At 61.2% G+C, this 113,149-nt stretch carries 110 protein-coding genes, 1 other RNA gene, 2 pseudogenes and 1 riboswitch (1 of these 114 cut by a window edge); of the genes and pseudogenes, 66 read left to right on the plus strand and 47 right to left on the minus strand.

Going from position 1 to position 113,149, the window contains the following annotated elements; genetic code table 11:
• The 5 genes and pseudogenes from AKV04_RS06355 to AKV04_RS06375 all read right to left on the minus strand — a co-directional run.
• A pseudogene (locus AKV04_RS06355) lies at positions 1–710 on the minus strand (hypothetical protein); the annotation flags it as partial.
• A gap of 219 nt (positions 711–929) precedes the next feature.
• Positions 930–1,409 carry a hypothetical protein gene (locus AKV04_RS06360; RefSeq protein WP_054005627.1) on the minus strand — a complete coding sequence of 160 codons (480 nt, stop codon included), beginning with the start codon at positions 1,407–1,409 and terminating at the stop codon, positions 930–932.
• A 65-nt stretch (positions 1,410–1,474) separates the two neighbouring features.
• Positions 1,475–2,272 (minus strand): 3-methyl-2-oxobutanoate hydroxymethyltransferase, encoded by a 798-nt coding sequence (locus AKV04_RS06365; protein WP_054005628.1) that lies wholly within the window; start codon positions 2,270–2,272, stop codon positions 1,475–1,477.
• The gene (locus AKV04_RS06370; RefSeq protein WP_054005629.1) at positions 2,273–2,587 is read right to left on the minus strand and encodes a MocE family 2Fe-2S type ferredoxin; all 315 of its coding nucleotides are present in this window, start codon (positions 2,585–2,587) and stop codon (positions 2,273–2,275) included.
• A 3-nt stretch (positions 2,588–2,590) separates the two neighbouring features.
• Positions 2,591–3,679: a fatty acid desaturase family protein gene (locus AKV04_RS06375; RefSeq protein ID WP_054005630.1), complete on the minus strand. Its 1,089-nt coding sequence runs from the start codon at positions 3,677–3,679 to the stop codon at positions 2,591–2,593.
• Between the two features lie 138 nt (positions 3,680–3,817).
• On the opposite strand from AKV04_RS06375, the gene AKV04_RS06380 reads away from it, so the two are divergent.
• The 5 genes from AKV04_RS06380 (at position 3,818) to AKV04_RS06400 (ending at position 8,800) form a co-directional block, all read left to right on the plus strand.
• The gene (locus AKV04_RS06380) at positions 3,818–4,843 is read left to right on the plus strand and encodes a LacI family DNA-binding transcriptional regulator (protein WP_054005856.1); all 1,026 of its coding nucleotides are present in this window, start codon (positions 3,818–3,820) and stop codon (positions 4,841–4,843) included.
• A gap of 186 nt (positions 4,844–5,029) precedes the next feature.
• The gene (locus AKV04_RS06385; protein ID WP_054005631.1) at positions 5,030–5,836 is read left to right on the plus strand and encodes a TIM barrel protein; all 807 of its coding nucleotides are present in this window, start codon (positions 5,030–5,032) and stop codon (positions 5,834–5,836) included.
• An 80-nt stretch (positions 5,837–5,916) separates the two neighbouring features.
• Positions 5,917–6,858: a sugar ABC transporter substrate-binding protein gene (locus AKV04_RS06390; protein ID WP_054005632.1), complete on the plus strand. Its 942-nt coding sequence runs from the start codon at positions 5,917–5,919 to the stop codon at positions 6,856–6,858.
• 113 nt (positions 6,859–6,971) lie between these two features.
• Positions 6,972–8,045, plus strand: a complete 1,074-nt coding sequence (locus AKV04_RS06395) for an ABC transporter permease (RefSeq protein WP_054005633.1) — start codon at positions 6,972–6,974, stop codon at positions 8,043–8,045.
• Positions 8,042–8,800 (plus strand): ATP-binding cassette domain-containing protein, encoded by a 759-nt coding sequence (locus AKV04_RS06400; protein ID WP_054005634.1) that lies wholly within the window; start codon positions 8,042–8,044, stop codon positions 8,798–8,800. Before AKV04_RS06395 ends, AKV04_RS06400 begins: the two co-directional genes overlap by 4 nt.
• Positions 8,801–8,836: 36 nt before the next feature.
• Here AKV04_RS06400 and AKV04_RS06405 read toward each other — a convergent pair whose 3' ends face one another.
• Entirely contained in the window at positions 8,837–10,042 is a 1,206-nt protein-coding gene (locus AKV04_RS06405) for an MFS transporter (RefSeq protein WP_054005635.1), read from the minus strand.
• 61 nt (positions 10,043–10,103) lie between these two features.
• Between AKV04_RS06405 and AKV04_RS06410 the strand changes: the two genes are divergently transcribed.
• Positions 10,104–10,559, plus strand: coding sequence for a MarR family winged helix-turn-helix transcriptional regulator (locus AKV04_RS06410; protein WP_054005636.1), 456 nt, complete (start codon positions 10,104–10,106; stop codon positions 10,557–10,559).
• Between the two features lie 42 nt (positions 10,560–10,601).
• Here AKV04_RS06410 and AKV04_RS06415 read toward each other — a convergent pair whose 3' ends face one another.
• The 7 genes from AKV04_RS06415 to AKV04_RS06445 form a co-directional block, all read right to left on the minus strand.
• Positions 10,602–12,542 (minus strand): cation:proton antiporter domain-containing protein, encoded by a 1,941-nt coding sequence (locus tag AKV04_RS06415; protein WP_082351541.1) that lies wholly within the window; start codon positions 12,540–12,542, stop codon positions 10,602–10,604.
• A 148-nt stretch (positions 12,543–12,690) separates the two neighbouring features.
• Positions 12,691–13,932 (minus strand): mandelate racemase/muconate lactonizing enzyme family protein, encoded by a 1,242-nt coding sequence (locus tag AKV04_RS06420; protein ID WP_054005637.1) that lies wholly within the window; start codon positions 13,930–13,932, stop codon positions 12,691–12,693.
• A 30-nt stretch (positions 13,933–13,962) separates the two neighbouring features.
• Positions 13,963–15,180: a TCR/Tet family MFS transporter gene (locus AKV04_RS06425; protein ID WP_054005638.1), complete on the minus strand. Its 1,218-nt coding sequence runs from the start codon at positions 15,178–15,180 to the stop codon at positions 13,963–13,965.
• Positions 15,181–15,300: 120 nt separating this feature from the next.
• Positions 15,301–15,972, minus strand: coding sequence for an alpha/beta fold hydrolase (locus AKV04_RS06430; protein ID WP_054005639.1), 672 nt, complete (start codon positions 15,970–15,972; stop codon positions 15,301–15,303).
• Positions 15,965–16,753: an alpha/beta fold hydrolase gene (locus tag AKV04_RS06435; protein WP_054005640.1), complete on the minus strand. Its 789-nt coding sequence runs from the start codon at positions 16,751–16,753 to the stop codon at positions 15,965–15,967. Before AKV04_RS06435 ends, AKV04_RS06430 begins: the two co-directional genes overlap by 8 nt.
• Positions 16,753–17,700 (minus strand): threonine ammonia-lyase, encoded by a 948-nt coding sequence (locus AKV04_RS06440; protein WP_054005641.1) that lies wholly within the window; start codon positions 17,698–17,700, stop codon positions 16,753–16,755. The genes AKV04_RS06435 and AKV04_RS06440 overlap by 1 nt, the downstream gene beginning before the upstream one ends.
• Entirely contained in the window at positions 17,697–18,518 is an 822-nt protein-coding gene (locus AKV04_RS06445; protein ID WP_054005642.1) for an alpha/beta fold hydrolase, read from the minus strand. Before AKV04_RS06445 ends, AKV04_RS06440 begins: the two co-directional genes overlap by 4 nt.
• 126 nt (positions 18,519–18,644) lie before the next feature.
• Between AKV04_RS06445 and AKV04_RS06450 the strand changes: the two genes are divergently transcribed.
• The 3 genes from AKV04_RS06450 to AKV04_RS06460 all read left to right on the plus strand — a co-directional run bounded on the left by AKV04_RS06450 (position 18,645) and on the right by AKV04_RS06460 (position 23,074).
• Positions 18,645–20,429 (plus strand): ABC transporter transmembrane domain-containing protein, encoded by a 1,785-nt coding sequence (locus AKV04_RS06450; protein ID WP_054005643.1) that lies wholly within the window; start codon positions 18,645–18,647, stop codon positions 20,427–20,429.
• A gap of 137 nt (positions 20,430–20,566) precedes the next feature.
• Positions 20,567–22,465 carry an acyl-CoA synthetase gene (locus tag AKV04_RS06455; RefSeq protein WP_054005644.1) on the plus strand — a complete coding sequence of 633 codons (1,899 nt, stop codon included), beginning with the start codon at positions 20,567–20,569 and terminating at the stop codon, positions 22,463–22,465.
• A gap of 105 nt (positions 22,466–22,570) precedes the next feature.
• Entirely contained in the window at positions 22,571–23,074 is a 504-nt protein-coding gene (locus tag AKV04_RS06460; protein WP_054005645.1) for a hypothetical protein, read from the plus strand.
• A gap of 212 nt (positions 23,075–23,286) precedes the next feature.
• Here AKV04_RS06460 and dtd read toward each other — a convergent pair whose 3' ends face one another.
• The 9 genes from dtd to AKV04_RS06505 form a co-directional block, all read right to left on the minus strand.
• On the minus strand, positions 23,287–23,730 hold the full coding sequence (gene dtd, locus AKV04_RS06465) for a D-aminoacyl-tRNA deacylase (protein WP_054005646.1): 444 nt from the start codon (positions 23,728–23,730) through the stop codon (positions 23,287–23,289).
• Complete coding sequence (locus tag AKV04_RS06470; RefSeq protein ID WP_054005857.1) at positions 23,727–24,650, minus strand: carbohydrate kinase family protein; 924 nt, start codon at positions 24,648–24,650, stop codon at positions 23,727–23,729. The genes dtd and AKV04_RS06470 overlap by 4 nt, the downstream gene beginning before the upstream one ends.
• 63 nt (positions 24,651–24,713) lie before the next feature.
• Positions 24,714–25,685, minus strand: coding sequence for a phosphoribosylaminoimidazolesuccinocarboxamide synthase (locus AKV04_RS06475; RefSeq protein WP_054005858.1), 972 nt, complete (start codon positions 25,683–25,685; stop codon positions 24,714–24,716).
• An 81-nt stretch (positions 25,686–25,766) separates the two neighbouring features.
• Complete coding sequence (locus AKV04_RS06480; RefSeq protein ID WP_054005859.1) at positions 25,767–26,900, minus strand: hypothetical protein; 1,134 nt, start codon at positions 26,898–26,900, stop codon at positions 25,767–25,769.
• A gap of 12 nt (positions 26,901–26,912) precedes the next feature.
• Positions 26,913–28,007 carry an SPFH domain-containing protein gene (locus AKV04_RS06485; protein WP_054005647.1) on the minus strand — a complete coding sequence of 365 codons (1,095 nt, stop codon included), beginning with the start codon at positions 28,005–28,007 and terminating at the stop codon, positions 26,913–26,915.
• Between the two features lie 25 nt (positions 28,008–28,032).
• Positions 28,033–28,992 (minus strand): DUF2927 domain-containing protein, encoded by a 960-nt coding sequence (locus AKV04_RS06490; protein WP_054005648.1) that lies wholly within the window; start codon positions 28,990–28,992, stop codon positions 28,033–28,035.
• A gap of 2 nt (positions 28,993–28,994) precedes the next feature.
• The gene (locus AKV04_RS06495) at positions 28,995–30,179 is read right to left on the minus strand and encodes a toxic anion resistance protein (protein WP_054005649.1); all 1,185 of its coding nucleotides are present in this window, start codon (positions 30,177–30,179) and stop codon (positions 28,995–28,997) included.
• 46 nt (positions 30,180–30,225) lie between these two features.
• A complete protein-coding gene (locus tag AKV04_RS06500; RefSeq protein WP_054005860.1) occupies positions 30,226–31,098 on the minus strand; it encodes a 5-bromo-4-chloroindolyl phosphate hydrolysis family protein in 873 nt (290 codons plus the stop codon).
• A 172-nt stretch (positions 31,099–31,270) separates the two neighbouring features.
• Positions 31,271–32,464, minus strand: a complete 1,194-nt coding sequence (locus AKV04_RS06505) for a pseudouridine synthase (RefSeq protein WP_082351542.1) — start codon at positions 32,462–32,464, stop codon at positions 31,271–31,273.
• A 100-nt stretch (positions 32,465–32,564) separates the two neighbouring features.
• Here AKV04_RS06505 and AKV04_RS06510 point away from each other — a divergent pair, with 100 nt between their 5' ends.
• Both AKV04_RS06510 and AKV04_RS25415 read left to right on the plus strand, forming a co-directional pair.
• On the plus strand, positions 32,565–32,993 hold the full coding sequence (locus tag AKV04_RS06510) for a nucleoside deaminase (RefSeq protein ID WP_054005862.1): 429 nt from the start codon (positions 32,565–32,567) through the stop codon (positions 32,991–32,993).
• A gap of 85 nt (positions 32,994–33,078) precedes the next feature.
• Positions 33,079–33,815, plus strand: a pseudogene (locus AKV04_RS25415) (IS5 family transposase).
• Positions 33,816–33,965: 150 nt separating this feature from the next.
• Here the strand turns inward: AKV04_RS25415 and AKV04_RS06525 are convergent.
• A complete protein-coding gene (locus AKV04_RS06525; RefSeq protein WP_054005865.1) occupies positions 33,966–34,550 on the minus strand; it encodes a flavin reductase family protein in 585 nt (194 codons plus the stop codon).
• Positions 34,551–34,626: 76 nt separating this feature from the next.
• Between AKV04_RS06525 and AKV04_RS06530 the strand changes: the two genes are divergently transcribed.
• The 3 genes from AKV04_RS06530 to AKV04_RS06540 are packed head-to-tail and all read left to right on the plus strand — an operon-like array spanning position 34,627 to position 36,372.
• Positions 34,627–35,151 carry a GNAT family N-acetyltransferase gene (locus AKV04_RS06530; protein WP_054005866.1) on the plus strand — a complete coding sequence of 175 codons (525 nt, stop codon included), beginning with the start codon at positions 34,627–34,629 and terminating at the stop codon, positions 35,149–35,151.
• A 56-nt stretch (positions 35,152–35,207) separates the two neighbouring features.
• Positions 35,208–35,966, plus strand: a complete 759-nt coding sequence (locus tag AKV04_RS06535; RefSeq protein WP_156317402.1) for an EcsC family protein — start codon at positions 35,208–35,210, stop codon at positions 35,964–35,966.
• A 16-nt stretch (positions 35,967–35,982) separates the two neighbouring features.
• Positions 35,983–36,372: a GFA family protein gene (locus tag AKV04_RS06540; protein WP_054005651.1), complete on the plus strand. Its 390-nt coding sequence runs from the start codon at positions 35,983–35,985 to the stop codon at positions 36,370–36,372.
• Positions 36,373–36,608: 236 nt separating this feature from the next.
• On the opposite strand, the gene AKV04_RS06545 is transcribed toward AKV04_RS06540, so the two are convergent.
• Together AKV04_RS06545 and ptsP are read right to left on the minus strand one after the other, a co-directional pair.
• Entirely contained in the window at positions 36,609–37,046 is a 438-nt protein-coding gene (locus AKV04_RS06545) for a T6SS immunity protein Tdi1 domain-containing protein (protein WP_054005652.1), read from the minus strand.
• Positions 37,047–37,145: 99 nt separating this feature from the next.
• Positions 37,146–39,395 (minus strand): phosphoenolpyruvate--protein phosphotransferase, encoded by a 2,250-nt coding sequence (ptsP, locus tag AKV04_RS06550; RefSeq protein WP_054005653.1) that lies wholly within the window; start codon positions 39,393–39,395, stop codon positions 37,146–37,148.
• Between the two features lie 251 nt (positions 39,396–39,646).
• Between ptsP and AKV04_RS06555 the strand changes: the two genes are divergently transcribed.
• The 3 genes from AKV04_RS06555 (at position 39,647) to AKV04_RS06565 (ending at position 41,280) form a co-directional block, all read left to right on the plus strand.
• Positions 39,647–40,027 (plus strand): hypothetical protein, encoded by a 381-nt coding sequence (locus AKV04_RS06555; protein ID WP_054005654.1) that lies wholly within the window; start codon positions 39,647–39,649, stop codon positions 40,025–40,027.
• Positions 40,028–40,091: 64 nt separating this feature from the next.
• A complete protein-coding gene (locus tag AKV04_RS06560; protein WP_054005655.1) occupies positions 40,092–40,775 on the plus strand; it encodes a L,D-transpeptidase in 684 nt (227 codons plus the stop codon).
• Between the two features lie 70 nt (positions 40,776–40,845).
• Positions 40,846–41,280 (plus strand): DoxX family protein, encoded by a 435-nt coding sequence (locus tag AKV04_RS06565; RefSeq protein WP_407638406.1) that lies wholly within the window; start codon positions 40,846–40,848, stop codon positions 41,278–41,280.
• A 121-nt stretch (positions 41,281–41,401) separates the two neighbouring features.
• Here AKV04_RS06565 and AKV04_RS06570 read toward each other — a convergent pair whose 3' ends face one another.
• The 4 genes from AKV04_RS06570 to purD all read right to left on the minus strand — a co-directional run bounded on the left by AKV04_RS06570 (position 41,402) and on the right by purD (position 48,258).
• The gene (locus AKV04_RS06570) at positions 41,402–42,658 is read right to left on the minus strand and encodes an aspartate kinase (RefSeq protein WP_054005656.1); all 1,257 of its coding nucleotides are present in this window, start codon (positions 42,656–42,658) and stop codon (positions 41,402–41,404) included.
• A gap of 173 nt (positions 42,659–42,831) precedes the next feature.
• Positions 42,832–44,433 carry a calcium-binding protein gene (locus AKV04_RS26080; protein ID WP_156317403.1) on the minus strand — a complete coding sequence of 534 codons (1,602 nt, stop codon included), beginning with the start codon at positions 44,431–44,433 and terminating at the stop codon, positions 42,832–42,834.
• Between the two features lie 365 nt (positions 44,434–44,798).
• On the minus strand, positions 44,799–46,790 hold the full coding sequence (locus AKV04_RS06585) for a calcium-binding protein (RefSeq protein WP_162232841.1): 1,992 nt from the start codon (positions 46,788–46,790) through the stop codon (positions 44,799–44,801).
• Positions 46,791–46,995: 205 nt separating this feature from the next.
• Positions 46,996–48,258, minus strand: a complete 1,263-nt coding sequence (purD, locus tag AKV04_RS06590; protein ID WP_054005660.1) for a phosphoribosylamine--glycine ligase — start codon at positions 48,256–48,258, stop codon at positions 46,996–46,998.
• Positions 48,259–48,342: 84 nt separating this feature from the next.
• Between purD and AKV04_RS06595 the strand changes: the two genes are divergently transcribed.
• Together AKV04_RS06595 and xseA are read left to right on the plus strand one after the other, a co-directional pair.
• A complete protein-coding gene (locus AKV04_RS06595) occupies positions 48,343–48,924 on the plus strand; it encodes a glycine-rich domain-containing protein (protein WP_156317404.1) in 582 nt (193 codons plus the stop codon).
• Positions 48,925–48,977: 53 nt separating this feature from the next.
• Positions 48,978–50,537, plus strand: coding sequence for an exodeoxyribonuclease VII large subunit (gene xseA / locus AKV04_RS06600; protein ID WP_054005662.1), 1,560 nt, complete (start codon positions 48,978–48,980; stop codon positions 50,535–50,537).
• Between the two features lie 265 nt (positions 50,538–50,802).
• Here the strand turns inward: xseA and AKV04_RS06605 are convergent, their stop codons facing one another.
• Entirely contained in the window at positions 50,803–51,231 is a 429-nt protein-coding gene (locus AKV04_RS06605) for a hypothetical protein (RefSeq protein ID WP_054005663.1), read from the minus strand.
• Between the two features lie 66 nt (positions 51,232–51,297).
• Entirely contained in the window at positions 51,298–52,356 is a 1,059-nt protein-coding gene (locus tag AKV04_RS06610; protein WP_235815556.1) for an alkane 1-monooxygenase, read from the minus strand.
• 68 nt (positions 52,357–52,424) lie between these two features.
• On the opposite strand from AKV04_RS06610, the gene AKV04_RS06615 reads away from it, so the two are divergent.
• The 5 genes from AKV04_RS06615 to AKV04_RS06635 all read left to right on the plus strand — a co-directional run bounded on the left by AKV04_RS06615 (position 52,425) and on the right by AKV04_RS06635 (position 56,523).
• The gene (locus tag AKV04_RS06615; RefSeq protein WP_054005665.1) at positions 52,425–53,135 is read left to right on the plus strand and encodes a lysoplasmalogenase; all 711 of its coding nucleotides are present in this window, start codon (positions 52,425–52,427) and stop codon (positions 53,133–53,135) included.
• A 72-nt stretch (positions 53,136–53,207) separates the two neighbouring features.
• Positions 53,208–54,203: a signal recognition particle-docking protein FtsY gene (gene ftsY, locus AKV04_RS06620; protein ID WP_054005666.1), complete on the plus strand. Its 996-nt coding sequence runs from the start codon at positions 53,208–53,210 to the stop codon at positions 54,201–54,203.
• Positions 54,204–54,276: 73 nt separating this feature from the next.
• Positions 54,277–55,176, plus strand: a complete 900-nt coding sequence (locus tag AKV04_RS06625) for a DMT family transporter (protein WP_054005667.1) — start codon at positions 54,277–54,279, stop codon at positions 55,174–55,176.
• A 4-nt stretch (positions 55,177–55,180) separates the two neighbouring features.
• Positions 55,181–55,795 carry an inner membrane-spanning protein YciB gene (locus AKV04_RS06630; RefSeq protein ID WP_054005668.1) on the plus strand — a complete coding sequence of 205 codons (615 nt, stop codon included), beginning with the start codon at positions 55,181–55,183 and terminating at the stop codon, positions 55,793–55,795.
• Positions 55,796–55,902: 107 nt separating this feature from the next.
• A complete protein-coding gene (locus AKV04_RS06635) occupies positions 55,903–56,523 on the plus strand; it encodes a hypothetical protein (protein ID WP_054005669.1) in 621 nt (206 codons plus the stop codon).
• Here the strand turns inward: AKV04_RS06635 and AKV04_RS06640 are convergent.
• Together AKV04_RS06640 and AKV04_RS06645 are read right to left on the minus strand one after the other, a co-directional pair.
• Positions 56,520–57,437, minus strand: coding sequence for an alpha/beta fold hydrolase (locus AKV04_RS06640; protein WP_054005670.1), 918 nt, complete (start codon positions 57,435–57,437; stop codon positions 56,520–56,522). The two genes, AKV04_RS06635 and AKV04_RS06640, sit on opposite strands and share 4 nt — an antisense overlap.
• 81 nt (positions 57,438–57,518) lie before the next feature.
• Positions 57,519–58,241: a hypothetical protein gene (locus AKV04_RS06645; RefSeq protein WP_054005671.1), complete on the minus strand. Its 723-nt coding sequence runs from the start codon at positions 58,239–58,241 to the stop codon at positions 57,519–57,521.
• Positions 58,242–58,352: 111 nt separating this feature from the next.
• Positions 58,353–58,429: riboswitch (SAM riboswitch) on the plus strand.
• A 50-nt stretch (positions 58,430–58,479) separates the two neighbouring features.
• Here AKV04_RS06645 and metZ point away from each other — a divergent pair.
• The 3 genes from metZ (at position 58,480) to AKV04_RS26085 (ending at position 61,138) form a co-directional block, all read left to right on the plus strand.
• Positions 58,480–59,661 carry an O-succinylhomoserine sulfhydrylase gene (gene metZ, locus AKV04_RS06650; RefSeq protein WP_054005868.1) on the plus strand — a complete coding sequence of 394 codons (1,182 nt, stop codon included), beginning with the start codon at positions 58,480–58,482 and terminating at the stop codon, positions 59,659–59,661.
• A 156-nt stretch (positions 59,662–59,817) separates the two neighbouring features.
• The gene (gene folE2 / locus AKV04_RS06655) at positions 59,818–60,924 is read left to right on the plus strand and encodes a GTP cyclohydrolase FolE2 (RefSeq protein ID WP_054005672.1); all 1,107 of its coding nucleotides are present in this window, start codon (positions 59,818–59,820) and stop codon (positions 60,922–60,924) included.
• A 10-nt stretch (positions 60,925–60,934) separates the two neighbouring features.
• Positions 60,935–61,138, plus strand: a complete 204-nt coding sequence (locus tag AKV04_RS26085) for a hypothetical protein (RefSeq protein WP_156317405.1) — start codon at positions 60,935–60,937, stop codon at positions 61,136–61,138.
• A gap of 65 nt (positions 61,139–61,203) precedes the next feature.
• On the opposite strand, the gene AKV04_RS06660 is transcribed toward AKV04_RS26085, so the two are convergent.
• The gene (locus AKV04_RS06660; RefSeq protein ID WP_054005673.1) at positions 61,204–62,943 is read right to left on the minus strand and encodes a serine protease; all 1,740 of its coding nucleotides are present in this window, start codon (positions 62,941–62,943) and stop codon (positions 61,204–61,206) included.
• A 158-nt stretch (positions 62,944–63,101) separates the two neighbouring features.
• Between AKV04_RS06660 and AKV04_RS06665 the strand changes: the two genes are divergently transcribed.
• From AKV04_RS06665 to glmM, 8 genes are all read left to right on the plus strand, one after another.
• Positions 63,102–64,040, plus strand: coding sequence for a glycine--tRNA ligase subunit alpha (locus AKV04_RS06665; protein WP_054005674.1), 939 nt, complete (start codon positions 63,102–63,104; stop codon positions 64,038–64,040).
• On the plus strand, positions 64,037–64,540 hold the full coding sequence (locus AKV04_RS06670; RefSeq protein ID WP_054005675.1) for a DUF6446 family protein: 504 nt from the start codon (positions 64,037–64,039) through the stop codon (positions 64,538–64,540). The genes AKV04_RS06665 and AKV04_RS06670 overlap by 4 nt, the downstream gene beginning before the upstream one ends.
• Positions 64,541–66,619 carry a glycine--tRNA ligase subunit beta gene (gene glyS / locus AKV04_RS06675; RefSeq protein ID WP_054005676.1) on the plus strand — a complete coding sequence of 693 codons (2,079 nt, stop codon included), beginning with the start codon at positions 64,541–64,543 and terminating at the stop codon, positions 66,617–66,619.
• 127 nt (positions 66,620–66,746) lie between these two features.
• Positions 66,747–69,302 (plus strand): putative PEP-binding protein, encoded by a 2,556-nt coding sequence (locus AKV04_RS06680; RefSeq protein ID WP_054005677.1) that lies wholly within the window; start codon positions 66,747–66,749, stop codon positions 69,300–69,302.
• A gap of 184 nt (positions 69,303–69,486) precedes the next feature.
• Complete coding sequence (locus AKV04_RS06685; protein WP_054005678.1) at positions 69,487–70,200, plus strand: cell wall hydrolase; 714 nt, start codon at positions 69,487–69,489, stop codon at positions 70,198–70,200.
• Positions 70,201–70,317: 117 nt separating this feature from the next.
• A complete protein-coding gene (locus AKV04_RS06690) occupies positions 70,318–71,226 on the plus strand; it encodes a dihydroneopterin aldolase (RefSeq protein WP_054005679.1) in 909 nt (302 codons plus the stop codon).
• Between the two features lie 45 nt (positions 71,227–71,271).
• Positions 71,272–72,282 (plus strand): dihydropteroate synthase, encoded by a 1,011-nt coding sequence (folP, locus tag AKV04_RS06695; protein ID WP_054005680.1) that lies wholly within the window; start codon positions 71,272–71,274, stop codon positions 72,280–72,282.
• Positions 72,279–73,622 carry a phosphoglucosamine mutase gene (gene glmM / locus AKV04_RS06700; protein WP_054005681.1) on the plus strand — a complete coding sequence of 448 codons (1,344 nt, stop codon included), beginning with the start codon at positions 72,279–72,281 and terminating at the stop codon, positions 73,620–73,622. Before folP ends, glmM begins: the two co-directional genes overlap by 4 nt.
• Before the next feature lie 186 nt (positions 73,623–73,808).
• Here glmM and AKV04_RS06705 read toward each other — a convergent pair whose 3' ends face one another.
• Together AKV04_RS06705 and AKV04_RS06710 are read right to left on the minus strand one after the other, a co-directional pair.
• Positions 73,809–74,162 (minus strand): antibiotic biosynthesis monooxygenase family protein, encoded by a 354-nt coding sequence (locus tag AKV04_RS06705; protein WP_054005682.1) that lies wholly within the window; start codon positions 74,160–74,162, stop codon positions 73,809–73,811.
• A complete protein-coding gene (locus AKV04_RS06710; RefSeq protein ID WP_054005683.1) occupies positions 74,159–74,482 on the minus strand; it encodes an NIPSNAP family protein in 324 nt (107 codons plus the stop codon). The genes AKV04_RS06705 and AKV04_RS06710 overlap by 4 nt, the downstream gene beginning before the upstream one ends.
• A 66-nt stretch (positions 74,483–74,548) precedes the next feature.
• Here AKV04_RS06710 and AKV04_RS06715 point away from each other — a divergent pair, with 66 nt between their 5' ends.
• Entirely contained in the window at positions 74,549–75,226 is a 678-nt protein-coding gene (locus AKV04_RS06715) for an ArsR/SmtB family transcription factor (protein ID WP_054005684.1), read from the plus strand.
• Positions 75,227–75,309: 83 nt separating this feature from the next.
• On the opposite strand, the gene ilvC is transcribed toward AKV04_RS06715, so the two are convergent.
• Positions 75,310–76,332, minus strand: coding sequence for a ketol-acid reductoisomerase (gene ilvC / locus AKV04_RS06720; RefSeq protein WP_054005685.1), 1,023 nt, complete (start codon positions 76,330–76,332; stop codon positions 75,310–75,312).
• Positions 76,333–76,460: 128 nt separating this feature from the next.
• On the opposite strand from ilvC, the gene AKV04_RS06725 reads away from it, so the two are divergent.
• The 3 genes from AKV04_RS06725 (at position 76,461) to AKV04_RS06735 (ending at position 78,619) form a co-directional block, all read left to right on the plus strand.
• Positions 76,461–76,919: an Lrp/AsnC family transcriptional regulator gene (locus AKV04_RS06725; protein WP_054005686.1), complete on the plus strand. Its 459-nt coding sequence runs from the start codon at positions 76,461–76,463 to the stop codon at positions 76,917–76,919.
• A complete protein-coding gene (locus AKV04_RS06730) occupies positions 76,916–77,374 on the plus strand; it encodes an Lrp/AsnC family transcriptional regulator (protein ID WP_054005687.1) in 459 nt (152 codons plus the stop codon). The genes AKV04_RS06725 and AKV04_RS06730 overlap by 4 nt, the downstream gene beginning before the upstream one ends.
• Before the next feature lie 123 nt (positions 77,375–77,497).
• Positions 77,498–78,619, plus strand: coding sequence for an aminotransferase class V-fold PLP-dependent enzyme (locus AKV04_RS06735; protein WP_054005688.1), 1,122 nt, complete (start codon positions 77,498–77,500; stop codon positions 78,617–78,619).
• A 321-nt stretch (positions 78,620–78,940) separates the two neighbouring features.
• Here the strand turns inward: AKV04_RS06735 and tldD are convergent, their stop codons facing one another.
• A complete protein-coding gene (gene tldD, locus AKV04_RS06740; RefSeq protein WP_054005689.1) occupies positions 78,941–80,374 on the minus strand; it encodes a metalloprotease TldD in 1,434 nt (477 codons plus the stop codon).
• 296 nt (positions 80,375–80,670) lie between these two features.
• Here tldD and coxB point away from each other — a divergent pair, with 296 nt between their 5' ends.
• From coxB to AKV04_RS06800, 12 genes are all read left to right on the plus strand, one after another.
• A complete protein-coding gene (coxB, locus tag AKV04_RS06745; RefSeq protein ID WP_054005869.1) occupies positions 80,671–81,609 on the plus strand; it encodes a cytochrome c oxidase subunit II in 939 nt (312 codons plus the stop codon).
• 68 nt (positions 81,610–81,677) lie between these two features.
• Entirely contained in the window at positions 81,678–82,610 is a 933-nt protein-coding gene (gene cyoE, locus AKV04_RS06750) for a heme o synthase (RefSeq protein WP_054005690.1), read from the plus strand.
• Positions 82,610–82,843 carry a hypothetical protein gene (locus tag AKV04_RS06755; RefSeq protein WP_054005691.1) on the plus strand — a complete coding sequence of 78 codons (234 nt, stop codon included), beginning with the start codon at positions 82,610–82,612 and terminating at the stop codon, positions 82,841–82,843. The genes cyoE and AKV04_RS06755 overlap by 1 nt, the downstream gene beginning before the upstream one ends.
• The gene (locus AKV04_RS06760) at positions 82,840–83,439 is read left to right on the plus strand and encodes a cytochrome c oxidase assembly protein (RefSeq protein ID WP_054005692.1); all 600 of its coding nucleotides are present in this window, start codon (positions 82,840–82,842) and stop codon (positions 83,437–83,439) included. The genes AKV04_RS06755 and AKV04_RS06760 overlap by 4 nt, the downstream gene beginning before the upstream one ends.
• A gap of 27 nt (positions 83,440–83,466) precedes the next feature.
• Positions 83,467–84,273, plus strand: a complete 807-nt coding sequence (locus tag AKV04_RS06765; RefSeq protein ID WP_054005693.1) for a cytochrome c oxidase subunit 3 — start codon at positions 83,467–83,469, stop codon at positions 84,271–84,273.
• A gap of 56 nt (positions 84,274–84,329) precedes the next feature.
• Positions 84,330–84,998 (plus strand): SURF1 family protein, encoded by a 669-nt coding sequence (locus tag AKV04_RS06770; RefSeq protein ID WP_054005870.1) that lies wholly within the window; start codon positions 84,330–84,332, stop codon positions 84,996–84,998.
• Between the two features lie 9 nt (positions 84,999–85,007).
• Positions 85,008–86,393, plus strand: a complete 1,386-nt coding sequence (gene thrC, locus AKV04_RS06775) for a threonine synthase (RefSeq protein WP_054005694.1) — start codon at positions 85,008–85,010, stop codon at positions 86,391–86,393.
• Complete coding sequence (locus AKV04_RS06780) at positions 86,390–87,664, plus strand: M16 family metallopeptidase (RefSeq protein WP_268871781.1); 1,275 nt, start codon at positions 86,390–86,392, stop codon at positions 87,662–87,664. The genes thrC and AKV04_RS06780 overlap by 4 nt, the downstream gene beginning before the upstream one ends.
• Complete coding sequence (locus AKV04_RS06785; RefSeq protein ID WP_054005695.1) at positions 87,664–88,248, plus strand: GNAT family N-acetyltransferase; 585 nt, start codon at positions 87,664–87,666, stop codon at positions 88,246–88,248. The genes AKV04_RS06780 and AKV04_RS06785 overlap by 1 nt, the downstream gene beginning before the upstream one ends.
• A gap of 40 nt (positions 88,249–88,288) precedes the next feature.
• Positions 88,289–88,834 (plus strand): DUF1697 domain-containing protein, encoded by a 546-nt coding sequence (locus tag AKV04_RS06790; RefSeq protein WP_054005696.1) that lies wholly within the window; start codon positions 88,289–88,291, stop codon positions 88,832–88,834.
• 33 nt (positions 88,835–88,867) lie between these two features.
• A complete protein-coding gene (locus tag AKV04_RS06795; protein ID WP_054005697.1) occupies positions 88,868–90,280 on the plus strand; it encodes an FAD-binding oxidoreductase in 1,413 nt (470 codons plus the stop codon).
• 101 nt (positions 90,281–90,381) lie between these two features.
• Complete coding sequence (locus AKV04_RS06800) at positions 90,382–90,774, plus strand: DUF1428 domain-containing protein (RefSeq protein WP_054005698.1); 393 nt, start codon at positions 90,382–90,384, stop codon at positions 90,772–90,774.
• A gap of 231 nt (positions 90,775–91,005) precedes the next feature.
• Here AKV04_RS06800 and AKV04_RS06805 read toward each other — a convergent pair whose 3' ends face one another.
• From AKV04_RS06805 to AKV04_RS06820, 4 genes are read right to left on the minus strand one after another with little or no spacing between them, the layout of a single operon-like run.
• The gene (locus AKV04_RS06805) at positions 91,006–91,548 is read right to left on the minus strand and encodes an adenine phosphoribosyltransferase (protein ID WP_054005699.1); all 543 of its coding nucleotides are present in this window, start codon (positions 91,546–91,548) and stop codon (positions 91,006–91,008) included.
• An 11-nt stretch (positions 91,549–91,559) separates the two neighbouring features.
• Positions 91,560–92,030 (minus strand): DUF2269 family protein, encoded by a 471-nt coding sequence (locus tag AKV04_RS06810; protein WP_054005700.1) that lies wholly within the window; start codon positions 92,028–92,030, stop codon positions 91,560–91,562.
• Positions 92,030–93,376: an SDR family oxidoreductase gene (locus AKV04_RS06815; RefSeq protein ID WP_054005701.1), complete on the minus strand. Its 1,347-nt coding sequence runs from the start codon at positions 93,374–93,376 to the stop codon at positions 92,030–92,032. The genes AKV04_RS06810 and AKV04_RS06815 overlap by 1 nt, the downstream gene beginning before the upstream one ends.
• Positions 93,373–94,239, minus strand: a complete 867-nt coding sequence (locus AKV04_RS06820; protein WP_054005702.1) for an S-methyl-5'-thioadenosine phosphorylase — start codon at positions 94,237–94,239, stop codon at positions 93,373–93,375. The genes AKV04_RS06815 and AKV04_RS06820 overlap by 4 nt, the downstream gene beginning before the upstream one ends.
• A 237-nt stretch (positions 94,240–94,476) precedes the next feature.
• Here AKV04_RS06820 and AKV04_RS06825 point away from each other — a divergent pair, with 237 nt between their 5' ends.
• Positions 94,477–95,052 carry a dimethylsulfonioproprionate lyase family protein gene (locus tag AKV04_RS06825; RefSeq protein WP_054005703.1) on the plus strand — a complete coding sequence of 192 codons (576 nt, stop codon included), beginning with the start codon at positions 94,477–94,479 and terminating at the stop codon, positions 95,050–95,052.
• A gap of 106 nt (positions 95,053–95,158) precedes the next feature.
• Here the strand turns inward: AKV04_RS06825 and AKV04_RS06830 are convergent, their stop codons facing one another.
• Positions 95,159–96,127 carry a phosphotransferase family protein gene (locus AKV04_RS06830; RefSeq protein ID WP_082351546.1) on the minus strand — a complete coding sequence of 323 codons (969 nt, stop codon included), beginning with the start codon at positions 96,125–96,127 and terminating at the stop codon, positions 95,159–95,161.
• 235 nt (positions 96,128–96,362) lie between these two features.
• On the opposite strand from AKV04_RS06830, the gene gatC reads away from it, so the two are divergent.
• From gatC to AKV04_RS06860, 7 genes are all read left to right on the plus strand, one after another.
• Positions 96,363–96,650, plus strand: coding sequence for an Asp-tRNA(Asn)/Glu-tRNA(Gln) amidotransferase subunit GatC (gene gatC, locus AKV04_RS06835; protein ID WP_054005705.1), 288 nt, complete (start codon positions 96,363–96,365; stop codon positions 96,648–96,650).
• Complete coding sequence (gene gatA, locus AKV04_RS06840; protein ID WP_054005706.1) at positions 96,647–98,125, plus strand: Asp-tRNA(Asn)/Glu-tRNA(Gln) amidotransferase subunit GatA; 1,479 nt, start codon at positions 96,647–96,649, stop codon at positions 98,123–98,125. The genes gatC and gatA overlap by 4 nt, the downstream gene beginning before the upstream one ends.
• Before the next feature lie 36 nt (positions 98,126–98,161).
• Complete coding sequence (locus tag AKV04_RS06845) at positions 98,162–98,950, plus strand: hypothetical protein (RefSeq protein ID WP_054005707.1); 789 nt, start codon at positions 98,162–98,164, stop codon at positions 98,948–98,950.
• Between the two features lie 5 nt (positions 98,951–98,955).
• Positions 98,956–99,636 (plus strand): N-acetylmuramoyl-L-alanine amidase, encoded by a 681-nt coding sequence (locus tag AKV04_RS06850; RefSeq protein WP_407638407.1) that lies wholly within the window; start codon positions 98,956–98,958, stop codon positions 99,634–99,636.
• A gap of 12 nt (positions 99,637–99,648) precedes the next feature.
• An RNA gene (gene rnpB / locus AKV04_RS07685) (RNase P RNA component class A) lies at positions 99,649–100,085 on the plus strand.
• A 314-nt stretch (positions 100,086–100,399) separates the two neighbouring features.
• A complete protein-coding gene (gene rpmG / locus AKV04_RS06855; protein ID WP_054005708.1) occupies positions 100,400–100,567 on the plus strand; it encodes a 50S ribosomal protein L33 in 168 nt (55 codons plus the stop codon).
• A 114-nt stretch (positions 100,568–100,681) separates the two neighbouring features.
• Entirely contained in the window at positions 100,682–101,374 is a 693-nt protein-coding gene (locus AKV04_RS06860) for a VIT1/CCC1 transporter family protein (RefSeq protein WP_054005709.1), read from the plus strand.
• Positions 101,375–101,566: 192 nt separating this feature from the next.
• On the opposite strand, the gene AKV04_RS06865 is transcribed toward AKV04_RS06860, so the two are convergent.
• The 3 genes from AKV04_RS06865 to AKV04_RS06875 form a co-directional block, all read right to left on the minus strand.
• The gene (locus AKV04_RS06865) at positions 101,567–101,773 is read right to left on the minus strand and encodes a hypothetical protein (RefSeq protein ID WP_054005710.1); all 207 of its coding nucleotides are present in this window, start codon (positions 101,771–101,773) and stop codon (positions 101,567–101,569) included.
• Between the two features lie 114 nt (positions 101,774–101,887).
• A complete protein-coding gene (locus AKV04_RS06870) occupies positions 101,888–102,679 on the minus strand; it encodes a Bax inhibitor-1/YccA family protein (protein ID WP_054005711.1) in 792 nt (263 codons plus the stop codon).
• Positions 102,680–102,834: 155 nt separating this feature from the next.
• Positions 102,835–103,065 carry a DUF1127 domain-containing protein gene (locus AKV04_RS06875; RefSeq protein WP_054005712.1) on the minus strand — a complete coding sequence of 77 codons (231 nt, stop codon included), beginning with the start codon at positions 103,063–103,065 and terminating at the stop codon, positions 102,835–102,837.
• A 134-nt stretch (positions 103,066–103,199) separates the two neighbouring features.
• Between AKV04_RS06875 and AKV04_RS06880 the strand changes: the two genes are divergently transcribed.
• On the plus strand, positions 103,200–104,072 hold the full coding sequence (locus AKV04_RS06880; RefSeq protein ID WP_054005873.1) for a LysR family transcriptional regulator: 873 nt from the start codon (positions 103,200–103,202) through the stop codon (positions 104,070–104,072).
• A 52-nt stretch (positions 104,073–104,124) separates the two neighbouring features.
• Here AKV04_RS06880 and AKV04_RS06885 read toward each other — a convergent pair whose 3' ends face one another.
• Complete coding sequence (locus tag AKV04_RS06885) at positions 104,125–105,087, minus strand: NADPH:quinone oxidoreductase family protein (protein ID WP_054005713.1); 963 nt, start codon at positions 105,085–105,087, stop codon at positions 104,125–104,127.
• A gap of 416 nt (positions 105,088–105,503) precedes the next feature.
• Here AKV04_RS06885 and AKV04_RS06890 point away from each other — a divergent pair, with 416 nt between their 5' ends.
• From AKV04_RS06890 to argF, 6 genes are all read left to right on the plus strand, one after another.
• Positions 105,504–105,863, plus strand: coding sequence for a helix-turn-helix domain-containing protein (locus AKV04_RS06890; protein WP_054005714.1), 360 nt, complete (start codon positions 105,504–105,506; stop codon positions 105,861–105,863).
• A gap of 146 nt (positions 105,864–106,009) precedes the next feature.
• Positions 106,010–106,810 (plus strand): inositol monophosphatase family protein, encoded by an 801-nt coding sequence (locus AKV04_RS06895; RefSeq protein WP_054005715.1) that lies wholly within the window; start codon positions 106,010–106,012, stop codon positions 106,808–106,810.
• A gap of 207 nt (positions 106,811–107,017) precedes the next feature.
• On the plus strand, positions 107,018–108,355 hold the full coding sequence (locus AKV04_RS06900) for an 8-oxoguanine deaminase (protein ID WP_054005716.1): 1,338 nt from the start codon (positions 107,018–107,020) through the stop codon (positions 108,353–108,355).
• Positions 108,356–108,667: 312 nt separating this feature from the next.
• Positions 108,668–111,373 carry a beta strand repeat-containing protein gene (locus tag AKV04_RS26090; RefSeq protein WP_054005717.1) on the plus strand — a complete coding sequence of 902 codons (2,706 nt, stop codon included), beginning with the start codon at positions 108,668–108,670 and terminating at the stop codon, positions 111,371–111,373.
• 295 nt (positions 111,374–111,668) lie between these two features.
• The gene (locus AKV04_RS06910) at positions 111,669–112,844 is read left to right on the plus strand and encodes an aspartate aminotransferase family protein (RefSeq protein WP_054005718.1); all 1,176 of its coding nucleotides are present in this window, start codon (positions 111,669–111,671) and stop codon (positions 112,842–112,844) included.
• 146 nt (positions 112,845–112,990) lie between these two features.
• Positions 112,991–113,149: the beginning of an ornithine carbamoyltransferase gene (argF, locus tag AKV04_RS06915; RefSeq protein ID WP_054005719.1), read on the plus strand. The gene runs 768 nt beyond the window's last position; the window shows 159 of its 927 coding nt (coding positions 1–159); it begins with the start codon at positions 112,991–112,993; its stop codon lies off the right edge, out of view.

Below are 113,149 nucleotides of genomic sequence, written 5' to 3' on the forward strand. Positions count from 1 at the left end.
ATCGTATTGCGGTTCCGGGGTTGCTCGGCGAACGGGATGCCCCTCGCCATTGGGCTTGAACCCGTGGCGCTTCCAATGGCTCGATCGGGGAGAATGGTATGAACCTGATAGGGCACGACTTCGAGCATGTGTTGCACGAACTCCCAGACGGTGCGTCTGTCAGCCGTTGCAACGCGTTGCGCGACGGCGAACTTGGCAGTCCGGTCGATGCCGACGAAGAGCGAGAGCTTGCCTTCAGCGGTCTGCATCTCAGCGATGTCCCCTCTCGTGGTTTGCACGCAAACCACGAGAGGGCAGCGGATGTGAAAGAACCCGCCTGTCGGCCAATGGATCGGGCAGCGCTTGAACTTCTGGCGCTTCGGCTTCTCGCCCTCGACATCAGGCAGGCGGGAGATGCCGTGCCGTTGCAGACACCGGTGCAGCGCCGAACGGGTCAGGTGCGGGATCGACGGTTGCAATGCATAGAGGCAGTCATCCCGCGGCAGCAGCGTACGGCGCCGGAATGCGACGACCATCGCCTCTTCGGCCTTTGTCAGAACGGTGGACCGCGGCTCCGACGGCCCGGTCTTCATATCCTCGACCGGCGCGCGCTTGCGCCATTTCGCCACCGTCTTGGGGTTGATGCCCCGCTCGCGGCTCAACTGCGCGAGCGAAGCTTGTGATCGCTGTATTGCGGCTCTGACGGCGTGCGCCCCTCTCGGCGAATGCATGCATTCACCTACCGGGCAACGGGATCGTGGCGCTCCCGGGACGAACCTGTCCCATGTTGCTTCCTTCCATGCCTGAGAAAGGATCGCACCATCAAACCGTGGGATCAAACACCTAATGTACACGTTTATGGCCAGAGATCAGATCGCAGTCTTTTAACTAATTGTTTTATATTGGTATTTTATGATGATTATCTGCGTCGACCGATTCGGCGGGCACTCTTATGGCTCATTGGCATTGCAAGCATCCGCTGGAATATCCAGCGACTTGGCCGGGCGCAGATGGCCTTCCTTAATCTGAATTGGGCGGAACGGCGGAATTTCTTGCACGGCGGGCTGCACCTGCGACAGCGTGTAGCAGCCATTGAAAAAGACCTCTGACCCATCAGCCCGGTGTGCCCCAATCGCCACCGGCACCGTGCTGAAGATCGTGCCCGCCGCCCCCTCGGATGTCACCGCACCAAAGGCCACGTCAATCACCGTGGTATCTTGATAACCCTCTCGAAATGAGGGGTAATCCGTGACGGCTCCTTCGGCAAAATAGCTCCAGCCCCGCAGATATTCCTGTCGGTTCAGCGCATTGTAAAGCGAAGCCACCACGGCCAACGGTGTAGAGCGATCATCAGTGTAATCCGGGGTAACGGCCCCAGCTGCGGCGCTGGACAGGATAAGGGCCGTTGCAAGGCAGAGGCGCAGGGTCATGGTGTGTTCCAATTCAAAGGGCAGCGGGCGTTAACCCGCCACCCGCGCTTTCGTTCCAGACGGAGCTAGTCTTGCCGCTCCAGCCACTCGCGAAACTCGGCCACCACATCAGCATCGCTATCCACCATATATTGCGGCGCAGGATAGGCTCCGCCATGCACATCGCTGGCGAAAGCCGTCATCGCCGTGATCCGCATTTGCTGCAACCGCGCGTGTTCGCTGGCGAAATCGGCGTAGCGTTTGGCATGGCGCGGCACATGGCCCGAGGTTTGCCCCAACACATCATCGCTGAACAGATATTGCGCATGGCCCGCAGGCCCGGCCCCCATCGAGATCAGGAACAGCCCGGTTTTCGCGGCAATCGCTTCGGTGATCGAATGCGGCACCACTTCAATCTCCACCGCAAACGCGCCGGCCTGCTCCAACGCCTTGCACTGCTGATAGACCAGCTGAGCCGAGGCCAAAGTCTTGCCCACCGCCTTAAAGCCCCCCGTCCACGTCCGCTTTGACGGGATCAGCCCGACATGGCCGCAGACCGGAAAACCATGATCCGCCATCGCCTTCACCGTCTGCAACGAGCCCGAGCAATAGAATCCATCCGCCCCCGCCTTAAACAGGGGAAACGCCCATTTCAGGAAATCCGCCGTATCGCCGATCTCGTAGAAATTATCCCCCGGAAACGCGAAGGCGTTCGGGGCGGCATCGCGAAACTGCCGATCTAGGATCATCGCGGGCGGGATCGACAGCAACTCAACCCCGGCCTTTTCCGCGGCCTCCGCCTCGTCCAGAGTCTCCACCCGCAGCATGGCAAATTGATGCTTGCCGCGTGCATCCAGCAAATCCTTAACGGTTAAGCGTGCCATTCAAGCCACCTGAATGAAGACGCGATTGTCCTCAACCTTCACCGGATAGGTTTTCAGATTGACGCAGACCGGGGCACGTTTTGCCTCTCCGGTGCGGTAGTCAAACTGGCCGTTGTGCTTCGGGCACTCGATCACATAGTTCATCACCAGCCCGTCTGCCAAATGCACCGCCTCATGCGTGCATTTGCCCGCCGTGGCGTAAAACTTGCCATCCGGCGCGTGATAAATCGCATAGGTCGCCCCGGCATGATCGAAGCGGATCAGATCCTCCGCGTCGATGTCATCGGTGGCACAAGCGTCGATCCATTGGGTCATGTTCTACTCCGCAGCAGCAGGGGCGGCGCCAAGCGCGGCCAGGTGGAAATCTTCACGGTAGGGTTTGGCACTGGCGGGCAGATCTCGCTTCAGGAAATAATCCTCATAGGCCAACTGCCGCCGCAGTGCAGGCCACATCTCCTTAAACGCTTGCGCAATCGAGGTATTCGGCGCGGGCAAGTCATGCTTGATCGCTGCGTGCAGCCGGGGCAGGGCGTGATACGGCACCATCGGGAACATGTGATGCTCGACATGGTAATTCATGTTCCAATAGATGAACCGGCTGACCGGGTTCATATACACCGTCCGCGAGTTCAGCCGATGGTCGATCACATTGTCGGCCAGCCCACCATGCTGCAACAACCCGGTCATCACATGATGCCACGCGCCATAAAGCCGGGGCAGGCCGATCACCATAAGCGGCAGAATGGAGCCCATCCAAAGCGCCAGTGCAATCGTTGCGCCATAAATCAGCGTCGAAATCCGTGCCACCCGCACCACCTTTGGCCATTCGCTTTCCGGCACGAAGGTTTTCTCGGTCGGATGCACGCCGATGAAGGCATTGTATAACATGCGGGGAATGAAGGCGGCCACATCCGGTAGCCCGAAGAACCCGGCGATTATTTTGGCAAACACCACCGGGCGCATGATGGCAATCTCCGGGTCACGCCCGACGATATAGGTGTCGGTGTGGTGGCGCGCATGGCTCCACCGCCATGTCGCCGAGTTGCGCATGATCATGAAACTGGCGATTTCAAACACCACATTGTTCATCCATGGGGTTTTGAACGCCGTGCCATGGCCACATTCATGCCAACGGCTGTCAGAAGCCGAGCCATAAAGCACGCCATAAGCCAGCCAGAACGGTGCCGACCACCACGACGGCCACAGGTAGATCCCGATCCCGGCAAAGGTGATCATCAGCCCATACAACAACACAGTATCCCGGATCGCCGGGCTATCGGAACGCTGCATCAGCGCCTTCATCTCTTTGCGCGGCACCTCTGTGTGATACCATTCGGCTGCCGCTAACCCTGTCTCAACCGCCCGCGCCCCGTCCGGGCCCAGCAGTGAATAATCGCGCTTTGTCATAGAAGCTCCCCCTCTCCGACCAATTCTGCGGCTAGGATAGAAGATATATTCCATTTCTGCCAAGCTAGGCTCTGGCATTTCTCATCATATCTCGTCAGAATGCCCGTATTGGTGATGAAAACCCATCAGGGGGTCGTGATGAAACGTTTGGGCATGGCAGATTTGGCGCGCGCGGCGGGGGTTTCCATCGCCACGGTGGACCGCGTGCTGAACGGACGCGAGCCTGTGCGCGAAGACACCCGCGCCCAGATCATTGCCGCCGCCGAGCGCATCGGCCATCCTGCCGCGCGCCGCCTTTCGCCGCGCCCGGTTGATCTGCGCGAAATCCGCTTTGGCGTTGTGCTGCACAAACAGGGGCAGGATTTCTACAAAGCCTTCGCCGAGGCCCTGCATCGTGCCGTGGCACAGGCTCCCGGCGTGCAAGGCCGTCTGGTGCTGGAATTTTCCAGCAGCCAAGCCCCCGGCGAGATGGCAGCAGCCCTGCGCGCCATGGCGGGGCGCTGCGATGTGCTGGCCGCCACCGCCGTGAACCACCCCGAAGTGACGGCGGCAGTCGAGGAACTTTCCAGCACAGGCCTCGCGGTGTTTTCCTTGCTGTCGGACTTCGCCCAAGGCGCACGCGCGGGCTATTTGGGGCTGAATAACCTGAAAGTGGGCCGAACTGCGGGCTGGTTCATGCATCAAACCGCCCGAAAACCCGGCGTGATGGCGCTGTTTGTCGGCGGCCACCGCTGGCACGGCCATGAACTGCGTGAGACCGGATTTCGCGGCTACCTGCGCGAATGTGCGCCGCATTTGACGGTTCTGGACACGCTGGTTAACCTTGAGACCCGCCAGCTGACCTATGAAGCCACCCTCAACCTGCTGGCCCGTCAACCCGATCTGCGCGGCATCTATGTGGCTGGTGGCGGCATGGAGGGCGCCATCGCGGCGCTGCGCGAGGCCCGGTCTGCGGGCGATGTCGCACTGGTGGTCTCTGCCCTGACCCCGGAGTCGCGCGCTGGACTGGCTGAGGGGCTGATTACATTGACGGTGGATACCCCGCTGGAAAAGCTCTGCCGCGATCTGATGCTGATCATGACCCGCGCCGCCACCGAAGGCCGTGGTCCCGGCGGCTTGCAGCATTTCCTGCCACCCGATCTGCATGTGGCCGAGTCTGTCTAACCCACAGCGTTGGCCCGATATTCTGGACGCGATCAGAGGATCGCGCGAAAATATCGTCAAAACACATCAGACTTCGCCTCTCTAAATAGAACCAATAGAAGAATTGCGACTTGAAATAGAATATCAATTCCACGACAGTGTCAAAACGGACCCGAGGAGGGGTTCTGAGTCGAGGAATCTCCGAACATGCTGCCTTTCGCGCTGAACCATATGACCACACCGAAACTGGGCTGGCTGGCCTTTCTTGATCTCGCGCAGTCCTTGGGCTGCGTCGGCGTCGAATTCCGCAATGATTTCAAGACCGCGCTGTTCGACGGTGCCGACCCCGCCGAAGTGGGCAACGCCGCCAAAGCCCGCGGTTTGCGCATCCTCGCGCTGGCCGAGGTCAAAATGTTCAACGATTGGTCGGACGCCAAACGCGCCGAGGCCGACGATCTGATGAAAATCGCCAAGGCCTGCGGGGCCGAGGCCATCAGCCTGATCCCGCGCAACGACAATGTGGCGACCTCGCGCGCAGACAGCCGCCAAGTCACCGAAACCGCCCTGCGCGCCCTGCTGCCGATGCTGCAATCTTACGGTCTCAAAGCCATGGTTGAACCGCTAGGCTTTGAAGTGTGCAGCTTGCGCTACAAAGATATTCTGGCCGAAGTGATCGAAGCCGTCGGCGGCAAAGGCACCTATTTCATCGTACATGACACCTTCCACCACGCCCTCGCGGGTGGTGGCCCGATCTACCCGGAGCTGACCGGCATCGTGCATGTCTCGGGCGTCAAGGACAGCATCTATGTCAATGACATGCGCGACCCGCACCGGGTTCTGGTCGATGCCGATGACCTGCTCGGCAACGTCGCCCAGATCCGCGCCTTGCGTGCCGCAGGCTACACGGGTGCGATCAGCTACGAACCTTTCGCCGCATCAGTGCACGATCTGGCTGACCCCAAATCCGCGCTGACGGCATCTATCGCATTCATCCGCGCGGGCGTTACAGCCTGACGCGGCAGAATACCGCCCTTGGGAGAGGGCGGTCCGGCCAAAAACGGTGTGCCGGACACCGACTTGTGGAGGAGAGACACATGAAAAAGACCCTTTTGACCGCGGGCTTCATCGCTTTGATGGGCACCAGCGCGATGGCGGACGGCATCGGCGTGTCGATGGCGCTGTTTGACGACAACTTCCTGACCGTTCTGCGCAACGGCATTCAGAAGCAAGCCGATGCTGCTGGTCTGAAAGTGCAGATCGAAGATGCGCAAAACGACGTGGCCAAGCAGTTGGACCAGATCAACAATTTCATTGCCTCCGGCGTCACCGCGATCATCGTCAACCCGGTGGACACTTCCGCGACCCAAGCGATGTCGGATGCCGCTGCCGCTGCCAACATCCCGCTGGTTTATGTCAACCGTCAGCCGATCAACGTTGACACGCTTCCGGCCAACCAAGCCTTCGTCGCCTCGAATGAAGTCGATAGTGGCACCTTGGAGACCAAAGAAGTGTGCCGCCTGTTCAAAGAAGCGGGCAAGACCGAAGCCAATGTTTATGTGATGATGGGCGAGCTTTCCAACCAAGCCGCCGTACAGCGCACCGCAGACATCCATGATGTGATCGGCGGCCCGGATTGCGGCGTAAAGATCAACATCATTGACGAGCAAACTGCCAACTGGTCGCGCGACCAAGCGCAAACCCTGATGACCAACTGGCTGTCGGCTGGCGCTGCGTTTGATGGCGTGATCGCCAACAATGACGAGATGGCGATTGGTGCGATTCAGGCGATGAAAGCCGCCAATATCGACATGAAGTCGGTCGTCGTCGGCGGCGTGGATGCCACCCAAGACGCTCTGGCCGCGATGCAGGCGGGTGATCTGGACGCAACCGTGTTCCAGAACGCAGCAGGGCAGGGCGCAGGCGCATTGGATGCTGCCGTCAAGCTGTCGAAAGGCGAAGCTGTCGAGCATAAGGTCTATGTGCCGTTCGAATTGGTGACCCCGGCGAACGTCGCTGACTACGCCGCCAAGAACTAATCCTTAACGGGAAAGAGGGGCGATACCGTCAAGGTATCGCCCTTCGTCTTACCCCGCGCAGGGAAACGCAGGGCGAAGACCGTTTTCATGTGACATATGGGGGAGAGAAGCCCGTGGCAGAGCCGACGCATGGCCTAGGTGGCCTGAAATACGATCCATCGAAGAAAGCCCGCCCGCAAGAGTTGAACGTGTTTATCGCGTTCGTGATCATCGTTGCGGCGTTTGAGATCCTCGGCCGCCTGATCATCGGTGAAAGCTTTCTGTTCAATAGCCGCGAGGGTACTACGGGCCTGTTCAACACCCAGCGCCTGTCGATCATCATCCTGCAAGTCGCCACCGTCGGCATCATCGCCATTGGTGTGACGCAAGTGATCATCACCGGCGGCATTGATCTGTCGTCCGGCTCCATCGTCGGCGCCACCGCCATGGTCGCGATGAGCTTCGCACAGACCGCTCTGGTCAACGGCAACCCCAACCCGAAAGCGATCTTCGGCGATTGGGCGATGGATTTGCCCATTCTGGTGCCAATCCTCGTCGGCCTCGCCTGCGGGTTGCTGGCGGGTCTCATCAACGGCGCATTGATCGCCTATACCAAAATCCCACCCTTCATCGCCACTTTGGGTATGATGGTCTCCGCCCGAGGCTTCGCCCGCTGGTGGTCCACCGGCAACCCGATTTCCTTCCCGACCGAAAGCTACAACGCCATCGGTTCCGGGATGCGCCCGGTGTTCGTGTTCGTCGCCTTGGCGGTGCTGTTCCATCTGATCATGACCTACACCAAATACGGCAAACACTCCTATGCCATTGGCTCCAATGAACAAGCGACGCGGATGTCCGGCATCAACGTCGACCGTCACAAGGTGCTGGTCTATGTCATCGCCGGAATGCTGGCCTCCATCGCCGCCATCGTGGTTTCGTCGAAAGGCCAGACCGCGCAGGCGAATATGGGGGTGATGTATGAACTCGACGCCATCGCCATGGCGGTGATCGGGGGGATTTCGCTGCAAGGCGGGCGGGGATCAATCATCGGCACGGTGATTGGCGCGTTGATCTTCGGCGTGATCATCTCGGGCTTCACCTTCCTTAGGCTCGACGCCTATTACCAAGAGATGGTGAAAGGCGCGATCATCGTCGGCGCGGTGGTGCTGGATCAATGGCGGCAAAAAAGCCGGGGAGCACGGGTATGAGCGAATTCATTCTGGAAACCCGTGGCCTGACCAAACGCTACGGCGGTGTGCACGCATTAGAAGACGCCAATTTCAACCTGCGCCACGGCGAACATGTGGCTGTGGTCGGCGACAATGGTGCCGGCAAATCGACCTTCGTGCGCCAGATTACGGCGGTGGAGCAACGCTCGGCAGGCGATGTGATCTTTGACGGTGCGCCTGTGCATTTCGCAGGCCCGCTGCAAGCCCGTGAGTCCGGTATTGAAACCGTGTTCCAAACCCTCGCTTTGGCCGACGATCTTGACGTGCCCTCGAACCTGTTTCTAGGCCGCGAGCTGTTCAAATTGAAACTCGGCCCGTTCTCAATCCTCGACCGCAAGGCGATGCGCGAAAAGACCATGGAGGCGCTGAAGACAACCGCCGTCAAAATCCCCAACGTCGACAACCCGATCCGCAACATGTCGGGCGGTCAGCGCCAATGCGTCTCGATTGCCCGCACGGCGGCGTTTGCTTCCAAACTGGTGATCATGGACGAACCCACGGCGGCGCTGGGCGTGCAGGAAACCGCGCAGGTCGAAAATATCATCCGCGGTTTGAAAGAGCGCGGCGTGCCGTTGATCCTTGTGTCGCACAACCTGCGGCAAGTGTTCGATCTGGTCGACCGTATCGTGGTGTTCCGTCGCGGTCGCATCGTGGCCTCGCTGCGCCGCGATGAAACTGACGGCAACGACATTGTCAGCTACATCACCGGCGTCAAGGGCGGCGTTGAGGTTTAATCCCATAGCCCTGCCCGGATAGGGCAGGGCCACCCTCTACGCCAAAGCCCCCCCCACCACAGGCGGCTTGGCAAACGGCCTGAACGTCATCGCCACCGCAAACGCCGCCAAACCCAGCGCAAAACAGGTGATGTAAAGCCCGCCGTAACTCCCCGTCTGGTCAAAAATCCAACCGCCGAGCACTGGCCCGGTCGCCATTCCCAAACTGCCCGCCATGCCAGTGCCGCCCATGATGGTGCCCATCATTTTCATCGGGAAATTCTCGCGCACCAGTACGGAATACAGCGGCATGATCCCGGCGTAGATAAAGCCAAACAGCGCCGCCACCGCGTAAAACTGCCCCAGATCGCGGGCAAAGAAATAGCCCAAAGCCCCAAACGCCTGCACCAGCAGTCCCGTCACCAGCACGCGTTTCGCCCCAAACCGATCCCCCATCACGCCAAAACCAATCCGGCCGAACATGCCTGCGATCCCCTCCACCGAGTAAATCGACACCGCTGCCAGCGCCGCAATGCCGCAAATCTCGGCATAGCTGACGGTGTGGAAAATCGGGCCCGAATGGGTGGCACAGCAGAAGAAATTCGTCAAAACCAGCACGATGAACTGCGGCGAGCGCACCGCCCCTCGCACCGTCATCGCGCTATCCGGCACGTCAAACCCCGTCGCGAACGCTTGCACCGGAGGCCGCTTCAACAGCAACGCCAGCGGCAACGTCACCGCTGCTACAATCCCCGCCAAAATCGCAAGCACCGTGCGCCAGTCATACCCCTGCACCAACCACGCGGCCAAAGGCGACATGGTGACAGGCGCCATCCCCATCCCCGCCGACACCAAAGACACCGCCAGCGAGCGCTGCGTGCTAAACCACCCCGTCACCGTCGCCATCATCGGCGCGAAAAATGCCGCCACCGACCCGCCCACCAACACGCCGAAAATCAGCTGAAACGCCAGCAAAGACGGCGCATGACCCGCCAGCCACAAGCTGGTCGAGAACAAGACCGCCCCCGCCATCACCACCGGCCGCGCGCCAAACCGATCCGACAGCGCCCCCCAAATCATCGCCATCGCGGCCATCGACAAGAACGCAAAGGTCATCGCCGCCGAAATGCCCGTCCGCGACCATCCCGTCGCCGCGACCATCGGCGTCAGCAACACCGGCAGCGAAAACAAAGCCCCCATCGCGACGCAGCCCATCACCCCGCCCGCCGCCACGATCACCCAGCGATACTGTGCATCCGCCATGCTGCCCTCCTGCGACAACCCGCCGCTTGTCCTGCTCCAAGTAGTTTGATATCAATATAAAATGCAGCAATCAAGCCTCCCCATCGAAACCGTCCTTCAGATCCGCGATCAATGCCTGTGCCTTGCCGCCCAGCGCGCGGCGCGCAAACTGGCCCGCCGATTTGACCGCCTGTTCGCCCCCTTGGGTCTGACCAACGGTCAATTTTCCATGCTGGTGGCCCTCAGTGGCCAATGGCAGCCGCGCTTGGGCGAACTGGCCGAGTTTCTGGCGATGGATGCCACCACGATGACCGCCGCCGCGAAAACCCTTGAGAAACGCGGGCTATTGCACTTGATCCCCGACCAAGCCGACGCCCGCGCCCGCCGCCCCGTGCTGACCGAGGCAGGGCGCGTTCTTATTGCGCAAGCGGCACCGCTCTGGTGCGCCGAGCACGGCAAACTTCATGCCGAACTGGCCGAAACCCAAGCGTCAACCGATCCCAAAGCCTTGGCACAGCTTTTGTCGCAGCTTGGCTGAACAGGCTTTGGCGGAAGCGTGGGCTTAGCCGCAAACGTGGCCTTAGCCAGAAACTTGCTCTGGCTCTACGGTTTCCAACGGCGGCTCAGAGCGCTCCTCCAGCCCGCCGCGCTCGGCCCCCGGCAACAGCGTCTCAAAAGCGGGCTTGCCCAAAATCTCGGCGAATTTCACGATCAACTTCTGATCTACCTCTGTCGTCAACTCCCGCGCCCGCGCCACATAGGCAGCGTTCTCAAAGTTCGGAATCGTCGGGTCATAATGATCCGCCATCGCCCGCATGATCTTCTGATCCGCCACATGATAGACCTGCCGCATGGCTTCGGCCTGCTCGGGTGTCGCGCCCAATGCCTCGAACGCCGAACGCCCCATGCGGATCGAGCTGTCATAGGTTTCCCGGATAATATCCCGGCAGCCCGCCGCCCACAGATCATAAACATGGTTACGATCCACCGCCCGCGCGATCACATGAAGGTTCGGATAAGCGGCTACCGCATGGCGCACCATTTCGGTGATCTGGTCGCGATCATCAATCGCAATCACCAACAACTTGGCCTCGGCAATCCCGGCTGAATGCAGAATATCGGGGCGTGAGGCATCGCCAAAATAGGCCTTCACGCCAAATTTAGCCATCATTTCCAACTGTTTAGAGCTGAAGTCGATCACCGTGGTATGATACCCTGCCGCCCGCAGCATCCGATTGACCAAGCCGCCAACACGGCCGATCCCTGCGATGATGATATGGCTTGGATCGGTGATCTCATCGGCCTCGCGCTGCGCCGTCTCGGCAAAGCGCGGGGCGATCACCTTGTCGTAAAAGATGAACAACCCCGGCGTCAGCAGCATCGACAAAGCCACGATCAACAGCAGCTTATCGGCAATTTCCGCAGGCAGAACCGCCGACGACACCATCAGCGAGATCAGCACAAAGCCAAACTCCCCGGCTTGCGCCAAAGCCAGCCCGAACAACCACTTATCCGCCGCAGCCAGCTTGAAAATCCGCCCCAGCACCAGCAACACCAGCACCTTCACCGCGATCAGCCCGAGCGTCAGCGCCAGAATCTGCCCCAGATTGCCCCAGAGCAGCGCAAAGTTCACCCCGGCCCCAACGGTCATGAAGAATAGCCCCAGCAGCAGCGCCTTGAACGGGTCGATGTCGGATTCCAACTCGTGCCGGTACTCAGAGTTGGCGAGCACCACCCCCGCGAGGAACGTCCCCAAAGCGGGCGACAACCCCACCAGCGTCATCAGCAAGGCAATGCCAATCACCATCATCAACGCCGTCGCCGTGAACAATTCATGCAACTGCGCCGAGGCGACAAACCGGAACACTGGACGGGTCAGGTAACTGCCGCCCAGCACCACGCCGATGATTGCGGCAATGTTGACCAAAGCCACCTGCCAGCCATTCATTCCCGCGACCAAAGTGAACGCCTCGGCATGATCGGTCACGCTATGCGTGCCCTGCAACTCCGGCAAAGCCAGCAGCGGGATCAGCGCCAGCATCGGGATCACCGCAATATCCTGCGTCAAAAGCACCGCGAAACTGGCTTGGCCCGCGTCGCTTTTCAGCAGGCCCTTTTCGCCCAAACTCTGCAAAACAATCGCGGTCGATGACAGCGAAAACACCAGCCCCACCGCCATCGCCACCGACCAGACCTGACCCACCGCCATCGCCACGGCCATCACCGCCAGCACGGTTAAGGCCACCTGCCCACCGCCCAAGCCCAGCAGCCGCGCCCGCATGTCCCACAGGTTCTTCGGCTCCAGCTCCAGCCCGACCAGAAACAGCATCATCACCACGCCGAATTCGGCAAAATGCTGGATCGAAACCAGATCCACCTGCAAAATCGCCAACACCGGGCTGATCAAAATCCCCGCGATCAGATAACCCAGCACCGAGCCCAAGCCCAACCGTGCCGCAATCGGCACCGCAAACACCCCGGCGACAAGGAAGATGAACGCCAGCAACAGAAAATCGGTCATGCGGAAATCCTCAAGGACTGCCGTGTTTTACGCGAGAATCGTTACCGCAAACAGCCGATTTTTGAGAAAAATCGTGGCCCCGCCACAACGGAGCCACTTGCGCACCGAAGCGGCGCATATCTGGATCATCTGCCGCAATACCAGGCGGTCAAACCGTGGTCGGCGCAGGCGCACCGCCCTCAAACCGATTGCCATGGCGATAATCGCACGGCGCTTCCTGCATCTGCAAATGCAAGCCTGTCCCGGTATAAGGATGTGCCCGCGCGACATCCTCGTCGAACTCAATCCCCAACCCCGGAGCCATGGGCGGCAGGATATAACCATCCTCCCATTTCAAACTGTTCTTGATCAGCTTCAGATGAAATTCCCCGCCGGTCTGGATCGTCTCGGCCATCAGGATATTCGGGATCGACACCGCAAAATGCACGTTCGCCGCCCATTCCACCGGGCCCGCATAAAGATGCGGCGCCATCTCGGCGTTATAAACCTCGGCCATCGCCGCGATTTTCTTGGCCTCCCAAATGCCGCCAACCCGCCCCAAAGCCGGTTGCAAAATCCGCACCCCGCCATGCCGCAACAGCGCGCCAAATTCGGCCTTGGTGGTCAACCGTTCCCCCGTCGCCAGCGGCACCCGCACCGAGCGCGCCACTTCGGCAAACTCGGCCAGATTGTCCGGCGGGATCGGCTCTTCATACCACAGCGGGTTATAGGGCTCGATCGCCACCCCCAGCCGGATCGCCCCCGGCGTGGTAAATTGCCCATGCGTGCCGAACAAAAGATCGGCCTTGTCGCCTACCGCCTCGCGGATTTTCTTGCAGAACTCAACCGAGCGCGAAATATCCGACATCGCAGGCTCATGCCCGCCGCGAATGGTATAGGGGCCAGCCGGATCGAACTTCACCGCCGTAAAGCCCTGCTTCACGCAACGCGCCGCAGCCTCCGCCGCCATATCCGCATTCACCCAGAAATCCGCCGGGATCTCGCCCGCCTCGGGATAAAGATAGGTATACGAGCGCACCTTCTCATTCATCATCCCGCCCAGCAGAGCCCAAACCGGCCGATCACGCGCCTTGCCAAGGATATCCCAGCAGGCAATCTCCAACCCCGAAAACGCCCCCATCACCGTGGGGTCAGGCCGCTGGGTAAAGCCCGAAGAATAGGCGCGGCGATACATCAACTCGATGTTCTCCGGGTTCTCACCCAGCATATGCCGCTCAAACACATCGTGGATCACCGCATCCATCGCGCGCGGGCCAACGGTCGAGGCATAGCACTCGCCATAACCGACGATGCCATTGTCCGTGGTCAGCTTGACAAAGGTCCAATAGCGCCCGCCCCAGCCCGGCGCTGGTGGCGCTACAGTGAAAATCTCAAGATCGCGCAGCTTCATAAAGCACCCCCTGTTTGGGGTCAGGCTAACTTAGGATCGCTCCGCTTCGCGCGTTCCCGCGACAAAGAGTATAACAACCGCGACCATAAGTGTCGCAGACAGCAGAAACGGCGCGCCGGGCAGATAAAGCGGCGCGGAAGCCGAAGTGAAAAACCCAAACACCCAAGTCATCACCAAGGGTGAGATAATCATCGCCAATGCGTTCAGCGACGAATTCACCCCCTGCAACTCGCCCTGCTGATTTTCCGGCACTGCCCGTGACATCATCGCCTGCAAACTCGGCCCGGTCACCCCGCCCAAAGCCGCAATCGGCGTGAACACCAGTGCCCAGAACCCCGAGGTAGCAAAGCCGTAAAACCCGTAGGACACCACCTCTAGCCCCATCCCCACCGCCGCCGTCCGCCGCTCGCCCAAATGCCGGATCATCGGAGCCACCAGCAACGCCTGCGTCAAAGCCATGCAGACCCCGAACGCTGCCAGCGCAAAGCCAATCCACTGCGCGTTCCAACCAAACGCCGCCTTGCTGTAATACGACCAGATCGCGGGCCAAACGTTGAAGGTCACCGCATAAAGAAAACTGACCAGCAGCAAGCGCTTTAACCCTGGCAACCGCCGGATCGCCCTGAGTGAGGCCAAAGGATTGGCGCGACCCCAGGTAAAGCCCCGCCGATTCTGCAAACCCAAACTCTCCGGCATCACAAACCAGCCAAACACCAAATTCGCCAAAGCCAACCCCGCCGCCGCCCAAAACGGCGCGCGCACATCAATCCCGGCCAGCAAGCCGCCCAGCATCGGCCCCGCGACAAAACCAATGCCAAACCCCGCCCCGATCAGCCCAAACCGTTTCGCCCGCTGATCCGGGGGCGAGATATCCGCGACATAAGCATTCGCCGTCGAATGTGTCGCCGCCGCCACCCCTGCCACAAGCCGCGCTGCCAGTAACAACCAAACCGTATGCGCCAAAGCCATCGCGACATAATCCAGCGCCATCACCGCCAGCGACACCAACAGCACCGGCCTGCGACCATAGCGGTCCGACAAATTTCCCACCAAAGGCCCGCACAAAAACTGCATCACCGCAAACGAGGCCGCCAAAACGCCGCCCCAAAGTGCCGCCTCGCCCAAGCCCGCGTGCGTCACGTCTTCCATCAAATCTGGCATCACCGGAAAGATTAGCCCAATGCCAATCGCATCCAGCGCCACAGTAAATAGTATGAACAGCAAACTCAGATTGGCGCGGGCGAACATGAAAACCTCAAATCAAACGAATGTCTGACATAAACCAAATTCCCGACAATTCGATTAAAATTGTCATCCTCTGTGCTCAAATATCCCGGGGGTGCGGGGGCTGGCCCCCGCTCTAACGCCTCAACCAAACCCCCGCACCATCGTAGCGATCTCCCCCGCCAACCGCTCCGGCATCGCCAAAAATGGCGAATGCCCGCAGGGCAGGCCGTTCTGCGGATCAATCCCCCGCGCCATATGGGCCTGAAACGCCGGTGGAATAGCCCGATCGTCCAGACAGGAAATATAGCCCCGAGGCAGCGCCTCCGCAGCCGTCACATCCGCAAGCGCCGTCTCCATCGGATCCAACGCCTCCCAACACAGCCGCGCGCATTCATCCGCGCAATCATGAAAAAACAAATCCTTAGCGAGTGCCGGATCAAACCCAAACGCCCCGCGCGCCCGGTCCACCACGAAGGCCCCATCCAAAGGCCGCTCCACCCAGCCCTTGCGCATCTCGGCCAAAGACCGCCCCGCCTCGGGCACATAGCCGCAGACATAAACCAACCCGCGCACCAAGGGCGACACCGCCGCCCCCGTGATCGCAAACCCGCCCGCCGAATGGCCCACCAAGACGCTCGGGCACCGCAACCCTTCCACCAGCGCTTCCACCTGCGCCTCCAGCGACGCCGCTTCCCCACGCCCCGGCAAATCCACTGCCCGCGCCATCACGCCCAACGCCGCCAAAGCCGGGATCACCCGCGCCCAAGCCCAAGCGCCATGGCCCGCACCATGCACCAGCACGACCTCAAACATGGCCAATCGAGCGCAAAAACTCTGCAATCACCCCAGCATATTCCGCAGGCTTTTCGACCATCGGCAGATGCCCGGCGCCGCGCATCAGATGCCACCTGCTGCCCAAAATCAAATCCGCCGTCTCGCGCACCAAATCCGGCGGCGTGGTGCCATCATGCGCGCCAGCAATCGCCAAAGTTGGCAAAGTCAGCCCCGCTGTCGGCGTATAAAAATCCGTCCCCGCAATCGCGCTCGCACAGCCCACCCACCCCCGCACATCCATGCCCTCCAGCATCGCCCGCACCCGCGGCATCCCCGCCACCTCCTGCCAGCGCCGCCCAAACATCCGCTCCATCGCGCCCGGCGCATAAGCCGCCAGCCCCTCGGCCTGCACCGAAGCCACCCGCGCGCCCCACATCTGCACCGAGCCGATCTTGGCGGCGGTATTCGACAACACCATCCCACGCACCAAATCGAGCCGCTTCACCGCCAGCCCCTGCGCCACCAGCCCGCCCAGACTTAACCCAACCACCACCGCATCGCGCAGCCCAAAATGCGCCATCATCCGCTCGCCGTCACGGATCAGCGCCCCCATCGCATAGGGCGGCTCTGGCACGTCCGACAGCCCATGCCCGCGCTGATCAAACCGCAACACCCGGCAGCCCGAGGGCAGCAAACTCACCACCTCATCCCAGATCGTCAGATTGGTCCCCAAAGCGTGCAACAGCACCACCGCAGGCCCGCCCACTGGCCCCGAAACCTCTGCATTCAACCGAATATCGTCGAGATAGACCAAGCCCATCAGCCAAACCGCTCCATCGCACCCCGAAACACCGCCGGATCGACATTACCCCCCGAAGCCACCGCAATCACCGTCTCGGGCAGCGCCTCCCGAAACAAAGCAGCCGCCAAAGCCACCGCCCCACCCGGCTCCAACACGATGCGCAAATGCTGAAACGCCAGCACCATCGCCCGCAAAGCCTCGTCATCCGTCACCACCAACCCCGGCCCGCACAGCCGCTGCATGATCGGAAAGGTGATCTCGCCCGGAGTCGGCGTCACAATCGCATCGCAGATCGACCCCGCCAGCGCGATATTCCGCACCCGCTCGCCCAAAGCCAAAGACCGCGCCACATCATCAAACCCCGCAGGCTCACAGGTCCGCACCCGAAACCGCCCCTCGCAAGCCAGCGCGACCCCTGATGTCAGCCCGCCACCACCGCAACAGGTCAACACCTCGGCCTCGCCGCCAAACCCCGCCTCAAACTGCGCCACAATCTCAAGGCCCACCGAGCCTTGCCCCGCAATCACCTCCGGCTCATCATAGGGCTTCACCAAAACCAGACCGCGCTCCGCCGCCAGACTGGCCCCAATCGCATCGCGGCCCTCGGTCTCCCGATCATAGAGAACCACCTCCGCGCCATAGGCCCGCGTGTTCTCAATCTTCACCGATGGCGCATCCGCGGGCATCACAATCACCGCCGCCAAGCCATGCTGGTGCGCTGCCAAAGCCACCCCCTGCGCATGATTGCCCGAGGAAAACGCGATCACCCCCTTGGCATCCTTCAAGCTCGATACCGCCGCCCAACCGCCGCGATATTTAAAACTGCCAGTCCATTGCAGACACTCCGCCTTCACCCACACCCGCCGTCCGGCGATGCGGTCAAGCAACGGCGCATTGAGCAAAGGCGTCACCCGCGCATGGCCCTCAAGCCGCCCCGCCGCCGCCCGGATCATCTCAATGTTCATTTGCAAGCCTCCAGAAACGTCCGCACCACCGCCAAACTTTCCGGCTCATCCAGAAACGGAATATGCGCCCGGTCCGGCACCTGCCCAAACATCATATCCGGCCTGCGCGCCTGCATCTCAACCACCGTTTCCATCGACAACAAATCCGAATTCTCCCCCCGGATCAGCGCCAAAGGCAGCCCCGCGCAGGCGTCAAACAACGGCCAAGCATCCACCGCTGGCCCCTCAAACCCCGCCAGAAAACTCTCGCGCAGCGCCGGATCATAGGTGATCCGCAACCCTTCCGGCTCCTCGCGATAATGCAACCGCGCCTCCTCGATCCATCGCTCCGCCCCAACCACAAACCCCGGCATCGCCCCCGGCAACCGCTCGGCCAAAGCCTGATGCGTTTTCACAAACGGATTGCGCCCGACGTAATCGAAAATCCGCTCCAACCCTTTGCGCTCAATCACCGGGCCAATGTCGTTCAAACACAACCCCGCCAGCCGATCATTCGCCAAAACCGCCAGCAACATCCCGATCAACCCGCCGCGCGATGTCCCCAACACCGCCGCCCGCGAAACCCCCAGATGGTCCAGCAACGCCAAAGCATCCTGCGCCTCTTGCAAAACGGTATAGCTCGCAGCCCCCGTCCAAGCACTTTCCCCCCGCCCACGATAATCCATGCGGATCAACCGCACAGGCGGCAGATGTGGCCGCAGATAGTCGAAATCGCCCATCGTCCGCGTCAGCCCCGCCAGACACAGCAAGGGCAACCCTGCACCCTCATCGGCATATGCCAGCTTCGCCCCATCCGCCGCCGTGAAAAATTCGACCATATCCGCCCCCATTTGCCGCCAACCTGCCACGGGCAGGGCAGGGGGGAAAGGGGGTGCGGCAACAGCAAAGCTTGCAGACCCGTGTGGGCGGGCTTAGACGCTTGCCGAAGCTAAAAGGGCGAGATCATGGCCGACACCACCACCGAACAACGCGCGAAATCCAAAAAAGTCGGTGCCCTGCGCGGCCTCTGGCCCTTCCTGCGCCCGTATCGCCCGATGATGATCACCGCTGGCCTCGCGCTGATCCTCACTGCCTCGGTCAGCTTGATCCTGCCCATGGCTGTCCGCCGGGTCATCGACAACTTCAACGCGGGCGACCTTGGCCTTGTCGATAAATACTTCGGTGCGGCCCTGCTGATCGCCGCCACCTTGGCCATCGGCACCGGTATCCGCTACTATTTCGTCACTCGACTGGGCGAGCGCGTCGTCACCGACATCCGCCGCGCGTTGTTTGATCGCGTCATGGGCATGAGCCCGGCGTATTTTGAGAAAATCCTGACCGGCGAAGTCCTGAGCCGCATCACCACCGACACCACCCTGATCCTCTCCGTCATCGGCTCCTCGGTCTCCGTCGCCCTGCGCAACATGCTGACGGTGCTGGGCGGTATGGTGCTGATGAGCTTGACCTCGTTCAAACTCACCGGATTGGTGCTGCTGATCGTCCCCGCCATCATCATCCCCATCGTCACCCTCGGCCGCCGCCTGCGCAACCAAAGCCGCGAGAACCAAGACTGGATCGCGCAAAGCTCCGGCAAAGCCTCCGAAGCCCTCAGCGCCGTGCAAACTGTGCAAAGCTTCACCCACGAAGCCCTCACCCGCGCCGATTTCGCCGCCGTGTCCGAGCAAAGCTTCACCTCCGCCAAAACCCGCATGGCCACCCGCGCTGCGATGACCGTCATCGTGATCTTCCTCGTCTTCGCGGGCGTCGTCGGCGTGCTCTGGATGGGCGCACGCGATGTCCGCGCAGGCACCATGACCCCCGGCCAACTGGTGCAATTCGTCATCTACGCGGTTCTCGTCGCCGGAGCCGTCGGTTCGCTCTCCGAAATCTGGGGAGAACTCCAACGCGCCGCAGGGGCCACCGAGCGCCTCGTCGAAATGCTGGACGCCACCGATCCCGTCGTCGAACCCACGCACCCTGTCCCGCTGAATCGCCCAGTAAAAGGCGCGATCACCCTAGACAACGTGGAATTCCACTACCCCGCCCGCCCCAATGCCCCCGCCCTGCACGGCATCTCCCTCACCGTACAGCCCGGCGAAACCGTCGCCCTCGTCGGCCCCTCGGGTGCCGGAAAATCCACGGTCCTGCAACTCCTGATGCGCTTCTATGACCCGCAATCCGGCAGCCTCGCCCTCGACGGCCAAGACCTGAAATCCCTCGCCCGCACCGATTTCCGCGCCGCCATGGCCTTGGTGCCACAAGACCCCGTCATCTTCGCCACCTCCGCCCTGGAAAACATCCGCTTCGGCCGCCCCGACGCGACCCAAGCCGAAGTCGAAGCCGCCGCCAAAGCCGCCGCCGCCCATGACTTCATCGCCAGCCTACCAAACGGCTATGACACCTACCTAGGGGAGCGCGGCGTCATGCTCTCCGGCGGGCAGAAACAACGCATCGCCATCGCCCGCGCCATCCTGCGCGACGCCCCGGTGCTGCTGCTCGATGAAGCCACCTCCGCCCTAGACGCCGAATCCGAACGCGCGGTGCAAGCCGCCGTCGATCACCTCTCCAAAGGCCGCACCGTCATCGTCGTCGCCCACCGCCTCGCCACCGTCAAACGCGCCGACCGCATCGTCGTCCTCGACCAAGGCCGCATCGCAGCCATCGGCACCCACGACGAACTCGTCGCCCAAGGTGGCCTCTACGCCCGCCTCGCCCGCCTGCAATTCACCGACGGCAGCCTAAACCCCTAAGACGGCACTCTTCCCCCCTGACGTTGCGTTTTCCCCGCCGCTTTTCCTTGCCCCATCCGACAAACTTCCCCATCTTGACCACACCGAGGCCGCAACAGAACGGCCCGGTATCCGAAAGACCACAGGGGAGGAACATCATGACAGGCGGCTTCGCATCACGCGCCGATCTCAAAGCCATTGAGGCGGAATCATCGTGGGAAAACCGCGACATCGCCCATTCGATCTACGATTTCCTCTCACGCACCCGCGCCAAACACGGCCCCCGGCCCGCGATAAGCTACCAACTGCTCTCCGGCCCCAGCGACCCCGCACAAACCCTGACATGGGATCAGTTGCACGCCAAAGTCACTCAAGCCGCCAACCTGTTCCGCAGCTTGGGCGTCGGTCCCAATGATGTCGTGGCCTATGTGCTGCCAAACGCGTTGGAAACCGCCGTCACCCTGCTTGCCGGGGCCACCGCAGGCATCGTCAACCCGATCAACCCGCTGCTGGAACCGTCGCAAATCTCGTCGATCCTGCGCGAAACCGGGGCGAAAGTCGTCGTCACCCTGAAAGCTTTCCCGAAGACCGATCTGGCGCAAAAGGTGGCCGAGGCTGTCCAACACGCCCCAAGCGTCAAGACCATTCTCGAAGTCGATCTCAACTGCTACCTCAGCCCGCCGAAAAGCTGGATCGTGCCGTTTGTGCGCCCGAAAAACCCGATCCACCACACCGCCAATGTCAAAAACTTCACCACCGAATGCGCCCGCCAACCCGCCGATAAACTGACCTTCGCCGATCGCACCAAAGACCACACCGCCGCCTATTTCCACACCGGCGGCACCACCGGAATGCCGAAAGTCGCCCAGCACCGCGCCTCTGGCATGATCTACAACGGCTGGCTTGGCGGCCGCCTGCTGTTCCGCGAAACCGACACCGTGATGTGCCCGCTGCCGCTGTTCCACGTCTTCGCGGCCTACCCGATCTTGATGTCGATGATCGCATCTGGCGCACATGTGGTGTTCCCCACCCCCGCTGGCTACCGCGGCGAAGGCGTTTTCGACAACCTGTGGAAGCTGATCGAACGCTGGCAAGCCACCTATCTTGTCACCGTGCCCACCGCGCTTTCCGCCCTGCTGCAACGCCCGGTCAACGCCAAAATCGACAGCCTGCGGGGTGCCTTCTCCGGCTCCGCCCCGCTCCCAATCGAGCTGTTCAACCGCTTTCAGAAAATCACCGGCGTGCAGATCGTCGAAGGCTACGGTCTGACCGAATGTACCTGCCTTGTCGCCGTTAACCCGCCCGATGGCGCGAAGAAAATCGGCTCGGTCGGCCTCGCCTTCCCCTATACAGAAATCCGCATCCTGCAAAAAACCCCAGACGGTTTCCGCATCTGCGACACCGATGAAGTCGGCGAAATCTGCGTCTCCAACCCCGGCGTTCTGCCCGGTTCGACCTATACCGAGCTCGATAAAAACCGTGATCTGTTCGCCGATGGTATTTTCCTGCGCACCGGCGATCTGGGCCGCCTCGACGCCGATGGCTACCTTTTCATCACCGGACGCGCCAAGGATCTGATTATCCGTGGCGGCCACAACATCGACCCGGCCGTGATCGAAGAGGCCTTGATGGGCTGCGAAGGCGTCGGCTTTGTCGGGGCCATTGGCCAGCCCGATGCCCATTCGGGTGAGTTGCCTTGCGCCTATGTCGAGCTTGGGAAAGGGGCGACCGTCACTGTCGAGCAACTGATGGATTACGCCAAAGCCCATATCGCCGAGCGTGCGGCTCAGCCGAAATACATCGAAATTCTGCCGGAATTGCCAAAAACCGCCGTCGGCAAGGTTTTTAAGCCTGACCTGCGCCGCTTGGCGATCACCCGCACCTACAACGCCGCCTTGGCGGAAGCCAAGCTGCCGGTGACGGTGCGTGAAGTGGTCGAGGATAAAAAGCGCGGCCTTGTCGCCAAACTCACAGCCTCCGGCCCGGCCTCGACCGAAGCCGTGGCCGCCGTGCTGGGCGCGTTTACCCAAAGCTGGGATTGGGTGGAAAAGCCTTAAACCACAGGTTGAAAACCACTCAGCCGCGAAAGATGACAGCCAAATTCATTTGCGAAGCGGCGGATTTTCGCCGATCTTCCTCACAGAAATGTGAGGAGGATCGCCATGAAGTTTTGGCAAATGGGAATAGTTGCGGTGACGTTGGGCCTCGGTTTGGCCCCTAGCTTGGCGCAGGCCGATCAGGAAACCTTGTTTCAGCATAAAAACTGGATGGTGGCGGTCAACAGCTTTGACGATGGCTCGGTCGCCTGCCAAGCGGCGGTGGATGAGGGCTCGGAAAGCTTCACGATCTGGGTATTTCAGGACCAATCGGTGCGCTTGCAATTCTATTCAACCGACTGGAACTTCACCGAGGGCGAGACGGCTGATCTGCAAGTCGAAGTCGACCGTCGCGGCGAATGGAACCTTTCCAACGCCACCCTGACCGGCAATTCGGCTTTGTTCGATCTGCCTGATGGCGACAAAGGCGTGCGCTTCCTCGTCGAAGTCGCCGAAGGCCGCACCGCCCATCTGCGCGACGCCGATGGTGCAGATGTGCGCGATTACCCGCTGGCAGGCTCGAAAGCCTCAATGTCGGCGCTGATCGAATGTGCTGACGCCATAAAATGACCAAAATATCGGTGCGGGGCAGGGCGCTCCGCACGATCCTACCGCTAAACTTTATCTAAAATTGTCATCCTCTGTGCTCAAATATCCTCGGGGTCTGGGGGGCGAGCCCCCCAGCCTTTGCCTGCACCCCGTGCAAACGTTAACAAACCCTTAAAACCGCCACCCCAAGTCCCTGAATCAAAACACTAAAAAAAGGTCCCGAGTTGGGACCGTCACAAATCATCGGTATCCATCCAGATCGTCACCGGCCCATCATTGTGCAGGGCCACATCCATATCCGCGCCAAAAATCCCGTTGGAAACCGCGATCCCCTCCGCCGCCACCCGTCCGGAAAAATACTCATAAAGCCGCCGCCCTTCCTCCGGTGCCGCCGCATAAGAAAACCCCGGCCGATTGCCGCGCAAATCCGCCGCCAAAGTAAACTGAGACACCACCAAAGCCGCCCCACCCGCATCCTTCACCGACAGGTTCATCTTGCCAGCCGCATCCTTAAATATCCGCAGCTTGGCAATCTTGGCAGCCAGTTTATCCGCCTGAACCTCGCCGTCCCCTTGCATCGCACAGACCAAGATCAGCAACCCCGCGCCAATCTCCCCCACCACTGCGCCATCCACCGACACAGAAGCTCGGGAAACCCGCTGCAGCAGCGCCCTCAAAGTTCGTTGGCCCAAGGCGGATTGGCCCCGGCACGGCTGACAGTCACCGCCGCCGCCCGCGTCCCCAGCGATAAGGCCGCATCCAACTCCGCATCTGTCAGGCTGGCCACCCGCGCCTTCGACAAAGCCCCCGCCTGATGCAATGCCGCCAAAACCCCGGCGTTGAACGTATCCCCCGCGCCAACCGTATCAACCACCGTCACCTTCTGCGCCGCGACAAACCGATCCTGCGACGCCGTCACCGCCCGTGCTCCAGCCGCGCCTTCCGTGATAAAAACCACCGAAGGCCCCTTCGCCAGAATCCCGCGCGCCAACCCAACCAGATCGCCCGCCCCCCCGAGCCAGTGCAAATCTTCATCCGACAGCTTCACAATATCCGCCCGCGCCACCATCCGCTCAATCCGCGCGCGATATTCCACCTCTTTGCCCGCGATAAACCCGGGCCGGATGTTCGGATCAATCATCGTCACCCGAAGTGGGGCCTCGCGCGCCTGCAACGCCTCATAAGTGCTGGCCGCCGGGTCATTCACTAGACAAATCCCGCCCACAAACACCGCCTCAATCTCATCGCCCAAGCTTGGCAAATCCGCCAGCGCCAGCATCCGCCCGGCCGTGCCCTCATCATAAAACGCGTAAGTTGCCTGCCCATTCACCAGCTTGACAAAAGCCACCGTGGTCGGGCGATCCGAGCGCGCACATAGCGAGATATCCACGTTCGATGCCGTCAGCGTATCCGCCAAAATCTCGCCCAGCATGTCGTTTGAGATGCCCGAGAAAAATCCCGAAGGTGCCCCGAGCCGCCCCAAAGCCATCGCCGTATTGAACACCGCCCCCCCGGCATAGGGCGCAAAAGCCGCCTCACCCAAGGTCGAGCTGCGCGGCAGCATGTCGATCAAAGCTTCACCACAGGACAGAATCATCACGGCCTCCTTGCGCATTTGCGCGAGATTACACGACACGCCGCTGTTAGCGCAAACAGTGGCTCAGGCGAAAAATGGTTTCAAATTGGCGCGCACACGGTCCAGCGGCGTCGCACCGGTCAGATCGGGCACAAATGTCTGCCCGGTGATCGCCTCAAACGCCTCGATATAGACTTTTGAGGTCGCGAGGATGATCTCCGCCGGAATTTCCGGGATGTCATCCACATAAGGATCACAGCGCGCACCGACCCACGAGCGGATCACATCCTTGTCGAAACTCGGCGGACGCGTGCCCGCTTCAAAAGCCGCCTGATAGCCCGAGGCGATCCAATAGCGGCTGGAATCCGGCGTGTGAATCTCATCGGCGATCAGGATATTCCCGTCAGCATCCAGCCCAAACTCATACTTGGTATCGACCAAAATCAACCCACGCTCGGCCGCCATCTTCTGCCCGCGCGCGAACAAAGCCAGCGCCTTGGCTGACACATCCGCCCATTGCGCGGCAGTCAGAAGCCCTTGCGAAACAATCTCCTCCGCCGTCAGAGGCTCGTCATGCGCGCCGTCGAATGCCTTTGAGGTTGGCGTGATGATCGGGGCCGCCAGCACCTGATTGTCACGCAAACCATCGGGAAGCACATGGCCATACATCGCCCGTACGCCCTTTTTGTACTGCGTCAAAACCGAGGTCGAAGTCGTCCCCGCTAGATAGCCACGCACCACCACTTCCACTGGCAGGATCGTCACATGCTTGCCGATCACCACATTCGGGTCCGGATAGGCCAGCACATGATTGGGGCAAATATCGGCAGTATGGTCAAACCAAAACCGCGCCATCTGCGTCAGCACTTGGCCCTTGAACGGGATCGCCGCCAGAATCCGGTCAAACGCCGAAATCCGATCCGAAGAAATCAAAATCCGCCGCGCGGGTTGGTCTGCCGTAGCGGGCAGATCGTAGCAATCGCGCACCTTGCCGAAATAGGGGTTCGGCAGTTCCGCAATGCGGGCATGGTCAAGAACGCGGGAAAGATCGGTCACGGATTGGCCCCCAAGCTGCCCAAACAAGCTGTTTCGCCTATCGCGCGCGGGCGGGCGAGAGTCAACCTGCCCGCCATCAGATCAATTCATCCAATCCGGCCTCGACAGCCCGAAGATCGACGGATCGTAGAGATAAGCCGCCCCTGCCGCCAGAATCACCGCGCCCAGCACCGCAAAACTGATCTTCCACCAGCTGTAAGGCCGCTCGCCCTGCACTTCGCCGGTTTGGCCGTTGACCAAAAACCGATAGCTTTTGCCGCCATATTTATAAGCCGCCATCCAGATCGGCAGCAGCACATGCTTGAAGGTCTCATCGGCGTAATCGGTATCGACCGTCTCGACCCTTTGCACGTCGCCACCAATGTCGCGGCGCACGTCATCCTCAATCACCCCGGCCATCACGCTTTTCGCCGTGCCCCAACCATCGGCAAGGCCAACGGTATAGCCCTCAGCCTGAAAACCCGCGAGGTAATCGGCGGAATAGGGTTCCAGCTTGCCCAAATCCCACGGCGTCAGATCATTGCCCAAGCGCGCGGGCAGGCTGGTTGAGGCCATCACCAACACATCATCGAAATCGCGCGAGACTCGTCCCGAGGCTGGATACCACCGAGTCTTCTGTACCTGTTCCTGCCGCCGTTCGGTCTTGCCATTGACGGTGACATTCACCCATTGGGTTTCATAATAATACTCGCCGCGTTGTCCACGATAGCGACTGTCGGTGTCGGCGTCATAGGTCCAGAACGGCGCGTAGATGCCATCCATCGCCCGCCCCGCGCGGGTGTATTCCAGCAGCGAATTCGGCGCAAACCATAAGCCGCCCAGCCAGCCGATCAACGCTTTGCGCGCCTGCGTCTCGGTCAACTCGAACGGCACCACGGCCTGAGGTTTGATCCGACGATGGCTGCCCGTATCCACCACCACGGGCGTGGCACAAAACGGACATTGGCTGGCGTGGTTCGCGCCCTGAAACTCCACCACCGCCCCACAATTCGGACATGAGGTGCTGCGAACCTCTTCGGTTGCGGCATCCGGCAGATCATCGGCCAAGCCCTTGGCCAGATCATGCTCGGTCAGCGCCTGCGCCTTTTGGCGCGGGGCTTTGGCGGGGATGGCTTGCACAAAGCCGCAATGGTCACATTTCAACTCGGTCTGACCGGGCGCATAGCGCAGGTCGGCCCCGCATTGCGCGCAGGGCCAATGATTTGCTTCCATCACGGCCATGAAAGATCAGCCTGCCGGAGGTGGTGGTGGCATCATCGCAAACAGCTTGGCTAGATCGGTATCGCCCGCAGCCTTCCAGCCATCCTGCCCCGCTGTCCAAACTTGGGCGCTGCGGCTGAGGCCACCTGAAGCCACCATCTCCGCCAGATCGGATTCGCTGAACGGGCCTTTGGTAGCACCATTCTCGGCGACATGCCAAGCCTTGCCCGCGGGTGGAGGCGGAGGCGGCGGAGGTGCCGCTGCCGCAGGCGCAGCCCCCCAAGGCCCCACCCCGCTCGCCATATTCATCCCCATGCCCGCCGCCATGCCCGCCCCGACCATAGCCCCCACACCGCTGTTTGGTTGCGCCATGCCCTCAGCCGCATTGAACTGCATGTATTTGTTCAGATCGCCGGCCACGCCCATCGAGGTGCGCTTATCCAGAACCTTCTCGACTTCTTCCGGCAAGCTAATGTTCTCAATATAGAATTCCGGGATGGACAGCCCGTATTCCGTGATCTTCGGCTCAATCGCAGTGGCAATCAGCTTGCCCAGATCGGCGGTATTCGCCGCCATATCCAGTACCGGTATCCCGGATTTTGCCAGCACTTGCGACGCTTCCTGTACGATCACATTGCGGATTTGCAGGCTGATCTCATCCGCCGTGAACTCGCCATCGGTGCCAACAATCTCACGCAGGAACACCGCAGGGTCGGCCACCCGCATCGAATAGGTGCCAAACGCCCGCAGCCGCACCGGGCCGAATTCCGGGTCGCGGCACATGATCGGGTTTTTGGTGCCCCATTTCTGATCGTTAAACCGCGTGGTGTTGATGAAATACACTTCCGATTTGAACGGGCTATCAAAGCCGTGATCCCAATGCTGCAACGTCGTCATGATCGGCATGTTGTTGGTTTCCAACATATACATGCCCGGCCCGAACACATCGGCCAACTGGCCCTCATGCACGAACACCGCCGCCTGGCCTTCCCGCACCGTCAGCTTGGCGCCGTATTTGATCGCATTGCCCTGCCGCTCAAACCGCCACACCATCGTGTCGCGGGTGTCATCCAGCCAGGTGATGACATCAATGAACTCGCCCTTCAGAAATCCGAAAACCATGACGTACTCCTTTGCCCACAAGGGCCTAGCTTTCCCCACCCATCAGACGACGGGCAAGTGTTTCCACGATGGGCCGCGCTTCGGCCTCGGTCATGCCGGGGCGCAGGGCGGGGTTGTACAGCATCCGCAACATCATCTCGTCTTGCGTGGTCAGCAAAGCGAATTCTTCATCGTCGTTGAAGATCGAGGGCCGCGCCTGCGGGCTGTCATTTGGCAGCCCCAAACCCTGCGCGATTTCCTCGTGGATGCAGGACAGCCGCAGCAGATCGGGGTGCTCGGCCCGGATCACCGCAAACGCCCCGGTATAAACCCCCGACGCCCCCGCCGATTGCGCATAAACGATGCAATAGGTGGATCGCTGCATCGCGGTGATGCCGCTGACATCATTCGCCGTCAACCCCGGCATCGCGGCGTGCAGCACCGGGCCTAATGCCTGCCGCTCATCTTCCGAGACGATATACACCCAGAAATTCGGGCGGTTGTCATCCAGCCGGATCGGATGCCCGGTCAGCCCTTGCAAACGCTGCAAGTAAGACCCCACCCGCGCGGTATCGGTCGCGCGCATCTGCGCCGAAACCGAATCGCCAAACCGCAAGCCCACCCGCACAGGCTGCTGCCACCGCCGCAGCGCCGAGGTGGTCTGCCGCTGCACCGTGCTGGTGTTGGACCGATCGTATTCGTCGTAAAGTGCGACACGGATGAAGTTATCCGCCAGCATCCGGTCGGTATAGGGCTTATCCACCCCGCCGCCATCGGTGCGCAGCAGACCCTGACCCAGCAAGCCCTGCTGCACTTGCGCATAATACGCCCGTGCCGCCGTACTCGCTGCGGTTTCCGGCGTCACCACCGGTTCCGGCGGCTGCGCCATCACCGGGCGCGGCGCAGGTTTCACCACAGAAACCGGAGCCTCAGCGCAGCCCAACAGCGCCAGCGCGGCCAGAAGACCGCACCAGCGTTTCAACAAGACGGGCCGCGCTTGCACCATGATCAGACGGCGCTGCCAATATTGACGCCGCTGGCGGTATTGCGCGCGCGGGCCGAAGCCAGCGTGTCGCGCAGCTCGCCCTCCATCTTCACCAGCTCAATCTCTGCCGCCGCCCTGCGCGCCTTGCCCTCATCGGCAATCGCCAGGCTTTCCTCGATGGTCGCGACCAAAGTGGCATTGGCCTTCTGCACCGCTTCAATATCAAACACCCCCCGCTCCATCTCGGTGCGCACGATCTTGTTGGCGTCTTGCAGGTTCGTGGCGTTGGCGGTCAGCAATTCATTGGTCAGATCATTGGCATCCTTGATCGCCACCGCCGCTTCCTTGCTGCGCTGGATCGTCACAGCCTGCGCCAGCTGAGTTTCCCACAACGGCACGGTGTTCATCAGGGTCGAGTTGATCTTGCCGACCAGCGACTTGTCATTTTCCTGCACCAACCGGATTGAGGGCAGCGACTGCATCGTCACCTGACGCGTCAGCTTCAGATCATACACTCGCCGTTCCAGATCATCGCGTGCCGCGCGCAGATCGCGCAACTCCTGCGCCCGGATCAGCTGATCGGCTTCCGGGGCCGCCTTCACCGCAGCTTCCCGCGCCGGAATATCATTGGCGTCGAGTTCCTTCAGCTTAGCTTCCCCCGCCGCAATATAGAGGCCGAGTTCGTTATAGAAGGTCAGCGTCTTACCATAAAGGATATCCAGGCTCTTGATATCCTTCAGTAAAGTCGTCTCATGCACCAACAGGTTCTCGGTCACCTTGTCGATCTGGGTCTGCACCTGCTCATACCGCGCCACAAACTCAGCCAGCGGAGCAGCATGCCCGGTCAGCCATTCCCACCAGCTTTGCTTGCGGTTCACATCCAGTTCTTCACCCGAAAAGCCACGAATGGTGGTGACAATCTCGCGCAAGCTGTCGCCAGCAGGCCCAACGTCCTTATTCTTCACCCCCTGCAGCATTTCCTGCGAAATCACCTGCAACTCCGCCTGCGCCCCCGACCCAAACGAGATGATCGACTGCGTGTTGCTCATATCCAACTCCGCCATCCGCTTGCGGATATCTTCCGCAACCGGGGCAGGGGCGGCTTCCAGCGCCACCACTTCGCGCCCCGGTTCAGGCAGGATCACAGCGGTGACTTTTTCAACTTCGGCCAAGGAGGTGGCAGCTGCAGCGCGGATATCTTCGGTCATGGCTCTCACTCGTTCAAAGCCCCGTAGGGGGCGGATTGCAGAAAGATTAGGTTTCCAGTTTCAGGCGATCGCGTAACACCTGAATTTCAACGTCCAGATCGGTGTGATCGCCTTGCAGCATGGCCTGTGTGCGCGCCGCAAAGGTGGTTTCCAACTCGCCCAGCAAGGTCTCATAATCATTGCGGATTTTCGGATCGCGCCCCTGCGCATAAGCATCGGCAAATTTCACCGTCGCATCGCGCGCACCCATCAGATAGACTGACAGATACTTCCGCGCCGCCGTCAAATCGCCCGGATCGCTTTCAACCGAGCGAAACAACCCGCGCGCAATGCCCGCAAACTTCGCCACCCGCGCCTCAAGGCTCGAATCCTTGGCGCGCAAAATCGCATCCTTCATCCCCGCCAACAGCGCCTCGGCCTCATCCACGGCTTTGGCGACCCGCTCAACCTGAAAGCTGTCAACGCCCTCCATGCCCTTGTCGCGCATCGGGTCCAGACCGAATGCGCCGACATGTAGGATCACCCCGGCCAGCCCCAGCAAAATCGCATAAACCATCGGCTGCGCCACCATAGCACCGACAGCCAAGCCGACGCCCATCAGCACCGCGCCAAACGCCTTGCGCGGTATCGCCGGACGCCGCGCCACCTTGCGGGCGTCATAGGCATCCTGTGCCAGCGCGCCCTGCTGGGTCAGCCAAGCCGACAACAGCAAAACCCCGCAAGCAGCTAACCCCATGATCAGCGCGCGGGGTTCGCCCTTGAACGCCAAAGCCGCAAACAGAAACGGCGGCAAGAACAGCGCCCGCGCCCGTCCGGTGGACTTTGATCGCGCCGGCATCCCCGGCTGTGGTGCAACCCCCGGCCCCGCGTCGACACGCGAATTACCCGGAGAATACTTACCGCCAAACCGCTCTGCCATCATTGGGCTCCAGTGATTGCGACATAGACCATCAGCGCCAGCAACAGCATAAACGCGCCCGATTCCAGACCCTTGGCAGACATGACGCCTCCTACCCGAACACCGGGAACCTCATGACTATAGGCACAGCCGCGCCGCCATGCCAGAGGGCACAAACGGGGAATTATCGCATTCAGGCACCGCGCTTTGGCCGCCCGCCCGCAGGCTTCGGCCCCGTAGGCCCACCGCGCGTCGGCGTCGCCCGCTTCGCCGCTGGTTTTGTCGGCCGCAAAGCCCCGCCTTCAGCCTTCTTGGCCGCCGTGCCAAAGCTACGCGGCTTGCCCGCCTCAGCCTCGGCCTTTTTCGCCGCCGTCCCGAATGTGCGCGGCTTTACCGCCTCACCCCAAGCCTCTGACAACTGCTTCAGCCCCTCACCCGCCTTCAATCTTTTGCCCGAAGCCGAACCCTCAGCCTTGCCCGTCGTGGTCCGCGACGCAGGCCGAGGTGTCCGCGTCCGCTTCGGCGCATCCTCATCCACCGTCGCCCCTTGGCCAAGTTGATCGCGCAAAACCTTGCCCTTGACCTCATCAACCTCACCCGGCTGCAAATCGTTCAGCCGGAACGGTCCGTAGCTGACACGGATCAGCCGGTTCACGGTCAGGTTAATCGCGGCCATCGCGCGGCGGATCTCGCGGTTCTTGCCCTCGCGCAAACCCACCGTCAGCCAAGCATTGGCACCCTGAATCCGGTCAATCACCACGATCATCGGTTGAAACCGCTCGCCCTCAACCACGATGCCCTTGCGCAACGGCTCCAGATCCGGGTCCACCGGATTGCCATTCACCCGCACACGATATTTCCGCAGCCACCCGGTCGAGGGCAGCTCCAACCGCCGCTTCAACGCGCCGTCATTGGTCAGCAGCAACAAGCCTTCCGAGTTCAAATCCAGCCGCCCCACCGACATCACCCGTGGCAATTCGGCGGGCAGATTGTCAAACACCGTCTCGCGGCCTTTTTCATCGCTTTCCGAAGTCACCAGCCCGTCCGGCTTGTAATACAGCCACAACCGCGCCTGCTCCGGCTCGCCCACCACCACACCACGCGCCACAATCTTATCCTTTGAGGTCACGTTCAGCGCCGGCGAAGTAATCACCTTGCCATTGACCGAAACTTCCCCCAACTCGATCATCCGCTCGGCTTCCCGTCGCGAAGCCACCCCAGCCCGAGACAAAACCTTGGCAATCCGGTCGCCCTCCGGCGTTCCCGCCGCAGGCTTCGCCGCCACCGCAGACTTCCGCTCAACGGCTTTGCCTTCAGTCCGGGGGCCCTCAACCTTGGGGCCAGCGATCTTCGGTGCAGATTTCGGGGGATTTGTATTCTCGGCCATAGTCTCTTATCCTTCAACGGGCTCAGCGCGCGACATGCGGGCTATTGGATCAAACTATTCTCTCAACCGCCAAGGGGCAAGCACGGTGTTCAAAACCTTCATGGACGCCGCCCTAAGCGAAGCTCGTGCCGCAGGCGCGCGCGGTGAAGTCCCCATTGGCGCGGTCGTGGTCAAAGACGGCCAAATCATCGCCGCCGCCGGAAACCGTACCCGCGAGCTTTGCGACCCCACCGCCCATGCCGAAGTCTTAGCCATCCGCGAGGCCTGCCGCCTCGCAAACTCCGAACGCCTCCCCGGATACGACCTCTATGTCACCCTAGAACCCTGCCCAATCTGCGCAGGTACTGTCTCCGCCGCCCGCATCGCCCGCCTGTACTACGGCGCTGCCGATCCCAAATCCGGCGGCACCCTCCACGGCGCGCGGGTGTTCAGTCACCCGCAATGCCACCACATCCCCGAAATCTACGACGGCATCAACGCCGCCGAGTCCGAGGCCTTGCTAAAGACCTTCTTCACCCAGCGCCGCTAGGGTTTGTTGACGTTTGAGGATTCCCACATCAGTTTCTGAGTGATTCAAGGTTGCCAAATGGGAGGCAACTTTGATCCGCACCGCTTTGACCGACGCCCAATGGGAAACCATCGCCCCGCACTGTCTTGGCCGGGAATGTGATCCCGGTCGCACGGGACCTGATCCGCGCCTTTTTGTCGAGACCGTTCTCTGGAGCGCGCGCACCGGCTGCCCTTGGCGCGACCTGCCCGAGGATTTCGGGAAGTGGAACTCAGTCTTCAAACGGTTCCGCAGATGGGTGAAGGCCGACGCATTCTATCGTATGTTCAGGATGTTGGCCGAAGATGCCGACTTCGAATACGCCATGATCGACGGCAGTATCGTCAAGGTCCACCGCCACGGTCAGGGCGCAAAAGGGGGACTCAGAGCCAGGCCATCGGACGTTCTCGCGGCGGCATAACCACCAAGATCATGGCCCTGACCGACGCACTCGGCAACATGATCGACTTCCGCTTGCTGCCCGGACAGGCGCACGACCTGCGTGGCACCGCGGCCCTGATCGAAGGGCTGTCCTGCGGCCAGTTCCTCGCGGATCGCGCCTTCGACGCCAACTGGCTGCGCGATGCGCTGACCGGCGCAGGGATCGAAGCGGTCATACCCCCTAAATGCAACCGCCGCTTCCCGGCGGAGTTCGACCGCCACACCTACACATGGCGGCACCTGATCGAGAACTTCTTCGGAAAACTAAAGGAATACAGAGGCATCGCCATGCGCTGCTGCAAAACAGACGAAAGCTTCAGCGCGTTCATCTCCCTCGCGGCAACCGTGATGCGCACAAGATGAACATCAACAGACCCTAATTCTCTAAAATTTATCTATAATTTGCTTTCACATTGCCTAAATACTCCTGCGCGTCGCGCTGCTGTGGCAAGCGGAGCATGCCTCCGGCGGGGATATTTGCGCACAGAGGATGACCAAGTGCCGCTCGGCCCCTCACTCATCCGGCCGCCGCAATTCAAACGGTTCTCTCACAACCGCGTAATCCATATAGCCCAACCGCGCCACAGGCCGCACCAAGCCGAGATCAAACCGCCCTGCGCGCAGATATTCCTCGCGGATATGCACGCCGACAACCTCCCCCACCGCCATCCAGTTCTCGCCCGCCAACTCCAGCAAATGCACCAAGCGGCACTCCAACACCGCCGGAGCCATCGCCACCCGCGGGCAATCAATCGCCACACATTCCGCCTTCTCCACCCCGGCCCGCGCAAACTCATCCACCCCGCGCGCCACACTTTCCGAACTGGCGTTCATCTCGGCGATCATACTCTCGGCCACCACATTCACCGCAAACGCCCCCGTCTCGCGCAGGTTAGAGATCGAATCCTTCATCCCGCCCGCAAACATCACCTGCATCGGCGCATCATTCACCGCGTTGAAAAACGAATAGGGTGCCAAATTGTCCCCCAATCCGCCGCGCGTCGAAATCCAACCAATCGGACGCGGTGCCACAATCGCCTTGAACGGATTATGCGGCAGCCCGCCATTTCGGGGCCCCACCTTCGGCTCATAAAACATCCACATCCCCTTCAGGTTTGATCCTGCATCTATCCCATGTTACCCGCGTTTCCAGATGATTCTGGAAGGGCCGCCCGTGTATCAGCTTGAAGAAGAAGTCGAGGCTGACTGGTGGGAAGTCGAGGCGCTTTATGATCTGTGCTTTTCCCCCGGTCGCACCGCTTTGTCTTCCTACCGCCTGCGCGATGGCGTGCCCACCGTCGCGGCGCTCTGCCTGATCCTGCGCGATGAAGACGGCACCTTGGCCGCCGCCATCCGCTATTGGCCCGCTGAGATCGACGAGGGCGATGGCGAAGATGGTGAAGACGTTTTGCTGCTCGGCCCGATTGCCGTCCATCCCACCCGCCAAAGCGAGGGCCTCGGTGGCCTGTTGATCAACGAAAGCCTTGTCGAAGCCCGCCGCTTGGGATGGGAGCGCGTGCTTCTGGTCGGCGACGCGCCCTATTACTCCCGCTTCGGTTTCAAAAAGCTCGACGGCGTGGTGATGCCGCCGCCGACTAACCCCGACCGCGTGCTGGGATTAGAGCTGAAAAAGGGCGCTTGGGATGGCATCAAGGGCCATGTCATCAAGGCCAGTGGCGCGACCCTGCCGCAAGCCTGATCCCCTACTTGATCAGCACTCTTGCCGAAGCCGCGTAAACCCCCCACATTACGGCTATGACCCAACTTCCCGCCCTGCGCGCCCCCTCTGCCGACACCGAAATCGCCGAGCTGGCCCGCGCCTACAAGCGTGCCAATGGCCCGCTGATGACGCTGGTGAACAAAATCGGTGGTGGGTTGGAAAAACAAGCCGCGCTCATCCCCGATGCTTTGCGTACCCAGATCGAACAGGTGGTGATCCGCGCGCTGACCGCCGCCCACGGCCTCGCAGGCCTCGCCGATCAAGGCCCGAAGATGGGCGGGCGGGCCAGCACCTTCGCCGCCATGGCGACCGGGGCCGCTGGTGGGGCAGGCGGCTTGCTGACCTCGCTCGCCGAACTCCCCGTCACCATCACCTTGATGCTGCATACGATCCGGGCCGAGGCGATCCGCGCCGGGTTTGATCCCACGGAACCGGGCATCCGCGCCGCCTGTCTTGAGGTTTTCGCCGCAGGCACCCCGCTGCAAGGCGACGACGGTGTCAACGCCGCCTTCCTGTCGGCGCGGATGACCCTGACCGGCCCCGCGATCCAAAAACTCATCGCAACCGTCGCCCCCCGGCTTGCCGCGACCATGGGCCAAAAACTAGCCGCCCAAGCCGTGCCCGTATTGGGAGCCGTCTCGGGTGCTGCCCTGAACGCGGCCTTCCTCAGCTATTACCGCGAAATGGCCCGCATCCGTTTCGCGCTGATGCGTCTGGCCGAAACCCAAGGCGGCGAAGCCGTGGTCGCCGCCTTCGCCAAAGCCACCCTGCCGCCGAAAATCACCAAAGCCTGACTCCACGGAGGCCGACATGACCACATTCACCGGCGGCTGCCTCTGCGGCCAACTGCGCATCGTAGCCACAGGCGAGCCCTACCGCGTAGGGATCTGCCACTGCCTCGACTGCCGCAAACACCACGGCGCATTATTCCACGCCTCGGCGATCTTCCCTGAAACCGCCGTGACGATCACCGGAGAGTTCCGCGCCTACAAGGACCGCAACTTCTGCCCCACCTGCGGCTCCCCCGTCTTCGCCCGCAGCGGTGATGAGATCGAGGTCTATCTCGGCACACTAGACGCCCCGAACCAATTCACCCCGACCTACGAACTCTGGACCCTCCGCCGCGAGACATGGCTGCCAGAATTTCCGCTCAAGCACTACGAGCAGGATCGAGCCAGCACAGGCCGCACCGAGACCTAAGCCGCACCCTTTCAGGTAAAGTCCCCGCCCGGAAGCAAGGCGCTTGCGCCGCCGGGCAGCGCCCGACCGCCCCCACGGGCGGGCGCTTCTGCGCTGTCCCGCTTAGAACTTCTGGGGGATTGGCTGACCCATAAACCGCTTAGAACAGCGGTCGCCGCGCCCACCCGGCGGTCAGGCGCTGCCCTGTGTTGTGCGCGGGGGGCAACCATTGCATTGCGCCATCAGAGTTTTATGATTCAGTCTATGATCCGTACTTCAACCTGCACCCCATCGGGCAAGTCCTTTACGGCCAAGGCCCAGTTGCCCGAAAACTCAATCAGTTCCCCCAAGGGAACCGCTCGAATGTTTGTAGCTTCGTACTCCCCACCAAACACGCTTGGAATAACGAGGTAATAAACCCAACCTGCTTCCAATGCCCCAAGGTTTCGCCGAGCCAACTCTACAAGCTCAGACATCTCCCAATCCAAGAGAAAGTCATGATTTTTGGTCAATCGGGAAAATTCACCGGCGTTCTTTGCTACGACTTCACACCCCAGTTCTTCAGGACATATCCGCCAAAAAGACCCATCTTCGTGTTCAATCAGAAAGTTGCCGAACTCATTTTGCCCGGCGATTTCAATGGCTTTAAGTCCTGACCAGCCCCAATGCTCGCTTATTTCGCTCAGCAAATCCATTGATCACTCAAATTGTTGGTATGTCGCAATTAGTCTATGAACGATGATCTTGTTAACTGCCCATCGCCCACAAGACTACATCCGCCCCAACCAATCCCCTCACTCCCCCACTGACGCCAAGTACTCCATCAGCGCAGGCCGGATCGTCTCGGCCCCCTCACTCCGCGCGCGGTCAATCACTGCCCGCGCCTCACTCAAATCCACCCGCCGCAGCAAAGCCTTCACCGGGCCAATCGAGGCCGGACGCATCGACAAATTCCGCAGTCCTATCGCCGCAAAGGCTACCGCCTCAACGGGCCGCCCGGCATCCTCGCCACAGAACGACAGTTTGGTCCCCGCCTTTGCACAGCGCGCAATCACCACTTCCAGGAACGTCAGGAACGAGGCGTTCAGCGAGTCATAGCGCTTTCTCACCCGCTCATTTTCCCGATCTGCCGCGAAGAAAAACTGTTTCAGATCATTGCCGCCAATCGAGATAAAATCCGCCATCTCAAAAAACGCATCCGGCGCATAGGCCAAACTCGGCGTCTCCAGCATCGCGCCAACTTCCAGCGCGGAAGGCACCGCATGGCCCAGAGATTTCTCTCGATGAATCTCGCGCAGCACATGCGCACGCGCCTCAACAAATTCGCCATGCTCAGACACGAACGGAAACATGATCGCCAAAGGACGCCCCGCCGAAGCCCGGATCAGCGCCTGCAACTGCATCCGCAGCACACCCGGCTTGTCCAAACCCACCCGGATCGCCCGCCAGCCCATCGCCGGGTTTGGCTCGTCCTGCGGCTTCATATAGGGCAGCACCTTGTCCGAGCCGATATCCAGCGTGCGAAACGCCACCGGCAGGCCCTTGGCCGCCTCAATCACCCGAGAATACAGCGCCGCCAATTCATCGCGGCGCGGCATGTAATTGCGCACCAGAAACTGCAATTCAGTGCGGAACAGCCCGACCCCTTCGGCCCCCGAGCCCACCAGAGACGGCAAATCCGCCATCAGCCCGGCGTTCATATGCAAGGCAACCGTCACCCCGTCGCGCGTCGTCGCAGGCAGGTCGCGCAGCGAGGCATAGCGTTCCTGCGCCTTCGCCTGCATCGCCATCGTGCCGCGGAACGAGCGCGCCACCGCGTCTTCGGGTCGCAAATGTACAATGCCCTGATCGCCGTCGACCAAGATCGGATCGCCGTTCAGTGCTTCATTGGTGATCCGCTCGGCGTGAATGACCATCGGGATCATCAGCGCCCGCGCCACAATCGCGGCATGGCTGCCAACCGAGCCTTCCTCCAGCACCAGTCCCTTCAGCTTGCGGCCATATTCCAGCAATTCCGCAGGCCCGATATTGCGCGCCACCAGCACCGGATTGTCCGGCATTTCTGCCCCGGTATCCTTGCCTTGCCCGGTCAAAATCCGCAGCAGCCGATTCGACAGATCGTCCAGATCATGCAGTCGCTCGCGCAAATAGGCATCTGGCACCTGACTTAACCGCGCCCGTGTCGCCGATTGCTCTTTTTCCACCGCCGCTTCGGCAGACAGGCCCGAGGAAATATCCTCCTCCATCCGCCGCAACCAGCCGCGCGAATGGGCAAACATCCGGTAGGCCTCCAGCACCGCCTTTTGATCCTTGTCCAGGCTTTCCGCCGCCAGCAGATCATCCACAGATACCCGCAACACCCCCACAGCCTCGCGGATGCGGTCAATCTCGGTCAATGGATCATCCGCCACCGGATTGGTGACAACCACGCGCGGCTCGTGCAGCCAGACCCGGCCCTCGGACGCACCTTCTTGCCCGCTGGTGCCACGAAACAGCACCGGCTGCTTGTGCAACCGCCCCATGCCGCCGCCGCCCTCACCCGAGAACGCGCCAAGCTCGGTCATCTCGGCCAAAACCATCGCCACCACTTCCAGCGCGTAGATCTCATCTTCCGAATAGGCCCGCGCCTGCTTGGATTGCACCACCAAGACGCCCAGCTTTTCACCCACCCGCTGGATCGGCACGCCAAGGAAGGCCGAATACAGCTCCTCACCGGTTTCCGGCATAAACCGAAAGCCTTTTTCAGAGGGCGCATCAGCCGTGTTCACCGGCAGACCAATTCGCGCCACCCGACCGACCAGACCCTCACCCAGCTTCATCCGGGTCTTATGTACGGCGGCTTTCTTCAGCCCTTCCGTCGCACAGAGCTCCAGCGTTTCGGGGTCGCGGAACAGATAGATCGAGCACACTTCGGTGCCGATGGAATCCGCGATCAGATGGGTGATCTGGTCAAGCCGCTCTTGCCCCTTCGCCTTGGTGCCCAGCACATCGCGCAGGCGGCGGAGAAGTTTACGACTGTCACTGTCACTGCGCTCTGCGGGCATAGCCTCAATCCGATCAAATCCAATCTGCTCTCTATAGGCGAGTTATGTGACAAAAGTCAGTGGGCAAACCGTTGTCGCGGGCGAGTTTATCACCCGTCTGCGTAAAAACCGCCCGAAGCCGCAGCAATCGCGGCAGAATTGCGCGCAAGCGTGCCGGCCTCACGGCCATGTGACAACAGGTGATCACCCTCGGCGTAAGATCGCCGCCCCGGCCCCTCGACACCCCAGCCCTCTCATGGCAGGTAAACCTCATGTCGATGTTGACTCGCCTTTTCCTGCTGCTGACCGTGTTGGCGCTGCTGCCTTTCGGCAGTTTTACCGCCAAATTCGGCACAGACCCGTTCAACACAGGCCCGTTCAACACAGGCCTGCGCGCCGTCGCGGTGATCTCTGCGCAGCTTGATGACGCAGCCGTCGCAGCCACCCCCAGCGAGAAAACCTTCGCCTCGGCGCAAAGCCGTTGCAAAGGTCCGGCCTTGCCCGGCTCGCCCTGCAACCCGGCGCTGGTGGTTTGGCCAACCGAGCTGACACTCGCCTTCAACGCCCCGGCGACGACGGTTCACCCCGCCGCATGGCCACCAAAGATCGGCCACAAACCCGCGCTGCCCCTCGGCCCGCCAAGGCTGGCCTGAACGCCACTGCCGCGCCTGATCGCGGCCCCGTTCTGCTCAAACTCCAGCCGATAAGGATACCCCCATGCTCACCCGACGCGCCTTCATGGCCGCGGCTTCCGCCGCATCGCTCGCCGCCTGCGCCCCGAACCCCTCCGAAGTGATCCCGCCACCACCGCCACCGCCGATGCCGGCCCGCTATGGCGCGATCTACACCGAGCCACATCCGGTCCCCGCCGTGCCCGATGGCGTGGTCGATGAAAAACTCTGGCGGCAAGAGGTCGAGAACCCGTTCCCCGCCGAGCCCCCCGGCACCATCATCGTCGATCCAGATGCCGCGTTTCTGCATCTCGTCACCGAACCGGGCCGTGCGTTGCGCTACGGCGTCAGCGTCGGTGCCGCTGGCTACGGTTGGAACGGTATCGCGCGCATGCAGTTCCGCCGCACATGGCCGGTCTGGAAAGCCCCGGATTCGATGATCGAGCGCCGCCCGGAATTTGCGCCCTATTCCGTCGCCAATGGCGGGATGCCCGGTGGCCCCGGCAACCCCTTGGGCGCCCGCGCGCTCTATCTGTTCCAGAACGGCCAAGACACGCTTTACCGCATCCACGGCGCATGTGAGCCAAAATACCTCGGAAAATCCGTGTCCTCGGGCTGCATCCGTATGCTCGATCAAGACGTGATCGACCTGCACGACCGGGTGCAAGATGGCTGCAAGGTGGTGGTGCTAGCCTCGCTGGGCAAGTCGCAGTTCGAGGTGCCATACTAAGGCCCGCAGGGCAGCGGGAAAGCCGCGCTGCCCACACGCAAGCGTGCTTGCCTGCCCGCCGACAACCAGCTTGTCCGAACCGCCGTACTCTGCAATCCTGCCGCCGATGAATGACACTCTCAAGATGAACGACGCCCTCAACCTGACCGGCCGCATCCTGATCGCTGTGCTGTTCCTCGGTGGCGCGCTGCAAAAACTCGGCGACCCCGCCCCGGTCGCCGAGATGATCACCTCCATCGGCCTGCCCGCATGGCTGGTCTGGCCCACAGCCGCCTTCAATCTGATCGCCGCCCTTGGCCTGATCTTCGGCCCTAACGTGCGTGCTTGGGCGCTGATCCTCGCCGCCTATTGTCTCTTCACCAGCTACTTCCACTACCAACTCCGCGCCGATCCGTGGCAAATCACCATCATGGTGAAAAACTGGTCTATCGCCGGCGGATTGTTGATCCTCGCTGCGCAAGGACCGGGGCGGTATGTGTGGCGGGCAGGGGTTAACAAACCCTGAACCTAAAAGTTCAAACAACTGATAACAAACAAAACTCTATCCGGTCCCAACTCGGGACCACATAGAAAAACGCCGGGCAGCCAAGCCACCCGGCGTCCATTTCTCAACCGAAAAGATCCTCTCAGGCCTTTTCAAGCTCAAAAGCATCGTGCAAAGCCTGCACCGCCAGCTCCATATATTTCCGGTCGATCAGCACCGAGATCTTAATCTCAGACGTCGCGATCACCTTGATATTGACGTTCTCTTTCGACAGCGCCTTGAACATCGTCGCGGCAACGCCAGCATGAGACCGCATCCCGATCCCCACCACGGAAATCTTCGCGACATCACTGTCCACCACGATGCCATCATAAGTGATCGTGCCCGCCGCGACAGCATCCTCCATCGCTTTCTGCGCCCGCGCCACCTGATTGACCGGGCAAGAGAACGTCATGTCGGTGGTCGCGCCCTTGCTGCTGCCAGCCTCAACTTCCGAGATATTCTGCACGATCATGTCGACGTTGACGCCAGCCTCGGCCAGCGGCCCAAAGATCGCCGCCGCGATGCCGGGGCGATCCTCGACCCGCACCAGCGTCACCTTGGCCTCATCCCGGCTATACGCCACGCCAGAAACTACTTTCGATTCCATGATCTCATCCTCGTCGCAGACCAGCGTTCCAGAGTTTTCATCGGTATCCTCAAACGAGGACAACACCCGCAGCCGCACCTTATAGCGCATCGCCAGTTCAACCGAGCGGGTTTGCAGCACCTTCGCGCCTAAGGATGCCAGCTCCAGCATTTCCTCAAACGCGATCTTGTCCAACTTGCGGGCTTTATTGGTGATGCGCGGGTCAGTGGTGTAGACCCCGTCCACATCCGTATAAATATCGCACCGCTCCGCCCCGAATGCCGCCGCAAAGGCAACCGCCGTGGTATCCGACCCGCCACGCCCCAAGGTGGTGATCCGGCCCTCAGCCGACACGCCCTGAAAGCCCGCGACCACGGCCACCTTGAAGCCCTCAGCAAACTTTGCGTCGATATGCTCGCGCGGGATCGAGATGAACCGTGCGCTGGAATGGGCGGAGGTGGTGTTGATCGGCACCTGCCAACCCTGCCAAGACCGCGCTGCGATGCCCATTTCTTGCAACCGCAACGCCATCAGCCCCGCCGTCACATTCTCGCCGCTCGACACCACCGCGTCATATTCGCGCGCATCATACAGCTTTGAGGTGCCTTCCACGAAACCAACCATCTTGTTGGTTTCCCCCGACATCGCCGAGACGATGACAATCACGTCATAGCCGCGCGCGACCTCGGCCTGCACCTTTTTCGCGGCATTTTCGATCCGCGCGAGGTCGGCCACCGAGGTGCCGCCAAATTTCATCACCAGAAGCGGCATGGTACGCCTTTTCCCGCCATTCAAATCGCGGGCTTCATAACAGAAGCACCCGCGAGGGCAAGGCTTACAGGATCAGATCAATCGCCGTCAGCACCGGCTTGTTCAGCAGCACAATCTGCCAATCCGCCACACCACTGCCAACGTTGTCACCCGAGATCGCACGGATGCCAATGTCATAGCGCACCTGCCGCGCCCCACTGAACGCCGCCGCCCCCCAAGCCCGCCTCAGCCGCCGAACGGAACACAAAGAAATCCGCCCCCGCGCCAGCATCAGTGTCGTTCGCCCCGCCGTTGCCAATCAATCCATTGCCAACAGCAGAGCCAGTCAGGTTGAGTTTCTGATCCCCGTCCAACTTGGCCTTTTCGACATTGGCGAAGCTGGTCAGGTCGATTCCAGTGGTTGAAGCGATAATCTCGTCCACTCCCTCGTTGACCAGCTCGAAAATCCGGTCCAACGCCGTTTCGATCGGATAAGTGTCGTCACCCGCGCCGCCCACAAGGCTGTCGTTTCCGGTGCCACCGTCCATAGTGTCGCTACCGACGTCTCCGAAAAGAACGTCGCCATCATTTTCACCGCTCAACACGTCAGCGCCCGCACCGCCATAAATCAAGTCGCTGCCGTTTCCTCCATAGACCTGATCATTTCCATCGCTGCCAAAGAGTCCGTCGTTTCCGGTGCGGCCATAAAGGATGTCATTGCCAGCATTCCGGGCAATGGTGTCGTTGGCGGCGCAGCCAAACAGCGTGTCGTTGCCAGCCTTACCTTCCAAATGCATGGCTAAAACACGCGGATCATAAATTCGCGCATGTGCCTCGTCATCCTGCCAGCTCACGGTAAAGCGTCCATCGGACAAAACTTGCAACGCTAGCCCGCTGATATAGCCATTGGCTCCGGCCGAAGCGACGTGGAACTCGGTGCCGGACATAGTGCCATCAGCATTAAAAACCTGACCTTCGATAGAGAAGTCGGACGCTATTGAATACCAGACTGCCACAAACCGCCCGTCGGGAAGCGCCTTGATCTCAACGTCAGTCTGATTGTCTGATGTCGTCGCGCTTATTTGAAACTGTGGGCCGATTGCTTCGCCGTTGCCATCCAGCAGTTGGGCATGCAGGGAGCCAACTGAAGATCGCCCCCGCTGGTGGATTGTTCCTGCCATGCAACGACGAGGTCTCCGTTTACCAGTGCGGCGATCTGCACATACGCCCCCCCCTCCAGCGGTAGAAGTGGTGAAATGCTGGGTCAGGCCCGACAGTGTCCCGTCAGCATTGATGATCTGAACTGAAAATCCTGCGGGGTCGCTATCCCAGCTCAATGCGAGACCTCCATCCGGCAGCATAGCAACAGAGTGACGGCGACCAAAACCACGGGGCGACGTCGCAAAGGTGAGGACCGCAGAGTCCGCGACGCCGGCATCGGTAAATATCTGGCCGTTTAGACTGCCAATATGTCCCTGATCGGCAGAGCCGTCATCTGACCAAATTGTCATGAAGCGTCCGTCGGGAAGCATTGTCGTGTTTTCCGAACCCAGATGGTGTGTCGGCGATGAAGCGACAACGGTTTTTGTGCCCACTGGCGTTCCGTCCAGAGCAAAAACTTGGTGCTTGAAGGCAAGGCTCGCCCTATCCGGACCGACAAAAGTTTCATCCCGCCAAGAGACGACAAACCGCCCATTTTCTAGTGTCGTAACTGTGGCCAGGGTGATGCTTTCTGTTCCTATTGGCTCGACAGAAGTGGGGCCGTTGCAAAGGTGCCGTCTGGATTGAGTATGCATGTCCAGACCTTTTGCGGCGACGCATCGCTCGACTGAAACCAAACGCCGGCAAAGCGGCCATCGCTGAGTTCGGACACGATTGGCGCAAACAACGCTGCCGCCGATGGCCAGCCAGCAACCAAGTTTTCTGGGCCGACTGGAATTGGGTTGGGCATTTCGGGCCTCGTTAATCCACGCAAATTGCGAAGAAGTGGTTGCGTGCCCGCATCCGCACGGCAGGTTTGTCAGGTCAAATATCAACGTTCGTTGAAATGCAGGTGGTGACTGAACCGCATACTAGCCATATCTCTGCGGCATCCCCTACGGACAACTCAAGGGCGCACCCGTCGCACGGTCCAGATGCCAGCCCGTGCCACGCAAGGGATTTACCCAAACCCCGCCAGCAAGTCCGTCAGTCCGATCACGTTGCGGGAATAGAACGCCAGATCGACCGTGGCATCACCGTTGAAATCGAACTCGTACAGCAACACTGCCATCGAATTGTAGATGCCAATGCTCGCGCCGATCAGCGGCAGGCCGGGGCCAACCGTTGCCGACGCATCATTTAGGTCCAACACATCGCCCAGCTCGAAATCATCGAGATAATCGACGCCGCCGCTGCCGATCAGATCGAACACAAAGCGGTCAATGCCCGCGCCGCCATGCAACTCGTCCGTGTCCGCGCCACCACTCAACGTGTCATTGCCAGCCCCGCCATCCAGCGTATCATTGCCCGCCGCACCGCTGAGATATTCAGCATTGCCCACACCAGTCAGATGATTCGCCCCGGCGTTGCCCTCCAACCTCTGAACCGCACCGCCGCCGGTCAGATCCAGCAGCGCCGTGCCCAGCAACCGCAGCACTTCGATATTCTGGCCATAATCCGCAGCCGAACTGGCATCCAGTGAAGCGCTCTCGGTCTCGACCACATCAAAGCCCTGATCTGCCGCCTCATGCACATGATCCAGCGCCGGGTCATACAGAAAGTAGCGATCATCGCCGCTGCCGCCATAGAGCTCCACCCGATTGAACGCGGTCAGCGCCAAAAGCACGTCATTGCCCGCGCCGCCATACAGACTTTCGCCGTCCATCCCGCCCGAGGTCAGCGTGTTGCGCCCCGCATTGCCGATCATCAGGATGACCTGACCACCGCCCGACAGATCGAGGTTTTGCGCGCCCTGCAGTTGCAAAACCTCCACCTGCGCCAAATCACCGCCACTCAGCGCGATCACCGAGGAGCGCACGATGTCGTAGCCCTCGCCCCCCAGCTCAACCACCTGATCCGCCGCGCGATCCATGACATACACATCATCGCCCAAGCCGCCGCGCATCACATCAATGCCGCCATCGCCCAGCAACAGATCATTGCCGCTGCCCCCCTCCAGCGTATCGTCTTCCGAGCCGCCATGCAGAGTATCGTCGCCATCGCCGCCCGACAGCACATCACTGTCGCGGCCACCGAACAGCTGATCATGGCCCGCATCACCACTCAGCCAATCCAAGCCATTCAGCCCGATCAGAGAATCATGTCCCGCGCCACCAAACAGGCTGTCATCGCCGACATTGCCGTTTTGGGTATCGTCACCGTCGCCGCCATAGAGACAATCCGCATCATAGCCGGAATCGAGATAGTCGTTGCCCGCCTCACCCCACAATGTATCGGCGTCGGTGCCACCAAACAGCCGATCATCGCCGCCGGGGCCTGCCAACAGCCCGCTGTCGCCCCACAGTTGATCCGCGCCGCCGCCGCCATAAAGTGAGTCCTTGCCCAAGCCCCCCAGCAGACGATTGCCGCCCAGATTGCCATAAATCTTATTGGCCAGATCCGAGCCGTCGACATTAAAGTCCCGGCCTCCCTGCAAGGTCAGATTTTCGATATTCACCATCAAGGCCATGTCGACGCCGCTGCGTCCCAAAGCCGCCGCGCGCAGCAAATAGCTAGGCGTGACAATCACTTGATCACTGCCGCCATTCGCCACCTCGATCAAGGTGACATCGGTATGGTTCAATTCGTAGCTGTCATTGCCAAAGCCACCCGACAGGGTTTCGGCAAGGCTATAGGCCGCCTCTTGCGCTGCGGTCAGCCCGGCAAACCGCTTGGCCGAGATCAGCATATCCTGACCATTGCCGCCCAACAGCACCGTGCGCAGGGTCAAACTCTCGTCCGGCAGCCGCCCGGCAGTGGCAAAGGTGGGCCAATTTGCCGGGCCTTGCCAGCCCGTCAACGTATCGTCGCCGGAATATCCCGTCAGGGTGGTGAAGTAGCTGCGCACCGCGCCAGTGGCGACTTTCTCGCCCGCCGTGAACACCTGCTGCACGTTCAGCACATCATCGCCAGTCGTTCCCGTCGCGGAACGGGTAAGGTTAGGTTCGGCCAAATCAGCCACCTTTGGTTAATTGCAACCCAAACGAGCAACAATATCAGCGATACGCAGGCAAGACCCTACAACAGAACAGAGATGACTATGCCAGAGAACTGTTTTCAGTGCAATTTGCATCGAATCGTCGGCATTTCGCGCTGCAACCACAGGCTGCAGCGGAATTCGCGCGAATTCCGTGGACGAATTCCGCTACGGAATTCGCCTACAGCGCCCGCCAACCGATGTCAGAGCGGCAGAACCCCTCCGGCCAGCGCAGCAGGTCAATCATTGCATAGGCCCGGTTGCGCGCATCAGCCAAACTATCGCCTCGTGCAGTGATGTTCAGCACCCGACCGCCGTTGGCAACAACCTGACCGTCCTTCATCGCCGTGCCCGCGTGAAACGCCATGTGACGGCTGTCCTCGGGCATCCGCTCCAGCCCTTCGATCGCCGAACCCTTCCGGTACGCCCCCGGATAACCCTTCGCCGCCATCACCACGGTAATCGCATGATCATCCGCCCAATTCACCTGCGCGTGGTCCAGCCGCCCCTCGGCACAGGCCAACAACAAATCCAACGCCTGCGCACCCAAGCGCATCATCAGCACCTGCGTCTCCGGGTCGCCAAACCGCGCGTTATACTCCACCAGCCGCCCCTGACCGTCCTTGATCATCAGGCCCGCATAAAGCACGCCCTGATAGGGCGTGCCGCGCCGCGCCATCTCTGCAATCGTCGGCAAAACGATCTCATTCATCGCGCGCTGTGCCACCGCATCGGTCAGCACCGGAGCAGGCGAATACGCCCCCATCCCGCCGGTATTCGGCCCGGTATCGCCGTCGCCCACCCGCTTGTGATCCTGCGCCGTGCCAATCGGCAAAGCATGGACGCCATCGGTCAACACGAAGAACGACGCCTCCTCGCCGGTCATGAATTCTTCAATGACCACTTCCGCGCCAGCAGCCCCGAACCCGCCGCCGAACATATCGTCAATCGCAGCGAGGGCCTCGCCTTCGGTCATCGCCACAATCACGCCCTTGCCCGCCGCCAAGCCATCGGCCTTGACGACAATCGGAGCGCCCTGCGCCCGGATATACGCCTTCGCCGCCTCGGCCTGATCAAACCGCGCATAGGCTGCCGTAGGCGCGCCACATGCGTCACAAATCTCCTTGGTAAACCCCTTCGAGGCCTCCAGCTTCGCCGCTTCCGCACTCGGCCCGAATGTCAGAAACCCCGCCGCCCGCGTCGCATCCGCCACCCCAGCCGCCAGCGGAGCCTCCGGCCCGACAATCACAAAATCAATCGCATTTTCGGCGCAGAACGCCACCACTTCGGCGCCATCAAGAATGTCAAAATCCGCACATTCCGCCAGCATCGCAATTCCGGCATTGCCCGGTGCCACAATCAGCCGATCCGTCTTCGGGTTCTGCTTCACCGCCCAAGCCAAAGCATGTTCGCGCCCGCCTGACCCCAGAATAAGGATGTTCATAAGCTGCCTCCGCTTGGCTTGTGGATGCAGGCTTCATAAGGTGGTGCTTGCGGTTGAACAAGTGCGGCGATGTGCGAGGTGGCAATGCAGGACGATAAACGATGGCAAGAAATCCTCGCCGCGCCGAGTTCCCTTGTAACGGGCGACCTAACCCTTGAGTGGGCGATATCCGAGAGCCTTCGCAAGACTTTCGGCCTTAGCAAAGAAAGTTGCGCCATTGCGATGCAAGAATACCGTAAGTTTCGGTATCTGTGCGATATTGCAGACGGCCCACTATTGCCTTCTCCGCTCATCACGTTCGTTCAAGCGCGGGACACCCCAAACTCAAGCGCGTTCACTGAGATCAAACGATGGTCAGTTCGCGCAGCTATGCCCCATAAGGGTTCATTGTTTTTTGTCCATAACCCAGCCTATCAGCGCGCGGTTGATTTGTATCAGCAAGAGTTCGCCGGTATTCCAGCGCGAAATATTTGGCCAACACGTTTGCAGGCACGCCGCAGGAACCAAGCATTTGTGGCACTCGGAATGGGGGTCGCAGTGGCTACAATGGGTGATTGGGCGCAATCCGGTGTCGCAATCAGGTTCGGCATTGCGTTGGCTTTTCTCGCAATTGGCTCCATTATTTTCATAGGCCGTCACTGGGGCGATCCGCAAGGTGATGCCTAAACGGCAATCCGCGACGGCTTTTCTATCGTAAGGTTTCATGCGAAACTTCGCCCATGACCGATCTATTCGAAGACACCCCCGCACCGTCCAACTCCCCTGAATTCACCGTCTCGGAACTCTCCGGCGCGGTGAAAAAGGTGATCGAGGGTGAATTTGGCCTAGTCCGCGTGCGCGGCGAGGTGGGCCGCGTCAGCCGCCCCGCCTCGGGCCATCTCTATTTCGCCCTGAAAGATGATCGCGCCAGCCTCGACGCCGTGTCGTGGAAGGGCCAGGTCGCCAAGATGCAGGTCCGCCCTGAAGAAGGCATGGAGGTGATCGCCACCGGGCGGATGACCACCTTCCCCGGCCAGTCAAAATACCAACTGATCGTCGATGATGTCGCCCCGGCAGGTGCTGGCGCTTTGATGGCGATGCTGGAAAAACGCAAGGCCGCCCTCAGCGCTGAAGGCCTGTTCGACCCCGCCCGCAAAAAGCCGATCCCCTACCTGCCGGAAGTGATCGGCGTTATCACCTCGCCAAGCGGCGCGGTGATCCGCGACATCCTGCACCGCCTGCGTGATCGTTTTCCCCGTCATGTGCTGATCTGGCCCGTCGCTGTGCAAGGCCAGAACTGTGCCACCGAAGTCGCAGCCGCCATCAAAGGCTTCAGCGCCATCGCGCCCGGCGGCCCGATCCCGCGCCCCGACCTGATCATCGTCGCGCGTGGCGGCGGCAGCCTCGAAGACCTCTGGGGTTTCAACGAGGAAATCGTCGTCCGGGCAGCGGCAGCGTCAGAAATCCCCCTGATCTCGGCCGTCGGCCATGAAACCGACACCACCCTGATCGACTACGCGTCAGACCTGCGCGCACCCACCCCCACCGCCGCCGCCGAACTGGCGGTGCCCGTGCGCCTAGACCTGATCGCCAGCCTCGATGCCCTCACCGCCCGCCAATCTCGCGGCGTCGCCCAAACCCTGCAACGCCGCGACCAACGCCTGCGCGACCTAACCCGCGCGCTGCCACGCTTGGAGAGCCTGCTCGCCACCCCCCGCCAACGCCTTGATACGGCTGGACAACGCCTCGGTGGCGCGCTGGGCATCGCCGCCGCCAAGAAACGCGGCACCTATGCCACCATTGCCTCACGCCTACGCCCCGAAGCCCTGCTGGCCCTGATCGCCCGCCGCGCCGAGGCACTCAGCAACGCGGATCTGCGCCTGAACGACCGCACCGCTCGGGCACAAGAACGCAAACACGCCAGCTTCGACAAATGGGCCTCGCGCCTCGCCCCCGCGCTCACCCGTCTGATCAGCGACGCCACCCGCAAAACCGCCGAAGGCCGCGCCAAACTGGCAGCCCTCGACACCCGCCTGCAAGTCGCCCCGACCCAACGCCTCGTCCGCCTGTCGCAACGCCTCGACGCGCTAGACCGCACCCGCACCACGTTGGGTTATGCTGAAACCCTCAAACGCGGCTACGCCGTGGTGCGCGGCGACGGCCATGTCGTCACCAGCAAAACCGTTGCTGAAAAAGCCCTAGCCCTAGAGATCGAATTCGCCGACGGCCGAGTCACCTTAGGCCCGCGCGCGGCGAAAAAATCCAAACCGGGTGGCCCAGAGCAAGGCAGTTTGTTTTAAGCATCGGCTCACCAGCCGAATTTCAAGCGTGAAATTCTAGCGCGGAGCCGTAGGGGCCCAAGTCTGAAATCAGAGGTATGGCTACGAGGTAGGACCCTCCGGGGGGAGTATTTCAAAAAGAGCAACTGCTTCAGGTTTGCTCTTTTTGAAATACTCGCGCCGCAGGCTTCTGCCGCTGCAACTCAAACCCAAGGTAGCCAATCATCCCCCGGCAGCGCCGCAGAGCGGGGCCTCGATGGCCCCCGAGGCGGCCTCACTGCTCAGATCAAACCCCGACCTGCGGCCCCATACAACCCATCGGCCCGGCACTTTGCGCCACCTCGGACAGATCAGACCCCACACCATCCCCGATGAACTCGGCCTTCATCCCGGCGCTGCCCATGAAGAACAGCCAGCATTGCGGATCATTCGGATCTTCATAGACAAAGCAAATCTGCGGGCCCTTCTCGTACCAATAGCCCTCGCGGCATTCATCCTCGGTGAAGGCCCAAACCACCTTACGATCCGGTTTATACTGTTCAGTGCCGTACACCGTGCCGTCCAGCGCATAGGTCAAGGTTTTTCCCGTCACATAGGCTTCAAACGCCGCTGCGGTCATGGGTGGGTTAGGCGGGACAACCCTGGGTGGGGGGGGCGTTTCGGCCAAAACCGGGGCGGCAAACGCGAGGAAGGCGAGGGCGAGGCAAGGACGCATGGTAATCTCCGTTGCAGTGATCCTGCCCGCAGCCCAGCGAGAAATCCAGTGACAGCTTCGTGTCCGCTACTGCCAGTGCTTCAGATGCGGACGGATCGCGCGCTTCCAGAGCGGAGGACACAGCGCGATCATACAGGCCAGCGGCAGCGGCCACGGCAAATGCGGCGCGTCCGCAGCCCTCGGCAGTCGCAAGGCAGGGTAGGGGCGGGCGGGATGCGCATGGTGATCGGAATGGCGCGGCGCGTTCAGCATGAAGGCCGAGGAAAACCAATGCGGCGCGTTCCAACTGTGCCGGGCTGAGACCGGCTCCAACCGCCCATCCGCCTTGACCGCTCGCGTCAGCCCATAATGCTGCACATAATCCGACAGCATCAACTGGCTTTGCGCATGTGCCGCCAGCGCCGCCCAAGCCAATGCCCCCCAAACCCCGGCAATCGTGAAACCCAAGGCCAGACACAGCCCCGCCACCCCAATATAAACCGCATAGGGATGCAGCCCGTTCTTTTGCAGACTGGCCTTGCCGCGCCCGCGCAGGGCATCCTCCGCCGCCCAGCCGTGCCGAAAACTGCCCCCCCAGGCCCGCACAAGAAACGCATAGTAGCCCTCACCCGATCGTGCGGTGTTCGGGTCTTGCGCTGACGCAGCATGGCGATGATGCACCAAACGGTGCGCCGAGGTGTGATGGCCGAACAGCAGCCAGCAATACACCAGCGCGCCCAGTCGAAACTGCCCGCGCCCCGGCCGATGGATCAACTCATGTGCCGCCGGGTTCGCGACTTGGCCCAGCCACAGCCCCGCGCCGACAAACACCGCGACCCGCGCGCCAGCCGAAAGCCCGCTCTGCCCCGCCACCGCCCAGACGGCGGCAGGCATCAACCCCAGCGCCCCCACAGCTAGCACCACCAACAACGCATCCGCCGCCGGAAACTCCGCCCCCTCCGGCGCGTCGCCCAGAAACCAACCGCTGATCTGGTCCAAACACGCGGCAAATCCGGTCATATAGACCAGCCCCGCCACGCACCACCACGCCCCCCACACCACACCTGCGCCCAACAGCACCAAAGGCAGCAGCGAGGCCAGCGCGAACAGCACCATTGGCAGGGGACGTGAGGTTACGGCTTGCATAGCCCGCAATCTAACAGGAGAAATCACGGGGGCCAGAGCCAACAACGGCCAGAGCCAAGGAGCCGCAGATGCCAGACGACCCGCGCTTGTTGCTCATCCTGTTGGCCTTTGTCTGTTTCCTGACCTATTGGGTCATCTGGGCCGCCCGCGACGGCATCGGTGGCCCCGGCCCACAGGTCAAAACTGCATCGACTGGCGTGCTCGCCGTCGTCGCCTTCACCCATCCGGCCAGTTCCTTCCAGTTGATCGCCCTCGGCCTCGCTTTCGGCGCGCTGGGCGATTTCGCCCTGACCCGGCGCAGCCAGACCGCGTTTCTGCTCGGAATGGCCGCCTTTGCCGCAGGCCATCTCGCCTATATCGCCGCATTCTGGCTGCGCGCTCAAAGCGTTGCCGACGCCTTACCACCCGCCGCTCCGTCCGGTCTGAGCCTCGCTGCCCTGATCGCTCTTGCTCTGCTGCTTCTGTCCACCGAACTCTGGCTGGCCCCCCGCACTGGCGCGTTGCGTTGGCCCGTGCGCGGCTATGTCATTGTGATCGGTCTGATGGGCCTGACATCCCTTCTGCTGGTGCCGCATCCCGAAACCGCCGGGGCGACATATTTGCAAATCGGGGCCGCCCTGTTCATCCTGTCCGACCTGCTGCTGGCACTACGGCTGTTCGTGTTCCCCATCGGAACGACCGCGCAAAAGCTGTCGATTGCACTCTGGCCCGCCTATTGGTGCGGGCAACTGCTGATCCTGCTCGGCGCTGGTCTCTATTGGCTGCCTTTCGGTGCTTAACCCTGCAGCCGCCCTTTTCCCGACCCGATAAATCCCTTAGGTGAGGGGAAACCAGCCAAAGGCCCAAACCCCATGTCCTTCTTCAAAAAGCTGAAAGACCGGATGTTCCGCTCCTCCGACAAGATCGGTGAAGGGCTGGAGGCTTTAGTGGCCGAACCCGAAGCAACGCCGGAAGCCACGCCCGAGGCCAAACCCGGCCTGATCTCCCGCCTGATCGGCCGCAGCGATGAACCGCGTCGCCTGCTCGACGATGCCATGCTCGAAAGCCTTGAGGAACTCCTCATCACCGCCGATATGGGTGTCGACACCGCCACCCGCGTGACTGCCAATATCGCCGAGGGCCGCTTTGGCAAACGCATCTCCACCTCGGAACTCCGCGACGCCCTCGCCACGGAAATCGCCCGCATCATGACCCCCGTTGCCCGACCCCTGCCGCTCTACCCACAAAAGCCGCAGGTTGTGCTGGTGGTGGGAGTCAACGGCTCGGGTAAAACCACCACCATCGGCAAGCTTGCGTCGCAGTTCAAAGCTGCTGGCAAATCCGTGGTGATCGCCGCTGGCGACACCTTCCGCGCCGCAGCCGTGGAACAACTGCAAGTCTGGGGCACCCGCGCAGGCGTCCCCGTGCTGACCGCCCCCGAAGGCTCCGACCCAGCCTCGCTGGCTTTTGACGCGCTGACCAAAGCCCAGGCCGATGGTGCCGACCTTCTGCTGATCGACACCGCAGGCCGCTTGCAAAATCGTCAGGATCTGATGGAGGAGCTGTCGAAAATCGTCCGCGTTATCCGCAAGAAAGACCCGACCGCCCCGCATAACACCATCCTCGTGCTGGATGCCACAACCGGGCAAAATGCCATCAACCAAGTCGAAATCTTCCGCAAGATCGCCGATGTGAGCGGCCTTGTGATGACCAAACTCGACGGCACCGCCAAGGGCGGCGTCCTTGTCGCATTGGCCGATAAATTCGGCCTACCGATCCACGCCATCGGTATCGGCGAGCAAATCGACGACCTAGCCCCCTTCGACCCCGACGATTTCGCCCGCGCCTTGGTAGGCCAACCCGACTAGGTCATCCTCTGTGCTCAAATATCCCGGGGTCCGGGGCTGGCCCCGGCGGTTAACCCCAAGCGCAGCGTGAATAATGTCAAACTGGCTCGTCTCCATCGCAGGCACCCCCACCGGCCAGCACCTTGCCTTGGCCCTCGCCCTGCTAGCCGCCGTCCTGCACGCCCTTTTCGGCGCGCTGCAAAAGGGCAAGCACGACCCGTGGCTGTCGCGCGCCGTCATTGACCTGACCTATGGCGTGATCGCCGCCCCCTTCGCTTTGTTCGTCGTGCCGTGGCCCGAAGCGCATATGTGGGCGATCTTCGCCGGGGCCTTCGTGATCCACGCGATCTACAAACTGCTGCAAGCCATGACCTACGACCGTGGCGCCTATACCGTGGTCTATCCCGTCGTCCGCGGCACTGGCCCACTTTTCACCGTCATTGGCGCAGGGTTGGTCTTCGGTGAGCACTACCACCCGCTGCAATGGTTCGGCGTTTGCCTACTGGTCGCGGGCATCCTTGGCCTTGCCGTCTACAACCTGCGCCACCTCACCGCTGAACGTGATACCCTCGTCTCCGCCCTATGCTTCGCCGCAGCCACCGGGGCTTTCGTAGCGATCTACACCACCTATGACGCTTGGGGCATCCGCGCCACCGCCGACCCGTTCACCTTCCTCGCGTGGTTCTTCATGCTCGACGGCATCTTCATCCCCGCCCTGATGGCCCGCCGCATCGCCGCACTTACCAAAACCCAAGCCATCCCGCTGTTCAAACGCGGCCTGATCGGAGCCTTCGTCGCCTATTTCTCTTTTGGCTCGATCATGATCGCCACAAGGCTGGACCGCGTCGGAGAAGCCGCCGTCCTGCGCGAAACCTCCACCGTGTTTGCCGCTTTGATCGGCTGGTTGGTGCTGGGTGAAAAGGTCGGGCTTGTCCGCACTGGCCTGATGGCGCTGATTGCGCTAGGAGCGGTGGTGATGGAATGGGCGGGGTAAACCAATGGCCAACACGAAACTAAATCCAATGGTCAAGCTGGGCCTCGAACTTGGCCCGATCGTACTGTTCTTCGCGGGCTTCCGGTTTTTCAAAGACAAAACCTTCCACATCCTCGGCACCGATTATTCCGGCTTCATCCTGATGACGGCGATTTTCGTGGTGCTGATCATCGCCACCACCGCGATTCTGTGGAAACTCACGGGCACGCTGTCGAAAATGCAGCTGATGACGCTGATCTTGGTGATCGTCATGGGCGGCCTGTCGGTCTGGCTGAAGGATGAGCGTTTCATCAAAATGAAGCCAACCCTGCTCTATCTGGCCTTCGGCATCACCCTTGGCATCGGCCTTCTGCGCGGCGAATCTTATCTCAGGCTGGTGATGGAAGAAGCCCTTCCGCTGCAACCCGAGGGCTGGATGATCCTGACCCGCCGCCTCACCGCCTTCTTCTTCGCGCTTGCCTTGGCCAATGAAGTGATCTGGCGGATGTTCACCACCGACACTTGGGTGACCTTCAAAACCTTCGGCCTGACAGCCGCGCTGTTTCTGTTCTTCATCAGCCAAAGCGGCGTGCTCAGCCGCTATGCGGTGGAACCTGACGCCCCGACCGACAACAGCTGACGCGCTGTTTCCTCTGCTTGGTTAACCGCCGTAAACTCACCACAATCCAGCCCAACCCCGGCCCGATTGCGCCTTGACAACTGGCGCAGTCAACCGGGGGATGCAGGATGTTCGAAGCAACACTGGACAACGTCGCGCAGTTTTTCCGCAGCTTCCGCCGCACCACTCCGTTTCCGGTTGAAATCCTGCTGCCCGGCCTGTTGATCCTGTTCGCATGGCCGCTATTGCGGATTTGGCTGGACGACGCCAGCACCACATTCATGGTCGCTTTCGTGCTGGGCATGGGTCTGCGTCTGGCGATGAAATCCCGGCTGATGATCACCCGCACCCGCGCGCATGTCTCGGCCCCGGTCACCGTCGCGCTGATTCTGCTAGCAGGCCCCGGAGCCTTGGCCCTGCTGATCTGGTCCGCCGATCCGCTGCTCTGCCAGCGCTTCCTCAGTCTGTATTTCGCTTTCGCCGCAGCGCTTTACATCATCGACGTGGTGGACGGCTCTTATGCGATCAACCGCTTTCGCTGGCCACAACCGGAAATGCGCGGCACCGACGCGGTGATGACCCGGGTGATGGTGATCTATAACCTCGGCATGGTGTTGGCGAATGAGGCGTTGATCCATCATGCTTCACAAACCACATGGCTTTTGTACTTCGGTCTTCTGCCCTTGGTGTCCAACCTGATCCGCACTGCCTTGGTGCGCACAGTGCAGGAAGGCTACGCCTCGGCTTAAACCCTCTGCACGGGCCAAATCATCGGCCAGCGCCATCCCGCCAGCAACCGTGACCAACGTGGATCGCGCCGTTCGGGCAGCGCATTGCGCAACACCCCTAAAGCCAGTGAGCCGTCCAAAATCGCCCGATACAGGCCCAAAGCCCCCGGTCGCAGATACGGCGACCAATGGCTGATCCGCGCCGGAGCCTCGGGCAAAGCATGGCCCAACCGCGCCAATGCCGCCAAACTCGCGGGTTGATCCAACTGCAGATCCAGCCAATTCGCCGGAGTTTCCCGCAAGCCCTGCCCAATCGCGGTATCCAGACCCGCGCCCGCCAACCACTCAAACAGAAAATCAAACAGATCATTCTCGCGCGTGGTGACATTAACCACCTGCACACAGCGCCCCGCAGCCGAGCTCATCGCCCGCATCGCCGGACGTCGCGTCTCCGCCGCCGCCAGCAAAATCAACCGCCGCAGATCGCCCGCCTCGGCATAGGGCAGGGCGGCCAATGCCACCCTTGCCCCCAAGCTATGCCCCACCACATCAAACGTCCGCCCCGGATCAAGGCATTGCACCAAAGCCGCCAGTTCCGCCAAAGCCCGCCCCGCGCGCCTCGCCCGCACACAAGCGCCGCGAAACCGCCCCCGCGCGGGCCAGCCAAAGCCAATCGCCAAAGCCCGCCCGCCGCTTAAGCCCAGATGCCGTGGCCAGGAAATCGCCGTCCAATCCTGCACCGGCGGCTGCATCGAAAAGATATGCGTATGCGGGCAATTGCCGCCACGCGCGCCCGGCGCAAAGCGATAGCCGTGGATCATCACCACCACAGGTGCGCCCGCAGGCAAAGCCGCCAGCGCCGCCGCCAAAGCCGCCCGGTCCACCCGCAATCCCGCGCGGCCCACATCAACTCGGAACACCGCCTGATCCGGCATGACACAGCCCCCTCATGACGCCCGTAAGCTGCCACGAGGCTGCAACAAAGCCATGAACGCGGGGTTACAGCAGCGTAACGGCTACTTTTTCTTCCAAAACTCCATCAGATCAAATTGGAACATGATCGTGGTCGGCTTCGTCCCGCTTTGCAAAAACTGCGACTCCGCCTCAACCGTCAGCCCCGGCACCGGCAGCGGCACCGTCACCCCCGCGCCCTCATCCAGCAGCTTGATCTTGTAGCCGTCCAAACCCGGCACCGGCAGCCATTTGTCCTTGATCAGCCCGAAGGCCATCAACCGCGTATCGCGCACCGCCAAAATCGGCGCGATAAACGACCCTGCCACGATGACCGAACTGGTGACGATCAGCGCTTTCTCTCCGGTCGGAGCCGCCTTCCACTCGCCCTTAAAAATCCCCCATTGCCGCTTGGCCTCGTCCTGCACGATGCCGACCTGCTTTTGCACGATCTCCAGCTTGTAGACTGCATCCAACACGTCCTTGGCCTCGCCCGCGTGTGGGGTCGCAGGGCCGGGATTGGGCGTGCTCTGTGCAGCCGTCCCCGGCAGTGGCACCAACCAGGCCGCAGGCGTACCCGCCACCGGCCCCACCACCACCGGGCGCAGCGTTGACAACTGCAACATCGGTGCCAGCAGCTCCCATTTCGGCGCCAGCATCGCCTCCATCCAGGCCCGCGCCGCCATCTTCGCCTCAATCTCGGCGATCATCGCTTGGGTTTCGGGCGAAAGCGTCAGCTTGCCCGTCATTAAATTCAGCGGCTTAGGCTGATAGCCATATCCAGACATCGGAATCACCTCGTGGAAAAATTTGCGATAATCCGGTTAGCCTACGCCCTTTTCACCGCAATGCGCGCAAATTCTGCCGCTCACCGTTGACCTCGCCGTGGCGACAGGCTATCCAACCCGCGTGGTGCTTTATTCCGAATTGCGGGCCACGTTAAACATTCCGCTAAAGAGGGTCCGGGTCAGCAGCCCCGAAGCCCTTTGGTTTCGGGGTTTTTCTTTGAACCGGAGGGTCTTCGCCATGACCAAAGACTGGAAAACGCGCACCAAACTGGTGCATGAGGGATCTCGCCGCAGCCAATATGGCGAGATGGCCGAGGCGATCTACCTCACCCAAGGCTTCGTCTACCCCACCGCCGAATCCGCCGAGGAACGCTTTATCAAAGCCGGTGAAGACGAATTCATCTACGCCCGCTACGGCAACCCGACCACCCGGATGTTTGAAGAACGCATCGCGGCGCTGGAAGGCACCGAAGACGCCTTTGCCACCGCATCGGGCATGGCCGCGGTCAACGGCGCTTTGACCGCCATGCTGCGGGCGGGCGATCATGTGGTGTCGTCGAAAGCCCTGTTCGGCTCCTGCCTCTATATCCTCGAAGAAGTCCTCACCCGCTACGGCGTCAAGGTCACCTTTGTCGATGGTGCAGACCTGAGCCAATGGCGCGCCGCCTGCACCCCCGCCACCAAAGCGGTGTTCTTTGAGAGCATGTCGAACCCCACCCTAGAACTCGTCGACATCACCGAAGTCTCAAAAATCGCCCATGCCGTCGGCGCTTTGGTGATCGTCGATAACGTCTTCGCCACCCCGGTCTTCTCACGCGCGGTCGAGCAAGGTGCCGATGTGGTGGTCTATTCCACCACCAAACACATCGACGGCCAAGGCCGGGCTTTGGGCGGCGTGATCTGTGGCACCAAAGACTTCATCCGCAAGGTGGCAGAGCCTTACCTGAAGCACACCGGGGCTGCGATGAGTCCGTTCACCGCGTGGATCATGCTGAACGGCATGACCACTTTGGATCTGCGCTGCCGTGCAATGGCGGACTCTGCGCTAAAAATCGCCGAAGTGCTGTCCACCGATGACCGCATCTCCAAGGTGATCTTCCCGGCGCTCACCTCGCATCCGCAACACGCATTGGCGATGGCACAGATGGGCTCGGGCGGCACTTTGGTGACCTTCGATATCAAAGGTGGCAAAGAAGCCGCGTTCAAGTTCTGCAACGCTTTAGAAATCATCAAGATTTCCAATAACTTGGGCGATGCCAAATCCATCGCCACCCATCCCGCCACCACCACCCACCAGCGCCTGCCACAACCGCAAAAAGACGCTTTGGGAATCACGCCGGGGCTGATCAGGCTCTCGGTCGGGCTTGAGGATGTCGATGATCTGATCAGCGATCTGCAAACCGCGCTGAGCGCGATCTGACCGAAACGGCGGGGCGCGCAGCCCCGCCGAACCAGGCAAATCCGGCATTGTTGTTAATCCAATGTCGCCTTTCGCGCGTATTGCTTCGGACAGGCTTGGGAAATTGGGAAAAATCCCCTATATCCTGACTCTGCGACCAATTTGGGGAGCGCTGCCATGAACATTCACATGATCGGCCTTGAAGAAAAATCAGGCCTTGATCAACGCCCCGGCCGAGCCGAGGCCGAAGCCGCTTTGGCGACCCTGCGCGCTTGGGCGCAGCGGGCCTCTGATGCCGAAATCGCAGGCCTTGCGCCGGGTGCAGGCGCACTTGTGGGTGAAACCTATCCAGTGCTGTCGCGCGAATATCCCGCCGATTTCGTGGTGTCCGACACCTATAAAGACTCGATGCCCGATCTGCAAAATGGCCCCGCCAGCCTGATTGTCGGCGCGAAACAGGTGATCCAGCACGTCGGGATTTCCAACTTCCGCCTGCCGATCCGCTACCGCACCCGTGATAACGGCCCGCTGACGCTGGAAACTTCGGTGACCGGCACCGTGTCGCTGGAAGCCGAGAAAAAAGGCATCAACATGAGCCGCATCATGCGCTCGTTCTATGCCCATTCCGAGCGTGATTTCTCCTATCAGGTGATCGAACACGCGCTGGAAGATTATCTGAAAGATCTGGGCAGCTTCGATGCACGCATCCAGATGCGTTTCTCCTTCCCGGTGAAAGTTGAGTCCCTGCGGTCGGGCCTGTCCGGCTGGCAGTATTACGACATCGCGCTGGAGTTGGTCGATAAAGCAGGGGTGCGCAAACGCCTGATGCACCTTGATTTCGTCTATTCCTCTACCTGCCCATGCAGCTTGGAGTTGTCTGAACACGCCCGCCAAACCCGTGGGCAAATGGCGACGCCGCACTCGCAACGCTCTGTCGCGCGCATCTCGGTGGAACTGACCGGCGACAAGTGTCTCTGGTTTGAAGACCTGATCGACCTCGCCCGCTCTGCCGTGCCGACTGAGACGCAAGTGATGGTGAAACGCGAAGACGAGCAGGCCTTTGCCGAGTTGAACGCCGCCAACCCGATTTTCGTCGAAGACGCCGCGCGCAGCTTCTGCCAAGCGTTGCAGCAAGACAGCCGCATCGGCGATTTCCGCATTGTGGCAAGCCATCAGGAAAGCCTGCACAGCCACGACGCCGTGTCGGTGCTGACCGAGGGCGCGACCTTTGCCGCCGACAGCCTGGACCCCAAACTGTTCGCGAGTCTTTATCACGTTGGGTAAGGAACGGTGCGTGAAACACGCACCCTACGAAACCAAAAGCGATGCCGCAAACTGGAAAGCCCGGTTTGCGGCATCGGCGTTTTCAAAGCTGAGTATTTCTCAAAGAGCAACTCAAGAACCGTCGCGCTTAGGTCATCCTCTGCGTAAAAACATCCCCGCCGGAGGCATCTACAGCGTCACAAACACTCAGGTGCAAAAGTTAAAATTCTGCTAATGCCCACCCCGTAACCCATTGAAAATACATGCGCGCAGCCCCTGTCCCCGCGTGGACCACGCCCATCATTCCCAGCAAGACACCAGAACCGTCATCCCCAGCCCCGCCGCATTCAAAGCGTCAGGTGTGGCCAAATCCGTCGAAGTGGCCGGGCTCACAACCACCCCCGCTGCCGTCAAAGCCTGCCCAATCACCCCGGCTTGCGCGGCAAAAGCCACCCCATCGGGCAGCAGTTTCGCCCCCTTCACCGCAGGCGGCAACAGCATCCCCAGCACCGCCCCGGTGCCGTCCAAAACCGGCCCACCCGCATCACCGGGCAGCACAGGGACGGCCAGTCGAGACAATCCCGCCTCGCCATTCAGCCCCTTTTCTTCCTCCAGCGTGCCGAAGGTCAGCACCGGGGCAGGCAGCTTATCCTCATAAGAATACCCCGCCACCGCGATCTCCGACCCCAACCGAACCGCCCCACTCGCAAATCGCGCGAAAGCCTGCGGGGCCAGCGGCGTGATCGGCCGCAGGATTGCCACCCCCGTGGCCTGATCCTGCGCCACCACCCGCGCATCGGTCGCGTGATCAATCGTCACGCGGCCACATTGCGCGACGGCCTCAGTGGTCGTCACGACTGTTCCCGCCGCATCGACAAAGAACCCCGAGCGCGACAGTTTCGGCAGCTTCACTTCCATGCCCGCCAGCAACCCCGACCGGGTCGCTTCATCCATCGGCACCAAGCCGGGGTCCAAGGCCTTATCGCCCACGCCCCGGAAGCTGGCTTTCAACGCGGGCAAAATTCGGCTCATCCGCTCCGCATCGGCTGGATTCCACACCACCAGATAGCCCTTCACCATGCCATTCTTGACCTCGGCATAGGCAAAGCTTTGCACGCTGTTCGATGCCGCATTGATGGTGAAGCTTTTCTCCGACTTGCTGCGCTCGCCCTCGGCAGGCACCACCTCCAAGGTTTGCAGAATATCATACAGCCCCGACAGGCTGTCCTGATTGCCCGGTTCGGAAATCAGGATCACCTTCAACCCGGAACCCGCCTTCTCATTGTAATGCACGAACGGCGGCTCGTAATGGTCGAACTGCACCAAGGCCATCGGCAGGGTAATCTCAATCCCCGCCTCCGGCTCCGACACTGAAGCAAAGCCAAACTCCGCTTGATCCGCCTGATAATTCGCCACCAAAGCCGTGCGCTGCTTGGTCGTCAGCACCCCGGTCGCCTCAAAGCCATTCGCCTCTTGCCACGCCGCCATCGAATTGCGGGTGCCGGGGCCAAACGCGCCGTCGATGCCGCCCTCGTAGAAGCCATACCAAGTCATCGCGGTTTGCAAGGCCTTGCGGCCTTCGGCATCCAACGCCGCCTCCGAAGTCTTCGCCTCACGCACGGTTTCTTCGGCGGGCATCACCTCGACCACCGGGGCCACCGTATCCAGCGCCGGATCAACCACCACCGGATCTGCCGGGGCCAGCCCCGCAATCGCCCCCACTGGCCAGAATTGCTGACGATGCGTGCCGCCGTCCGTTACAAAGCTGTCGCGTGGGATCGCGCCGTCGCTGCGCAGATCAGCCAGAGCGCCCGCAGCGGCTTCCGGCGCATAGGGCCCCAGTACGATCGCATACCAGCCTGACGAAATCTGGTATCCCGCCACATTCGGAAACTCGGCGGCATAGTCGCGTGCACGCGCCTCTGCCTCGGTCAAACTGGGCTGGGCTTCAACCTGCACCCAAGCTTGCTGTTGCGCCAAAGCCATCGGGCTGAACCCAAGCACCGCCAGCAGCGCCAGCAAAACCATCCGAAGTCTCATAGAACCGTCCAATCTTCTTCTATCGCAAAGCTTACACATTTCGGCGAACCTAGCAGAGCACCCCGTAGATGCACGCGGTTTCCACCCTCAACACACGCCTTGCATTGACCCTTGGCTGCCTCTTGCCTATGGAGTGGCAACATTTCAAGAGGTCCGTCATGGCTGATGCCCCCAAAGCCCCCCGCAGCTTTCAGGAAATCATCCTGCGCTTGCAGAATTATTGGGCAGCGCAGGGCTGCGCGGTGCTGCAACCCTACGACATGGAGGTCGGCGCTGGCACCTTCCACCCGGCCACTACCCTGCGTTCATTGGGTTCAAAGCCTTGGGCCGCTGCTTATGTGCAACCCTCGCGCCGCCCAACTGACGGTCGGTATGGCGAGAACCCGAACCGCCTGCAGCACTATTATCAATATCAGGTGATCATCAAACCTTCGCCGCCCGATCTGCAAGACCTTTACCTTGGGTCACTCAAAGCCATCGGCATTGATGCGTCTTTACACGACATCCGCTTTGTCGAGGATGATTGGGAATCCCCCACCCTCGGCGCTTGGGGCTTGGGCTGGGAGATTTGGTGCGACGGCATGGAAGTGTCGCAGTTCACCTATTTCCAGCAGGTCGGCGGCCATGATTGCCGCCCCGTTTCCGGCGAACTGACCTACGGACTTGAACGTCTCGCGATGTATGTTCTCGGCGTCGATCACGTCATGGACATGCCGTTCAACGACTCACAATCACCGATCCCGCTGACCTATGGCGATATCTTCCGCCAGACCGAGGAAGAATACTCCCGCCACAACTTCGACGGCGCCGATACCGCGCAACTGCTGCGGCATTTTGAGGATGCCGAGGCCGAATGCCAGCGCCTGCTGGACTTCCCGCCGCTCGATCCGAAATCCGGCAAGACCATCATCATGGCCCACCCGGCCTATGACCAGACCATCAAGGCCAGCCATCTGTTCAACCTGCTCGACGCGCGCGGCGTGATTTCCGTCACCGAGCGCCAAGCCTATATCGGCCGCGTCCGCGCGCTGGCGAAGAAATGCGCCGACGCCTTCCGGCTGACTCCGGCAGGCCAAGATGCAGAGGTTGCACTGTGAATGGAAAATACGTCGCAGGTTTCATCGTGATCACCGCCGCCATCGCAGGCATCGCCATGTATTGGAAGCTGCAAGAGAGCACCCACTACACCCCGGCGAGCTTCCAGAAGGGTGCCGAGATCGAACTTACCCTGATCGAATCCGGGCAACCCGAGCCCATCCTTGTCGATCAGATCGAAGGCATCACGGCGGAAGCCTCGCCCTTGGGCTACCGCGCCTGTTTCCACACACCACTGTCGCAAGCCATGCTGACCGAAACCTATAAGGTCTACGAAAAGCCCACCCCGCTGATCGCGCCGTCATGGTTTGGCTGCTTTGACGCCGATGCGATTGGTGAGGCGCTGGAAAAGGGCGATGCCATTGCCTTTCTGTCTAAGGCCAATGTGAGCCCGGTCGATCCCGCCAAGCCAGCGGCCCCCGAAATCGACCGCGTTGTCGCGGTTTTCCCCGATGGCCGCGCCTATGCGTGGCACCAGCTTTCTCCTGTAGCGGAGCAATAAATGTCCGACCTGCTGATCGAACTCTTCTCCGAGGAAATCCCCGCCCGGATGCAAGCCCGCGCCCGTGACGATCTGAAATCCATCATGACCAATGGCTTGGTCGAGGCTGGCCTGACCTACGCCTCGGCAGGCGCGTTTTCCACGCCGCGCCGTCTGGTGCTGTCGATCGAAGGGCTTTCCGCCGAAAGCAAACCCGTCCGTGAAGAACGCAAGGGGCCGAGCGCCAGCGCGCCTCCGGCCGCGATTGAAGGTTTTTTGCGCTCCACTGGCCTGACGCTGGATCAGTTGGAACGCCGTGCCGACAAGAAGGGCGAAACGCTTTACGCCGTGGTCGAAAAGCCCGGTCGCGCCGCCAGCGTGATCATCGCGGAGGTGCTGGAAAACACCATCCGCACGTTCCCATGGCCAAAATCCATGCGCTGGGGGTCCGGCAACCTGCGCTGGGTCCGCCCGCTGCATTCCATCCTCTGCCTGCTGTCGGACGACTCCGGCGGCGAAGTCGTCGCCCTGAACATCGACGGTATCCAATCCGGCAATACCACCGCAGGCCACCGCTTCCTCGCGCCCGCCCGCTTCCCCGTCACTGGCTTTGACGACTATGTGGTGAAGCTAAAACGCGCCCATGTCGTGCTGGATTCCGCCGAACGCGAAGCCGAGATCTGGCAAGGCGCGCAAAACCTCGCCTTTGCCGCAGGCATGGAAGTGGTTGAAGACAAAGGCCTTCTGGCTGAGGTCGCGGGCCTTGTCGAATGGCCCGTCCCGCTGATGGGCCGGATTGCCGAGACGTTCCTGACCCTGCCGCCCGAGGTTTTACAGACCTCGATGAAGGAGCACCAGAAGTTTTTCTCGGTCCGCAACCCGAAAACGGGCCGCATCGAAGGCTTCATCACCGTCGCCAATACCGAAACCGCCGACCACGGTGAGACGATTCTGAAGGGCAACCAAAAGGTGCTTTCCGCCCGCCTGTCGGATGCGAAATTCTTCTGGGAAAACGATCTGCGCATGGCGAAAGCCGGGATGCAGGAATGGCTGGACGGTCTGAAATCCGTCACCTTCCACAACGAACTTGGCTCGCAAATGGATCGTATTGCGAGAATCGAAGGTTTGGTTGGACATCTTGCCGACAAGGTCGGTGCCGATCTCGTTCAAGCGTTGCGTGCCGCGCGATTGGCAAAAGCGGATTTACGGTCATCAATGGTTGGTGAGTTCCCAGAATTGCAGGGTTTGATGGGGATGTACTACGCTCAAGCTGCCGGCGAGACGGAATCCGTCGCGCAAGCGATCAAAGAGCACTATTCGCCGCTGGGCCCGACAGATGATGTGCCGGGTGCTCCAGTTTCGATTGCCGTAGCGCTGTCAGATAAGTTGGATGTTCTGACTGGTTTCTGGAAGATTGACCAGAAGCCGACCGGTTCAAAAGACCCTTATGCCCTGCGCCGCGCGGCTTTGGGGGTGATGCGCCTGATCCTGATCAATTCGATCCGCACCTCTCTGGTCATGCACTTTCGGCAAGGGTTGGCGATGCACGCTGCTGTCGATACTGTAACGCCTGCATTGGACCTCCTCGCCTTCTTCCACGACCGCCTCAAAGTCTTCCTGAAAGACCAAGGCATCCGCCATGACGTGATCGACGCTTGCCTTGCCATGCCCGGCAATGACGACCTCACCCTGCTGGTCAAACGCGCCGATGCGCTCGCGGCCTTCCTGAAAACCGAAGACGGCCCGAACCTGCTGCAAGGCTTCAAACGCGCCAACACCATCCTGTCCCAAGCCGAGGTCAAAGACGGCGTAGAATACTCCTACGGGGCCGATCCAAAATTCGCCGAAACCGATGAAGAACGCGCCCTTTTTGCCGCCCTCGACCAAGCCGAAGCCCAGATCACCCCCGCCATGCGCCGCGAAGATTTCGCCGGCGCCATGGCCGCGATGGCAAGCCTGCGCGCGCCAATCGACGCCTTCTTCACCGCCGTTCAGGTCAATTCGGACAATCCGATCATCCGCCGCAACCGCCTGAACCTGCTGCACCGCATCCGCGCCATCTGCTCGGGCGTGGCTGACCTGACCAAAATCGACGGCTAACGCTTTCATCTTGGCATAAATATCCTTGGGGGTGTGGGGGCTAGCCCCCACCCTTCACACATCGCCCAATAAGCTTGCACCACGCCGCACCAAGTGTATCCTGCGCCCGCAAAGTAAAGGTGCCGCAGTGCAGAAAATCGCCGAGTTCGCAGAGATCACCCCCAGTGCCGATATCCGCACCGCAGCCCACGGGTGGCGCGCAAAATGCCTGCAACGGCTGGTCAGGCTTGAACTTCCCGTGCCAGAAACAGTGGCTCTGCCCGCCCAAACCGTGCGCGCGATTGCGGCGGGCCATCCGGTGGACGTCAAAGCGATCCTGACGCATTTTGGCGCGATGCCGTTGATTTCCGTGCGGCCTTCGCCGGAGAATCCCGATTGGGGTGGCCCCGGCACTGTGCTGAATATCGGCATGAACGCCGCCCAGCATGACCGCTTGGTGGAAACCAATGGCCGTGAAGCCGCCGACGCGCTCTACCTGCGGTTTGTGCAAGCCTATGCCACCCATGTCGCCCGCCTCGACCCCGATATGTTCGATTCCGGCAAGCCCAACGCGGATAGCCTCCGCGATGCTTTGCGGCACTATGAGCGAGAAATGGAAGAACCTTTCCCGGAAGATCCCGCCCAGCAACTGTCGGAAGTGCTGCGTTCGATGGCCCGCGCATGGGAAGGCACCTCCGCCCGCTTGCTACGTCAAGCCAAGGGTGCGCCAGTTGAAGCCGCTTTGGGCCTTGTGGTGCAAGAAATGGCGCAGGGGATAGGGCAGGGGATTTCCGGCTCGGGTGTGATGCAATTCATTGATCCTGTTACAGGATTGGCTTTGGTGAAGGGCCGCTATCTGGGACAATCTCAAGGCCGCGATGCGCTGAAAAAGACCGAAGCGATCTACCTCACCCGTGACAAACGCGGGCCGTCTTTGGAAGACATTGCGCCCGAGATTTTCGCCGATCTGATCCGCCACGGCGCGGTCTGTCGGCAAAAATTGCGTGAAGAAATGCAGATCGAGTTTACCATCGAGGATGGCAAGCTCTCGGTCCTCGACGCGATCAAAGTACAACGCTCGGCCCGCGCGGGGCTGAAAATCGCGGTGGCTTTGGCCGATGACGGTGTGATCAGCCGCGAGGAAGCCGTGCTGCGGGTGGAACCCCGCGCGCTGTCTGAACTGCTGCACCCGCAAGTCGATATGCGCGCCGCCCGCGACGTGTTCGCCAAGGGCATCGCCGCAAGTCCCGGCGCGGCTGTGGGGCGTATCGTGTTCTCATCCCAAGCCGCGCAAGCCTCGGCGGCGCGCGGCGAGCCCTGCATCATGGTGCGCCGCGAAACCGCGCCTGAGGATATTCGTGGCATGCACGCGGCGGTTGGCGTCGTCACCGAACGCGGTGGCGTGACCTCTCATGCCGCCGTGATCGCGCGCGGTTTGGGCGTGCCTTGCGTGGTGGGCGCGTCCGGTCTGCGTTTGGACCCCAAGGAAAAACGCCTTGTCGCCGCCGATGGTCGCATCTTCAGCGAAGGCGATCTGATCACCGTCGATGGCACTACGGGTGACGTGCTGGCGGGCGCTGCCGAGATGCTTGCTCCCGCGCTGGACGATGCCTTCCGCAAGCTCTTGGGATGGGCCGACAGCTTCCGAGATATTGGCATCCGCGCCAATGCCGACACCCCCGCCGATGCCATTACCGCGCGGCAGTTCGAAGCGCAGGGCATTGGCCTCTGTCGCACCGAGCATATGTTCTTCGAGGAAGACCGGCTTGTGGTGATGCGCGAGATGATCTTCGCCGACACCTCGAAAGACCGCGCCGCTGCCCTTGCCCGCCTGCTACCGATGCAGCGCGCCGATTTTGTGCAACTGTTCGAGATCATGGCGGGCCTGCCGGTTTGCATCCGGCTGTTCGACCCGCCGTTGCACGAATTCCTGCCGCACTCGCGTGAAGGCTTGCGCGAATTGGCCGAGGCGCTGGACAAGCCCTTGTCCGATGTGGTCCGCCGCGCCGAGGCTTTGGCCGAGTTCAACCCGATGCTAGGGATGCGTGGCGTCCGCTTGGGCGTGGTGCTGCCGGAAATCTACGCCATGCAGGCGCAGGCGATTTTTGAAGCCAGCGTCGTGCTGGCCCGTAAAGGCACGCCCGTGGTGCCGGAAATCATGATCCCGCTGGTCTCAGCCCGGCGCGAGGTGGAACTGGTCAAGACCCATATCGACGCGGTGGCTGCCTCAGTTCGGGTGAAATCTGGCGTGGCGTTTGCCTTCAAACTTGGCGTCATGGTGGAAACCCCGCGCGCCGCTTTGCGCGCCGGAGAGATCGCGCAGCACGCCGATTTCCTGTCGTTCGGCACCAATGACCTTACGCAGATGACCTATGGCCTGTCGCGCGACGACGCGGGCCGCTTCATGAGCACCTATGTTCAGCAGGGGGTTTTCCCTGAAGATCCGTTCCACATTTTGGATGTCGATGGCGTCGGAGAACTGCTGTTGATTGGCTGTGAACGCGGGCGCGCGACGCGGCCAGACCTGACGGTTTCGATCTGCGGCGAGCATGGTGGTAACCCCGAATCGATTGGGTTTTGCCGCAAGGCGGGCTTCGACTATGTGTCTTGCAGCCCCTACCGCGTGCCTTTGGCGCGTCTGGCGGCGGCACATCTGGCATTGGCTGATCGTGTGGATTCCCAGAAAACCACCACAATATCATGAATTTGCAAGTCGAAGTGAATGTAACGCTTTAAGAGTTTGCGCGGAAATCCGCTCAAATGTACGGAAATCCCGTGGTAATTTTGCCACGCGGGTAGACCGATGCAGATTCGTTCTCTAGGCCAGTTCCTCGTCGCTTGAGGCTGCTCTCATCCGGCGTTGCTGAAACAGACCGGGATACTGATATATGCGCTTCCACCAAGCCTGGACGAGTGCCGCTGCGGCGCTTTGCGTCCTCAGCGGGGCGGCCTTTGCCGATGTGACGGTAAGCCATTCCAACGACCCCACCTTGCTGATGGGCTCGCAAATGGCGTCCTTGTTTGGGGCGGAACACAAGGCGTTCGATGCGCTGCCAGAGGGCAAACTGACAGCGATGGCGGTGGGGCCGAAAGCGGTCGTCCCCGAGGCGCAGAAGCCCGTCAAGGCGGCGAAGGCTGACAAGAAGACCGAACTGCAAAACCCGGTTCTGATCAGCTACACTGCCGATTGGCTGATGGCGCAACCCGCGCCTATCGGCGACGCGCAATGGCAATGTCTGAAAACCGCGATCTACTTCGAGAGCCGTGGCGAAACCCTGCAAGGTCAGTTCGCGGTGGCCGAAGTCGTGCTGAACCGTGTCGACAGCCCGCGCTATCCCAAAACCATCTGCGGCGTCGTGCAGCAGCGCGGCAGTGGGTCTTGCGCGTTTTCCTATTCCTGCGATGGCAACAAAGACGTGATGACCGAACCCGGTCCCGCCGATGTGGCTGGCCGCATCGCCCGCGTAATGCTGGATGGTGCCCCGCGTCAGCTGACCGCTGGGGCCACCTATTTCCACACCCGCGCCGTCAGCCCGTCGTGGTCGCGCCAGTTTGCTCGCACCGCCGCCATCGGCTCGCATCTGTTTTATCGCCAGCCGTAAGCTGGACTTCACCGATCCATAAGTCGCGCCCCTTGCGCTTCCTGTCGGGTTCGGACTAGGCGCTGTGCGGGGTAGGCTATAGCTTGCCCTGAACGCGTTTCGCCTTTCGGGGGTCCCATGACCAGCGACATTGACCAAGCCTTCGCCCACCCAGAGGAGCGTTCCATCGCCTCGGCCACCGCCGATCCGCGTGATCGCATCAGCCTGCGCGATCATATCGTCGAGGTGGATATTGGTGCGTTTCAGAAAGAACGTGGCCACACCCAGCGTGTGCTGTTCAACATCGTGGTCGAGGTCCGTCCGGCGGTGGAGCCGCTGAACGACGACGTTGATCTGATCTTGTCCTATGACACGCTGACCGAAGCGATTGCGGCGGAACTCGCCGCCGAACGTCTGAATCTGCTGGAAACCCTCGCCGAACGCCTTGCCGAACGCATCCTCGCCGAGCCGCAAGCGATGCGCGTCTTCGTGCGGATCGAAAAGCTGGATGTCGGCCCCTATAAACTGGGTGTGGAAATCGTGCGCAGCCGCGCCGAGACCGCCGTCAAGGTGATGGGGCAGGATGGCGAAGAAGCCGCCGTGCATCCGTTGGTGGTTTTCCTCGACAATGCCGCGATCATGGCCGCCGATCTGGAAACCCGCCTTGATCATTGGCAAGCCCAAGGTCGCCCGGTGATCCTGACGGTTGGACTGCCCGACATGGCGCGCCCGCAGACCGGTCATAAACCAACCCAGCGCCGCGTGGACTTGCTGGCCATCGAGCAAAACGCTTGGGTGCTCGCCGCCCGCGATCCGCGCTGTGTGGTGATGGCGACACGCACAGAAATCGACTGGGCGATCAAGCGCGGGCAGATGGTGGTGTGGGCACCGTCGAAACTGGTGTTGGATGCCGTCGATGGCCCGCACAGCCGCGAGCCGGTGGCGCTGGCACTGTGGCTGGCGGAATTGATGGCGGCGGATCGTTTGGTGGTTCACGGCGATGTTGCACTTCCGGCGGGAAGCCGCGTGCGGGTGGAACAGGCCTGAAGCTTCCCCCTTGCGACACAAGGTTCAGAGTTTTACCACAGGGTCATGACCTATATCCGCCCTATCCCGATGACCGACCCCGCCCGCCCCGCTGACGCTTTGCCGATTGCAGGCGGTTGGTGCTGGTTTTCGCATGTTGAAGTGATCGACCGGGACGCGCTGCCAATGCTGGTGCCGGTGTCGGATCTGGATGATGAGACCCGGCGCAGGCTTTCCGCCAAGCGCCCCGATTTCGGCGGCTTGTCGATGGACCGCCCGCGTATCATGGGCATCCTTAACGTCACTCCCGACAGTTTCTCTGATGGCGGGTTGTTCCTGCGCCCGGAAGCGGCGCTGATGCAGGCGCGCAAGATGGCGGCAGGGGCGGATATTCTCGACATCGGCGGCGAAAGCACCCGCCCCGGCGCAGTTGAAGTTTTGGCCGATGAAGAAACTGCCCGCACGGCTCCCGTCATTGCGGCGTTGCGCGACGGTGGCCTTGATGTGGCAATCTCTATCGACACCCGTAAGGCATCGGTTGCCAAGGCGGCTTTCGCGGCTGGGGCGACGATCCTGAACGATGTAACGGCCCTGCAATTCGATCCTGCGATGGCGGCGGTTGCGGCGGCCTCGGGCCGCCCGGTGATCCTGATGCACTCCATCGCCACGCCGGACAGGATGCAAATTGACCCGCATTATGACGATGTGCTGCTGGACGTGTACGACGCCCTCGCCGCCCGTCTGGCAGAGGCTGAAGCGGCAGGTTTCCCGCGTGATAAGCTGGCGATTGACCCCGGCATCGGCTTTGGCAAAACCCTGCAGCATAACCTGACCCTGCTGTCGCGGCTGTCGCTGTTTCACAATCTGGGCGTCCCGGTCTTGCTGGGGGCCTCGCGCAAACGTTTCATCGGCACGATCAGCGACGAGGCCGATGCGCAAAAACGCCTGCCCGGCAGTCTGGCCGTGGCCCTCGCCGGGGTGGCGCAGGGGATGCAGATGATCCGCGTGCATGATGTGGCCGAAACCCGGCAGGCGCTATCCCTATGGCAAGCCGCAACAACAGGAGTCGCGCAATGACCCGCAAACTTTTCGGCACCGACGGCGTGCGTGGCACCGCCAACAGCTATCCGATGACCGCCGAGATGGCGTTGAAATTGGGGGCCGCAGCCGGGCGGTTCTTTCGCCGCGATGGCAGCACCGCGCATCGGGTGGTGATCGGCAAGGATACGCGGCTGTCGGGCTATATGCTGGAGAATGCTTTGACGGCGGGCTTGACCAGCACGGGCATGAACGTGCTGCTGCTTGGCCCAGTGCCGACGCCAGCGGTGGGGTTCCTGACCCGTTCGATGCGGGCCGATCTGGGGGTGATGATCTCTGCCTCGCACAACCCGCACCACGACAACGGCATCAAATTCTTCGGCCCGGATGGCTTCAAGCTGTCCGATGCCGCCGAGATCGAGATTGAGGCGATGGTCGAGGCCGATATCGCACTCGCCCCGCCCGAGGATATCGGCCGCGCCAAGCGGATCGACGACGCGGTCGGGCGCTATCAGGAATTCGTCAAGACCACCTTTCCGGGCGGTCTGCGGTTGGACGGCCTGAAAGTGGTGATCGACTGCGCCAACGGCGCCGCCTACAAAGCCGCCCCCGAGGTGCTGTGGGAATTGGGGGCGGAGGTGATCCCGGTGGGGGTCAGCCCGAACGGCAAGAACATCAACCAGCGTTGCGGCTCCACCTATACCCAGACCGCCGCCGAGGCCGTTGTGGCGCATGGCGCGCATGTCGGCATCAGCTTGGATGGCGATGCTGACCGGGTGATGATTTTGGATGAAACAGGCAGGGTCGCCGACGGCGATCAGATCATGGCGCTGCTGGCGGGGCGCTGGGCGGATGAGGGGCGGTTGCAGGGCGGCACTCTGGTTGCCACCGTGATGTCCAATCTGGGGCTGGAGCGGTTCATGACCGGACGCGGCCTGCGGTTGGAGCGGACCTCCGTTGGGGACCGGTATGTGGTTGAGGCGATGCGGCGCGGCGGGTTCAACCTCGGCGGTGAGCAGTCGGGGCATATCGTGATGACCGATTATGCGACGACTGGCGATGGCTTGATCGCGGGCTTGCAGTTTTTGGCCGAGATGGCGCGGTCGGGGTTGGCGGCCAGCGCATTGGTGCGGCAGTTCGAAACCGTGCCGCAGATGTTGAAAAATGTCCGCTATGCGCCGGGGTTGGAGCCTTTGAAGGCAGCGGGCGTCAAGGCGGTGATTGCGGCGAAGGAAGCCGAGATCAAGGGCAAGGGGCGGATTTTGATCCGCAAATCCGGTACCGAACCGCTGATCCGGGTGATGGCGGAATGTGAGGACGAGGCGATGCTGCGCTGCGTGGTCGATGAGATTGTCAGCGCGGTTCAGGCTGCGGTGTAAGGGTGGTCCCGAGTTGGGACCGTTTGTAAAATATAGTAATATCAATCGCTTGATGATCTGCGTTAACTCCATCTTCATCAGTGTTAATCCGATCTTAGAGCGGTTTGCGTTTATCTTGGATCACAATTCGCGCCAAGGCCTGCGCGAATTGTGCTGCTCCTTGCGCCAGATAAAACCCAAACCGCTTTAAACATTCGGCTCATGCAAGATGCGTGAATCTGTTGGCGCCTCGATGCGGTTCATCAAGCCGTAGTCGCGCTGCACTTCGGCCACGCGCAGGCGGTAATCGGCGAAGATGCCAGCGCGGCCCTCGGTTTGGGATTGGCGATGTTGCGGCAGGGCGCGCCAACGGGCGACGGCGGCTTCATCGGTGAAGAACGACAGCGACAGCAGTTTGTCGGGGATTGTCAGGCTGCGAAACCGCTCGACACTGAGAAACCCCGGATCAGCCTGCAACAGCGGGCGCAACAGCGCGGCATGGGCGAGGTAATCTGCCTCGCGGCCCTCGGCCAGTTCCACCTCGAAGATCACCGCGATCATGCTGCAGCGCCATGTGGGGTGGAAACGCAGCGCAGAAAGGTGCGGTTTTCGCGCAGCAGGAATTTCTCGGATTGGGCAAATTCATAGTTGGCGCGGCCCAACGGATCGTCGGCCAGTCGTGCCCGATAGGCCTCATAAGCGGCCAGCGAAGGTATGTTGTAGATACCATAGGCGAGGGTCGATGAGCCTTCGTGCGGCGCGTAGTAACCGATCAGATCGGCACCGCAGCGCGGAATGGCTTGACCCCAGTTGCGGGCATATTCGGCGAACTGCGGCTTCTTGGTCGGGTCGATATGGTAGCGGATGATACAGGTGAGCATTGTGGTCTCCTTCTGCTCATGTTCTAGCCTATTGACGCACGCGAATGCTTCGGCCAAAATCAAACCATGAAAGAAGGTCCAGACATATCCCGCATCGCGGCGCTGATCGGCGATCCCGGCCGCGCCAATATCCTGACTGCTTTGATGGCGGGCAAGGCGTTGACGGCGAGTGAATTGGCGGAGGAGGCCGGGGTCAGCCTGCCCACCGCCTCGGGCCATTTGGCGAAACTGGCTGACGGCGGGCTGATCGCGGGCGACAAGCAGGGGCGGCACCGCTATTTTCGGCTGGCTGGACCAGAGGCGGCGCAACTGCTGGAGGCGCTGATGGGCTTTGCCTCTGGCCAAGGGTTGCTGCGGTTGCGCACCGGGCCGAAGGATCAGGCTTTGCGCGAGGCACGGGTGTGCTACAACCATCTGGCCGGGCGGCGCGGGGTGCAGATGTTTGATTTCCTGCGCACATCCGGCTTTGTGACCGAGGGCGAGACAGTGGCGCTGACCGCAGCGGGCGCTGCATTTGTTGCTGGGTTTGGCGTTGATCTGGCGCGCTTGCAACTGGGACGGGGGGCTGTCTGCCTGTGCTGTCTGGATTGGTCAGAACGTCGCAGCCATCTGGCGGGCAGCTTGGGGCGGGCCCTGCTTGCAGCAATGGAGTCGAAAAGCTGGCTGAAGCGCGAGCCTGCGGGCCGCGCGGTGGTGTTTAATCCGGCGGGGGTGGAGGGGTTTGAGGCGGTATTTGGGGTTTAGCGCTGCGCTGTAAACGCAAAAGGCCGAAGCAATGCTCCGGCCTTTGTCATTATCGTAGGGTGGGGTTCTACCCCGTCGCCCGATCAGTTCCGTGCGCGGTCGACCATCTTGCCTTTGGAAATCCACGGCATCATGTCGCGCAGTTTTTTGCCGACCAGTTCGATCTGGTGCTCGTCGTTGGAACGACGCGACGCTTTGATCGTCGGCTGGCCAACAGCGTTCTCCAGCATGAAGTCGCGGACGAATTTGCCGGATTGGATGTCGGACAGCACGGCTTTCATGCGGGCCTTGGTCTCATCATACGGCAGGATGCGCGGGCCGGAGACGTATTGGCCGTATTCGGCGGTGTTGCTGATCGAGTAGTCCATGTTGGCGATGCCGCCTTCATAGATTAGGTCGACGATCAGTTTCACTTCGTGCAAGCATTCGAAATAGGCCATTTCCGGCTCGTAGCCAGCTTCGACCAGGGTTTCAAAGCCCATACGGATCAGTTCAACCAAACCACCGCAGAGAACGGCTTGTTCGCCGAACAGGTCGGTTTCGCATTCTTGGCGGAAGTTGGTCTCGATGATGCCGGAACGACCGCCACCGATGCCCGAGCAATAGGACAGGCCCAGCTCCATCGCCTTGCCGGTTGCGTCGGTGTGGACAGCCACGAGGCACGGCACGCCGCCGCCTTTGGTGTATTCGCCGCGCACGGTGTGGCCGGGGCCTTTGGGGGCCATCATGATGATGTCGACGCCCTTTTTCGGCTCGATCAGGCCGAAATGGATGTTCAAGCCGTGGGCGAAAGCAATAGCCGCACCTTCACGGATGTTGTCGTGGACGTATTTCTTGTAGGTTTCGGCCTGCAATTCGTCGGGCATGGTGAACATGATCAGATCGGCCCAAGCGGCGGCTTCTGCGATGCCCATGACCTTCAGGCCTTCGCCTTCGGCTTTTTTGGCGGAAGGCGAGCCTTCGCGGAGTGCCACGACAAGGTTCTTCGCACCCGAATCGCGCAGGTTCAGCGCATGGGCATGGCCTTGGCTGCCGTAGCCGAGGATGGCGACTTTTTTGTCCTTGATGATGTTCACATCGCAGTCACGGTCGTAATAAACGCGCATTTGGGCGCTCCTTCTTGGTTGATGGGGCGGAGCATAGGGATTTTTGCGGTGTTTCGCGTGCATTGTTTGACTAATTTTGCAGTTTAGTGGATGGATCATGCGTCATATCTTGAATTGGTGATGAAATCATGCAGCTTGACGAGGCCGACCGCAGGATTTTGCGTCATCACCTGAGCGAGCCTACGTTAACGCGCAGCGCGTTGGCAGATCGGGCCGGGGTGACGCAGGCCACCTTGTCGCGCCGGCTGGAACGGTTGGCTTTGGCGGGCGTGATCGGGGTTGCGCAGGCGCGGATTGACTGGCGCAAGCTGGGCTATGAGGTGGAGGTTTCGCTGCGGTTTACGCTGGATAAGACCAATCCACGCGCGTTTGACGAGTTTATCGCGGCCGCGCGCGAGGTGCCGGAGGTGGTGGCGATTGAGACATTTCTGGGCCGGGTCGATGTGCGGCTGAACGTGATCGCGCGGGATATGGCGCAGTATCAGGCGGTGTATCGGCAGCGGATTCTGGCTTTGCCGCATATCGCCGAGGTCGATGCGCTGATGCTGATTGCGACGATTAAAGATAGCGAGGGGTTGCCGCTGTGATCGACCTTGATGACTTGGACCGGGCGATTTTGCGTGCTTTGGCGTTGGATGCCGGGGTGTCGGCGGGTGAATTGGGCCGACGATTGGGGCTGTCACAGCCAGCGACGTGGCGACGGGTGAAGCGGCTGGAGGCGGCGGGGGTGATCGCAGGCGCGCGGGTGGATGCCGACCGCGCGGCTTTGGGCTTTGGCGTGACGGTGTTTCTGGGGGTGAAGCTGGCGACCAAGGGACGGGTATCCTTGGAAGATTTTGAGCGGGCGGTGATGGCGATCCCTGAAGTGCAGGTGGTGCAGCATGTGCTGGGCCTGTTCGATTACCGATTGCGGGTGGTGGCGCGGGACATTGCGGATTTTGAGCGGGTTTTGCGCCGTAGGATCATGACTCTGCCGGGGGTGGGGCAGGTCGAGGCGAATGTGTTGTTGACCGAGGAGCGCAGGCCGGGGCCGTTGGGGTAGCGCATTGTCGCGATTTTCAGCAAACTGCCTTCGGTCAAAAGCGAAAGAATGCTGTCGGTTTTCATACCGCTTTGGCGGAAATTGGCGCTAGATTGCGCTTAAAGCTTTGCAAGGAGTGCCGCGATGAAACTGCCACATGCTCATGTCGACCCGGATGGTTTGGAAGAATTCTCGGTGGTGTTCACCGACCGCAGTCTGAACCACATGTCGGCGAAGTTTCAGGGCGTGATGCGCGAGGTTTCGGGGCTATTGCGCGAGGTCTATAACGGGACGGCGGTGGCTCTGGTGCCGGGCGGCGGCACCTATGCGATGGAGTCGGTGGCGCGGCAGTTCGGGCAGGGCTCTGCTTTGATCGTGCGGAATGGCTGGTTTTCGTATCGCTGGAGTCAGATTTTTGAGGCGGGTGGGTTTTCGGAGCCGACGGTGGTGATGGCGCGGGCCTCGGGGAATGGGGCGCAGGCGGCTTTTGCACCGCCGCCGGTGGAGGAGGTCTGTGCGAAGATCCGCGAGACGAAGCCCGATGCGGTATTTGCGCCGCATGTCGAGACCTCTTCGGGGATCATTCTGCCGGATGATTATATCGCTGCCATGGCGGCGGCGGCGCATGAGGTGGGGGCGCTGATGGTGCTGGATTGCATCGCCTCGGGCTGCGTTTGGGTGGATATGGAAGCGACTGGCGTGGATGTGTTGATTTCCGCGCCGCAGAAGGGGTGGTCGGCTTCGCCTGCCGTGGGGATTGTGGTGATGAGCGCGCTTGCGGAGGCTCGGCTGGCGGAGACCAACTCGAACAGTTTTGCGCTGGATTTGAAGAAGTGGCGGTCGATCATGGCGGCTTATGAGGGCGGTGGCCACGCCTATCATGCCACGATGCCGACGGATGCCATCGTTGGGTTTCGCGATGCGATGCTGGAAACGCGGGAGATGGGGTTTGCGGAGGCCAAGGTGGCCCAGTGGGAATTGGGGAGCGCTGTGCGGGCGATGTTGGCCGAGAAGGGCGTGGCTTCGGTGGCAGCGGCGGGATTTCAGGCTCCGGGTGTGGTGGTGAGTTTCACCGAGGATCCGGCGGTGCAGAACGGATCAAAATTCCGGGCTTTGGGGATGCAGATTGCCGCCGGGGTGCCGTTGCAGGTGGGGGAGGGGGCTGAGTTCCGCACCTTCCGGCTGGGGTTGTTTGGGCTGGATAAACTAGCGGACGTGGCGGCGACGGTGGCGCGGTTGCGGCGCGGGGTGGACGCGGTTTTGTGAGTGTCCACGCGTGGACAGGGGTGGGGTTTGTTATGAATCAAGGAGTTAATGGGGGAGCGTTAACGCTTTGGTAAGTATTCGACTGCCACGGCGCCGATTTTCGGGAAGGCCGAAAATCGTGGTCTTGTGGTGCGGGTCTGCGGGGTTCTGGACCGTTGTTTCGGATGCGGCGGCGGGAGTGCTCCGCACGGGAGTATTTCGAAAAGAGCAAATCCGGGGGTGGTGCCCAAGTGGACAGGCCGCGTGCTGCGGCCTGCTGGATGTGTGGAGCGCTTGGGCCGGGCCACGATTTTCGCGTTGAAAATCGTCCTGGAGGCCGCCTCAGGTTTGCGAGCCGCCGATTGTCAGGCCGCCGATCAGCAGGGTGGGTTGGCCGACGCCGACAGGCACCCATTGGCCGGCTTTGCCGCAGTTGCCGATGCCGGGATCTAAAGCCAGATCGTTGCCGATGGCGCGGATTTGCCTCAAAGCGGTGGCACCATCGCCGATCAGGGTGGCACCTTTCACCGCTTCGCCGATCACGCCGTTGCGGACGCGGTAGGCTTCGGTGCAACTGAACACGAATTTACCGTTGGTGATGTCGACTTGGCCGCCGCCGAAGCCGACAGCGTAGATGCCGTCTTTGAGCGACGCGACGATGCCTGCGGGGTCGTCTTTGCCCGACAGCATATAGGTGTTGGTCATCCGGGGCATAGGGATATGGGCGTAGCTTTCGCGGCGTCCGTTTCCGGTGGCGGCAACCCCCATCAGGCGGGCGTTTTGGCGATCTTGCATGAAGCCGACCAAGCGGCCGTCTTCGATCAGGGTGTTTTTCTGCGATGGAGTGCCTTCGTCATCGACAGAAATGGAGCCGCGACGGTTGGGGATGGTGCCGTCATCCAGCACCGTCACACCGGGGGCTGCGATCATTTGGCCCATCAGGCCTGCGAACGCAGAGGTTTTCTTGCGGTTGAAATCGCCTTCAAGGCCATGGCCGATGGCTTCGTGCAGCAGGATACCGGGCCAGCCGGGGCCGAGGACCACGTCCATCATGCCAGCGGGGGCGGGGACGGCATCGAGGTTCACAAGCGCAATACGCAGGGCTTCTTTCAGCATCGGCTGCCAGTGGCTGGGTTCCATCAGGCCTGCGAGGCCGTAGCGGCCACCGCCGCCGGTGCCGCCTTGCTCGCGTTTGCCGTTGGATTCGATGATCACCGAGACATTCATCCGGGCCATTGGGCGCACATCGGTATAGCGCAGGCCTTCGGGGCGCAGGATTTCGACCTCTTGCAGGCCTGCGGCGATGGTGGCGGAGACTTGCACGACGCGGGGATCAAGCGCGCGGGCGTAGGCGTCGATCTCTTTCAGCAGGTCGATTTTCACGGCGAAAACGGCATCGGCCATGGGGTCGGCGTCGCTGTAGAGTTTGATGTTGGTGTGTTTGGGGGCATCTGCCAAGGTGCCGCCACCATCGCCGACTGCGAGGCGGGCGGTTTCAGCGGCGCGTTTCAGAGCATGTTCCGAGATTTCGGTGGAATGAGCGTAGCCTGCGACTTCGCCGCGCACGGCGCGCAGCCCAAAACCTTCGGAGGCGTCGTAGCTGGCGTTCTTGATACGGCCATCGTCGAGCACGATGGCTTCCGAGCGGCGGCGTTCGAAGAACAATTCTCCGTCGTCCGCCCCGGCAGTGGCGGCGCGTAGGGTGGCAAGGGCGGTGGCCTCGTCCAGATGGGACTCGAACGGGCGGAATGGGGCGTCGGTGGATGCGGTGGACATCAGGACAGGGCCTTTCAGGGCGCGATTTGGCCCGGTTGAAACGAACTTAGGCGGCGGGCGGGGGCATCGCAAGGCGGGGTTTGGGGTTTTCGTAGCGCGCCCCGCGCGGATGGCCAGCGCCAAGCCGTGGGATTTTTGCTTTGATCTTGGTCAACTGGCGCGGTTTTGCCGCAGCTTACTCTTGTCGGGAAGCGGCTAATATGGTTTCACAGGCCAGAGATAACGGGATTCTGCCCCCTGTTTGGGCATGGTCAAAAAGGTGGCGTGAAAGCTGCCCTTGGATACGGGAAATGAACATGCGTCTTAAGTCGACTTTCAACGCTGTTGCGGCTGCCAGCCTTGGTCTGCTTATGCAGCCTAGCTTCGCCTTGGCGCAAGCATTGGAAACCGTGGGGGCTCCGGTTCCGTATGGCACCGAGCATCAGCCAGCGGCGACCAACATCGCCCGCGATCTGCAGTGGCTGGATCACATGATCTTGGTCATCATCACGGTGATCGTGGCGTTTGTGACCCTGCTGTTGGTCTACATCATGATCCGCTTCAACCGGAAGCGGAACCCGGTGCCTGCGACCTTCACGCATAACTCGCCGTTGGAAGTGGCATGGACGATCATCCCGATCCTGATTCTGGTGTTCATCGGCTCGTTCTCGCTTCCCGCGCTGTTCACGCAGCAGGAAATTCCGGTGTCGGACATCACCATCAAAGCGACGGGCAACCAATGGTATTGGTCGTATGAATACCCGGATGTGAAGGTCGGTGAGGCGGATACGTTGAAGTTTGACGCGTTCCGCATTGATGGCGCGATGAAGATTGACGATGCGGCAGCGGGCTGGGGCGATGATCAGCCGATGTCGACCGCGGGCGTGATGAGCGATGTGGCGGTGAAGAAGCTGGCTTACTACGGCTACACCAAAGAAGATTTCCTGTTGGCCACCGACAATGCCGTGGTTATCCCGGTGGGCAAAACCGTGGTGATGCAGGTGACGGGTGCGGATGTGATCCACGCTTGGGCGATGCCTGCGTTTGGTGTGATGCAATCGGCGGTTCCCGGTCGATTGGGCCAGTTGTGGTTCAAGGCGGATCGTGAGGGCATCTATTTCGGCCAGTGCACGACGCTGTGCGGCAAGGACCATGCCTATATGCCGATCACGGTTAAGGTCGTAAGTCAGGCGGCTTATGATGCGTGGATCGCGCAGGCCACCACGACGGGCAATCTGCGGCTCGCGTCGAACTGAGACCCAAGCTACGGCACAGCGGGCCTCCGGTTTTGGGGGCCCGCGTTAGACCAGAAAGCCAGGACGTTATGACCGATATCCGGTCTTTTGAGGCCCCGAAAGAAGCGGGATTTGGCGATTTCGTGCAGCTGTTGAAGCCGCGCGTGATGTCGCTTGTGGTGTTCACTGCGTTTGTGGGGCTGTTGGTGGCGCCTGTGCATCTGCATCCGGTGGTCAGCTTTACCGCGATCCTGTTCATTGCTTTGGGCGCGGGCGCGTCTGGGGCGCTGAATATGTGGTGGGATGCCGATATTGACGCGATCATGCGGCGCACCAAGGGGCGTCCGGTGCCTGCGGGGCTGGTGCAGCCGGGGGAGGCTTTGGCGATTGGCCTCGCGCTGTCGGGTATCTCGGTGGTGATGCTGGCGCTGGCGACCAATATTCTGGCGGGGGCGCTGCTGGCGTTCACGATTTTCTTTTATGCCGTGGTCTATTCGATGTGGCTGAAGCGTTCGACGCCGCAGAACATCGTGATTGGCGGGGCTGCTGGCGCGTTTCCTCCGATGATCGGCTGGGTGGCGGCAACGGGGTCGATCTCGGTTGAGGCCGGGTTGATGTTCATGCTGATCTTCATGTGGACGCCGCCGCATTTCTGGGCTTTGGCTTTGTTCATGAACGAGGATTATTCCAAAGCGGGTGTGCCGATGCTGACGGTGACGCATGGCAAGAAAGTGACCCGCAATCATGTGCTGGTCTATACTTTGGCGCTGATCCCGTTTGCGCTTGGTCTGGGGTTCACCTCGATCGGCGGGCCGGTGTATCTGGCGGTTTCGGTGTTGCTGAACGCCGAGTTCCTGCGCGGGGCGTATCGGATTTGGAAGCGGGATGAGGTTATGGCTGAGGCGGATAGCTATAAGGTGGAGAAAGCGGTATTCCGCTTTTCGCTGCTATATCTGTTCCTGCATTTTACCGCACTTTTGGTAGAGGCTGTGCTGCACAGCTCTGGCATGGGGGGCTGGTGATGGCGTTTCCGGCACCCGAACATGAGATTCACCGCAGGCGGTTTTCGCGCAATCTGGGCGTTGGGCTGACGCTGACCTGCTTTGTCGCGCTGGTGTTTGCGCTGACCGTGGTGAAAGTGACCAACGGCGATCTGGGCCATGCCAATGATGCGCCGGGGATGCTGGGATCGACCCAGCCGATTGCGCCGGAATTGCCTGCGCCTGCGCCTGCCGCTCCGGCGGTGAGCCCATGAGCAAGTCTGTCGACGCACAAAAGAAGACCGCGGCCCTGCTGGCTGGGGTTGCGGCTGTCATGCTGTCTTTGTCCTTCGCTGCGGTGCCGTTTTACAACTGGTTCTGCCGGGTGACGGGCTATGCGGGCACGACTTCGGTGGCAGCAACGGGCGCGGATGAAATTCTGGATCAAACGGTGAAAATCCGCTTTGACGCTTCTCTCGAAGCCGGGATGCCTTGGCAGTTCCGCGCGGTGCAGCCGTCGATGGAACTGCGCATCGGTGAGACGGGCCTTGCGTTCTTTGAGGCCTATAACCCGACCGACAAAGCGGTGGGCGGGCAGGCCAGCTATAATGTCACGCCAGATCAATCGGGCGGCTATTTCACCAAGATTGAGTGTTTCTGCTTCACCGAGCAGATTTTGCAACCCGGTGAGCGGGTGCAGATGCCGGTGAGTTTCTACGTCGATCCGTCGATTGTGAAAGACCCGGAAGCCAGTCTGATCAAAGAGATCACGTTGTCTTACACCTTCCACGTCGCCGATATTCCGCAAAAGCAGGCTGCCAATACGGTGGCCCCGGCTCTTGCCGAGACGCCTACCAAGCTTATAGAATAAAGACAAGAAAACCGAGGGAACCCGACCATGGCCCACGCCAAGAACCACGATTACCACATTCTTCCGCCGTCGATCTGGCCGTTTTTCGGGGCTGCCAGCGCGTTTGTCATGCTGTTTGGCTTCGTGCTGTGGATGCACGGCTCGCACCCATTCGTGGGGTTGATCGGCCTCGCGGGCGTGCTTTACACCATGTACGCGTGGTGGTCGGAAGTGGTGCATGAGGGCCAGACCGGCGATCACACCCCGGTGGTGCGGATCGGCCTGCGCTATGGCTTTATCCTGTTCATCATGTCGGAAGTGATGTTCTTCTCGGCGTGGTTCTGGACCTTCTTCAAACACGCGATGTATCCGATGGGGCCGCTGTCGCCGCTGAAAGATGGCGTTTGGCCGCCAGAAGGCATCGTGATGTTCGACCCGTGGCATCTGCCGCTGATCAACACGCTGATCCTGCTCTGCTCGGGTTGTGCCGCGACTTGGGCGCACCACGCTTTGGTGCATGAGAACAACAACCGCGCGGCGATGAAGCAGGGCTTGATCCTGGCGATTGTGCTGGGGATGCTGTTTACCTTCTTCCAAGCCTATGAATACAGCCACGCGGCTTTTGGCTTTGCGGGCAATATCTATGGCGCGTCGTTCTTCATGGCGACTGGCTTCCATGGTTTCCATGTGGTGATCGGCACGATCTTTCTGACGGTCTGTTTGATCCGCACCTACAAGGGCCATTTCACGCCCGAACAGCATGTCGGCTTTGAAGCCGCCGCTTGGTACTGGCACTTCGTGGACGTGGTCTGGTTGTTCCTGTTCGCCGCTGTCTATATCTGGGGCAGCGCATAACGATCTAAGACTTGCGCGGGCCCCGGTGGCCCGCGCAGCTTTTTCAGGGTTTGCTGATGAAATTCCGTCTGATGTCTGCGCTGTTGCTGGGTTTGGCTGGCGTAGGATTTCTGTGCAGCCTTGGCCTCTGGCAAGTGCAGCGCATGTATGAAAAGCGCGCGCAACTCGATGAGATGACGGCGGGGATTTCTGAACCTGCGGTGGTGGTGCCTGCGGTGTTGGACCCAGAGCGGGATCGCTATCGGCCCGTGCTGGCGGCGGGGCGGTTTACCGGCGAGACGCTTTATGTTCTGTCTGGCCAGCCGATGATCGGCGCCGGGGTGCAGGTGATCTCGGTTTTGCAGATGGCAGACGGGCGGCGCTTGCTGGTGGATCGCGGGTTTCTGCCGGATGAGGCCAAGCACAAGGCATTGCACGTGACCGATCTGACGGTGCAGGGCAATCTGATGTGGCCGCGCGACAGCAATCAATATACCCCGCCCCCCGACGCCAAGACCGGCATGTGGTTTGCCCGCGATGCGATGGCGATGGCAGCGGTTTTGCACACAGAGCCGACATTTATTGTCGCGCGCGCGCCAACGGGTGACGGGATCGAGGCGATGCCAGTGGATACTTCGTCTATTCCCAATGACCATTGGGGCTATGCGATCACCTGGTTTTCGCTGGCCTTGGTGTGGGCGGTGATGACAGCGGGGCTGGTCTGGCGTATCAGGCGGCAAATCTAGGGGGGACGGATGCGGTATATCTCGACGCGGGGACAGGCTCCGGTTTTGAATTTCAGCGAAGCGATGATGACGGGGCTGGCGCGCGATGGCGGGCTGTATGTGCCCGAGGTCGTGCCTGCTTTGTCGAAGGCGGAAATCGCGGCGATGGCGGGGCTGCCCTATGAGGAGATCGCGTTTCGGGTGATGCGGCCGTATTTGGGGTCCACGTTTACCGATGCCGAGTTCAAGGGGCTGCTGGCAAAGGCTTACGCTGGCTTTGGCCATGCAGCGCGCGCGCCTTTGGTGCAGTTGGGGCCGAACCATTTCCTGCTGGAGCTGTTCCACGGCCCAACCTTGGCGTTCAAAGACTTCGCCATGCAGTTGATCGGGCAGATGATGCAGGCGGCTTTGGCCAAGACCGGCGAGCGGGTGACGATTGTTGGCGCGACTTCGGGCGATACCGGGTCGGCTGCGATGGAGGCGTTTCGGGGGTTGGCGAATGTCGATCTGTTTATTCTGTATCCGCATGGGCGGGTGTCGGATGTGCAGCGGCGGCAGATGACCACCCCTTCTGAGGCGAATGTTTACGCCTTGGCGATGGACGGAGATTTTGACGATTGCCAAGCCCGTGTGAAGGATATGTTCAACGATTTCGCCTTCCGCGATGGCGTGCGGCTGGCGGGGGTGAATTCGATCAACTGGGCGCGGGTTTTGGCGCAGGTGGTGTATTATTTCAGCGCGGCGGTGTCGTTGGGCGCGCCGGATCGGGCGGTGAGCTTCACTGTGCCGACGGGCAATTTCGGTGACATTTTCGCGGGCTATATCGCGCGGAAAATGGGGCTGCCGATTGATCAACTGGTGATCGCGACCAATCAGAATGACATTCTGGATCGGGCGATGAAGACCGGGGATTATGCGCAGAATGGGGTGACGGCCTCGATCTCACCGTCGATGGATATTCAGGTGTCGTCCAACTTTGAGCGGGCGTTGTTTGACGCTTATGGCCGCGATGGCGCGGCGGTTTCGGCTTTGATGGAGGAGTTGAAATCGGGCGGTTTCCACATTTCGCAAGGGGCGATGGGGATGCTGCGCGAGGCCTTTGCTTCGGGGCGATGTTCGGAGGAGGAGACCACGGCGACGATCCAGCGCGCCTTTGCGCAGACCGGGGAAATCCTTTGCCCACATTCCGCCGTGGGCGTGAAGGTGGCAGAGGAGCATCTTGGGGAAGCGCCGATGATCACCCTCGCCACGGCGCACCCGGCGAAGTTCCCAGATGCGGTGGAAGCGGCGATGGGCACACGGCCCCAGCTTCCTCCACGCATGGCGGACTTGTTCACGCGCCCGGAACGTGTCACCCGTGTTCCGAATGATCTGGGCGCTTTGCAGGCGCTGATCCGCGAAAGGATTGCCCGTTGAGCCACGCATCTGCCGGTCTGCGCCTGACCACTCTGCCGAACGGCTTCCGCATCGTCACCGAACATATGCCGGGGCTGCTGTCTGCCAGCGCCGGGATTTGGGTGATGGCGGGGGGGCGGCATGAGAAGCCAACGCAGAACGGCATCGCGCATTTTCTGGAGCATATGGCGTTTAAGGGCACCAAGCGGCGCACGTCTTTGCAAATTGCCGAGGAAATTGAGGATGTTGGCGGCTATATCAATGCCTATACCTCTCGGGAGATGACCGCTTATTATGCGCGGGTGTTGCAGGCTGATGTGGGACTAGCCCTCGATGTGATTGGCGATATTGTGCTGAACCCGGCCTTTGATAAGAAGGAAATTGAGGTTGAGCGGCATGTGATCTTGCAGGAGATCGGTCAGGCTTTGGATACGCCCGATGATATCGTGTTCGATTGGCTGCAAGAGGCCTCCTACCCGGATCAAGCGTTCGGGCGGACGATTCTGGGGCCGGAGGAGCGGGTTTCTTCCTTTACCCGCAAGGATTTGCAGGGCTTTGTGGCGGAACACTACGGGCCGGGGCAGATGATTTTGGCGGCGGCTGGCGCTGTCGATCACGATGCGATTGTGAAGCAAGCCGAGGCGATGTTCGGCAGCATGAAGGCCAAGCCCGCGACCACGTTTCAGGCGGCGACGTTCAAAGGGTCGGAACGCCGTGAGGTGAAGGATCTGGAGCAGGTGCATTTCGCCATGGCGTTTGACGCGCCGGGTTATCGGCATCCGGACGTCTATACCGCGCAGGTTTATGCGATGACGATGGGCGGCGGCATGTCGTCCCGTCTGTTCCAGAAGGTGCGGGAAGAGCGGGGCCTCTGCTATTCGATCTTCGCCCAGTCGGGGGCTTATGAGGATGCCGGGCAGATCACTTTGTATGCGGGCACTAGCGCTGAGGAAATCGGCGAGCTGACCCAGATCACCATGGATGAGTTGAAGCGCGCGGCGGATGATATGTCTGAGGCCGAAGTGGCCCGCGCGCGGACGCAGATCAAGGCCGGAATGTTGATGGGGCTGGAAAGCCCGTCGTCTCGGGCTGAACGCATCGCGCGTCTGCTGGCGATTTATGATCGGGTGCCGGGGGTGGATGAGGCGGTGGCGCGGATTGATGCGGTGACGGTGGCGGATGTGCGGCGCTATGCGGGCGAACTGGCAGAGGCGGATTCGGCTTTGGCTTTGTATGGCCCGGTTGCGGATGCCCCCTCGCTGGAAGATATTCGCAAGCGTTTGGCGGCGTAATGCTATCCTTCCGCCGCAGGCCCACGGTTGAAACCGAGCGGATGACTTTGCGGTTGCCTGCGCACAGCGATTACAGAGCTTGGGCAGGCTTGCGCGAGGCTTCGGTGACGCATCTTACCCCGTGGGAGCCAGTTTGGGCGCATGATCATTTGTCGCGCAAAGCCTTTACCAACCGGGTGTATTGGGCGGGGCGGGCCGAGGCCACGGGCACGGCGCTGCCGATGCTGATGTTTCGGCGCGAGGATCGGCAGTTGTTGGGCGCGGTGACGCTGGACAATATCCGCCGTGGCCCGGTGCAGGCGGGCACGATGGGCTATTGGATTGGTGCGCCCTTCGCGCGGCGCGGTTATATGAAGGAAGCGGTGCAGGCTTTGGTGCATTTTTCCTTCGCTCAGCTTGACCTAAGCCGGATTGAAAGCGCCTGTTTGCCGGAAAACATCGCTTCGCGTGGGGTTTTGGAGAAATCCGGCTTTAAATATGAGGGCGTGGCCCAATCTTATTTGCAAATCAACGGGCGCTGGCGGAACCATGTGTTATACGCCAACTTACGGAACGACCGACGTGGTCGCACGGACGTGGGCTAATCCTACGCCGGAGCGGGTGGGGTCTTGTCTGGAGAGCCCAATGAGTGAAGTCAAAGTCCTGCTGTTGCGCGGCGTGAACGTGTCGGGCGCCAATCGCCTGCCGATGCCGGAGTTTCGGCAAATGCTGCTGGAACAAGGGCTTCAGCAAATCCACACCCATCTGCAAAGCGGCAATGCGGTGTATCTTGATCCGGGCGTCGCCGGGGTTGAGGCGAAAATCACCACAGCGATGAAAGAGCGTTTCGGCTTTGCGCCGCCGATGTTCGTGATGACGCTGAAAGAATACGATGCGATTTTGGCGGCGAACCCGTTCAAAAAGCAGGGCGCGGCTGATGGCGCTGGTGTGCATATCTATTTCCTCGCCAGCCCAGCGGCGGCCACGGCGGTGCAGGCTTTGTCGGCCCATGCGGCAAATGGTGAGCAGATCTTGTTTTCTGACAAGGCGGTTTATCTGCTAGCTCCGAACGGAATCGGACGATCTGTGCTGGCGACCAAACTTGAGGCGGGTTTGAGCATGGTGAAGACCGCGCGCAACCAAACCTCTGCCACGGCGATTGCGGCCTTGGCGCGCACGATCACTGTGTGAACCGCGGCTTTGAGCCTTGAGTGAGACGATAAGATGCTGAACCCTGCCGATCCTGCGTTTGTTGAAATGCTGCGTGGGCTGCTGCCCGAGGGCGCTTTGCACGCAGCCGAGCCGCGCTATCTGGAAGAACCGCGCGGGCGCTGGCAGGGTTTGGCGGGGGTGGTGGCGCTGCCTCGGACGGTTTCTGAGGTGTCGGTGGTGGTGCGGGCTTGTGCGCAGGCGCGTGTCGGCATCGTGCCTTGGGGCGGCGGCACCGGGCTGGTCGGCGGGCAGTTGATGTCCGAGGGCCCCGTGCCCGTGGTGCTGTCGTTGGAGCGGATGGCAGCCTTGCGCGGCAGCTATGCTGAGGAAAATGTGCTGGTGGTCGAGGCTGGGATGATCCTCGCCGATGTGCAGCGCCATGCCGGCGATCTGGGCCGGGTATTTCCGCTGGCCTTGGCGTCGGAGGGGACGTGCCGGATTGGTGGGAATCTTTCCACCAACGCAGGGGGCTTGAACGTGCTGCGCTATGGCAATGCGCGGGATTTGTGTTTGGGCGTCGAGGCGGTTTTGCCGGATGGCAGCATTTTCAATGGCTTGAAGCGGTTGCGCAAGGATAACACCGGCTATGATCTGCGGCATTTGCTGATCGGGGCCGAGGGCACTTTGGGCGTGATCACCGCCGCCAGTCTGCGGCTGTATCCGGTGCCGGGGGTGGTTGGCACGGCTTTGCTGGCGGTGGAAAGCCCGGCGGCTGCGTTGAAACTGCTGTCGCTGGCGCAAGAGCAGCTGTCGGGGATGGTCTCGGCATTTGAGTTGATCGGGCGGATGGGGTTGGAGTTTTTGGCCGAACGCATCCCCGAGGTGAAGCTGCCGCTCGGGATGCCGGAGTGGATGGTGCTGATCGAGATCGGTCTGCCTGCGGGGTTCGGTTTGGCCGAAGATCACTTGGGTGGGCTGTTTGAGGCGGGACTGGCGGACGGGTTGGTGTCAGACGGGGTGATTGCGGCCTCGGAAGCGCAGCGGGCGGGGCTGTGGCGGATCCGCGAGGCGATCCCGGAAGCCAACCGGATGATCGGGGCGGTCAGCAGCCATGATATTTCGGTGCCGCTGGGGTTGGTGGCGGAGTTTATCGCCAAAGCCGGGCCTCGGTTGGCGAAGCTGGGCGATTTCCGGGTGAATTGCTTTGGCCATTTGGGCGATGGCAACCTGCATTACAACGTGTTCCCGGCGTTTGGGCGCAGCCGGAAAGACTATGAACACCTGCGCGATGCGGTGAAAACCTGCGTGCATGATCTGGTCGATGAACTGGGTGGTTCGATGTCGGCCGAGCATGGTTTGGGGCGGTTGAAAGTGGAGGATCTGGAACGCTACGGCGATCCGGGCAAGCTGGCCGCAATGCGGGCGATCAAGGTGGCGCTGGACCCGTTGGGGATTATGAATCCGGGCGCGGTGCTGCGGGGATAACCGGCGCGTCGGCGGAAATCGGTTCATCTGCGGGCAAATCGGGGAATGGATCGCGGGTTTTGCGGTTGGTCTGGTATCATCCCGAAACAGGAGGACCCATCATGAGCTATATTCAAGGGTTTCTGATCGCAGTGCCGAAGGCCAAAAAGCAGGCCTATATCGACTCGGCGCGGGCGGCGGCACCGATCTTTAAGGAATACGGCGCGCTGCGCGTGGTCGAGACGTGTAGCGAGACGATTGCCGATGGCAAAGTCACCGACTTTAAACGCGCGGTTCTGGCGACGGCTGATGAGGCGGTGGTGTTTTCATGGATCGAGTGGCCGGATCAGCAGACGTATGAGACGGCCTCCGCGAAAATGCAGACCGATGCGCGTTGGAAAGACATGCCTGAGATGCCGTTTGACGGTCAGCGCATGGTCTGGGGCGGGTTTGAGCCGATCTTTGACACCCAGAGCGAGCAATCGGCTGGGGCAGGTTTTGCAAGTTCATCCTGATTACAAGAAACGCCCTGCCGGAAAACCGACAGGGCGCTGGGGTTGGGTGGGTCACGTGTTGCAAGCAGCGTCACCCTAAGGCTGGGTTGGCCTTAGTAAGTCTGGTGTAGGATGATTCGGTAAACAGGCCGTTAACGGTGATGCGGATTTGGCGTTTAGGCTGCTGAAATGCGCCTGAACTCTGAGGCCCCGGCTCAAGGCCGGGGCGGCGTGGGATGTTTGGACGGCGGGTTAAAGCCCTTCAAAGGCGCAGAGGGCGTGGACTTCCATGCCCATGCTTTCCAGCTTTTTGCGCCCGCCCAAGTCTGGCAGATCAACGACGAAAGCGCAGCCGATCACCTGTGCGCCGAGACGTTCGATCAGTTTGATGCCCGCCTCGGCGGTGCCTCCGGTCGCCAGCAGATCATCGACCAGCAGGACTTTCTCGCCCGGCTGCATCGCGTCTTCATGCACCTCGACCACCGCCTCGCCATATTCCAGCGTATAGGCTTGGCTGATGGTCTGGCCCGGCAATTTGCCCTTTTTGCGGATCGGCACAAAGCCGGTCGAAAGCTGATGCGCGACAGCCCCACCCAGAATGAAACCGCGCGCCTCCAGCCCCACCACCTTATCAATTCGCATCCCGGCATAGGGGGCGAGCAGTTGGTCGACGCACATCCGAAAGCCGCGCGGATCGGCGAACAGGGTGGTGACATCACGGAAGAAGATGCCTTCATGCGGGAAATCAACGATGGTGCGGATGTAGTCTTTGACGGTTTTCTTGGCAGAGGACATCAGCGAGCCTTTCAGAAGTAGGGTCTGTTTACCATCAGCCAGAACACCGCGACAAGGGCGGCGAAAGCGGGGACGCCAAGGGCGAGCCATATCCGGTAGAGTTTGCGGGCCTTTGCCGGGAGCGGGGTGCCTGCGGTGAGGGCTTCGGCGGCAAGGTCTCGTATGTGCAGTTGCAGGATGACGACGAGGGACCAGCACAGGAAGGCGAGGATGTAGAGGGCATAGGTTATCAGCAGCCACGGCTCGGTCAGCGAGTAGCCTGCGCGGTGGATCAGCCAGAGGCCGGTGAGGGGCTGAATGATGCCGGCGGGGGTCGTGAAGATCCAGTCGGCGATCACCACGCCAGAGGCTGTGGAATGGATGGTTTCGAGTTTTCCGGTGCGCATTGCCCAGACCATCTGAAACGCGGTGCCTATGCCGGTGCCGAACAGCACGGTCGAGCACAAGATGTGCAGCCAGCGGGCGATCAGATACGGGTCCATCAGCGTTCCTCGGTCAGCGCTAGGTGGGTCAGCAGCAAGGCGAGGATGGGCAGGTTTTTTAGGAGGCCGCCAAACGGATCAAGCCAGAGGGCCGGGGCGATCAGGGTCAGGCCAAGCGTGTAGCCCAGCACCATCAGGATTTGCAGAATGGCGGTGGTTTTGGGCCGCCAGTTTTTCAGCAGGGCAATGCCGAGGGCGGCGTCAGCCAAGCCTCCGGCTTTGGCAAGGATCAGCGCGAGGGTGGGCGGCAGGGCGATCTGGTGCAGGTAAATCTCGGGTGGGGTGAGCAGGCCGAGGGTGGCGGAGGTGAGCCAGAGCACGGCGAGTGTCAGGCGGATCAGCGGTTTCAGCAGATAAAGCCGGGCTTGCCACAGGTCTTGCGTGCCAGCGGGGCGGGATTGCAGGAACTGGGTGAAGGCGCGCGCGCTGCGGTGGAATTGTTGCAGCGATGGCGCCGGGTTGGCCTGCGCGACTTGCGGGGGCAGGGCATCAGCGGGTCGGGTTTGCGGGATTTGCGCCACGGCGCAGAGGTGTTCCAGCAACGCTGCGGGGGCGGCCAGTACGCCTTGCTCCAGTTGCGCGACCGAGGTGGCCGAGATCGGGCCTATGCTGAGGGCATCCCCGATCTGTCCCAAGCGGCGGGCGAGCGGAAGCGGGATGTGGAGCAGGGGGTGGTGCGGCAGGCCGAGCCAGCTTTGGGTGGCGCGCAGGATGCCGGTTTGGCTGACAGTTTGCGGCCCGCCGATTTCCCATCTGCCGGGGGCGGGGTTTTGCAAGCATTCGAGGGCTATGGCGGCAAGATCGCTGGCGTGGATCGGGTTGAAGGGTTGCTCGCCTGTGCCGATCACCGGGGTGAAGAACGGCAAGGCGGCAAGCGCACGGATTAAGGATGAGCCGCCGTAGGAGGTGTCGGCGAGGACAAGGCCTGCGCGTAAGATGATGGCCTCGGTTGTGGTGGCGGCGGCTTCGCCTCTGCGGCGCCAGTGGGCGAAGGCGGTGTCGGCCTCTATCCCCACGGCCGAAATCAGCAGGGCTTGGGTGCCGGGGTGTCTTGCGGCATAGGCGGCGGCGGGGGCTTTGACGTGGACGGCCTCGAAGATGCCCGCGGTGCCGGTCAGCAGGCCAGCGGCGTTGATGATATGGGTGTTTTGGTCGAGATGCGGTTGCCAGAAGGCGGGGGCATGGGTGGCGCGGGCGGTTAAATCGGCCTGCAGGGTGGCAAAGCCCATACGGTGCAGGCGGGCGGGGGTGCGGGCTTGGGCGGTGACTTGGACGCCTTGCTCGCGCAGATAGAAGGCGATGTGGCGGCCGATGAACCCATCCGCCCCCAGCAACAGCACTTTCATTTCAACACGCGCCCCGCCACGGCGTCGAGTTTGGCCAGCAATTCGGGGTCACGTTTGTCCGGCGCGGTCATCAGGGCATGGGTCAGCGCGTGGTCGCAGCCGTGCGGGCAGGTGGGATGATCGGGCAGCAGGGCAGGCAGGTTGGCGACCAGGTTGCGGGCGGCGCTGGCGTTGGCGGTGAGGGTTTGGATCACCGCCGCCACGTCGACCGCGCCGTGATCCTCGTGCCAGCAGTCGAAGTCGGTGATCATGGCCAGGGAAGCGTAGCAGAGTTCAGCTTCGCGGGCGAGTTTGGCCTCGGGCATGCCGGTCATGCCGATCACATCGGCGCCCCAGCTGCGGTAGAGGCGGGATTCCGCGAGGGTGGAGAATTGCGGGCCCTCCATGGCAAGGTAGGTGGCGGTGGGGTGGGTTTTGATCCCGGCTTGTTGGGCCGCTTGCAGGCAGGCTTGGCCGAGGCGGGGGCAGGTGGGGTGGGCGAGGGAGACGTGGGCGACGCAGCCGGGGCCGAAGAAGCTTTTCTCGCGGGCAAAGGTGCGGTCGATATATTGGTCGACCAGCACGAAATCGCCGGGGTGGTAATCGGGGCGCAGGCTTCCCACCGCTGAAACAGCGAGAATATCGGTGCAGCCGAGGCGTTTCAGGGCGTCGATGTTGGCGCGGTAGGGGACGGAGGAGGGGGAGTGGACGTGGCCGCGACCGTGGCGGGGCAGGAAGGCCATCGGGGTGCCGTTCAAGCGGCCGATCAGGATCTCATCGGAGGGTTTGCCCCAGGGGGTGGGGACTTTGACCCAGGATCCGCCTTCGAGGCCGTCGATCTGATAGACGCCGGAGCCGCCGATTACGCCGATCATGGGGGGCATTTTGGGGTCCGTTCATTGGGGTTTGGAAGAGTTTAGGGTGGGAAGCGGGGAAGGGGAAGGGGGTGTTTGGGGAGGGTCCCGACTCGGGACCATTGTTTTTATGGGGGAATTTTAGGGGGGTGGGAGGTATGGTTAATCGGAGGTTAAGATTGGGGTGCAGGCAAGAGGTTGCACCGGGTTGCAAGCGGTACGGGCGCACCTCAATGTGGGGATACGGGGTTTCGGAGTAAGGGCTGGATGGATCGGCTGCTGGAGTTGGTGAGACGGGCGTTTGCGCCAGTGCCGGAGGCGGCGGCATTTTTGGCGGATTGGCCCGCTGCGGGTGAACGACGCGAGAATGTGGCGGGAGCTTTGCCGGTTTGCGACTGGATGCCGGAGTTGCAGGCAGGGTTCAGCCCGGTCGATACGGCGGCGGTGGTGGCAGAGTTGCAGCAGGTGGCGGAGGATTTGGCGTGGCGGCAGACCTATGGCGCGGGCGATTTTGGTGCGGATTTTTTGCGCGGCTATGGTTGGAGCGAGTTTATCGGCTTGCGCGGTCCTGTGCCCAGTGCGCGGATCGCTTGCGGCGTGTTGCTGCTGGCACCGGGGATCAGCTATCCGTCGCACGCCCATGCGGCAGAGGAGGTTTATCTGCCGATTGCCGGGGTGGCGGAATGGCAAAAGGGCGCGGGGGATTATGCCGCCGTGCCTGTGGGGCAGGCGATACATCATCCAAGCTGGACGCCGCATGCGATGCGGACGGGGGATCAACCGCTGGCGGCGCTGTATTTGTGGCGCGGTGGGGATTTGGCTGCGAAATCGGTGATTTTGTAGGCATAGCCGGGGAGCGCTCCGCGCGGGAGTATTTGCGAAAGAGCAATTTGGGGGGCGTGGTGGGGTGGATATTCACCCCGCGACAGGACGCGCCTTTGACTTGCTGTTAGCGCGCAATGTCGAGGAGGGAGGTTTTGGCCAGTTGCTTCAAACGCTCCAGCCTGTGTCGCTTGTTTTGATCTGTCAGGTTGCGCCCCTCCAAGCCTGACCATCCGTTCAAAGCCGAAAACTTTTGAAAGAACTCAAACACCACGGGCGGCGTTGCATGGTCGGCGTATCCGGCCAAAAAGGCAGCGGTGGCGGTTTGAAAGTTTTCAAACGCCGTGGCGTTCACCGGCCATTTTATCGCAAAATCGAACAGGAATGAGATGACGTCCCGCAGCGCGTCATCTTCTTTTTTGTTTTCAAAATCTATGCCATAGACCGCGCCTTTGCGGCCAAACAGCACATTGCCGAGATGAAAGTCTTTGTGCGTCACGCAGCGGGTGGATGGCAATGCTTGGGCCTCGGATGCGCATTGTTCAAGCTGGTGAAACTCCACCATGAAGGCGTCGTAGTCAGGAATAACGATCAGCTTTTCGTCGTGCCGCTGGAGTTTTTTCAACAGCCAGTTCATGTGCGGTTTAGTGTCGAATGCGGCAGGTTTGATCGTTGCTTGTTGGAAACCGGAAATCCAGCGGCCTGCGTTTTGCAGATGGGTGCTGGCATCGGCGATATTGGAAAACTGCGGCAGGAGCTGTTGCAGCGATTCAGCCTTCACATGCTCCATGATGAGGGCGCAATCTTTTTCCACAAAGGCCAGTGCTTGCGGTGTGGTTAAAAGCGGGTGTTTTAAAGCGGCATTGGTCGATTTCAGCCGTTGATATTGGTTTAAGATTTTTGCACGACCTGCCGCGTCTGGTGTGCTGAGTTTGCAGACGAATGTGGAGTTCTTGCCGCGTATTTTGCAGCGAAATACCCATGTGTCATACAGTTTTGTGGGGTCTTTGAGCGAGGCCAGCGCGAATTCTTCTTCTGGTAAAAACACGCGCAAGGCACGTCGTGCAGCTTTTACGCTATAGTCTGCATCGAGCATAATTCCCAAATTCCAACGGGTGATAGAGTGGTTTGTGGAGTATCTATCTGAAACTTGGGCGAATTGTGTTGGTCAGGCAAGCGGTATTCGGGGTGCGGACTGGTCTGGGGTTGCTTCGAAGGGGGGCGCTGAAGCGCGCGCTACGTTCGGCCTAAGTGGTGGGGTGAACCCCGCCCTACTTGCGGCATCTGGCCTTGGCGGGTAAACGGGGCCAATTCATTTGCGGAGAGACCCCATGTCCATCGACATCGACACCGCGCGCAAGGTGGCTAAGCTGGCGCGTATCCGGGTGGAGGAAGCGGCTTTGCCGAAGCTCGCCGAGCAGTTGTCTGGCATCCTTGGGTTCATGGAGCAGCTGAATGAGGTTGATGTGACGGGCATCGAGCCGATGGTTTCGGTGACGCCGATGCGGCTGGCGCGCCGGGCGGATGTGGTGACGGATGGCAACCAGCAACGGGCGATTCTGGCCAATGCGCCGGATGCGCGGGAAGGGTTTTTTGCAGTGCCGAAGGTGGTGGAATGAACGCGAATACTTGGACCATTGCGGCGGCGCGGGATGCGCTGCGCAAGGGGGAGATTTCGGCGGTTGATCTGACGATGTCTTGTTTGACGGCGATCGACGCGGGCGATGCGCTGAACGCGTTTGTGCATAAGACGCCGGAGATGGCGTTGGCGCAGGCGCGGGCGGCAGATCTGCGGATTGCTGCGGGGAATGCACCGGATATGTGCGGGATTCCGTTGGGGATCAAGGATGTGTTCTGTACCAAGGGGGTGCCTTCGCAAGCCGCGTCGCACATCCTGAAGGGGTTTGTGCCGGAATATGAGTCGACGGTGACTTCGAAGCTGTTTGGCGCGGGGGCGGTGATGCTCGGCAAGCTGAACATGGATGAGTTTGCGATGGGGTCCTCGACGGAAAGCAGTTGCTATGGGCCTGCGGTCAATCCGTGGAAGGTCGACGAGGTGTTGCGCACTCCGGGTGGGTCTTCGGGCGGCTCGGCGGCAGCGGTGGCGGCGGATTTGTGTTTGGGCGCGACCGGGACGGATACCGGGGGCTCGATCCGGCAGCCTGCGGCGTTTACCGGCACGACGGGGATCAAGCCGACTTATGGCCGGGTCAGCCGCTGGGGGATTGTGGCTTATGCCTCAAGCTTGGATCAGGCCGGGCCGATGACGAAATCGGTGCGCGATGCGGCGATTTTCCTGCAGGCGATGGCGGGGCATGATCCGAAGGATTCCACCAGCGCGAATATGGCGGTGCCGGATTTTGAAGCGGCACTGACCGGGGATATTCGCGGCAAGAAGATCGGTATCCCGCGCGAGTACCGGATTGAGGGCATCCCGGCAGAGATTGATGCGCTCTGGGCGCAAGGCCGCGAAATGCTGCGCGAGGCGGGGGCGGAGATTGTCGATATCTCGCTGCCGCATGCGAAGTATGCTTTGCCTGCGTATTATGTGATTGCGCCTGCGGAGGCGTCGTCGAACCTCGCGCGCTATGATGGGGTGCGCTATGGCCACCGGGCGGCTTTGGCTGCGGGTGATGGCATCACCGAGATGTATGAGAAAACGCGGGCGGAAGGCTTTGGCCCAGAGACGCAGCGCCGGATCATGGTGGGGACCTATGTGCTGTCGGCGGGGTTCTATGACGCCTATTACAACCGCGCGCGTAAAGTCCGCGCACTGATCAAGCGCGACTTTGAGCAGGCATTTGCGGCAGGGGTTGAGGCGATCTTGGCGCCAGCGACGCCGACCTCGGCCTTTGGCTTGGGCGAGATGGATCAGGCGACCCCGGTCGAAGTGTATCTCAACGACGTGTTCACCGTGACGGCGAACCTCGCCGGATTGCCGGGGGTGGCGGTGCCGATGGGCCTCGACAGCAAAGGCCTGCCGATGGGGCTGCAACTGCTAGGGCGACCTTGGGATGAGGCGGGTCTGCTCAATCACGCTTATGTTTTGGAGCGGGCTGCGGGCTTTGTGGCCAAGCCAGATAAATGGTGGTAAGCGCCAATATCAGAATAAACCGCCGAGGCAGAGACGATGCGTAGCGCTGTGATGATTTTGGCCGCCCTCGGGCTGGCTGGGTGTGGAACCGCTGTACCCGATTCGGGTGCGGGCGTGGGGTTTCAGGATTATAATGCCTATAACGCGCCTGCCCCGGTGGCTGCGGCACCTGCCGCTGGCTTCACGCCGGGCGGGGCGCTGGCTGCGATTGACAAGGCCGAGGGCAAGAATACCGATACCGCGCTGACGCCGACCAATGTGCCGCTCAGCACGCAGGCGGCGGCCTCACCCTATGCCGCCCCAGCAGCACAACCTTATGGCCAACCGCAGGGTGCGGTGATTGGTGGCGGTGAGCGCGCGCGCGGCAATGCGCCGGCGGGGATTGCTGAGACCACCTCCGAGATGGCGAATGTACCGGGGTCGGCGGCCAATGTCGGCACCGTCTCGGATGAGCAGGACTTTCAGGCGGTGACCAAGCGCGAGTCCATCGAGAGTGACAAGGCCCGGATTGAGCGTAACCGCGCGCAGTATCAGGTCGATCAGCCGACGGCTTTGCCGCAGCGTGTGGGTGGTGATGCGCCCAATATCGTGCAGTTTGCGATTTCGACCAATCACCCCAAAGGCACGCAGATGTACAAGCGCGGCGGCTTGCGGCTGAACAGCTATAACGCGGCGTGCGGCAAGTTCCCCTCGCCGGATCTGGCGCAAGAGGCGTTCTTGGCGGCAGGCGGGCCGGACCGTGACCGCAAGGGCCTAGATCCAGATGGCGACGGCTATGCCTGCGCCTGGGATCCGACGCCGTTCCGGGCTGCCGTTCAGAATTGAGCGTGATCGCGGATACGCCGCCTTGGCCCTCGCCCAACTATGGCGATCGGCGGGGCGGCGTTTTGCCATCCCTCATTGTGATCCATTACACCGCTATGGCCTCTTGCGCTGAGGCGCGGGCGCGGCTGTGCGATCCGGCGTTTGAGGTGTCGGCGCATTGGTTGATTTCCGAGACGGGCGTGGTTGAGGGCTTGGTGCCGGAGGCTGCACGGGCTTGGCATGCGGGCGCGGGGGCATGGGCTGGAGTGACGGATGTGAACTCGGCCTCAATTGGCATTGAACTGGCCAATACCGGGCTTCAGCCGTTTGCGGAACCACAGATGGCGGCGCTGGAGGCGTTGCTGGCGGGGATCATGCAGCGCTGGGCTATTCCGCCGCATCGGGTGATTGCACATTCGGATATGGCGCCAGCGCGCAAGGGCGATCCCGGAGCAAAGTTTGACTGGCGGCGGCTGGCGTTGCAGGGGCTGTCGATATGGCCCTCGGCGGGGGAGGCTGATGTAGACGCGTTCCTGCCCGCCTTGCGGCGCTTTGGCTATCCTGAGGCGCCCGAGGCAGAGCTGCTGACCGCGTTTCGGCTGCGGTTTCGCCCCTGGGCGCGTGGGCCGCTGGGCCGAGTGGATGCGGGGCTTGCTTGCGATCTGGCGCTGCGCTTCCCGGTTGACGCGACAGCGCTGCAAGCGTAAGCCGCCCCTCGCGCGGATGGCTGGATGACCGCGGGGGGTAACCTCCGAGGAAAGTCCGGACTCCATGAAGGAAGGGTGCCGGGTAACGCCCGGCGGGGGTAACCCCAGGGAAAGCGCCACAGAGAAAAGACTGCCGTGGTGTTCGGCGCAAGCTGGACGGATCTGCGGTGATGGTGAAACGGTGGGGTAAGAGCCCACCACGGTCTTGGTAACAAGAACGGTATGGCAAGCCCCACCCGGAGCAATGCCGAATAGGGGCCTCGCGTGGTAAGGTCCGCGACTGTCAAAGGTGCTAAGCCTGCGGCGATAGCGGAGACCACCACAGGGAACTTTCAGCCCAGAGGCCCGGGTTGGCAGCTTGACTGCCCGTGGTAACACGGGTGGCAGAGGAATGGTCATCCAAGGGGGTAACCCTGGGACAAAATCCGGCTTATAGGCCATCCGCGCAAATTCTTGGACTCAGTGATCTGCGAAAGCATCCTCGCAGTGTAAAACCTGCAACGGCTATGGATTGCTCTTTGCTAAATACTCATAATCTAGGGCTTTTGGCAGGTCCTACGCCTGAAACCGGGCCGTCCCGCCGCCCCAAGCACCCACCGCGCGTCAGCGCTAAAGCGACTTGCGCGGCACGCGCGCAATTAGATCACCGCTAGATCGCAGAACTTGTGGTTTGGCTGTTGACTCTGCCGCCTTGATCCGTAAAAGGCAGGCTTCAAGAGATTTCGCAGGGCAACGGTGTTGCCTTGATGTAGGAGAGACGACTATGGCCAAACCGGCGACGATCAAGATCCGTCTGAACTCGACGGCTGGCACCGGGCACTTCTATGTGACCAAGAAGAATGCTCGGACCATGACCGAGAAAATGACGGTCAACAAGTATGACCCCGTCAAGCGTCAGCACGTTGAATACAAAGAAGGCAAGATCAAGTAAGATCTTCCCCTTCGCTGTGCGGAAGTGCCGCGCCCTTTGGGCGCGGTTTTTCGTTATGCGCGGGGCAGGTTCTATGCCTTAAGCAGAACGTATCGGTCGGGCACAGAGGTGATCATGGAACGCAGCCACTACGAAGAACATTATGTCGCGCGGGTCGGTTGGCTGCGCGCAGCTGTGCTCGGGGCGAATGACGGTATCATCTCGACAGCATCGCTGATCATGGGGGTGGCGGCGGCCTCTGGGCGGACCGAGGTGCTGGTGGCGGGGATGGCGGGATTGGTCGCCGGAGCGCTGTCGATGGCGGCGGGGGAATATGTTTCCGTCTCCTCGCAAGCTGATACCGAGAAAGCCGATACCGCGCGTGAGCGGGCGGAGATTGCGGCTGACCCTGCCGAGGAATTGCGCGCGCTGGCGGGGATTTATGAGGATCGCGGTTTAACCCCGGCACTGGCGTTGGAGGTTGCAACGGCCCTGCATGCGAAAGATCCGCTGGCAGCGCATTTGCGCGATGAATTGGGTTTTTCCGAACATACCGAGGCGAAGCCTTTGGTGGCGGCAGGGGCTTCGGCTGCGAGTTTCGCGGTGGGGGCCGCTTTGCCGATGGCGACGGCGGCGCTGGTGCCCGCGGCGGGGATTAGCCTGTGGGTGACGGTGTTGTCGCTGATTTTTCTGGCCGTGCTTGGGGCGATTGGTGCCAAGGCGGGCGGCGCACCGATGGGGCGGGCGGTGGTGAGGGTGACATTCTGGGGGGCTGTGGCGATGGGCGTGACGGCAGTGGTCGGCATGGTGTTTGGCGCGGTGGTTTAGACGGCCGCTTGCTCGGGCCAAAGGCCGGGGCTGGTGTCCGTCGTTTGAAAGAAGGGGGTGCCGCCCCCCCCGCGCGAAGGGCGCCTCCCCCTGCGAGTATTTCCAAAAGAGCAACGCAAAATTTTAGATAAGTTTTAGGCAGTTTGCGCAAAGCGAAAGGCCGGGGATTTTCCCGGCCCTGCTGTTCAGCTTTTATTCGCCGCCATTGGTGGCGCGGTCGTTCTGGCGGGCTTTGCGGTCTCCGGCTTCGCGGTTTTGGCCACCGGCGTTCGGCTCGGTGTTGCCGGGGATCTTATGCGCGTGCTTGGTGGCTGCCGCGTCCATCTTGTGCTTTTGCGCCTCGGCTTGCACGGTGAACTTGGTATCGGCGGCTTGTTTGGTGTGTTCGAGTTTGCTCATGTTGCGTCCTCCTGTGGTAAGTTAACGCACAGGACGCGCAAGGGTTCCGGGCAAAGAAAAACCCTGCCAGCGCGCGGCTGGCAGGGTCTGACCGTTTAGCGCTGTTGTTGGGGCTTAGCGGCGGTCGCCCAAGAATTGCAGCAGGAACATGAACATGTTGATGAAGTCGAGATACAGGTTCAACGCGCCCATGATCGCCGATTTGCCCAGCCAGTCGCTGTCACCGCTCTCTGCGTGTTGCAGGTAGGTATTTTTGATCGACTGGGTGTCATAGGCGGTCAGGCCTGCGAAGATCAAAACACCGATCGCCGAAATTGCGAAGGCCAGAGCCGACGAAGCCAAGAAGATGTTGATGATCGACGCCACGACCAAGCCGATCACGCCCATCATCAGGAACGTGCCCATCGCCGACAGGTCTTTCTTGGTGGTGTAGCCGTAGAGCGACAGCGAGGCGAAGGCGATGGCGGTCACGAGGAAGGTCGTCACAACCGAAGCGCCTGTGAACACCAGCAGGACCGAACTGAGCGAAATGCCCATCGCCGCCGCGAAGACGTAGAAGAACAGCTGTGCGCCCGCGACCGACAGACGGGGGATCAGCGCGCCGAACGCAAACACCATCACCAGCGGTGCGAACATCAGCACCCATTTCAGCGGCGACATGTAGATCGCCGAGCCGAAGCTGGTGAGATAGGTGTGATCGCCAATCTGCGCGACGGCTTGCGACGGCACATCCGTGACAGCAAGGCCAGCGACCGCCCAAGCGGCAAGGGCGGTGATCAGCATCGCCACGGACATCAGCCCGTAGACTTTATTCATATGTGCCCGCAAACCTGCGTCGATGTCGGCGCTCCGCGCACCAACGCCGGCGGTCTGGCCCGAGGGGCGGATCGTCTGATAGTCAGCCATGGAAGCCTCCGATTATGGACTGAAGGTCAGGCGCGGATGTTCGCGCTGCCTAATGCTGTCAATATCGGCACTGTTGGCGGTGATTTCAAGGATTTCCGCTGCGGGAAATCCTTGAGGCGTAAATCTTGCAATAACCAGAGGTTAGCGCAGCCCGATCAGCGCAGCCAAGTGGAGGGCACGTCCCATGCCGGGCGGGCGGCTTCGGTTGCGGCTTGGCGCGGCGTGATGCCGATATCGGCCAGCATATTGTCGTCAAGGCGGGCCAGTTGGGCGCGCTGACGGCGGGCGGTCATCGCCAAACGCAGGCGTTTGGTGAGATCAGCAAGAGTGCCGCGCGACTGCACATGAGCAACAGCCAATGTGGAGGTGTGGAGCGAGGCGAACATGGTGGTATCCTTTCAGGGTTCATCGGCGTCGGTGATGTGAGTCGTTTGTTTCATCACAACACTTGATCCTTATGCCCGAATCGGTGACATTATGAAAATGAATGGTTTTGACTTCACGCATCAAGGATTGTGATATGTCTCGGAATCTCGACCTCACTTCATTGCGCTCTTTCGTGGCGATTGCTGATGCGGGCGGCGTCACCCGCGCGGCGGGGTTTTTGAACCTGACGCAATCAGCGGTGTCGATGCAGATCAAGCGGCTGGAGGAGATGCTGGACACCCAGCTTCTGGATCGCAGCGCGCGGCAGGTGGGGCTGACCGCCCCGGGCGAGCAGTTGCTGGGCTATGCGCGGCGGATGCTGGCGCTGAATGATGAGGTGTTCGGGCGGTTGACGCAGGATCAGCACGAGGGCGAGATCGTGCTGGGGGTGCCGCATGATATTGTCTATCCGGCTATTCCTCAGGTGCTGCGGCGGTTTGCCAAAGAATATCCGAAGATGAAGGTGTCGCTGACATCGTCGTTTACGCGGGTGTTGAAGGCGCAGTTCGCGCGTGGCGAATGTGATGTGATCCTGACCACCGAGGAATCGGTCGATCCGGATGGGCAGACTTTGGCGGAATTGCCGTTGGTTTGGGTGGGGGCACCAGATGGCGCGGCGTGGAAGGGGCGGCCGTTGCGGTTGGCCTTCGCGCATAACTGCATCTTCCGCCAAGGCGTGCAGGCGGCGTTGAACGCAGCGGGGATGCCGTGGGAGATGGCGGTGGAAAGCGATGACACGCGCGGAATTGAGGCGTCTGTTTCCGCCGATCTGGCGGTACATGCGGTGTTGGCGGGGTCAGAGCCGCCGTTTGTGGAACGCATCGCGCATGGTGGGACGCTGCCGGAACTGGCGGTGATCAAGGTCAATATGTATGTCGCCGATCCGGTACATTCCGAGGCGGTCTCGGCACTGGCGGCGATGATCCGGCAGGTGTATCTGTCGCGCGCGATTAGGTCGGCGGCGTGACCCCATTCTCCTCGCCGCCCCGGCTCAAGGCCGGGGCGGCGAGGAGTGGGTGCTAAAGGGTGATCACAACTTTTCCGGTGGCGGCGCGGGTGCGCAGGAGGTCTAGGCCTTTGGGGTAATCCTCGAAAGGGAGTTCGTGGCTGATGTGGGGGCGCAGGCCACCTTCCGCGAACCATTGGAATAGAATGCGCAGGCTGTCGGTCAGCACTTGCGGCGCGAAAGTCAGATAGCCGCCCCAATACAGGCCCATCACGCTGAGGTTTTTCACCAGCAGGTGATTGGCGGGGATCTCGGGCAACTGACCCGAGGCGAAACCGATGGTCAGCAGGCGGCCTTCGGGGCGGCAAGCCGAGAGCGCGGCGGTGAAGGCGGGGCCACCGACCGGATCATAGACCACATCGACGCCGCCCAAGGCTTTGAGGGCGGCTTTCAGATCAGGCGTCTCGCTGTCGAGGGTGATATCGGCTCCGGCTGCGCGGGCGATGGCCAGCTTTTCGGGGCCACGGGCGCAGGCGATCACCTTTGCCCCCATGCGTTTGCCGATTTCCACTGCCGTCAGGCCGACGCCTCCGGCAGCCCCAAACACCAACAGAGTCTCGCCGGGTTGCAGGCGGGCTTTGTGCGACAGAGCAAGGTGGGAGGTGCCATAGGCGATCTGGAAGGCGGCGGCTTGCTGGAAGCTCATGCTGTCGGGTAGGGGGATCAGCTGGGCGGCGGCGGCGGTGAGGTATTCGGCCAAAGCGCCATGGCTGGCAAAGCCTGCAACGCGGGCACCGGGTTTGAGCGTGGTGGATGTGTCGGGGTGCAGGGCGTCAAGGATGCCGGCAAACTCCATCCCCGGGATGAACGGCAGCGCCGGGTGCTCTTGATACTTGCCCTCGGCCATCAATAGGTCGGCAAAATTTAACCCGACGGCGGCGATTTTCAACCGGGCCTGTCCCGGTTCGGGTGTAGGCAGCGGATGCTCTGCCTGATGTGCTGGGGTGCCCAAAGCTGCGACTTTCCAAACCTGCATCTGCTGTCTCCGATTGCTGAGCAGGTGGTGTCAGATTTTTTTGGAAACGCCAAGAAAATTGGCTGAATTGCCTATCGGGCTACAATTTCATGGCATGGAAACGATCCCATTCGAACTGGAAACGATGCCATGCGGATGTATTATGGCAATATGCAACTTTTGAGTGTATTTAATTGCAAAATGCAATGCAAAATGGGATACACGTTCAGGGAGAGTTGACTGATAAGCGTAAACGCATGGGGGTGTAGCCCACATCCGGGGGCTGTTTCTTCTCCGCCTGTATAATTGGACATATCCAAAAAGACAGGTTTTCAGAAAGCTTTCGGGGAATCTGAGGAGAAAATCAGTTTTGGCAAAGTTGGCACGGAAATTGCTTTGTATGAGGGTGTTAGGTAGCATTGAAAGTGGAGACTGTTATGAAGCACCCCGTTGACGCTCATGTCGGCAAGCGCATCCGCCATCGCCGGTGGATGATCGGTATGACGCAGCAACAGCTTGCGGATAAGGTGGGCATCAAGTTCCAACAGATCCAGAAGTATGAGACCGGGATGAACCGGGTTTCTGCCTCGCGGCTGTGGGATATTGCAGATGCGCTTGGGGTGACGATTGCATTCTTCTTTGAAGGTCTGGCCGATGGCGCACAAGCTGCAGCAGCCGGACATGACATGATGGCGGATAAAGAAGCAGTGGAACTGGTGCGGTCTTATTACGCGATCCCCGAAGCACAGCGGCGGCGCCTGTTTGATCTGGCGCGCGTATTGAGTGAAGCTGCGTAACCGCTGCGCACATAGCTTTGTGATCCGCGCGTGAATTGCCCCCAATTACGCCGGTTACAAAGCTTGACCGTTCGCCCGCAAGTGCTTAGCCAAGGCTAGACACTTGTGGGCGACGGGCGTTTTAGGCCCCGGTGATGGGGCAAAACATGACGAAATTTTCAGACATTGAAGCGCAGGATATCATCCGCACGGCGGCGCTGCTGGCGGATGCGGCGCGCGTCGCGACCTTGCAGCATTTTCGCAGCGATGGGTTGACGGCGGATAACAAGGAAGCCGTGCGGTTTGATCCGGTGACGGTGGCGGATCGCTTGTCTGAGCAGCGGATGCGGGAGATTTTGGCGCAGGCGCGGCCTTTGGATGGCATTCTGGGTGAAGAATTTGCGCCGGTGGTTGGGTCTTCGGGGCTGACTTGGGTGTTGGACCCGATTGATGGCACACGCGGGTATTTGTCGGGTACGCCGACTTGGGGGGTGCTGATCTCGGTCCGCGATGCGTCTGGCGTGATTTATGGCGTGATTGATCAGCCTTATATTGGCGAACGGTTTGAGGGGGGGTTGGGGCGCGCGGAAGTGAACGGGCCGATGGGGCGCAAGGTTTTGCGCACGCGTGAGGCGCGGCCTTTGTCGGAGGCGATTTTGTTCTCGACCTTCCCGGAGGTTGGGACGCCTGATGAGGGTGCTGCGTTCCGCCGGGTGGCGCCAAAGGCGAAGTTGGTGCGCTATGGCATGGATTGCTATGCCTATGGCCTGATCGCAGCGGGGCAGATTGATCTGGTGATCGAGGCGGGCTTGCAGGCCTATGACGTGCAAGCGCCAATCGCGGTGATTGAAGCGGCGGGCGGGATTGTCACCGATTGGTCGGGGCGGCCTTGTCTGGAGGGTGGGCGGGTGTTGGCTGCGGCGAATGCGGCGATCCATGCCGAGGCTTTGGCTTTGCTGAACGCGTAGCCGATTTTTGAGAAAAATCGTGGGGGCTGTCTGCCCCCAAGGCAGCTTGGCGCTGCCAATCTGCCTTCCCCCGAGGATATTTGCGCCAATGTGAAAGCACTTGGCGCTTGCGCTTGGCTTTGGTAGGTTTGGCGGCGCGAGTCCTTAACTCCCCCTTCTGTCGCGCATTCCCTGATCCACCGAAGGGGGTGGTGCTAAGGGGAAATCATGTCCGAAATTCTGATCAAGAACGCTGATGTCGTGGTGACGATGGATGGCGCGCGCCGCGAGATTGCGCGGGGTGATGTGTTGCTGCGCGGTGGGGTGATTGCGGCGGTGGGGCAGGGATTGGCGACGACAGGCGCGATGGTGGAGGCGCGCGGCTGCGTGGTCACACCCGGTTTGGTGAACACGCATCATCATCTCTATCAGACCCTGACGCGGGCGGTGCCGGGCGGGCAGGATGCCTTGCTGTTTGGCTGGTTGCAGACGCTTTATCCGATCTGGGGGAAGTTTGGGCCGGAGGAGATGTTTGTCTCGGCGCAAGTCGGGTTGGCGGAGCTGGCTTTGTCGGGCTGTTCTTTGACCTCGGATCATCTCTATCTGTTCCCGAATGGCGCGCGGTTGGATGATACCATTGCGGCGGCGGGCGAGGTGGGGCTGCGGTTTCATCCGACGCGTGGGGCCATGAGTATTGGTGTTTCGGATGGAGGCTTGCCGCCGGATGCTTTGGTGGAGCGCGAGGCTTTGATCCTTGAGGATTGCATCCGAGTGGTGGACCGCTTTCACGACAAGGCCGAGGGCGCGATGGTGCGGGTGGGGATTGCGCCGTGTTCGCCGTTCTCGGTTTCGCGCGATCTGATGCGCGAAGCAGCGGTTTTGGCGCGTGATAAGGGCGTGATGTTGCACACGCATCTGGCCGAGAATGAGGAGGATATCGCCTATTCGCTGGCAAAGTTTGGCTGCCGTCCGGGGCAATATGCCGAGGATCTGGGCTGGACGGGCGACGACGTCTGGCACGCGCATTGCGTGAAGTTGGACGCGGGTGAGATTGATCTGTTTGCAAGGTCTGGCACTGGGGTGGCGCATTGCCCATGCTCGAATTGTCGGTTGGGGTCGGGGATTGCGCCGGTGCGGGCGATGCGTGACGCGGGGGTGAAGGTGGGGCTGGGGGTGGATGGCTCTGCCTCCAACGACGCGGGGAATTTGATTTTGGAAGCGCGGCAGGCGTTGTTGTTGCAGCGCGTAAGCCGGGGCGCGGATGCGATGGCGGCGCGCGAAGCGTTGGAGATCGCCACGTTGGGCGGGGCAAAGGTGCTGGGGCGGGGCGACTGTGGCAGCCTTGAGGTCGGCAAGCGCGCCGATATCGCGATCTGGGATGTGTCGGGGATCGAGGCGGCGGGATCTTGGGATCCGGTGGCGAGTTTGATCCTCTGCGGGCCCAGCCGTGTGCGGGATTTGTTTGTTGAGGGGCGCGCGGTGGTGCGGGATGGCCGGATAGCAACGATTGATCTGCCGCAGGTGATCGCGCGGCAAAATCAGTTGGCGCGGCGATTGGTCGGCTGACCCCTGCCACGGGACAATTTGACGCGGCCTGATCTGAGCCTGATTCGTCTGCTGGCCGGGCCTTAGTGCCAGCGCGAGATCGACCTAAAGGGTTGTACTTGCGGAAATTAACAACTCAAGATTGCGCGGTTTGTCCGACCCTTTAAAAGCGGCGGGCTGACCCGGCACTGGCGCTGAAAATCCAAATTCCAGCGTGTAATTGCTGCCCTTATTTTACCATGGATCCCGGTTTTTTTTGTTGTTCCAGATCATGGCCTGCCCTCGCATTCAAAGAGCAGAATGCGAAAGTTAGGGAAAACTCTGGAGGATATCATGGCAATCACCGGAACGCCGACGACGATCGGGGATGACATCGTCACGGTCACGCCGACAGGTTCGTATTCGATCGACGCGCAGGCGGGGAACGATAAACTGGTGCTGGATTTCTCGTCTTTGGGCGGGGATATCGGCTACACTTATGTCGGCAGCGGCTATTACCGCTACACGGATGGCGTGCGCACCACGGTCGATTTTCTGAACTTTGAACGCTATGATATCACGGGTGGCGCGGGCGCTGACCTGCTGGTCGGTGGCGCTTTGGCCGACCGTTTGGTGGGCAACGCGGGCAATGACCGTTTTGAGGGCGGACTGGGGGCCGATACGGTCATCGGCGGCACGGGGATGGACCGTTGGGTCGCGGATTACTCCACCTTTGCCAGTGCCGTGAGCCTGGACCTGCTGGGTGTCGGGGTTTCGACAGTGGTCGGCAGCGGCGTGACGCTGAGCGGGGTGGAGGCGATCTCGCTGAGCACGGGGGCGGGGGCGGATGTGATCAACACCGCAGCCTACAGCGCCAATGATGATGTGTCGACCGGTGCGGGCAACGACTATGTGGCGCTTGGCCGTGGCGTCGATAGCGCGCATGGCGGCGACGATATCGACACGTTGCGGATGGATTGGTCGGGTATGACCGACCCGAATGCGGGCATCAGCAATGTCTATGTCGGCAGCGGTTGGTATCGCTATGGCAATGGCGCGGACCGGTTGGATTATCAGGGCTTTGAGCGCTATGACTTGATCGGCGGCGCGGGCGGCGATGTGCTTTATGGGGCTGCGCTGAACGACACGCTGACGGGCAATGCGGGTAACGACCTGTTGGCCTCGGGCGGCGGTGTGGACAATGTCAGCGGCGGCGACGGCATTGATATCTGGCGGGTCGATACCTCGGCCCGCTCGACGGCGACGCAAATCAACCTGCAAACGCAGACCACCAACTATGGCGCGGTTCTTGCCGGGATCGAGCGGATCGAGTTCACCGGCGGCAATGGCGCAGATCAGGTCACGGCACTGGCTGGAGTTTACAACGACTCGATCTCGACCGGTAACGGCAACGATCTGGTGGTAACCGGGCGCGGTGTGGACGGCGCTGACGGCGGTGCTGGCACCGTTGACAAGTTGGTGATGGACTGGAGCGCGATCACCGATCCGCGTCAGGGCATCAGCCTGAGCTATATCGGTTCGGATTGGTGGCGTTATCAGGCGACAAGTGGCGACCGCTTGGATTTCCGTTACTTCGAGACCTATGACCTGCGCGGTGGTGCAGGGGATGACGCGCTGACCGGAGGGACGCTGAACGACACGCTGATCGGTAACGGCGGCGATGATACGCTGAACGGCGGCATCGGTGACGGCACATTTGATGGCGGTGCAGGCAATGATCTGTGGACGGCTGATCTGTCGGCCCAAGGCATTGCCTTGTTCAACGCCGTGACCAGCCAGACCGCTGCGCAAATGACGGGCCTTGGGCTTTCGGTCAGCGCCATCGAGCGGCTGAGCCTGACCACCGGCAACTTTGCCGATGTGATCAGCACCGAAGGCTTTGCGCTGAACGACTACATTGGCACCTCGGGTGGCAATGACAAACTGAACGGCGGCTTGGGCTTTGACACGCTGGACGGTGGCAGTGGCATTGACATCATGACGGTGAATTATGCCACGGCGACCAGTGCTGTCAGCAATATCTACGTTGGAAGTGGGTATAACCGCTACCAAATGGCCGACGGCACGGCGAGCGTGGATTGGATCAACATGGAACGGTTCGCACTGACCGGTGGGCTTGGCAATGACTCGCTCAATGGGGGTGCCTCGGGCGATACGTTGATCGGCAACAACGGCGATGATGTTCTTAACGGCAATCGCGGGATGGACAGCATCGTCGGTGGCAATGGCCGTGATACCTATATTGGCGATTATTCCAACCTTGCCACGGCGGTCACGTTGACGCTGACGGCGGCAGGGGCGGGCACCATTGGCGGCGCGGGCACAAAGCTGGTCACGGTTGAGAACATCAACCTGAGCACAGGGGCCGGGGCTGACGTGATCAATCTCGGCGCGGCGACTGGCAGCGATACGCTTGCCACCGGCAACGGCGATGATGTGGTGAACTTGGGGCGCGGCATCTATGAAAGCGTAGATCTTGGGCTTGGCACCGACACGCTGACACTGGATGCGTCGCTGGCAACGGCGGGCCTGCGCGAGTGGTATATCGGCAGCGGCTATACCCGTATCCAAGCCACCGACAGCAGCTATACCGCCGATATGGCCGGTGTGGATCATCTGAACGTGGCGGGGTCGGCCTATAGCGATCACATCTACGGCTTTGATTTGTCGGATACGCTGAACGGCAAGGCGGGCACCGACTTCCTTGACGGCGGCAAGGGGGATGACATCCTGACCGGCGGCACCGGGGCTGACCTGTTCATCTTCAGCGATCTTTACAACGCGGGGCATGATCTGATCTCGGATTTCGACGACGGTGATCTGATCCGTCTGACGGGCTATACCGTCACCGGATCGGTTGGGGCTGGCGATGGCAGCACGCTTCTGACCGGCGGGGTACAGGTTTCCAGCGCGGGCGGCGTCAGCACGCTGCATATCGGGCTGGATGCCACTGCGGGGGCGGATCTGAACATCGACCTCACCGGCAGCTTCGTTGGCGCGGACTTCCTGCTGTCAGGCAGCGACATCCTGTTCGTCTGATCCATGCTAAACCACGAATGCACAGGGCCGGGGTGATCCCGGCCCTATGGCATTTTTACCGGGGGCATTTTTCCGGCGCCGGTTATCGTTTCGCAGGTTTTGATTTACAGCCCTGCGGGTTTCGGCTAATCCCCAGATCATGATCACCCGGACCGCCCTTATTGCCCGTCCCCGACGCCTGCGCTGAAAAGCTTAGGCGATTGATCCGCTTTGGCCCGGCGAAATGGGCCTTCCCTCGTTGACTTCCCATACAGTCCTTGGCTACGCCTAGGCTTTCCCGTGAAAGGCCCTGCCCATGATCACCGCTGTTTTGCCCACTTATAACCGCGCGCCGATGGCTTTCGTCAAAGGAGAAGGCTCTTGGCTGACGGCGGAGGATGGCAGCCGATATCTGGATTTGGGCGCGGGGATTGCGGTGAATTCCTTGGGCCATGCCAATCCGGCGTTGGTGGCGGCTTTGACCGAGCAGGCGGGGCAGTTGTGGCATGTCTCGAATCTGTATCGCATTCCGCAGCAGGAAAAGCTGGCGCAGATGTTGGTGGACAAGACCTTCGCCGACACAGTGTTCTTTACCAATTCCGGCACCGAAGCCTGCGAATTGGCGGTGAAAATGGCCCGGAAATATCACTATGACAATGATATGGCCGACCGGGTCGATATCATTGCCTTTGAGGGTGCGTTCCACGGACGCTCGACGGCGGCGATTGCGGCATCGGGGTCTGAGAAGATGGTCAAAGGCTTCGGCCCGCTGATGCCGGGGTTTCGCCAGTTGAAATGGGGCGATGAAGATGCGATCCGGGCGGCAATCACCACAAGGACCTGTGCGGTGATCATCGAGCCGGTGCAGGGCGAGGGTGGGATTCGGGTCGCCACCGACGGCTATTTGCAGTTGCTGCGCGATCTCTGCGATGAGACGGGCACGCTGCTGATCTTCGATGAGGTGCAATGTGGGGTGGGCCGGACTGGCAAGCTGTTCGCGCATGAATGGGCGGGCGTCACACCCGACATTATGATGGTCGCCAAGGGCATTGGCGGCGGCTTTCCTTTGGGCGCGGTTCTGGCCACCGAAAATGCGGCAAGCGGCATGGTCGCGGGCACGCATGGCTCGACCTATGGCGGCAATCCGTTGGGCTGTGCGGTGGGGGCGAAGGTGATGGAGATTGTCGCTGATGACGCGTTTCTTGACGCGGTGTCGCGCAAGGCGGCGCAGTTCCGGCAGGGCCTCGAAGGCTTGGTCGCTTCGCACCCAACCGTGTTTGAAGCGGTGCGCGGGCAAGGGTTGATCTTGGGGTTGAAGTGCAAGGCGCTGAACTCTGATATCGTCAAAGCCGCCTATGCCGAACATCTGCTGACCGTGCCTGCGGCGGATAATGTGCTGCGGCTGCTACCGGCCTTGAACATCCCCGAGGCGGATATTGCCGAGGCTTTGGCGCGGCTGGATCGCACTGCGCTTCGGATCGAGGCGGCATAATGCGACTGATCCACCCCAGCGCCGAAGCAGCACTTTGTGCGTCCCGACGAGTCTTTGGCTGACCCTTTGGTCATCCTCTGTGTTCAAATATCCTCGGGGGTCCGGGGGCGGAAAGCCCTCGGCGCTCTCAACCAAAGAGACGCTTCATGAAACATTTCCTCGATATCCACAAAACCGACGCCGCCGAGTTGCGGGCGATGATCAACTCGGCGCTGGCGATGAAAACCGCGCGCAACAATCGCCCGAAAGGCACGCCGGATGATGACCAGCCTCTGGCCGGGCGGATGGTGGCGCTGATTTTCGAG

The organism is Cypionkella psychrotolerans, from assembly GCF_001294535.1.
Classification (GTDB): Bacteria; Pseudomonadota; Alphaproteobacteria; order Rhodobacterales; family Rhodobacteraceae; genus Cypionkella; species Cypionkella psychrotolerans.

Bases quoted from the DNA above. Each gene is read 5' to 3' on its own strand.
- AKV04_RS06495 (WP_054005649.1), bottom strand. From the start codon at position 30,179: ATGACCGAAGATATCCGCGCTGCAGCTGCCACCTCCTTGGCCGAAGTT.
- AKV04_RS06430 (WP_054005639.1), bottom strand. From the start codon at position 15,972: ATGTTTGAGGTCGTGCTGGTGCATGGTGCGGGCCATGGCGCTTGGGCT.
- AKV04_RS06690 (WP_054005679.1), top strand. From the start codon at position 70,318: ATGACCAGCGACATTGACCAAGCCTTCGCCCACCCAGAGGAGCGTTCC.
- AKV04_RS06875 (WP_054005712.1), bottom strand. From the start codon at position 103,065: ATGTTCGCCTCGCTCCACACCTCCACATTGGCTGTTGCTCATGTGCAG.
- AKV04_RS06570 (WP_054005656.1), bottom strand. From the start codon at position 42,658: ATGCCGCTTCTGGTGATGAAATTTGGCGGCACCTCGGTGGCCGACCTC.
- AKV04_RS06560 (WP_054005655.1), top strand. From the start codon at position 40,092: ATGCTCACCCGACGCGCCTTCATGGCCGCGGCTTCCGCCGCATCGCTC.
- cyoE (WP_054005690.1), top strand. From the start codon at position 81,678: ATGACCGATATCCGGTCTTTTGAGGCCCCGAAAGAAGCGGGATTTGGC.
- AKV04_RS06440 (WP_054005641.1), bottom strand. From the start codon at position 17,700: ATGAACATTGAGATGATCCGGGCGGCGGCGGGGCGGCTTGAGGGCCAT.
- AKV04_RS06545 (WP_054005652.1), bottom strand. From the start codon at position 37,046: ATGGATTTGCTGAGCGAAATAAGCGAGCATTGGGGCTGGTCAGGACTT.
- AKV04_RS06485 (WP_054005647.1), bottom strand. From the start codon at position 28,007: ATGGTTTTCGGATTTCTGAAGGGCGAGTTCATTGATGTCATCACCTGG.
- AKV04_RS06785 (WP_054005695.1), top strand. From the start codon at position 87,664: ATGCTATCCTTCCGCCGCAGGCCCACGGTTGAAACCGAGCGGATGACT.
- gatC (WP_054005705.1), top strand. From the start codon at position 96,363: ATGTCCATCGACATCGACACCGCGCGCAAGGTGGCTAAGCTGGCGCGT.
- AKV04_RS06365 (WP_054005628.1), bottom strand. From the start codon at position 2,272: ATGGCACGCTTAACCGTTAAGGATTTGCTGGATGCACGCGGCAAGCAT.
- AKV04_RS06500 (WP_054005860.1), bottom strand. From the start codon at position 31,098: ATGGCAGAGCGGTTTGGCGGTAAGTATTCTCCGGGTAATTCGCGTGTC.
- AKV04_RS06735 (WP_054005688.1), top strand. From the start codon at position 77,498: ATGAAACTGCCACATGCTCATGTCGACCCGGATGGTTTGGAAGAATTC.
- AKV04_RS06770 (WP_054005870.1), top strand. From the start codon at position 84,330: ATGAAATTCCGTCTGATGTCTGCGCTGTTGCTGGGTTTGGCTGGCGTA.
- AKV04_RS06660 (WP_054005673.1), bottom strand. From the start codon at position 62,943: ATGAGACTTCGGATGGTTTTGCTGGCGCTGCTGGCGGTGCTTGGGTTC.
- AKV04_RS06410 (WP_054005636.1), top strand. From the start codon at position 10,104: ATGCAGCAATCAAGCCTCCCCATCGAAACCGTCCTTCAGATCCGCGAT.
- AKV04_RS06450 (WP_054005643.1), top strand. From the start codon at position 18,645: ATGGCCGACACCACCACCGAACAACGCGCGAAATCCAAAAAAGTCGGT.
- AKV04_RS06790 (WP_054005696.1), top strand. From the start codon at position 88,289: ATGAGTGAAGTCAAAGTCCTGCTGTTGCGCGGCGTGAACGTGTCGGGC.
- metZ (WP_054005868.1), top strand. From the start codon at position 58,480: ATGACCAAAGACTGGAAAACGCGCACCAAACTGGTGCATGAGGGATCT.
- AKV04_RS06910 (WP_054005718.1), top strand. From the start codon at position 111,669: ATGATCACCGCTGTTTTGCCCACTTATAACCGCGCGCCGATGGCTTTC.
- AKV04_RS06505 (WP_082351542.1), bottom strand. From the start codon at position 32,464: ATGGCCGAGAATACAAATCCCCCGAAATCTGCACCGAAGATCGCTGGC.
- AKV04_RS06405 (WP_054005635.1), bottom strand. From the start codon at position 10,042: ATGGCGGATGCACAGTATCGCTGGGTGATCGTGGCGGCGGGCGGGGTG.
- xseA (WP_054005662.1), top strand. From the start codon at position 48,978: ATGACCGATCTATTCGAAGACACCCCCGCACCGTCCAACTCCCCTGAA.
- AKV04_RS06470 (WP_054005857.1), bottom strand. From the start codon at position 24,650: ATGATTCTGTCCTGTGGTGAAGCTTTGATCGACATGCTGCCGCGCAGC.
- coxB (WP_054005869.1), top strand. From the start codon at position 80,671: ATGCGTCTTAAGTCGACTTTCAACGCTGTTGCGGCTGCCAGCCTTGGT.
- AKV04_RS06625 (WP_054005667.1), top strand. From the start codon at position 54,277: ATGTCAAACTGGCTCGTCTCCATCGCAGGCACCCCCACCGGCCAGCAC.
- AKV04_RS06760 (WP_054005692.1), top strand. From the start codon at position 82,840: ATGAGCAAGTCTGTCGACGCACAAAAGAAGACCGCGGCCCTGCTGGCT.
- AKV04_RS06420 (WP_054005637.1), bottom strand. From the start codon at position 13,932: ATGAAGCTGCGCGATCTTGAGATTTTCACTGTAGCGCCACCAGCGCCG.
- AKV04_RS06615 (WP_054005665.1), top strand. From the start codon at position 52,425: ATGCCAGACGACCCGCGCTTGTTGCTCATCCTGTTGGCCTTTGTCTGT.
- ilvC (WP_054005685.1), bottom strand. From the start codon at position 76,332: ATGCGCGTTTATTACGACCGTGACTGCGATGTGAACATCATCAAGGAC.
- AKV04_RS06425 (WP_054005638.1), bottom strand. From the start codon at position 15,180: ATGTTCGCCCGCGCCAATCTGAGTTTGCTGTTCATACTATTTACTGTG.
- AKV04_RS06715 (WP_054005684.1), top strand. From the start codon at position 74,549: ATGAAAGAAGGTCCAGACATATCCCGCATCGCGGCGCTGATCGGCGAT.
- AKV04_RS06595 (WP_156317404.1), top strand. From the start codon at position 48,343: ATGCAGGACGATAAACGATGGCAAGAAATCCTCGCCGCGCCGAGTTCC.
- AKV04_RS06490 (WP_054005648.1), bottom strand. From the start codon at position 28,992: ATGGTGCAAGCGCGGCCCGTCTTGTTGAAACGCTGGTGCGGTCTTCTG.
- rpmG (WP_054005708.1), top strand. From the start codon at position 100,400: ATGGCCAAACCGGCGACGATCAAGATCCGTCTGAACTCGACGGCTGGC.
- AKV04_RS06360 (WP_054005627.1), bottom strand. From the start codon at position 1,409: ATGACCCTGCGCCTCTGCCTTGCAACGGCCCTTATCCTGTCCAGCGCC.
- AKV04_RS06635 (WP_054005669.1), top strand. From the start codon at position 55,903: ATGTTCGAAGCAACACTGGACAACGTCGCGCAGTTTTTCCGCAGCTTC.
- AKV04_RS06685 (WP_054005678.1), top strand. From the start codon at position 69,487: ATGCGCTTCCACCAAGCCTGGACGAGTGCCGCTGCGGCGCTTTGCGTC.
- AKV04_RS06455 (WP_054005644.1), top strand. From the start codon at position 20,567: ATGACAGGCGGCTTCGCATCACGCGCCGATCTCAAAGCCATTGAGGCG.
- AKV04_RS06370 (WP_054005629.1), bottom strand. From the start codon at position 2,587: ATGACCCAATGGATCGACGCTTGTGCCACCGATGACATCGACGCGGAG.
- AKV04_RS06805 (WP_054005699.1), bottom strand. From the start codon at position 91,548: ATGTCCTCTGCCAAGAAAACCGTCAAAGACTACATCCGCACCATCGTT.
- glyS (WP_054005676.1), top strand. From the start codon at position 64,541: ATGTCCGACCTGCTGATCGAACTCTTCTCCGAGGAAATCCCCGCCCGG.
- AKV04_RS06890 (WP_054005714.1), top strand. From the start codon at position 105,504: ATGAAGCACCCCGTTGACGCTCATGTCGGCAAGCGCATCCGCCATCGC.
- AKV04_RS06385 (WP_054005631.1), top strand. From the start codon at position 5,030: ATGCTGCCTTTCGCGCTGAACCATATGACCACACCGAAACTGGGCTGG.
- AKV04_RS06845 (WP_054005707.1), top strand. From the start codon at position 98,162: ATGCGTAGCGCTGTGATGATTTTGGCCGCCCTCGGGCTGGCTGGGTGT.
- AKV04_RS06765 (WP_054005693.1), top strand. From the start codon at position 83,467: ATGGCCCACGCCAAGAACCACGATTACCACATTCTTCCGCCGTCGATC.
- AKV04_RS06895 (WP_054005715.1), top strand. From the start codon at position 106,010: ATGACGAAATTTTCAGACATTGAAGCGCAGGATATCATCCGCACGGCG.
- AKV04_RS06665 (WP_054005674.1), top strand. From the start codon at position 63,102: ATGGCTGATGCCCCCAAAGCCCCCCGCAGCTTTCAGGAAATCATCCTG.
- AKV04_RS06800 (WP_054005698.1), top strand. From the start codon at position 90,382: ATGAGCTATATTCAAGGGTTTCTGATCGCAGTGCCGAAGGCCAAAAAG.
- folE2 (WP_054005672.1), top strand. From the start codon at position 59,818: ATGAACATTCACATGATCGGCCTTGAAGAAAAATCAGGCCTTGATCAA.
- AKV04_RS06865 (WP_054005710.1), bottom strand. From the start codon at position 101,773: ATGAGCAAACTCGAACACACCAAACAAGCCGCCGATACCAAGTTCACC.
- AKV04_RS06555 (WP_054005654.1), top strand. From the start codon at position 39,647: ATGTCGATGTTGACTCGCCTTTTCCTGCTGCTGACCGTGTTGGCGCTG.
- AKV04_RS06885 (WP_054005713.1), bottom strand. From the start codon at position 105,087: ATGCAGGTTTGGAAAGTCGCAGCTTTGGGCACCCCAGCACATCAGGCA.
- AKV04_RS06435 (WP_054005640.1), bottom strand. From the start codon at position 16,753: ATGGGCTTGGTCTATCTCGACGATATTCGGTTGAATGCAGAGGTTTCG.
- AKV04_RS06630 (WP_054005668.1), top strand. From the start codon at position 55,181: ATGGCCAACACGAAACTAAATCCAATGGTCAAGCTGGGCCTCGAACTT.
- AKV04_RS06610 (WP_235815556.1), bottom strand. From the start codon at position 52,356: ATGCAAGCCGTAACCTCACGTCCCCTGCCAATGGTGCTGTTCGCGCTG.
- AKV04_RS06525 (WP_054005865.1), bottom strand. From the start codon at position 34,550: ATGTTTTATGAGCCGAAGGTGGGGCCCCGAAATGGCGGGCTGCCGCAT.
- tldD (WP_054005689.1), bottom strand. From the start codon at position 80,374: ATGTCCACCGCATCCACCGACGCCCCATTCCGCCCGTTCGAGTCCCAT.
- AKV04_RS06540 (WP_054005651.1), top strand. From the start codon at position 35,983: ATGACCACATTCACCGGCGGCTGCCTCTGCGGCCAACTGCGCATCGTA.
- AKV04_RS06755 (WP_054005691.1), top strand. From the start codon at position 82,610: ATGGCGTTTCCGGCACCCGAACATGAGATTCACCGCAGGCGGTTTTCG.
- AKV04_RS06375 (WP_054005630.1), bottom strand. From the start codon at position 3,679: ATGACAAAGCGCGATTATTCACTGCTGGGCCCGGACGGGGCGCGGGCG.
- AKV04_RS26090 (WP_054005717.1), top strand. From the start codon at position 108,668: ATGGCAATCACCGGAACGCCGACGACGATCGGGGATGACATCGTCACG.
- purD (WP_054005660.1), bottom strand. From the start codon at position 48,258: ATGAACATCCTTATTCTGGGGTCAGGCGGGCGCGAACATGCTTTGGCT.
- AKV04_RS06725 (WP_054005686.1), top strand. From the start codon at position 76,461: ATGCAGCTTGACGAGGCCGACCGCAGGATTTTGCGTCATCACCTGAGC.
- gatA (WP_054005706.1), top strand. From the start codon at position 96,647: ATGAACGCGAATACTTGGACCATTGCGGCGGCGCGGGATGCGCTGCGC.
- AKV04_RS06640 (WP_054005670.1), bottom strand. From the start codon at position 57,437: ATGCCGGATCAGGCGGTGTTCCGAGTTGATGTGGGCCGCGCGGGATTG.
- thrC (WP_054005694.1), top strand. From the start codon at position 85,008: ATGCGGTATATCTCGACGCGGGGACAGGCTCCGGTTTTGAATTTCAGC.
- AKV04_RS06400 (WP_054005634.1), top strand. From the start codon at position 8,042: ATGAGCGAATTCATTCTGGAAACCCGTGGCCTGACCAAACGCTACGGC.
- AKV04_RS06710 (WP_054005683.1), bottom strand. From the start codon at position 74,482: ATGCTCACCTGTATCATCCGCTACCATATCGACCCGACCAAGAAGCCG.
- AKV04_RS06825 (WP_054005703.1), top strand. From the start codon at position 94,477: ATGGATCGGCTGCTGGAGTTGGTGAGACGGGCGTTTGCGCCAGTGCCG.
- AKV04_RS06870 (WP_054005711.1), bottom strand. From the start codon at position 102,679: ATGGCTGACTATCAGACGATCCGCCCCTCGGGCCAGACCGCCGGCGTT.
- AKV04_RS06795 (WP_054005697.1), top strand. From the start codon at position 88,868: ATGCTGAACCCTGCCGATCCTGCGTTTGTTGAAATGCTGCGTGGGCTG.
- AKV04_RS06880 (WP_054005873.1), top strand. From the start codon at position 103,200: ATGTCTCGGAATCTCGACCTCACTTCATTGCGCTCTTTCGTGGCGATT.
- ptsP (WP_054005653.1), bottom strand. From the start codon at position 39,395: ATGCCCGCAGAGCGCAGTGACAGTGACAGTCGTAAACTTCTCCGCCGC.
- ftsY (WP_054005666.1), top strand. From the start codon at position 53,208: ATGTCCTTCTTCAAAAAGCTGAAAGACCGGATGTTCCGCTCCTCCGAC.
- AKV04_RS06830 (WP_082351546.1), bottom strand. From the start codon at position 96,127: ATGCTCGATGCAGACTATAGCGTAAAAGCTGCACGACGTGCCTTGCGC.
- AKV04_RS06390 (WP_054005632.1), top strand. From the start codon at position 5,917: ATGAAAAAGACCCTTTTGACCGCGGGCTTCATCGCTTTGATGGGCACC.
- AKV04_RS06460 (WP_054005645.1), top strand. From the start codon at position 22,571: ATGAAGTTTTGGCAAATGGGAATAGTTGCGGTGACGTTGGGCCTCGGT.
- AKV04_RS06645 (WP_054005671.1), bottom strand. From the start codon at position 58,241: ATGTCTGGATATGGCTATCAGCCTAAGCCGCTGAATTTAATGACGGGC.
- AKV04_RS06535 (WP_156317402.1), top strand. From the start codon at position 35,208: ATGACCCAACTTCCCGCCCTGCGCGCCCCCTCTGCCGACACCGAAATC.
- AKV04_RS06900 (WP_054005716.1), top strand. From the start codon at position 107,018: ATGTCCGAAATTCTGATCAAGAACGCTGATGTCGTGGTGACGATGGAT.
- AKV04_RS26080 (WP_156317403.1), bottom strand. From the start codon at position 44,433: ATGCATACTCAATCCAGACGGCACCTTTGCAACGGCCCCACTTCTGTC.
- AKV04_RS06605 (WP_054005663.1), bottom strand. From the start codon at position 51,231: ATGCGTCCTTGCCTCGCCCTCGCCTTCCTCGCGTTTGCCGCCCCGGTT.
- AKV04_RS06415 (WP_082351541.1), bottom strand. From the start codon at position 12,542: ATGACCGATTTTCTGTTGCTGGCGTTCATCTTCCTTGTCGCCGGGGTG.
- glmM (WP_054005681.1), top strand. From the start codon at position 72,279: ATGACCCGCAAACTTTTCGGCACCGACGGCGTGCGTGGCACCGCCAAC.
- AKV04_RS06510 (WP_054005862.1), top strand. From the start codon at position 32,565: ATGGACGCCGCCCTAAGCGAAGCTCGTGCCGCAGGCGCGCGCGGTGAA.
- AKV04_RS06860 (WP_054005709.1), top strand. From the start codon at position 100,682: ATGGAACGCAGCCACTACGAAGAACATTATGTCGCGCGGGTCGGTTGG.
- AKV04_RS06445 (WP_054005642.1), bottom strand. From the start codon at position 18,518: ATGGTCGAATTTTTCACGGCGGCGGATGGGGCGAAGCTGGCATATGCC.
- AKV04_RS06815 (WP_054005701.1), bottom strand. From the start codon at position 93,376: ATGAAAGTGCTGTTGCTGGGGGCGGATGGGTTCATCGGCCGCCACATC.
- AKV04_RS06820 (WP_054005702.1), bottom strand. From the start codon at position 94,239: ATGCCCCCCATGATCGGCGTAATCGGCGGCTCCGGCGTCTATCAGATC.
- AKV04_RS06705 (WP_054005682.1), bottom strand. From the start codon at position 74,162: ATGATCGCGGTGATCTTCGAGGTGGAACTGGCCGAGGGCCGCGAGGCA.
- AKV04_RS06380 (WP_054005856.1), top strand. From the start codon at position 3,818: ATGAAACGTTTGGGCATGGCAGATTTGGCGCGCGCGGCGGGGGTTTCC.
- AKV04_RS06810 (WP_054005700.1), bottom strand. From the start codon at position 92,030: ATGGACCCGTATCTGATCGCCCGCTGGCTGCACATCTTGTGCTCGACC.
- folP (WP_054005680.1), top strand. From the start codon at position 71,272: ATGACCTATATCCGCCCTATCCCGATGACCGACCCCGCCCGCCCCGCT.